A 112,517-nucleotide genomic window follows, 5' to 3' on the forward strand; every position below is an offset into this window, starting at 1 on the left:
GTTTTCACGGGCCGCACCACCGCTCGGTGGTGACGACGCCCTGGGCGACGTACAGCTTTCACCCGATTGAGGCGGTGATGCTCGGCAACGTGATCCTGCTGCCGATGCTGCTGCACGACTTCAGCTTCTGGTCGCTTGCCTCGGTGCCGCTGTTCAGCCTGTTCTTCAACAGCATCGGTCATTCGAACTACGACTTCTTCCCTGGGGTGTCTTACAGCCACTGGTTCGCTGCGAGCCGCCGGCATCATTTGCACCACGCCTGCCACGGCGGCAACTACGGATTCCAGTTCACTTTCATGGACCGGCTGTTCGGCACGCGCATCGCCGCGGATGCGGCCGAGCCGCAGTTCCAGGCTTTTCAAGACAAGCAGCAACGCCAACAGCAGCATGGCACGCCGGCCTGACGCACTGCGCAGGCCGGCGCGCCTGCGCCATTGGCGCGACTGGCAGAGCCTTGCCTACCTGGTGGCGCTTCCGGCGCTGGCGGCATGGCAGTGGATTCATGGCTTTGCCGTGCCGCTTTATGGCTTGATGCTTTTTCTGACGCTGGGTGTGGGCGTGATCCACCACAACCATGTGCATTTGCGCATGTGGCGCGGGCGTCGCATGAATCGGCTTACCGACTTCTGGATCACGCTGCTGCAGGGGCACCCGACCTTCGTTTTCTGGCCCGCGCACGTGGCCAACCACCATCGCCACCGGCATGGGCCGCGGGACGTGGCGCGCACCTATCGCTTCGGCGGCGACACCAATCACTTGCGCGGATACCTGCTGCATCCGTTTCAAGCGGTTTGGGTGCTGATGCCCGTGTTCTTCTGTTGGCTCGGGCGGCTTCGCAGGCACCGGCCGGGGGCATGGCGCTATTGCATGGCGCAGTACGCGCTGTGGCTCGGCAGCTGGGGGGCGCTGCTGCTGCTCGACTGGCGCAAGGCGCTGCTGTTCGTGATCTTGCCGCAACTGCATGGCCTGCATTGGCTGCTGGCCACCAACTACCTGCAGCACGCGCATGCGGACGGACGCGGGCAAGTGCCGAACGCGGAGGCGCGGCGCGATACCGCCGGTACCCGCTTGAACTACGCACGCAATTTCGAAGGGCTGGTGAACCCGTTGCTGTTCAACATCGGCCTGCACACCGCACATCACGAGAACCCGCATGTCCACTGGTCCGAGCTCACGCAATTGCACCGCACGCGTTACCGCGCGCAGGTCGATCCCGCACTCAATGAGCAAGGGCTGGTGCCCTACATGGTTCGCGTGTTCGTGCTGGGAGCGCTGTGGCCGCGCTTTCGCAGCCGCTCGCTGATGTCATCCGTGCCTTTGGTGCCGCCCGAGTCTTCAACCCACTGAACCATGCCTGTTCCATTTCAACGCGTCTACATCGAGAGCGCCGGCTACTACATGCCCGGCGAGCCCATTCCCAACGAGCGCATGGACGCCTACATCGCGCCGCTCAACCGCATGTCGGAGCGCATCAAGCGGCGCATCCTGGCCGAGAACGGCATTCTCACGCGGCACTATGCAATCGACGAGGAGGGCGCGACGCGCGAAACCAATGCGCAGCTCGCGGCGGGCGCGATCCGCGATTGCCTGCAGCGCGGCGGGGCCGAGCTTTCGCGCGTGTCGCTGCTGGCCAGCGGTTCGTCGGGCGGCGACACGCTCATGCCGGGCTTTGCCAACATGATCCAGGGCGAGCTGGCGGCAGCGCCAATGGAGACCTTGTCGGTACACGGGATCTGCGCCGCGGGCGTGTCGGCCATTCAGTCGGCCGCGCAAGGCATCGAGCTGGGCGCGCACCGCAGCGCGCTTGCGGTGGCAAGCGAAATGCCGTCGCGGCTTTTCAAGCGCTCGCGCTTCGCGGCCCGTGGCTATGAAACGGACTTCGACTCGCACTTCCTGCGCTGGATGCTGTCGGATGGTGCGGGCGCGCTGCTGCTGTCCGACGGCACGCCCGGGCTGGCCGGCAACCCCGGGCTGCGTTTGCGGCTGAAATGGGTGCATCAGCGCGCATTTTCGGGCGACTACCCGGTCTGCATGCAGTTGGGCCTGACCGAGGACCGTGCGCGCGGCCATCTGGACTATGGCTCCTGGGCCGAGGCGGAAGCCGCCGGTGCCTTGTCGCTGCGGCAAGATATTCGCCTGCTGCCGCACCTGTTCGACATCGGCATTCACGAATACGCGACGCTGGTGCGCGATGGCTGGGTCGATCCGAAGCGGGTCGACCATTTCCTGTGCCACTACTCGTCGGAAAAATTCATTCCCGTGGTCGAAGACCTGATGACGAAGGCCGACCTCGCCATTCCGCGCAAACGGTGGTGGAGCAACCTGGCTTGGCGCGGCAACACCGGCGCGGCGTCCATCCTGATCATGCTGTCCGAGTTCTTGCACACCAAGACGCTGAAGCCTGGCGAGCAGATCTTTTGCTACGTGCCGGAGTCGGGACGCTTCATGGCCGCCTACATGCTGCTGGAGGTCGAGGCCGTCGATGCGCCTGCCCAAGCGGTGTCCAGCCCACGCGCGGCCGCCGAAACGGCGCCCCCCGACGATGAGATGGCGATTGCTCCGCCGCACGACCCGGCCGCCGCACCCGAAGGCCTGGGCGCACTGCTGACCGAGCTGGCCGGCATCTGGCACGACTACCGCTCCAACGTCTGGCGCACGCCTCTGATCCGCCAGATCCGCGAACGCCGCTTCGCGCTGCCCGACTACCTGAACTGGATGGAACAATGGGTTCCGCAGGTGCGCGAAGGCAGCCGCTGGATGCGCGAAGGCGCCGCTTCGCTGACCGGGCCGTACAAGACGCTGGCCGCGCTGATCGACGTGCATGCGGGTGAAGAGCAGGACGACTTCAACATTCTCTTCAGCGACTACCGCAAGGCCGGCGGCACCGTGGCCGAAATCGGCGAGTTGCGCCGCAACCCGGGTGGGGAGGCACTCAACGCCTACCTCCATGGCCTGGCGGCCACGCGCGACCCCATCGGGCTGCTGGGCGCGATCTACATCATCGAAGGCACGGGCCAGCGCATCGTGCCGGCGCTGCTTCCGCTCATCAAGGCCGGCCTGAAGCTGCCGCCCGATGCGTTCCGCTTTCTCGAGTACCACGGCCACAACGACGAGAACCACCTGAACCGATGGCTTGCCGTGGTCGAGATGATGATGGCCGTGGAAGTGGGCAACGACGGCCAAGGCGGCAAAGGGCAGGGCCGCGCAGCCCGGCAGATCATCGACACGGCGCGCCACACGGCCGCGCTTTATCTGATGCAGTTTCAGCACATCACGGAGCGAATGTCACATGAGCCGAACGCCTGATTTCCTCGAGCAGGGCCACGACGAGCGCGACCCCAGCCCCTGGCTGGCCCTTTACCTCGACCAGAGCACGCCGCTGCCCGACGAGGTCAAGGCCGCGTGGCTGGCCGATTCGAGCTCGGGCTCGCGGCAGTACCTGCTGCCGTTCCTGCGGCCGGTGGCGCGGCTCACGATCATCCTGATCCAGGTGGTGAAGGTGTTCGTGCCGCGCAACTGGTCGCACTCGAAGATGCTGCACAACCTGCTGGCCTGGGGGCTGAAGCGCTTCGTTTCACCGGAGGCGAACTGGCTGATCCTGCGGCACTTCCATCTGGGTTCGCAGGTGCTGAGCTTCATTGGCCGCAATTCCCCCGTGCCGGTGGGTACCTCGCCGCTTGAGCCCGCCGACATCGATGCGCTCAGGGACGAGATGTTCCTGAAGCACGATCTGAATCTGTTCAATTTCGTGATTCGCCTGAACCAGGCGCTGCGCGACCGGGGAATGGTGCTCGGCAAGGCAGCCGATGTCGACTTTTCGATGATCAAGGACCCCGGGTTGCGGCTTTCGGACATGCCGCAAGGCAAGCTGAATTTTCTCGATCTGCAGAGCGCTATTGAGCTATTTACGCCTCTTTATCAGCTCATGCTGACCGATAACGACTTTTGGCGAGCAGCCAACTCCCTGCAACTCGACGAAACCATCGGCATCTACGCCGCGACGGTGCTGGGCGCTCCGGAGCACCTGATTCTGGTCAACAACAAGCACCCGCTGGTGCCGCTTTCCACCTTGCGGGCGGGGCATCGGCTGGTCATCCATGGGCTCTCGACCGAAATGCTGCACAGCCTGCTGCGGCGCATGCAGGCCGCGCATGAGGCGCCCCCCGAGGCAACACCCGCACGGGAGGAGGCACTTGCATAAAGCGTATGCTGCCCCCAGATGGACTCCATGAACACGACCCAAAATCCGTCTCCCAAGACCGATCTGGCAGTGACCCACGTGCTGGCTCAACTGCTGGAGCGGCTCGAGCACAGCACCGTTCCCGTCGGGGCGGAGCAGTACCGCTCGGTGGTCGAGCACCTCGTGCACGAATTCAGCGACGTTGAACCGGGCGCCGATCTGGGCCGCCTGCTCGACGCTTATCCCGCTGCCGCCGAGGTGTACGAAAATCTCAACTATCAACACGCCGGCCTGTGCCGCTCGGCGCTGGATGCGGCGCTTGCAGCCGAGGTCCGCGCCAGAGAAGTCATAGCACGGGCCATGCGTAATACCGAACCGAAAAAGGACAAAGCCGATGGCCAAAGCTGAGGTGAAGACTGCCGTCGTGGCCGATGGCTTGCGTTACAAATCAAAGGCACCAGGGTCGCCGTTCCGTGCGTCCGCGTCTTTCAGTGGGGCAACCATGTCCTGCTTCATGTGCGGCAAGCACCGCGTGCGGTCGCAATTGCGCACCCGCCAGGTGCTCGGCAAGTCGCAAACCGTGTGCGCGCCTTCGTGCAAGGCACTGGACGAGTCGCTCGAATAATCCGACGGCGCTCGGCTAGCAGGGGCTAGCGACTTTTTGGCGACATGCCCGAGCACCTGCGTTGCAGATTTCCTTCCCTATTTGCGGTATTGGATATACAGTTAGACACAATTGATGCAAGTAATTGCAGTCAATAAAAAGTACTAATTTGTAGTCGACGGCAAATGATTTTGTATAGGCGCCCGGCGTCGGGCAATGTGCGGAAGGACCTGCAATGAATAAGTCACGTCATGTCGTCATGCAGGTGGTCAGGCGCTCGTCCGGCAGCGCAACGCACCATGTCGAATTCTTCATGGACAACATCTTTGCCGAGCGCCTGCGGCAGTTGCGCTCGCTCGTGCCGCCGCTCGGCAGCCTGAACAAGCAACGCGACCTGGTGATCGACAAGGTGCGGGTGCGGCTTCCAAATGCCATCTGGCGCACCGGTAGCCATGTCGACAGCGGCGTCGAGGGCTCCTGCATCGTGATTGCAGCAGAAGGCTCGTTCAACTGCGGCGGCAAGGACCGCAACACCCGCGAGAAGCTGGTGACCTACAACTTCTCGATTGCACGCCTGATCGAATTGCACTCCGAACGCCCCGACAACGAGACCCTTTACATCCGCGACGGCACTTTCGCCAACGACGAGCCGGCCGAGTCGGCTGCGGGCCAGTGGGTCGCGTCATTGAATGAGCTGGAAGCCGTGATGCGCGTTCCCGATGCTCCCTCGGACTTCGACACTTTGCACGACTTGACGATGCGGCCCGAGCAGCGCCCAGCCGTCACTCCTCCCACGCACCGGGCCAGCTTCTACTGAAGAGCTGCGCCAGCCGCCTCGGGTGCCCCGCCCACGGCGGTGTATTGCGCGCGGTTGTTTTCGAGCCAGCGCGCCGAGAGGCTGCTGTCTTGCTGCGCCGGATGAAAGTCGGCGCGGAAGTAGCTGCGCCAGGCGCTCCAGTTCCCCCGCAGCAAGCCGCCTCGGCTCAGCAGAATGCGCGCGGCGCTTTTCCATGTGGCCCATTTCCACAGTTGCCCTTCATGGCGCAGGTTGTCGAACGTCTGGCGCAGCAGGTCGCCCAGGAACATGACGGTCACCCGGCGAAACCAGCGCGTGCGCCACGGGTCCGATCCCTCGGCGGCCTTGTAGATGTCGAAGGCGACGGATTTGTGCTCCAGCTCTTCGGCACAGTGCCAAAGCCACATCGTGCGCAGCCGAGGTTCGGCGCCATCGAGCACTTCAGGGTGGGCCAGGAGCCACTCGGCAAACATGGCAGTGAAGTGCTCGGTCGCCGCCGTCACGGCCAGCGCATGGCGAGGATCGGCGCCTTCCATCAGTTCCATCCGTTTGGCGGCGCGCGGCGTCCAGCCGTCCTTCAGGCCCTGGGCTTCGAGGTGGCTGTTGAAGAGGGTGTGGATGCGGCGGTGCGTTGCCTCCTGGCCGATGAAGCCGCGCACGTCGGCACGGTATTTTTCTTGCGCCTCGGCCGGCAGCGTGGCCACGGTGTCGCGCACGGCATCGATGAAGAACTGCTCGCCGAACGGAAAGCTCATCGACAACGCGTTGAAGAAGGCGGTGGAGAATGCATCGCCGCCGCACCAGTTGCGGCCGAACGGCGTTTGTAGGTCTATGAGAACGCGGCGCACGACAAGATCGGTCATAAGAAACAATCCTCTGGAAAATCAAGTTGGTACACGACAGTACCGGCTTGTTGAATGGTGCGCACATCTGCTGGTACCGTCAAGTACCAGAGCGTAGGAAAATGTACCCTCATGAGCATCGCGACTGAAAAGCCAGCCCTTGCCGGCCCTTCGGGAGAGCCGGTCCACGAGCACTACTCGCGGCTGCTGGAAGGCATGGCGCGCGCCGTGGCGGCAAAAGGCTATGCGGAAACAACCATTGCCGACATCGTGCGCGAAGCGGCGGTTTCGCGCCGAACCTTCTACGAACACTTCACGACCAAATCGGAATGCCTGATCGCCCTGTACGAGGCTGCCAGCAAGCTGGCGCTGCGGGCGGTGAGCGAGGCCTTCGATCCGGCGCACCCTTGGCACGCGCAGGTGGAGCGGGCCATGACCGCCTACTTCGACTATCTTGCGCAGGACCCGGTGCTGCTGCGTACGCTGTTCATCGAGATACTCGGACTGGGTATGCCCGGCCTCGCGGCGCGGCGCCGCGTGAACGACGAGATCGCCAGCTTCATCCAGCTGGCCATCAATGGCAGCAGCGGCAACGCGCATGGCGGCCCCGCGGCGCACCTCACCAGCGAAATGGCCATGACGGTGGTGGGCGGGATCAACGAACTGGTGCTCCAGTCCATCGAGCAGAACCGGGCCGGCGATCTGAGCCAGCTGGTTGCACCGGCCACGCGCCTGGTGCGCGCCGTGGCCGCCGAGAGCTTTAGATAGCGAATCAGCCGGGCATCAGGCCGGCTTGGCCTGCGCCGGGTCGTAGAAGAACTCTTCCTCGGCGATGCAGTCGCCCGCCCAGCGCTGCCAGGCGAGCTCTTCCATGCGCATGGTCTTGCCGCCCTTGAAGCGGAAATCGAACACCCACCGGATCACTACGTGGTCGCCGTTCACGAGCACGGGGCGCACGCAGGTCGAAACGACTGATTCGGTTCGCTCCAGCACCGCCTGCTCGTGCGCAACCAGCGTAGCGCGGCCGCGCCGGGGCTCGGCCTGGTTCTCACGCATGGTCGCGTCTTCGGTGTAGTAGTTTTCGATGGCCTTGGCATGCGCGCCGCTTTCGACGGCGGCAATAAAGGCTTCGAGTCTTTCCGCGGAAGGCATCAGGTCTTGGCTTTCATTTCACTGCACCTGAAGCAACGGCTGCCGGCGGCGTTGCGGCGGCGGCCGGAGCCGCGGGCGCGGTGACCGCCACGGGCGCCTCGACCTTGTGCGGCACGGCTGCCGCCGCATCGCCGGCGTGGAACTTGACCACCAGCGGCACGATCAGCAGCGCAACGATGTTGATGATCTTGATCAGCGGGTTGACCGCCGGGCCGGCCGTGTCCTTGTAGGGGTCGCCCACGGTGTCGCCGGTGACGGCCGCCTTGTGCGCCTCGGAGCCCTTGCCGCCATGATGGCCGTCTTCGATGTACTTCTTGGCGTTGTCCCAGGCGCCGCCGCCCGTGCACATCGAGATGGCCACGAACAGGCCCGTGACGATGGTGCCCATCAGCAGGCCGCCCAGCGCCTTCGGCCCGAGCAGCAGGCCGACCAGGATCGGCACCACCACCGGCAGCAGCGAGGGGATCATCATTTCCTTGATGGCCGCGCCGGTCAGCATGCTCACGGCCTTGCCGTATTCAGGCTTGCCCGTGCCTTCCATGATGCCGGGAATGTCGCGGAACTGCCTGCGCACTTCTTCCACCACCGCGCCGGCAGCACGGCCCACGGCTTCCATGGCCATGGCGCCGAACAGGTAGGGGATCAGCCCGCCGATGAACAGGCCGACGATCACCATCGGGTCGCTCAGGTTGAAGCTGATGTTCAGCCCGAAGCTCTCCAGCTTGTGGGTGTAGTCGGCAAACAGCACCAGCGAGGCCAAGCCGGCCGAACCGATGGCGTAGCCCTTGGTCACCGCCTTGGTTGTGTTGCCGACCGCGTCGAGCGGGTCGGTGATGTAGCGCACGCTGGCGGGCATTTCGCTCATCTCGGCAATGCCGCCGGCGTTGTCGGTGATGGGCCCGTAGGCGTCGAGTGCAACCACGATGCCCGCCATGCTGAGCATGGCCGTAGCGGCCACCGCAATGCCGTACAGACCAGCAAGGGTGTACGAGGCCATGATGGCAATGCAGACGAAGATCACCGGCCAGGCCGTCGAGCGCATCGAGACGCCCAGGCCCGCGATGATGTTGGTGCCGTGGCCCGTGGTGGAGGCCTGCGCGATGTGCTGCACCGGCTTGTACTGCGTGCCGGTGTAGTACTCGGTAACCCACACCAGCGCTGCGGTGAGCGCAAGGCCTACGAAGCAGGCGCCGAACAGCTTGAGCTGGCTGCCGCTCGGGGCGATGGCGTTGTCCGGAATGATCCAGCTGGTGACAAACCAGAATGCGATCAGCGACAGGATGCCCGCCACCGCCAGGCCCTTGTAGAGCGCCGGCATCACGTTGACCATGCCTGGCGAGGCCTTCACGAAGAAGCAGCCGATGATTGACGCGATGATCGACACGCCGCCGAGCGCGAGCGGGTACAGCACCGCGTTGAGCGGCGCCGCCGCGACCATGAGTGCTCCGAGCACCATGGTGGCGATGAGCGTTACCGCATAGGTCTCGAACAGGTCGGCCGCCATGCCGGCGCAGTCGCCGACGTTGTCGCCCACGTTGTCCGCAATCACCGCCGGGTTGCGCGGGTCGTCTTCCGGGATGCCGGCCTCGACCTTGCCGACCAGGTCGGCGCCCACGTCGGCGCCCTTGGTGAAGATGCCGCCGCCCAGCCGCGCGAAGATGGAAATCAGCGACGAGCCGAAGGCAAAGCCGATGAGCGGGTTGAGGATGGCCGAAAGGCTGCGGTCCGGGGTGAGGTTGCCGTTGCCCGCCAGGAACCAGTAGAAGACCGAGACCCCCAGGAGGCCCAGCCCGACCACCAGCATGCCGGTGATGGCGCCGCCGCGAAACGCGACGTCCAGCGCCGGGCCGATGCCTTGCGTGGCCGCCTGCGCGGTGCGCACGTTGGCGCGCACCGACACGTTCATGCCAATGAAGCCGCAGGCGCCCGAAAGCACCGCGCCCACCACGAAGCCAACGGCCGTGGTCGCGTCGAGAAAGATGCCGATGAGAATGGCCAGGACGACGCCGACCACCGCAATGGTGGTGTACTGCTTGGCGAGATAGGCCGAGGCGCCGGCCTGGATGGCCGCCGCGATTTCCTGCATTCGGGCATTGCCCGGGTCCTTGGCGAGAATCCAACTTCGGGCCCAGAAACCGTAGCCGACGGCCACGAGGCCGCAGACGATGGCGAGTATCAGGGGGGTGTTGCCGATCATGCTTTGCTTCTCCATTCGTTCGTTGTGACTTGTGGAGACGGACAGCATGGGTCCTGCGCGCAACGCGTACGGGGCCCATGTTTTCCGTCGCGTTGCTTCCTCGAAGCTCACTGCACCGGGGTGCGGAGCCGATTGGCCAACGGGTGCAATTTACAGGCAAAAACAGGAACGTGTGCGACCGGCCCGTGACACGGAAAGTAAACTCCGGGTTTGTCCCCATCTCTCCTCATACTTTTCAACTACTCGAAAACGTCATGTCCTTCGACAAAGTCTCCCCCGGCAAGAATATTCCCGACGCCTTCAATGTCGTGATCGAAATCCCGATGAACGCCGACCCGATCAAGTACGAAGTGGACAAGGAATCGGGCGCGATCTTCGTCGACCGCTTCATGACGACCGCGATGTACTACCCCGCCAACTACGGCTATGTGCCCCAGACGCTCTCGGGCGACGGCGACCCGGTCGACGTGCTGGTGATTGCACCGTACCCGCTGCTGCCCGGCGTGGTGGTGCCGTGCCGCCCGCTCGGCATCCTGATGATGGAAGACGAAGCCGGCGTGGACGGCAAGGTGCTGGCGGTACCCACCGACAAGGTGCTGCCGATCTACAGCCACTGGAAGTCGGTGGACGATGTGAACCCAATGCGCCTGAAGGCCATCAGCCACTTCTTCGAGCACTACAAGGACCTGGAAGCCGGCAAGTGGGTCAAGGTGCTGGGCTGGGAAGGCATCGACGCCGCCAAGAAGGAAGTCGTCGACGGCATCGCTGCTTACAAGAAGTAAGCGGAGTAATTGCAGTAGCCGGTCCTGCCCGAGGGGCAGGGTGCCAGGCCGCGGGGCCTCAGCCCTGCGCCGCGTCGCTGGCCAGCCTCATCCATTCGCGATTGACGGAGCGTGCGTGCGAGTTCCAGTGGCGCGCGGCTTGCTGGAGTTCGTTCCATTGGCGCTGCGCGCCGGCCGTGTCGCCTTGCGCTGCCAGCCAGGCGATGTAGCGGGCACGGGCTTCGACCGTGTTGTGCTGGCTCAGTGCGGCCTCGAAGGCTTCGCGGGCCTCCGCATGGCGCCCATCGGCAGCCAGTGCGCGGGCGGTGAGCACGGCGACTTCGTCCCTGCGGTAGTCGTCACGAGAGGCGCGCAGGGCCTGGAGCGCCTGCAGCGCTTCGCGGCCCGAAGCCGCGCCGCCTGCCGCCAGCAGCGCGCTGGCTAGGCCAAATTGCAATTCAGGATCGGTTGCGAGCGGCCCCTTCAGGGCGTCGCGGTAGTGCCCGACCGCATCGGCAGCCTGGCCCTTGTCGAGCGCGGCCTTGGCAAGCCGCAGCTTGTTCTGGGCGGTGGGGGCGAGGTCGTAGGCCTCGGTGGCCGCGCGGTACTCGCGCTCGGGGTCGATAAAGCCGATGGCCGCGCTCGCCACCTTGCCCGCGGTGCGCTGCATGCGGGAGGCCGGCAGGTACTCGACCACAAAGTACACGATGCTGCCCAGCAGGGGAAAGCTGAAGAGAATGATGAGCCAGTACATCTGCTTGCCGTGGCGCATGGCATGCACGGCGAAGAACAGCGCAATGAGGATGTGCAGCCCCAGTCCGACGAACGGCATCTGTTTCTTTCTGTTGTTGGATTGGGCGCGTTTATAGCAGCCCCGCATGGCGGCAGGCCGACCGCGCCGCCGCGCCTCAGCCGGCCTTGAACGGGCTGCGTTCGCCCAGGTGGTCCATGTAGTTGCCGATGCCTTCTCCCTCGCGTTCGAGAAAGCGCTCGACCGCATCGGCAAACGCAGGATGTGCCAGCCAATGGGCACTGGTGGTCTTGACCGGCATGAGTGCGCGCGCCATCTTGTGCTCGCCCTGTGCGCCGCCCTCGAACCGCCTTACGCCGTGCGCAATGCACCAGGCCAGCGGCTGGTAGTAGCAGGCTTCGAAATGAAGGCAGTCGACACGTTCCATGGCGCCCCAGTAGCGGCCATAGGCGACCAGCGCGCCGTCGTCATGCGTGGACAGGGCGATCAGGCTCGTGGCAATCGGTTTGCCATCGCGTTCGGCAACGAACAGCAGCCAGGCTTCGGGCATGGTGTCGGCCATGCGCTGGAAGAAGTCGCGTGAAAGATAGGGCGGATTGCCGTGCTCGCGATAGGTGCGCGCGTAGCAGCGGTAGAAAAAGTCCCAGTCCGATGCCGCGATGTCGCCGCCGCGCGACCAGCGAAAGCTCACGCCCGCGTCGGCCACCTTGCGGCGCTCCTGGCGGATCTTCTTGCGCTTGTCGTGCGAGAGGCTGGCAAGGAAGGACTCGAAGTCCGAGTAAGGCTCGGCACCGTCAGCCCCGACCGGGGCTGTGTTGGTCCAGTGAAACTGCACCGTGTTGCGCAACATGAGGCCCGCTTCGGTGCAGGCGGCAATGTCGGCGTCGGCGCCGAACAGCAAATGCAACGACGAGAGTTCTTGCGTCTTGCACCAGGCCACCAACGCCTGCACCAGCAGCGTGCGGCTGTGCGCATCGCGGGCCAGCAGACGTGCGCCGGGCACCGGCGTGAAAGGCACCGCGACCACCGCCTTGGGGTAGTAGGCAAGCCCGTGCTGCTCATAGGCGTTGGCCCACGCCCAGTCGAAGACGTATTCGCCGTAGGAGTGCGTCTTGATGTAGACCGGACAGGCAGCCTGCAATTCGTCTTTGCACCAGAGCGTGACGAACTGCGGTGTCCATCCGCTTTCAGGCGAGGCGCTGGCGCTTTCGTGCAGCGCGGCAAGGTACTCGTAGCGCATGAAAGGCGACGGTTCCGCCTGGGCGTCGAGCAGCGAGTTCCATGCTTTCGGGTTCAGGTCCGACAGCGATGCCATCACCCGAATGACATAATCGTTCAAGCCTTTTTCTTCCTTCCGTATGACGCTCAAGCTCGCCGTCGCGCAACTCAACTTTGTGGTGGGCGACCTCGCCGGCAACGCGAAAAAAATCGTCGATGCCGCGCATGAAGCCTACGCAAAGGGCGCGCGTCTTCTGCTCACGCCCGAACTCTCGATTGCCGGCTATGCGGCAGAGGATCTTTTCCTGCGTCCCGCGTTTACCGAAGCTTGCGATGATGCCGTGAAAGGCATTGCCGCCGCGCTCGCCGGTCTCAAAGACATGGTCGTGGTGGTGGGGCATCCCACGGGCGGGAGCCTCCGCAGCCGCTCGGTGGCGGTGCAGATGCGCTACAACGCCGCCAGCGTGATCAGGGAAGGGCGCATCCTCGAAACCTACGCCAAGCGCGAGCTGCCCAACTACCAAGTGTTCGACGAGCTCCGCTATTTCACGCCGGGGCAGGGTACCTGCGTGTTCGAGGCCGGTGGTGTCTCGGTGGGCCTGCTCATCTGCGAGGACGCCTGGTTCGACGAGCCGGCCGAGCTGGCCCGCGCGGCGGGCGCCGAAGTGCTGGCGGTCATCAACGCCTCGCCGTACCACGTCGGCAAGGAAGGCGAGCGCGTGGCGCGAATGGCCGACCGAGTCCGTGCGGTTGGGCTGCCGCTCGTCTACGCGCACCTGGTTGGCGGCCAGGACGAAGTGATCTTCGACGGGGCATCCTTCGCGCTGCAGGCCGACGGTGCCCTGGCCGCGCAGGCCGAGAGCTTCAAGGAACGCCTGGTTTTCATGCAGCTCGAGCGGCCCGCGCAAGGCGGCGCAGGCATCGGCTTCGCGGCTGAGCCGCAAACGATCGCGCCGCCGCGCGACGCCGAAGCTCAGTTGTGGGACGCATTGGTACTGGGCGTGCGGGACTACATCGGCAAGAACGGCTTTCCAGGAGCCATCCTGGGGCTCTCGGGCGGCATCGATTCCGCATTGGTGCTTGCCGTCGCGGTGGATGCGCTCGGCAAAGACAAGGTGCGCGCTGCAATGATGCCTTCGCCTTACACGGCAGACATCAGCTGGATCGACGCGCGTGAGATGGCCAACCGCCTGGGCGTGCGCTACGACGAAATTTCGATCAAGCACACTTTCGAATCGTTCAAGGGCACGCTGGCCGAGGAGTTCAAGGGCCTGCCCGAAGACACGGCCGAGGAAAATATCCAGGCCCGCATCCGCGGCACGCTCCTGATGGCGCTGTCGAACAAGTTCGGCTCGATCGTTCTCACCACCGGCAACAAGAGCGAAATGGCCACGGGTTACTGCACCCTGTACGGCGACATGGCGGGCGGCTTCGCGGTCATCAAGGACCTGCTGAAGACCACCGTGTTTGCGCTGGCCCGCTGGCGCAATGCCCATGACCCGTACGGCACCGGCGCCTCGCCGATTCCCGAACGGATCATCACGCGGCCGCCCAGCGCCGAACTGCGGCCCGACCAGACCGACCAGGACAGCCTGCCGCCCTACGACATCCTCGACGGCATCCTGGCACGCTACATGCAGGACGACGAGGGCATCGACGAGATCATTGCGGCGGGTTACGAACGCGCGGTGGTCGAGCGGGTTGCGCGGCTCATCAAGATCAATGAATACAAACGGCGCCAGGCGCCAGTGGGCATCCGGGTCACCCATCGCAGCTTCGGCAAAGATTGGCGTTACCCTATCACCAGCAAATTCAACGAAACCGCCGGAGCGCAAAAACCATGAAGCAGATCACCGCCATCGTCAAACCCTTCAAGCTCGAGGACGTGCGCGAAGCGCTGGCCGAAGTGGGGGTAACCGGCCTCACGGTGACCGAAGTCAAGGGCTTCGGCCGCCAGAAGGGGCACACCGAGCTCTATCGTGGTGCGGAATACGTGGTCGACTTCCTGCCGAAGATGAAAGTCGAAGTGGTCGTCAACGAGGGCGACGTGGAACGCTGCATTGAAGCCATCGTCAACTCGGCCCGCACCGGCAAGATCGGCGACGGGAAGATCTTCGTCACGGAAGTAGAGCGCATCGTGCGCATCCGCACTGGCGAAGAGAACGAAAACGCCGTTTGAACGGCGCGCCGCCGGCCTGGCCCGGATCTAGAGGTTTTCAGCCAGGCGGTCGCCGCGGGGGTGCAGTGGCACCTGTGCGCGCAGTGCGGTGAGCAGCTCGGTGGGGTTGGTACCCGTACGGATGAGTTCCATCTGCCATTCGCCCATGAAGCCTTCGCGCACGCTGTGCGCCAAAAAGCCCAGCAGGCCGTCGTAGTACCCGGCCGTATTCAGGATGCCGGTCGGCTTGTCGTGATAGCCGAGCTGGCGCCAGGTCCAGATCTCGAACAGTTCCTCGAAGGTGCCGATGCCGCCCGGAAGAGCGATGAAGGCGTCGGCGCGCTCGCCCATCATGGCCTTGCGTTCATGCATGGTGTCGACCACGTGGAGCTCGTCGCAAAGCGTGTTGGCCAGCTCCCGGTCGACCAGCGCCTTGGGAATGATGCCGACCACGCGGCCGCCGGCTTCGCGTGTGGCCTCGGCCACGGTGCCCATCAGGCCGGTGCGACCGCCGCCGTAGACCAGTTGGCCGCGGTGCTGGCCGATCCACTGGCCGACCGCTTCGGCGGCCTTGGAGAACTCAGCGCGCTCGCCGGGGCGCGAGCCGCAATACACACAGATCGAAAATTCAGGATTCATCCCGCCATCATGCCTTTTGCCGGGGGCGCTTTCATGACGCGAAGCGCTGCCACAACGCCGCCAGCCAGATGCCTCCGCACAACGTGAGGGACAGCAGAACGGCGGCGCTTCCCATGTCCTTGGCGCGCTTGGAAAGGTCGTGCCATTCGGGGCCGATACGGTCGATGGCGGCTTCGACCGCCGTGTTGAGCAGCTCGACGATCATCACCAGAATGGCGCTCCCGGCGAGCAGCGCGACTTCGACCCAGCTGCGGCCGAGCCAGAAGGCCGCTGGAATCATCACGATGGCCATGATGGCTTCCTGGCGGAAGGCCGGCTCGCTCCAGCCCGCGCGAAGGCCGTGCAGCGAAATCAGGGTGGCGTGCCACACGCGCTCGAAGCCCTTGCGGGCCTTTTGCGGATTGACGGCGGGATCGGGAAGCTTGGGCAGGGCACTCATCGGCGGCTCATCGGCTTGGAGGTTATGAGCCGCGTGCCGGCCCAGGCGTCATGCCAGAACTGGCGCTCGGGGTGAAAGCGGGCCAGCACGGCCCACACGGCAATCCAGCCGAACAGCAGGACCAGCGTCTCGACCACCGGCACGCCCAACAACGGGTGCAATGCCAGCGGCGGCAGCAGCCAGACCCAACTCAGCACGTAGCGCAAGAAGGCCCGCGGCTGGGTGACCGGGCGGCCTTGTTTGTCCACGATTCGAATGTTCCAGGTTTTCATGCCCAGTGTCTGCCCCTTGGACCAGAACCAGACGAAGTAGACGCCGAACACCACGAAGAGATAGGCCAGCAGCAGCGGGCGGCGCGTGTCGTCCATGGCGTTGCGCATCTGGCTGAGCGCGCTGAACAGCCAGGCCGACATCATGGCCACTGCGAACAGCAGCATGCCTTCGTAGAGCCAGCATGCCATTCGCCTCCACAGGCCTGGCACTATCGAAAGAGGAGCGCTGGTCGAAGATTCTGTGGGGGCGGAAGAGGAATTCGATTCCGAAACTTCAGGGGAAGGTGAAACCATCGAAATCTTGTTCAGGGGGGCGAGGCTTGCTCGGCCGGTCGTCCTGCGGCGGTGGAGGGTGCGGCAGAAGAGGGGTCCGGCACTTGCGCTTCGGCCGGGATGGGAGCGGACGGCGGCGAACCGGGAGCAGATGGGGGAGCGACGGTCACGGCACCCGGCATCCGCTCCGGCGGCGATGCCACCATGACAGCCGCGGGTGCGGTGACCGGCGCTGCCGCTGCAGTCGCCGACGCGGGTGGTGCCAGCAAGATACGCGGCGTGTGCTGTCCAGAGGGCGTCACTGCGGGAACCGCAACCAGCTTCTGGGCGGGAATGGGGCGCACCGGAACGGCGGCGCCGCGCGGCTTGGCAGGAGCACGCTCGGCAAGCCGGCGCTTCTCTTCTTCGCTCAGCGCCTGGTATTGCTCCCATTTGGCCTTGCGCTCGTCGGCGGGCACGCTCTTTACCTCGGCGAAGTTGAGGCGCGCCTGGGCCCGCTGCTGGTTGCTCAGTGCGGCCCATTCGATCATGCGGCTGTGCAGGGTTGTTCGGTCATCGGCCGACATGTTCGCGTAGTTGCGTGACAGTGCCAGCCATTTGCGCTTGTGCCCCGTGCTCAAGGTGTGCCAATGCGACGCGAGCGGCTGCAGCGCCTGCTGCTGCTCGGCTGTGAGCTCGCTCCAGGCCGGCTTGGTTGCCGGGGCAACTTTCGAGGCAGCGGGGTGCGATGCCGATGCTGGTCCAGTCTGCGCAGTGTCAGTAGCTGGCTTGAGCGATTCGGAGCGAGTTTGGGCGCTTGCGAGGCTCAGGCCCCCCAAGGCACTGAGACCAAAAATCGCCATGGCGAGCGCACCCGCCCAAATGATTGCGCCCGACGTTTGCGGGCGCATCAGGCGGGGTGTGGAAGCGCAGGAAACGGGAAGAGGTCGCATTCGTTCGTTCGGCAGGACTCAGTCGGAAGCGCCGTCCGATTTGAGAAACTGGGCGAACCCGGGGTCGGTGTAGGCGGCCGGGGGCAGGTCGTCCGTGAGCAGCGCCGAGTCGACATCCGCCAGTTCGCTGGCGCGGTCTTCGTCCTGCATGACGCTGATGGTGATCAGCCCGGCCACGAGCGCGATCAACGGGATCACCGAGCCGATGCGCGTCCACCAGCTGCCGCCCATCGTGGCCACATTGCCGGACCGGATGACCGTGGACGCCGCACGCAACTGGGGCGCCTGCTTGCGCATTGCGACGGCTTGCGCCCGCGCCACGCGCAGCCGCTCGCCGATGTCGTGCGACAGCTCCTGGCTGCCGGCCGACAGCCGCGCAGCCACCCGCTGGCCGAATTGATCTTCGGCGGCAAAAGAAGAGGTAGGAACCTTAGTGTTCATAGCGAAATTCCCTTGGCTTTGAGCGCTTTGCTCAAGGCGTGCACGGCCCGTGAACAGTGGGTTTTGACGCTGCCCTCGGAGCAGCCCATTGCAGCGGCCGTCTCCGCCACATCCATTTCTTCCCAGTAACGCATCAGGAAAGCCTCTCGTTGACGACCTGGCAAAGCTGCTATCTGTTCTTCGATCTCGTGAAAGACCTGGGCGCGGCGGGTCGTGTCCTCGGCGCTCTCCGTTTCCCTAGAGTCGGTCGGAGAGACGAAGTTCTCCAGAAGATCGAAATCTCCGTCGTCGCCGGCCGCTTCGAAGTCGCCCAGGTTCGAGAACAGGGCGCGCCGTGTTTTCTGCCGGCGAAACCAGTCGAGCGTGCAGTTCGAAAGAATGCGCTGGAACAGCATCGGCAGCTCTTCCGGGGGCTTGTCTCCGTAGTGCTGCGCCAGCTTCATCATGCTGTCCTGCACGATGTCGAGAGCCGCTTCCTCGTCCCGCACGTGATAAACCGAGCGCTTGAAAGCGCGCCGTTCGACGCTCTTCAGAAAGTCGGAAAGTTCTTGTTCAGTGGCCAAGCGAGAGGGGGCACCGTGGGGCGCCGCGTGGGAATGGGGTGTCTGGAAGCGCTTATGTTTTCCGCCGCGGATTATGCCTTCCTGCCTTTTCGTCGCGGTTTTCGCGCGAAGGCCGGCGCATCGATGTCATAATCCGCATTGCAAGTCAAAAGGCAAACGGGTCACGGTCCGGCGGAACATCAGTCCGCTCATGGCTTTGGCCTCAAGTCCTGGCGCGACCCCACAAGGGTTGGCAAGGGGCACCCAAGGTTTTTCGTTCCCGAAAAAACTCCAAAGGTTGATCATGGAAATCTCGAAGGCGGAACTCGCTTCCGCAGCAGCCGCGTCCTCTGGCGCCGGCAATCAAACGCAAGAGCTCATGGGCGCTGAAGTGCTGGTCAAGGCACTGCAGGCCGAAGGCGTCCAGTACATCTGGGGCTATCCGGGCGGCGCGGTTCTGTATATCTACGACGCGTTCTACAAGCAGGACACCATCCAGCACGTGCTGGTGCGCCACGAGCAGGCAGCCGTCCACGCGGCCGACGGCTATGCGCGCGCCACCGGCGAAGTGGGCGTGGCGCTGGTTACCTCCGGCCCCGGGCTGACCAATGCGGTCACCGGCATTGCCACCGCGTACATGGACTCCATCCCGATGGTGATCATCTCGGGCCAGGTACCCACCGCCGCCATCGGCCTCGATGCTTTCCAGGAGTGCGACACCGTCGGCATCACGCGCCCCATCGTGAAGCACAACTTCCTCGTCAAGGACCCGAAAGACCTGGCTCTGACGATGAAAAAGGCCTTCCACATCGCACGCAGCGGCCGTCCGGGCCCGGTGGTGGTGGACGTGCCCAAGGACGTCTCGTTCAAGAAGACTCCTTATTCAGGCTATCCCGACAAGGTCGAGATGCGCTCGTACAACCCCGTGCGCAAGGGCCACGGCGGCCAGATCCGCAAGGCGCTGAACCTGCTGCTGAACGCCAAGCGCCCGTACATCTATACGGGCGGCGGCGTGCTGCTGGGCAATGCCACCAACGAACTGCGCACGCTGGTGGACATGCTCGGCTATCCGGTCACCAACACGCTGATGGGCCTGGGCGCCTACCCGGCGAGCGACCGCAAGTTCCTGGGCATGCTGGGCATGCACGGCACCATCGAAGCTAACAACGCGATGCAGAACTGCGACGTGCTGCTGGCCGTGGGAGCGCGCTTCGACGACCGCGTGATCGGCAACCCGAAGCACTTTGCGATGAACGATCGCAAGATCATCCACGTCGACATCGACCCCTCGAGCATCTCCAAGCGCGTGAAGGTCGACATTCCGATCGTCGGCGATGTGAAGGACGTGCTCACCGAACTGATCTCGATGATCCGCGAGAGCACCACCAAGCCCGACGCCGGCGCGCTGTCCGACTGGTGGAAGACCATCGAGGCCTGGCGCTCGCGCGACTGCCTCAAGTACGACCGCGACAACAAGGACGTCATCAAGCCGCAGTACGTGGTCGAAACCCTCTGGAACATGACCAAGGACGCCGACGCGTACATCACGTCGGACGTCGGCCAGCACCAGATGTGGGCCGCGCAGTACTACCGCTTCGACGAGCCGCGCCGCTGGATCAATTCGGGTGGCCTGGGCACCATGGGCGTCGGTATTCCGTACGCGATGGGCATCAAGCTCGCCAAGCCCGATTCGGAAGTGTTCACCATCACCGGCGAAGGCTCGGTGCAGATGTGCATCCAGGAACTCTCCACCTGCCTGCAATACAACACGCCGATCAAGATCTGCTCGCTCAACAACCGCTACCTGGGCATGGTGCGCCAGTGGCAGGAGATCGAATACTCCGGCCGCTACAGCCACAGCTACATGGATGCGCTCCCCAATTTCGTGAAGCTTGCCGAGGCCTACGGCCACGTCGGCATGCTGATCGAGCGTCCACAAGACGTGGAGCCGGCGCTGCGTGAAGCGCGCAAGCTCAAGGACCGCACCGTGTTCATGGATTTCCGTACCGACCCCACCGAGAACGTGTTCCCGATGGTCAAGGCCGGCATGGGCATCACCGAAATGCTGTTGGGCTCCGAAGATCTCTGATCGTCGGCGCATTCGCTCTTAACTTTACTGACGACGAATCTATTGCCCGCCAAGCCCGCGCATTACCGTGCGTGGGGGAGGGCGGCGAAAAGAGGAGTCGCGCAAACATGAAACACATCATTGCAGTGCTGCTGGAAAACGAGCCCGGTGCTCTTTCCCGCGTGGTGGGCCTTTTCTCGGCCCGCGGCTACAACATCGAATCGCTGACCGTCGCGCCGACCGAAGACGCCAGTCTTTCGCGCATGACCATCGTCACCGCCGGCTCCGACGACGTGATCGAGCAGATCACCAAGCACCTGAACCGGCTGATCGAAGTGGTCAAGGTCGTCGACCTGACCGAAGGCGCCTATACCGAGCGCGAACTCATGATGGTCAAGGTGCGCGCCGTGGGCAAGGAGCGCGAAGAAATGATGCGCATGGCCGAGATCTTTCGCGGCCGCATCATCGACGTTACCGACAAGAGCTACACCATCGAACTCACCGGCGACCACGGCAAGAACGATGCTTTCTTGGAAGCAATCGACCGTAGCGCTATCCTCGAGACTGTCCGCACCGGTGCCAGCGGCATCGGGCGCGGCGAGCGCATCCTGCGCGTGTAGGGGGTGAAGATCCCCTCAGTTCCAATGTTCTAAACCAACACATGAGGAGAAGGTAATGCAAGATTTGCTGGGTTTCGAGAAGATGGTGACACCGATCATCATTCGGATTCTGTACTTCCTCGGGTTGCTGGGCGTGCTCGCCGCAACGGTCGTTTCGTTGTTCCAGGGGCGCTTCCTCGCTGCCATCGGCATCCTCGTTTTCGGCGCGATCATGGTTCGCGTCTACAGCGAACTGCTGATCCTGCTGTTCCGCATTCACGACAACCTCGTGTCGATCAACCATCAAATGAAGGACCGGAATCCCTCCGGCCAACTGTGAGTGAAAGCACCCCCGCCCTGGGGGTGCCAGAGATTAAATAGGAAAGACGCATCATGAAGGTTTACTACGACAAGGACGCCGACCTCAGCCTCATCAAGGGCAAGACGGTCGCAATCATCGGTTACGGGTCGCAAGGTCACGCGCACGCGCAAAACCTGAACGACAGCGGCGTCAAGGTCGTGGTCGGCCTGCGCAAGGGCGGCGCTTCGTGGGACAAGGTCGGCAAGGCCGGCCTGCAGGTTGCCGAAGTGGCCGACGCGGTGAAAGCCGCCGACGTCGTCATGATCCTGCTGCCCGACGAGCAGATTGCCAACGTCTACAAGAACGACGTGGCCCCGCACATCAAGGAAGGCGCTTCGCTCGTCTTCGCGCACGGCTTCAACGTGCACTACGGTTTTGTGCAGCCGCGCGCCGACCTCGACGTGTGGATGGTCGCTCCCAAGGCCCCCGGCCACACCGTTCGCAGCACCTACACGCAAGGCGGCGGCGTGCCCCACCTCGTGGCCGTGCACCAGGACAAGACCGGCAAGGCGCGTGACCTCGCGCTGAGCTACGCCACCGCCAACGGCGGCGGCAAGGCTGGCATCATCGAGACCAACTTCCGCGAAGAAACCGAAACCGACCTGTTCGGCGAGCAAGCGGTTCTGTGCGGCGGCACGGTCGAGCTGATCAAGGCTGGCTTCGAAACGCTGGTGGAAGCCGGCTATGCGCCCGAGATGGCGTATTTCGAATGCCTGCACGAGCTCAAGCTGATCGTCGACCTGATCTATGAAGGCGGCATCGCCAACATGAACTACTCGATCTCGAACAACGCCGAATACGGCGAATACGTTACGGGCCCGCGCATCGTGACCGACGAGACGAAGAAGGTCATGAAGCAAGTGCTGCGCGACATCCAGACGGGCGAATACGCCAAGAGCTTCGTGCTCGAAGCCGCTGCCGGCCAGCCCGCGCTGATCAGCCGCCGTCGCCTGAACGCAGAGCACCAGATCGAAGTCGTCGGTGAAAAGCTGCGCGCGATGATGCCCTGGATCAAGAAGAACAAGCTGGTCGACCAGACCCGCAACTGATCCACAAATGAAATGGGCGCCGCGGCGCCTGTTTCCCGAGGGCCACCCGCTGGGGTGGCCTTTTTCATGTGGGGCGCACCGTGCCCCTGAACTACACTGCGAACCCATGCGATTCACAGATCAAGATGCTATCGAATGGGTAGCTGCTCGCGCAGTGCCCATGAGGGACGGAGGCAAACTCAATGCATGACGACACGGTTCCCGACGAAGTGCCGCCGCGCAAGCGCCGCAAGGGCATCTACATCCTGCCGAACCTGTTCACGCTGGCCGCGCTGTTCGGCGGCTTCTATTCGGTTGTGATGGCAATGAACGGGCGCTTCGATCTTGCGGCGCTCGGCGTGTTTGCCGCCATGATTCTCGACAGCCTGGACGGCCGCGTGGCCCGCATGACCAACACGCAAAGCGCGTTCGGCGAGCAGATGGATTCGCTGTCCGACATGGTGTCTTTCGGTGCGGCGCCCGCGCTCATTGCGTACGAATGGTCGCTCAAGGGCCTGGGCCGCTGGGGCTGGATTGCGGCCTTTGTGTATTGCGCCTGCGCGGCACTGCGGCTCGCACGCTTCAACGTGAACACCGGCGTGGTCGACAAGCGCTGGTTCCAAGGGCTTCCATCGCCGGCCGCGGCCGCGCTGGTGGCCGGGTTCATCTGGCTCATGACCGAATGGGGCAAGCGGGGCGGCGAGGTGCTGTACCTCTCGTGGACGCAGATCACGTGGATCACCTTCGCGTTCACGCTTTATGCGGGTCTTTCGATGGTCACCAACGCGCCGTTCTACAGCTTCAAGGACGTGCAGATGAAAAAGAGCGTGCCGTTCGTGGTGATCGTGCTGATTGCCTTGGGCATTGCGGTCATCAACATCCACCCGCCCACGGTGCTGTTCGGATTGTTCGTGGCCTATGGACTGAGCGGCTATGTGGTCTATGCGTGGCGCAAGGCCAAGGGGCAGCAGGCCAGCGTGATCAGCACCTCGACCGAAGAGCCCGACGAGCGGGGCTTGCATAACTGACCGCGGCTTGTGCTACATTCGCAATCCTCATGACCAAGATTTCGCTGCTGGCCCTACTAGCCCTCCCTCACGGGCGGAGACGGTAGCGCACGCGCAAATCCCTCACCACGGCCCGTTCGCACCAGCAACGGGCCGTTTGTTTTTGGGGTTGCTGGTTGATTCCCAACCATCCAGAGAAATCGACATGCTCAAGCAACCTCAAGCCAAATACCGCGCATTCGCCCCGATCGGCCTCAAGGACCGTACCTGGCCCGATGCCGTGCTGACCAAGGCGCCCATCTGGCTGTCGACGGACCTGCGCGATGGCAACCAGGCATTGGTCGAGCCGATGGACATTGCGCGCAAGATGCGCATGTTCGAGACACTCGTGGCCATCGGTTTCAAGGAGATCGAAGTCGGCTTTCCTTCTGCTTCGCAAGTCGAATTCGACTTCGTGCGCAAGCTCATCGAGGAAGACCGCATTCCCGACGACGTGACGATCCAGGTGCTGACGCAGGCGCGCGACCACCTCATTGCGCGCACCTTCGAATCGCTGCAAGGCGCGCCGCGTGCCATCGTTCACCTCTACAACGCGGTAGCCCCCGTGATGCGCCGCGTGGTGCTCGGCATGGACGAAGACCAGATCGTCGAGCTGGCCAGCAGCCACGCGCGCATGTTCAACGAATTTGCCGCGAAGCAGCCCGCAACGAAGTGGACCTTCCAGTATTCGCCCGAAATGTTCTCGGGCACCGATGTCGTGTTTTCCAAGCGCGTGGTCGATGCGGTCACCGAAGTCTGGGCGCCGACGCCCGAGCGCAAGTGCATCGTCAACCTGCCCACCACGGTCGAGCATTCCACGCCGAACATCTTTGCCGACATGATCGAGTGGATGCACCGCAATCTTGCGCGCCGCGACTCCATCGTGCTGTGCGTGCACCCGCACAACGACCGCGGCACCGGCACCGCAGCCGGTGAGTTGGCGCTGATGGCCGGTGCCGAGCGCATCGAAGGCTGCCTCTTCGGCAATGGTGAGCGCACCGGCAACCTCGACCTCGTGAACGTTGCGCTCAACCTCTACACGCAAGGCGTTTCGCCGGAGCTGGACTTCTCCAACATCGACGAGATCCGCGCGACGGTGGAGCACTGCAACCAGATCCCGGTGCATCCGCGCCACCCGTATGTGGGCGATCTCGTCTACACCTCGTTCTCGGGGTCGCACCAGGACGCCATCAAGAAAGCCTTTGCAGCGCGCAAGGAAGGTGACATCTGGGACATGCCGTACCTGCCCATCGACCCCAAGGACGTGGGCCGCAGCTACGAGGCCGTGATTCGCGTCAACAGTCAGTCGGGCAAGGGCGGCATGGCCTACCTGCTCGAAAGCGAATACGGCATCGAGATGCCGCGCCGCCTGCAGATGGAGTTCATGCAGACCGTGCAGCGCGTGATGGACGTGGCCGGCAAGGAACTCACCGCGGCTGACCTCTGGCAGCTGTTCGTTCGCGAATACGGCATCGAGGCTGCGCATTCGCTGCAGCACCGCGTGCTCGAGGAAGAAGGCGAGGGCACCAATGCTTCGGTGGTGCTGCGCGGCAACCTGCCGTGGGACGGTGAAATCCGCGCCATCGAAGGCCGCGGCAACGGGCCGATCGATGCCTTCACCCAGGCGCTGAGCAAGGCCACCGGCCACACTGTTCGCGTGATGGACTACCACCAGCATGCGATTGGCGCGGGCGCCGATGCCAGGTCCGTGGCGTACCTCGAACTGCGCGTGGACGAGGCCCAGACGCTGTTCGGCGTGGGCATCGATGCGGACGTAATCTCGGCTTCGCTCAAGGCCATTGTCTCGGGCGTGCAGCGCGCACGCACCCGGGGCGCGCACAGCGCACAATCGGTGGTTGAAGTCGCCTGAAGCTGTCCGCCGCCGTACGCGCAAGGTGCAAACGAACATAAGGAATTCCACGATGACCGACCAACTCATTATTTTCGACACCACCTTGCGTGACGGCGAGCAATCGCCCGGCGCCTCAATGACGCGCGACGAGAAGCTGCGCATCGCCAAGCAGCTCGAGCGACTCAAGGTCGACGTCATCGAGGCCGGTTTTCCGGCCAGCTCGAACGGCGACTTCGAAGCGGTCAAGGCCATTGCCAACGCCATCAAGGATTCGACGATTTGCGGCCTCTCGCGAGCCAACGATCGCGACATTTCGCGTGCGGCCGAAGCGCTCAAGGGCGCGGCGCGCGGGCGCATCCACACCTTCATCGCAACGTCGCCGCTTCATATGGAAAAGAAGCTGCGCATGTCGCCGGACGAAGTGCATGAGCAAGCCAGGCTTGCCGTGCGCTTTGCGCGCAACCTCATGGGAGACGTGGAGTTCAGCCCCGAAGACGGCTACCGGAGCGACCCGGACTTTCTCTGCCGTGTGCTCGAAACCGTGATCAACGAGGGCGCCACCACCATCAACGTGCCCGACACCGTGGGCTATGCCATTCCCGAGCTCTACGGCAACTTCATCAAGATGCTGCGTGAGCGCGTGCCCAACAGCGACAAGGCCATCTGGTCGGTGCATTGCCACAACGACCTCGGCATGGCCGTGGCCAACTCGCTGGCGGGCGTGAAGATCGGCGGCGCACGCCAAGTCGAGTGCACCATCAATGGCCTGGGCGAGCGCGCGGGCAACTGCTCGCTCGAAGAAATCGTCATGGCCGTGAAGACCCGCAAGGACTACTTCGGGCTCGAACTGAATGTCGACACCCGCCACATCGTGGCCGCGAGCCGCATGGTGAGCCAGACCACGGGCTTCGTGGTGCAGCCCAACAAGGCCGTGGTGGGAGCCAACGCCTTTGCGCATGCCTCGGGCATTCACCAGGACGGCGTGCTCAAGGCACGCGACACCTACGAAATCATGCGGGCCGAAGACGTGGGCTGGACGGCCAACAAGATCGTGCTGGGCAAGCTCAGCGGGCGCAACGCGTTCAAGCAGCGCCTCCAGGACCTGGGCGTGACGATGGGCAGCGAAGCCGACATCAATGCCGCCTTCCTGCGCTTCAAGGAACTGGCCGACCGCAAGTCGGAGATTTTCGACGAGGACATCCTCGCGCTCGTCAGCGCCGAAGAATTGGCGCACGTTGATGAACAGTTTGCTTTTGTGTCGCTTTCCCAGCACAGCGAAACCGGCGAACGCCCCCAGGCCAAGGTCGTCTTTACCGTTCAGGGCAAGGAGGTCACGGGCGAATCCGACGGCAATGGCCCGGTTGATGCTTCTCTGAAGGCCATTGAATCGCTTGTCAAGAGCGGCGCCGAGATGGTGCTTTACTCGGTTAATGCGATTAGTGGCTCGACAGAAAGCCAAGGAGAAGTTACAGTTCGGTTACAAAATGCAGGGCGGGTAGTGAATGGAGTAGGCGCGGACCCCGACATCGTGGTCGCATCGGCCAAGGCTTATTTGAGTGCTCTCAATAAGTTACAGAGCCAAGCTGAGAGAGTGGCGGCACAAGGTTAGTTTTACGAGTGATCCTTGGATTCGAGTGAAGAAAAGGACGCAAGTAACTGATATTGCGTGCCTTTTTTGATTTCGATACACTGCGGTTCTCATTTTGCCGCTGGAGATTTATTAATGCCCGAAACCCGCCCCCGCCGAGTTTCCAGCCAGCGGTTCTTGCCCGCAGTCAAATTCGTCGCCGTCGCGCTCTGCGCCACGGCGTTTTTGCTGTCCGGTGCACAGGCCGCCAAGAAGGAAAAAACAACTGCCGCCAAGACGTCCACGGCCAAGAAGGCCGCAGGACCCGTGCCAGTGGAAGTCAAGCGTTCGGCCAAGGCGCCGCGCGCTGCCGTGGTCGCCAAGCGCGGCGGCAAAGCCGACCGAAGCGAAAAAGTCGTTCGTGGCGGCCGCAACGTGGTGGCCTCCATTCGCCAAAAGAACGGCAAGACCGTGGTTGCCGTGCAACGCCGCTCGGTCGTTCGTGTCGAAACGCCGGCACGTCAGTCGTTTGGCCAACTGGCCGGCTTGCACGGAACCGAAGACGTGCTCGACCTGAAGTCGAGCGTTGCGCTGGTGATCGACCAGGACACGCACGAAGTGCTGTTCAGCAAGAACGATCATGCGGTGCTCCCGATTGCATCGCTCACCAAGCTGATGACCGGCTTGCTGATCAGCGAAGCCCATCTTCCCAACGACGAACTGATCACCATCACCCAGGACGACGTGGACACCGAAAAGGGCAGCCGTTCGCGCCTTACCGTGGGTACCACGCTGTCGCGTGGCGAGCTTCTGCACCTGGCCCTGATGTCGAGCGAAAACCGCGCCGCGCATGCGCTGGGCCGCACCTATCCGGGTGGCCTTGCGACCTTCGTGAGCATCATGAACGCCAAGGCAAAGATGCTCGGCATGAAGGACACGCGCTACGTGGAGCCCACCGGCCTCTCGAGCCGCAACCAGTCGAGCGCGCAAGACCTGGCGCTGCTCGTCAATGCTGCCTATTCCGACGCCACCGTGCGCTCGCTGTCGACTTCGCCTGAATACCAAGTCGAGGTGGGCAACCGCGTGCTGCAGTTCAACACCACCAACCGTCTCGTGAAGAGCCCGGACTGGGAAATCGGCGTGCAGAAAACCGGCTACATCTCCGAAGCCGGCCAGTGCCTCGTGATGCAGGCCAAGGTGGCCGGGCGCAAGCTCATCATGGTGTTCCTGGACTCGGCCGGCAAGTACAGCCGCATTGCCGATGCGGAGCGGGTTCGCCGCTGGGTCGAGGCAGCGCATGCATCCACCGGCTCGCCGGCAGCCTCGCGCAGCAACGCGGCCTACCAGGTCGCCGGCTGAACGACTCAGGCAGCGGCTGAAGAGCCGTTGCCGCTTGCGCCTGGAGCTGCAGACGCCGAGGCGACGTCCTTGTAGCCCAGCGCTCCTGAAATTTCATTGGCCGTAGCCTGCAGCTTGGGCAGCCAGCCCTCGTCCAGCCGGTCCGCCGGAGCGGAAATCGACAGCCCCGCCACCAATTTGCCCTGGTCGTCGTAAATGCCGGCGGCCATGCATCGCACCCCCAGCTCCAGCTCTTCGTTGTCGCGTGCAATACCGTATTGGCGGGCCTTCGACAGCTCGCGCTCCAAGGCGGGCAGTTGGGTAATGCTGTTGCGCGTGTGGCCGGCCAGGCCGGTTCGCGTGGCATAGCTGCGCACGCGCTGCGGATCGTCCGCCGCCAGGAAGAGCTTGCCGGTCGAGGTCAGGTGCAGGGCGGCCCGCCCGCCGATGGCGCGCACCACCTGCATGCCCGAACGCTCGCTGTATGAGCGCTCGATATAGACGATTTCGTCGCCTTGCCGCATGCTGAGGTTCACCGGCTGCTGCGTGAGCTTGTGCAGCTCGCGCATCGGCCCCAGGGCGGCGTCGCGCACGTTGAGCCGGCCCTTGACGAGGTTGCCGAGCTCCAGCAACCGCATGCCAAGCCGGTAGCTGCCTGCCTCGGGCCGGTCGACGAAGCGGCCAACCGCCAGGTCGTTGAGGATTCGGTGCGTGGTGGAGGGGTGCAGCCCGGTCTTCTCGCTGATTTCCTTCAGCGAAATTGCCTCCTCGCGGGAGGCGAGCACGTCGATGAGCGCGAACATGCGCTCGATCACCTGGATGACTGGAACGGCAGGAACGTCGGATTGATTTTTTCTCATGGCGCGATGCGGTGTGGACCGAGCGCCATTTTACCTTGTGAAATCGCTTGGCGCCTGCCAGTGTCCGTCGATCAGCAGTTCATGAGGGCTGAAGCGCGCCTTGTAGTTCATCTTGGCGCTGCCCTCGATCCAGTAGCCAAGGTAGACATGCGGCAAGCCGAGTTTCCGGGCCTGCTCGATCTGCCACAGCACGCTGTAGGTGCCGTAGCCCGCGCTGTCGTCCGGCTCGTAGAAGGTATAGACGGCCGAAATGCCGTCGTTCAGCACGTCGAGTATCGACACCATCTTCAACGCGCCCGCGCTGCCGTCGGGCAGCGTCTCGCGGAACTCGACCAGCCGCGAATTGACCCGGCTCTGCAGCAGGAACTGCGTGTACTGGTCGATGCTGTCGTGGTCCATGCCGCCGCCGGCGTGGCGGCCATTCTGGTAGCGAAGATAGAGCTGGTAGTGCTCGGGCACGAAGCACAGTTTGAGCACGCGCGCGTGCAGGTTGTTGTGCTGCTTCACGGCCCGGCGCTGGCTGCGGGTGGGATGAAAGCTGTTGACCAGCACCCGCAGCGGGATGCAGGCGCGGCAGCCGTCGCAATAGGGCCTGTAGGTGAACATTCCGCTGCGCCGGAAACCGCTGAGCACCAGGTCGGAGTAGGCGTCGTTGTGAATCAGGTGGCTGGGCGTGGCCACCTGCGACCGGGCCTGGCGGTCGGGCAGATAGCTGCAGGGGTAGGGCGCCGTCGCGTAGAACTGCAGCGTGTGAAGCGGAAGATCCTTGAGGTGCGTCACGTCGATTGAGAAGGCCGCGTGGAAAGGAGTTCTGTCCAGTATACGGGCTCGAAATGCCACTGTGGACCCTCTTGGCGGCGGGCATTGGCCACATGCGCCACGAAAGCGCCGCGGGACATTTCGCGCGCTCCCAGGCTCGCCAGGTGGGCGGTGTTCTGCTGGCAATCGATCATCTTCACCTGGAACCGGCGGCACAGGCACACCAGCGCCGCCAGCGCGATCTTCGAGGCGTCCGGGCGGCGCGTGAACATCGATTCGCCGAACACCGCGCGCCCGAGCGCCACGCAGTAGAGCCCGCCCGCAAGCTCGCCGTCGATCCACGTTTCCACGCTGTGCGCGTGGCCCGCCCGATGCAGCGCCTGGTAGGCCTTCACCATGTCCGGCACGATCCACGTGCCCGACTGCCCCACGCGCGGCGATTGCGAGCAGGCCTTGATGACCGACGCGAAATCGTGGTCGATGCGCACTTCGCAGCCCGGCGCCTCTGCAAACCGCGCCAGGGTCTTGCGCAGCGACCGGTGGAGCTTGAAGTCGGCCACCTGCAGCACCATGCGCGGGTCCGGGCTCCACCAGAGAATCGGCTGGTCTTCGCTGAACCACGGAAATACGCAGCGGCCATAGGCCTGCGTCAGGGTATCGACATCGAGCGCGCCGCCGGCTGCGAGCAGGCCGGGCACGGGATCGGTTTCGCCCCATGCGGATGCGGGGTCGGGCAGTGCGTCGCCGGGTTCGAGCCAGGGCAGTTGTTGCATGCCGTAGGTATACACGGCTTCATAGCGAGCTTCATCCGGATGGGTGAAAATGGCCGTTCTTCAGCGGTTCGCAAACGATTGCGGCCTGCGAGACACAGGCCCCCGGTGCAACAGCGCACAGGAATATCACAACAGACCCATAGCGGACCGCCGGGCGGCATCGCCTTGCGGCGGCCAGCCCAAGAGGACAACGTTGACCACTGAATCCAACCCCACGCGTTTCGGTAGCGGCCAGGCGGTTCGCCGTCTGGAGGACGAGAGCCTGCTGGCCGGCGCAGGCCGCTACACGGACGACGTCACGCTCCCCGGACAGGCGCACCTCGTCTTTGTCCGCTCTCCCTATCCGCATGCACGCATCGTCTCGATCGACACGGCCGCCGCCGCTGCGATGCCTGGCGTGCTGCGCGTGATCACGGGCGCCGAAATGGCCGAAGCGGGTGTAAAGCCCATGCCCGGCGCCGCCGGCTTCAAGCGCGCCGATGGCGGCGATTGCGCCAGCCCGCCGCGCCTTGCCATGGCGCACGAGCGCGTGCGCTTCGTCGGCGAAGCGGTGGCGGCGGTGGTGGCCGAAACCGTGCAGCAGGCCCGCGATGCCGCCGAGGCGGTGATGGTCGACTACGACGAGCTCCCGATGGTGGTCGATCTCGCGAGCGCCACCGCCGACGGCGCGCCGCAGTTGTGCGCCGAAGCCACAGGCAACATCGCAGCCGAAATGAAGCACGGCAGCAGCGAAGCCGCGACAGCGGCCTTTGCCAAGGCCAGCCATGTGGTTGCGCTGGACGTGGTCAACCAGCGCGTGGTCGCCCTGACCATCGAGCCGCGTTCGGTGCTTGCGGCCTACGACGGCGAATCCGACCGGCTCACCATCCGCATGAGCACGCAGATGCCATCGGGTGTGCGCGACTCCGTGTGCGGTGCCATCGGCCTCGCGAAGGAGAAGGTGCGCGTGGTGGTGGGCGACGTGGGCGGCGGCTTCGGCATGAAGACCGGCGCTTATCCCGAAGACATCGCAGTCGCGTTTGCCGCGCTGCAGGTCAAGCGCCCCTTGAAGTGGGTGGCCGAGCGCAGCGAAGAATTTCTTTCCAGCGCGCACGGCCGCGACATCGAGGCCCGGGCCGAACTCGCGCTCGATGCCGACGGGAAGATCCTCGCGCTACGCATCAAGACGCTGGCCAACGTGGGCGCCTATGCCACCGGCACCGGCGTTGCCATCCAGCTGCTGATCGGCCCCTGGGTGCAAACCAGCGTCTACGACATCCAGACCATCGACTTTCACTTCAAGGCGGTGCTCACCAACACCGCGCCCACCGGCGCCTACCGCGGCGCGGGCCGCCCGGAGGCGATCTTCACCATCGAGCGGCTGATGGACGAGGCCGCGCGCCAGACCGGAATCGACCGCGTCGAGCTGCGCCGCCGCAACTTCATCCGCCCCGAGCAGATGCCCTACAAGAACCCGATGGCGCAGACCTACGACACCGGCAAGTTCGAGTCGGTGATGGATCAGGCGCTGGCCCTCGCCGACTGGCAGGGCTTCGAAACGCGCGCGGCCGAGTCGGCCCGGCAGGGCAAGCACCGCGGCCTGGGCATTGCCACCTTTCTCGAATGGACGGGCGGCAATGTGTTCGAGGAGCGCGTCACGGTTTCGGTGCAGGCCGATGGCGTGATCGAAGTGTTCTCGGCCGTCAACGCCATGGGGCAGGGCATTGCCACGTCGCTGGCGCAGTTGGCGGTCGATGCCTTCGGCGTGCCGATCGAGAAGGTGCGCGTCGTGCTTGGCGACACCGACCGCGGCGACGGTTTCGGCAGCGCCGGTTCGCGCTCGCTGTTCACCGGCGGCTCGGCCGTTCGCATTGGCGCCGAGCGCACCATCGACAAGGCGCGCGAGCTCGCGGCGCAGGAGTTCGAAGCCTCCGTCGACGACATCGTCTACAGCCGCGGCGTGTTCAACGTGGCCGGCACCGATCTCGAACTCGACCTGTTTGCCCTGGCGGGCAAGCAGCCCGATGGCGAAATCTTCGTCGACTCCACCAGCACCGTGGCCGGCTCGACCTGGCCCAACGGCTGCCACATCTGCGAGATCGAAATCGATCCACCGACTGGGGAGATCAGCGTGGTGGCCTACAGCTCGGTCAACGACGTTGGCCGAGTGATCAACCCGATGATCGTGCGCGGCCAGCTCGAGGGCGGCGCGGTGCAGGGTATTGGCCAGGCGCTCTACGAGCAGGTGGTGTACGACCACGAAACAGGCCAACCCGTGACCGGCAGCCTCATGGACTACGCCGCGCCGCGCGCCGACATCGTGCAGACCATGTTCCACATGGAAATGGACGAGTCGACGCCTTGCACCAACAACCCGCTGGGCGTGAAAGGCGTGGGCGAGCTGGGCACCATCGGCGCCACGCCGACCATCGTCAACGCGGTGGCCGATGCCTTCGCGCGCAACGGCTTTGCGGCCAGCGCGCCGCGCCTGCACATGCCGCTGAGCCCGGCGCGTGTGTGGCAGGCCATGCACACGGTGGATTGAAGAACCATGGCAACGATCTACAAGGAATTCATCGTCGAGGCCGACGTGGCGAAAGTATGGGACGCGCTGCGCGACTTTGGCGCCGTGCACACGCGCCTCGCGCCCGGCTTTCTGACCGATGCCAAGCTCGACGGGCAGGGCGCCCGCATCGTGAGCTTTGCCAACGGCTTGGTGGCGCGCGAGCTGCTCGTAGGCATCGACGAGCCAAACCGCCGCCTGGCCTACACCATCACCGGCGGCAAGGCGAGCCACCACCATGCGTCGGCGCAGGTGTTCGCGCATGGCGAAGGGCGCTCGCGCTTCGTGTGGGTCACCGATGTGCTGCCCGACGAATTCGCCGCCTACATCGCGCCGATGATGGACCAGGGCGGCGCTGCGATGAAGAAGACGCTCGAAAAGTAGAGCCTGCTGCCGGCTTAGAAATCTTCGAGCGGCAGGCCCACGTAGTTCTCGGCCAGCGCGGTGGAGGCGGCGTGCGAGTGCACCAGGTAGTCGAGCTCGGCTTCCTGGATCTTCTGGCCGAAGGCGCCGGTTTCCGGAAAACGGTGCATCAGCGACGTGAACCACCACGAGAAGCGCTCCGCCTTCCACACGCGGCGCAGGCAAAGGTCTGAATAGCGGTCGAGCGCGGAGGGCGTTTTCTCGCCGTAGAAGATCTCGAGCGCACGCGAGAGATACCCCACGTCGGCCGTCGCAAGGTTGAGACCCTTGGCACCGGTGGGCGGCACGATGTGCGCGGCATCGCCGGCCAGGAACAGCGAGCCGAAGCGCATCGGCTCGGCCACGAAACTGCGCAGCGGCGCAATGCTCTTTTCCAGCGAAGGCGCGGTCACCAGCCGCTCGCGCGCCTCGGGGTCGAGCCGTGCGCGCAGCTCGTTCCAGAAGGCTTCGTCGCTCCAGTTTTCGACCCGCTCCTCGGTCGGCACCTGCACGTAGTAGCGGCTGCGCGTGGCGCTGCGCATGCTGCAAAGCGCAAAACCCCGTTCGGTATTGGCGTAGATGAGTTCATGCGACACCGGCGGCACATCGGCCAATACGCCGAGCCAGCCGAAGGGGTAGATCTTCTCGTAGGTCTGGATCGCGTCCGCGGGCACGCTGGCCCTGCTCACGCCGTGGTAACCGTCGCAACCCGCGATGAAGTCGCATTCGATCTCGTGCGTTTGGCCGTCTTTCTCGTAGCGCACGCGCGGGCGCTGCGAATCGAAGTCATGAAGGCTTACGTTGGCCGCGCTATAGATGGTGGCCAGGCCTTCGGCCGAGCGTGCCTCCATCAGGTCGCGCGTCACTTCCGTCTGGCCGTACACCGTGACCTGCTTTCCGCCCGTGAGGCCGTGCATGTCGATACGGTGCCGCGCCCCCTTGAACAGCAGCTCGATGCCCTCGTGCGGCAGCCCTTCGGCCTTGGCGCGCGCAACGACGCCGGCGCGCGCCAGGAGATCCATGGTGACCTGCTCGAGCACGCCCGCGCGGATGCGCCCGAGCACGTAGTCGCCGCTCTGGCGCTCGACGATGATGTTGTCGATGCCGGCTTTGAAAAGCAGCTGCCCGAGCAGCAGGCCGGCTGGGCCCGCGCCGATGATGGCGACCTGTGTGCGCATGTTGATGTCTCCGATGGGTTTTCCGGAGCGTAGGGCGCGCGCGGCATGCTGGCGCGCCACTTGGCGAGGCTCTGTGCGATCATGCGAGCGGCTGCGCGATCATCGCGCAACACTTCTCAGTTAGACCAGATGACCATCGCCAAAGCCGACTTCATCGAGGGCATTGCCAAGGGAATGGCCGTGCTCGAAAGCTTCGATACCGAGCGCCAGCGCCTCAACGCCACCCTGGCTGCCGAGCGCGCCGGCCTCACGCGCGCCGCCGCGCGCCGGCACCTGCTCACGCTGGCCCACCTGGGCTACCTCGAGACGGACGGCAGCTATTTCTGGATGGCGCCCAAGGTGCTGCGCTTCTCGGGAAGCTACCTTGCTTCGTCGCGCCTGCCGCGTGCACTGCAACCCACGCTCAACCGACTTGCGGCACAAACCGGCGAATCGTTCTCGGCCGTGGTGCTCGACGGCGAAGAAGTGGTCATCATCGCGCGCAGCGGCAGCTACGGCACGCCGACGCGCGTGTTGGCGTACGGCTTGCACCTTGGCGCCCGGCTGCCGGCGCACGCCACCTCGACCGGGCGGGTGCTGCTCGCAGCCATGGCGCCCGCGCAGCTCACGCAATGGCTCAAGGGCCGCCACCTTGCGCGGCTCACGCCGCACACCACCACCCAGGCCCGCAGCCTGCGCCAGCTGATTTCGCGAACACGCAAGAGCGACTACTGCTTTGCCAGCGAAGAGCATGAGCTGGGCGTGCAGGCGCTCGCGGTGCCGCTGCGCGACATGCAAGGCCATACAGTGGCCGCGCTCAATGTGGTGCTCTCCGGCACGCGCTACCAGGAAGAAACGCTCCAGCGCGAGATGCTGCCTCTGCTCTTCGAGGCCGCGCGCGAGGTCAGGTCGCTGCTGTAGCCTGAACTTTCCGCGCCGCCGCTGCCTCGAACCTGAAAAACGGAACACAACAACCATGCGACTGCTGCTGCTGGAAGACGACGTGATGATCGGCGAGGCCGTGCTCGACCTGCTTCGGGCCGAGCAATACGCAGTGGACTGGGTAAAAGACGGCGACGCGGCCGAGTCCGCATTGCGCACCCAGCAATACGACCTGGTGCTGCTCGACCTGGGTGTGCCCCGCCGCGACGGGCTCGAGGTGCTGCGCAGCCTGCGCGCCCGCAAGCAGCGCATGCCCGTGCTGATTGCCACCGCGCGCGACTCGGTGCAGCAACGCATCGAAGGGCTCGATGCAGGCGCCGACGACTATGTGCTCAAGCCCTACGACCTGGATGAACTGCTGGCCCGCATCCGGGCACTGCTGCGCCGCGCGGCCGGGCGTGCCGAGCCGGTGTACGAGCACATGGGCGTGAGCATCAATCCCGCCACGCGCGAGGTTTCGGTGGCAGGCCAGCCGGTGATACTTTCGGCCCGTGAATGGGCGGTGCTCGAACCGCTGATCGCACGGCCCGGCATGGTGCTGTCGCGCGCGCAGCTCGAAGAAAAGCTCTACAGCTGGAAGGACGAAATCAGCAGCAACGCCGTAGAGGTGTACGTGCACGGCCTGCGCAAGAAGCTGGGTGCCGAACTGATCCGCAACGTGCGCGGCGTTGGCTACATGGTGCCCAAGGCATGATCCGCGCGCTGACGGGGTCGCTGCGCGCGCGCCTGCTGTGGTTTCTGCTCGCGGCCATTGTGCTGGCCGCCGGTGCGCAGGCGGTGGTCGCCTACCGCACGGTGCTGAAGGAGGCCGACGACATCTTCGACTACCACATGCAGCAAATGGCGCTTTCGCTGCGCGCCGGCCTGCCGCCCAGCGCGGCGGTGGGCGGCATAGGCAGCGGCGAGCAGAACTTCGAGTTCGTGGTGCAGGTGTGGACGGCCGACGGCGTGCGCATTTTCGAATCGGCCGAGCAGGCCGCATTGCCCCAATTGGCGGTGCTGGGCTTTGCCGACGTGCGTGCGCGCGGCACCACCTACCGGGTGTTCTCCATGCAGACCAGCGGGCTGGTCATCCAGGTGGCGCAAGACATGGCAGCGCGGCGCAACATGGCCGGCGCGCTGGCCTTGCGCACCATTGCGCCCGTGGCGCTCATGGCGCCGCTGCTCATGCTCATCGTGTGGTGGGTGGTGAGCCTTTCGCTCGCGCCCGTGGCGCGCGTGCGCACGCAGGTTGCATCGCGGCAAGCCGACGATCTTTCCGCCGTGAGCGAGGAAGGCCTGCCCGACGAGGTGCGCCCCCTGGTGCAAGAACTCAACCTGCTGTTCGACCGGGTGCGCCACGCTTTCGATGCGCAGAAGCACTTTGTGGCCGATGCCGCGCATGAGCTTCGCTCGCCGCTTGCCGCACTGAAGCTGCAGGTGCAGGGCCTGCAGCGCGCACCCGATGCCGCGGCGCGCGAAGTGGCCGTGAGCCGGCTGGTGGCGGGCATCGACCGCGCCACGCGGCTGGTCGAGCAGATGCTCGCGCTGGCCCGGCACGAGGCCAGCATGGCCGCGGGCGCCAAGCCAGAACCGATCGACCTTGCCGAAACCGCGCGGCTCGCCATTTCGGACGCGGTGGCGGCCGCGCAGGCACGGCGCATCGACATCGGCATCTCGCATGCGGACGCGGCCGCCGTGGTGAACGGCCAGCCCGAGGCGCTGCGCATGCTGCTGCGCAACCTGGTCGACAACGCCGTCAAGTACACGCCCGAAGGCGGGCGCGTCGACGTGGGCATTGCGGTGCAAGCCGGTGGCGTGGAGCTCAGCGTGGACGACAGCGGGCCCGGCCTGCCCGAAGAAGAGCGCGGGCGGGTGCTCGACCGCTTCTATCGTTCGGGCGAGCCGCAGGCGCCGGGCAGCGGCCTGGGGCTGGCCATCGTCAAGTCGATTGCCGACCTGCACGGCGCCACGGTGGCGCTCGCCGCGTCACCGAGCTTGGGTGGCCTGCGGGCAGTGGTGCGTTTTCCGGCCAGGGCCTGAGTTCTTCTCTCGAATTCGATCCGCGCTTTAAGGCGCGCTTAAGTCAGCGGGCCGACATTCCTCTCATCGTGTTTGCGTGCAGACGCATTGAAAGGAAAGCTAGAAATGAACACCCGCCTGACTTCTCCCTCCGCCCTGGTTCTTGCCCTGGCGACCGCCGGGGTGATCGGCGCCGTTGGTGCCGGCGCCTACACCAGTGCCGTGAGCGCGCCGACCAACGCCACACCCATCGCCGCAGCCCCCGCAATGGTCACGCTGCCCGACTTCTCCACCATCACCACGCGCGACGGCCCCGCGGTGGTCAACATCAGCGTGACCGGTACCGCCAAGGAGTCGGACGCCGAAGCCGCGGCCGAGATGCAGGGCGTCGACCCGGACGATCCGATGTTCCAGTTCTTCCGCCGTTTCCAGGGCCAGATGGGCCCGCGCGCACAGCAGCGCGATGTGCCGGTGCGTGCGCAGGGCTCTGGCTTCATCGTGAGCCCCGACGGCCTCATCATGACCAACGCGCACGTCGTGAAGGGCGCAAAGGAGGTCACCGTCAAGCTGACCGACCGCCGTGAATACCGCGCCAAGGTGCTCGGCGCCGACGCCAAGACCGACATCGCCGTGCTCAAGATCGATGCGAAGAACCTGCCCACGCTTGCGCTGGGCAACACCAAGGACCTGAAGGTCGGCGAATGGGTGCTGGCCATCGGCTCGCCCTTCGGTTTCGAGAGCACAGTCACGGCAGGCGTCGTAAGCGCCAAGGGCCGCTCGCTGCCCGACGACAGCTACGTGCCGTTCATCCAGACCGACGTGGCGGTGAACCCCGGCAACTCGGGCGGGCCGCTGCTCAACACGCGCGGCGAGGTGGTCGGCATCAATTCGCAGATCTACAGCCGCAGCGGCGGCTACCAGGGCGTGTCGTTCGCCATTCCTATCGACGTGGCCGTGCAGGTGAAAGACCAGATCGTTGCCACCGGCAAGGCCACGCATGCGCGTTTGGGCGTGGCGGTGCAAGAGGTGAACCAGGCCTTTGCCGATTCGTTCAAGCTCGACAAGCCCGAGGGTGCGCTGGTCTCCAATATCGAGAAGGGCGGCCCTGGCGACAAGGCCGGCCTGAAGGCGGGCGACGTGATCCGCAAGGTCGACGGCCAGCCCATCGTCTCGTCGGGCGACCTGCCCGCCGTCATCGGTCAGCAGACGCCGGGCAAGAAGGTCACGCTCGAAGTGTGGCGCCAGGGCGAGCGCCAGGAGCTTTCCGCCAAGCTCGGCGATGCGAGCGACAAACCCACGCAGGTCGCAAAGGCCGACAGCGCCGCGGGGCAGGGCAAGCTCGGCCTTGCGCTGCGTCCCCTGCAGCCGCAGGAAAAGCGCGAGGCCGCGATCGAGAACGGGCTGCTGGTCGAAGACGTTGCCGGTCCGTCGGCCATGGCCGGCGTGCAGGCGGGCGACGTGCTGCTGGCCATCAACGGCACGCCCGCCAAGAGCCTGGAGCAGGTGCGCGAAGTGGTGGCCAAGGCCGACAAGTCGGTCGCGCTTTTGATCCAGCGCGGCGAAGACAAGATCTTCGTGCCGGTTCGCATCGGCTGAGGTTCGCCGTCAGGCTTTTGCGCAGAACATGAGCTCATCGCCCGGCGGCCTTTCGGCGCACATCCTGCCCACGTCGGCCACCATGATCGGCGTGTGCATGACGGTGATGTCGATCGGTCACCTGGGCCCGCGCGACGACCTGCGGCTGGTCATCGACCGCATGCTGGCCATCGACGCACTGGTCTTCCTGGCCAGTGCGCTTCTGTCGTTCATCTCGATGCGGTCGCGCAAATCTGGAGCCCGCCTGGAGGCCTGGGGCGAGGTGGTTTTCATTGCCGGGCTTGCGCTGCTGGCGCTGGGCGCCGTGACGCTGGCGTTTGCCTTGCGCTGACGCGGAAGCCGGACGCTGCCGGCGCCGCGCAGCGAGCGCGCTTCAGGACTCTTTGTTGCCCGCGTCTTTTTGGGGAACTTGCGCGTCGAGCTCGTCCTTGAGGCCCTTGTCCCCGCGCAGGGCCATGTAGAGCACGGCCCCCAGGCCGATCACCGCGACGGAGATCAGAGCGAAGAGCCCTCCGCCAAAGGCCCACCACCAGAACAAACCGCTTGCAACAAGAAGCAGCGCAACCAAGAGTAAAGAATTCAAGTGCATGGACCAAGCCGATAGTACATTGGCGGTAATGTACGCGGCGTTACTGTTTAGCGGCTGACTCGCGCTCTGGGATATACCCTCTTTTTGCGATATTTCGCGTGCGTGGGGGTGGCCTGTAGCGGGCTTCACGGGTTGCGTGGCGGTTCGATGTCATAGGCCTCGCGCAGGTTTTCAAGCTGCTCCCGCGCCACGCGAAAGCACTCCTGAAGCTGCTCCGCCGTCGGCTCCGGATAGCCCGGCGGTGGCTGCAGCGCATTGCCAAGACGTTCCCACGCCGCTTCCCAGGCGAGCTTCAAGAGGGCGCGCGCATCCGAAGACCTCGACATCATCTTCCTCCGGTTTTTTTGATGGGATCAATGATGCGGGCGCGGCCCCAAGATTCAAGAGGGGTGGGGTAGCCCTCCAGGCTTCGGCAACGGCCTCCGGCAGCAGCTGAAACTCCACCTGGCCAACGGCCATGGCGGCGCGTTCGCGCTGTACGGCAAGGTGCAGCAGCGCAAGCGTGCAGATCACCGCCGCCATTGCGGCAATCACCCACCAAAGAGCCCTTGTCGCTTGCGAATCGGGGCCGTTTCTCTTGTCGCGATCTTCCATCTCAACCTCCTAATCGAGAACGGAAGATCGAGTTGTTTCAAAATTGCAGATGTCAGACAAAGCCGCGACTGTTTGTAACGCGGCTACCGCGCAAGGGCTTGCCTTGAAGCGGGCCCGGCGAGTTACGCCGAGCCCGCAAGGGTCGTTCAGCTTCCGCCGAACACCTCGATCTCCACGCGGCGGTTCGGCGCCAGGCAGTCGATGAGCTCTGCGCGCCTGGTTTGCGCGCATTGCACCTTCGGTTCGGATTCGCCCTTGCCTTGCACCCGCACGGTCTGCGCCGGCACGCCGGACTGCGCCAGATAGTTGCGAACGGTGTTGGCACGCGCCAGCGAAAGGGCGTTGTTGTAGGCGCTGCTTCCCAGGCGGTCGGTATGGCCCGTCACCCTGACGGCATCCACCGACTTGACGCTGCTCTTGATCTCGCCCGCCAAGGTCTCGAGCTTGCGCCGGCCCTCGGGCAGCAGGTCGGCCAGCGCGCTGCCATCGAAGCGGAAGAGTCCGTCGGCACCCAGCGTGATCTTGCGCGGCGGCGCAGCCGGGGCCGCACTGGCCGGCCGTTCGGCCACGGGCACCGCACGCGCCGCCAGCACGTCGCCGCAGCCGGCGGGCAGCCAGTGGAAGGTCTGCGCCCTGAAGTCCTTGTCGAAGATCACCTTGTATTGGCAGGTGGTCACGCCGCCGCCCGCTTTGCGAAAGTGAAAGATGTAGTCCCACTCGCGCGGGCTCGCCACGCCTTCGCGAAAGTGCGGGCGACCGAGCAGATCGAACAGCTGGTCTTTGGTGACGCCTGGCGCCACGGCGCGCAGGTTGTCCAGGTTGGGAAACGTGCCTTCCTTGAGCCAGGCGTCGTTCTCCACGCTGGGGAAGACCACTTCGGTGGCCTTGCCGTCGTCGGTGATGCCCTTGCTCACGTAGGAGCTGCAGCCTTGCAGAACCAGAACGGCGGCGGCTCCCAGTGCGACGGCCGAGAAGCGATGGATTTGTGTTTTCGTCATGATGATGTTGTTCCTCTTGTTTCGGGCCGTCGGCTTACCAATGGAAGCCAGCACCGGCCGCCACGCCAACCTTGCCGCGCGAGTTGGCCGAGCCGCTGAACTTGACCACCCAGCGGCCGTTGTCTGAGAGCTTCGACACGCCCAGGGCAAGGGCTGCCTGGCCGTCGAAGCCCGCGACACCCGCGGACACCATGCTCTTGCCCGGGATGTAGGCCTGCGGCATGTTGGCCATTGCCATCGCACCCGCGGCACCGGCGCTGGCGTCCTTGGCAATGCTGCGGATCTCGCCGCCCAGCGAGTTGACGCGCGCATCGGTGTAGGCGTTGGCACCCGCGATGCCGGCGTTCAGCTGGTTCACGTTGACCGCGTCGGTGCCGGCCACACCGGGTGCCACGTTGTGCACAGTCACCGGGCCCGTCGCGCCGCCGCCGCCCATGCTCACGCTGTTGTAGTTGATCGAGCCGTCGGGGTTGGTGTCGTACTTGACGGTCGACTGGTCGATGGCCGCAACCACGCCTTGCACCCCGCGCAGCTGCGACACGTTGACCGCGTCGCTGTCGGCCGTGCCCGCCGCCACGCCGGTGATCTGGCGGAACTGCCCGTTGGCCGCATCGCCCACCGACACCGCCGCCAGCGTGCTGGTCGTCGCGCCGATGGCGATTCGCTGCGCATCGGTCGCCGTGGGCGGCACGAAGCCCGCCACTCCCGCCGCGGTGGAGGCCACGGAGCCCGCGCCCAATGCCACGCCGCCCGCTTGCGTCACGCTGCTGCCTGCGCCCAGTGCCACGCCCTGGATCCCGGCGGCCGACGCATTGGTGCCCATTGCAATCGAATCGGCCAGATGCGACGTAGCGCCTTGGCCGATGGCAATGCCGCCCGGCGCACTTTGCTGCACGATGGCGCCGTTGCCGATGCCAACGCCGTTGTTGCCGTTGACCACCGTCTGCGGCCCGACCGCCACCGACTCGGCGCCAATGGCCAGCGAATCCGCCGCCGTGGAGTTGGCGTGGAAGTACAGCGTGGGCGTGACGGCAAACGATTGCAGCGCACCGCTGAGCTGTCGCACCGTGACTGCGTCCTGCGACTGCGTGCCGTCGGCCACATTGGTGATCTGGCGGTAGCTGGTGGCGCTGCCGACCGAGAGCGCGCCAAGCAGCGTGCGGTCGGTGGTGTTGTATTCGATCAGGCTGCTGCCGGCCGGAATGGTGCCGGTCGAGGGCGCCACGAAGCGGTCGGAAACCGATCCCGAGCCGAGCGCGACGCCGCCGTCGACCGTGGCCGCCGCATCCTTGCCCGACGCGATGGCGTCGGCGCCGGTTGCGCCCAGGTTGTCCTCGTTACCGCCGCCGGTGGACTTGACGCTGTAGTACCTGATCTTGTTGGCTGTGACCGTGCTGCTCAGGTTCTCGATCGACTGGTTGGTGGCGAACAACTGGCTGCCGTTGATCGCGTCGGTCGAGTCGATTGCGACCCGGCCGGCTGCCACGTTGGTGATGGTGCGTTCCGCTCCTACCGCGCCCACGCTGACCGTGCTCGTCGGGGTTGTGCCAGCGAAGTTGTAGGTGATCCCGTCGATCACCGTGCTGGCCGTTTGGACCGTCGGTCCAGTTGTCGAGCCAGAGCCGAGCGCGATGTCACCGGCATTGTTGGCCACCGCATTCGGGCCGATGGCAACGGAGTTGATTCCCACGGCGCTCGAGTCGGGCAGGACGGAGTTGGCGTGGAAGTACTTGATGCCTGCACCGTTGTTGATGTCGCCGATCTGGCTATTGAGGTTGTTGATCGAAGTCGTGTTCAACGTCACCTGCTGGTTGGTGGCGAACAGCTGCGAGCCGTTGATGGCGTCTGTCGAGTCGATTGCGAGCCGTCCGGCCGCAACATTGGTGATGGTTCGCTCTGCATTCAGCGCACCCACGCTGACCGTGCTCGTCGGCGTGGCCCCAGCGAAAACATAGGGATTGCCGCCGATCGTGGCGCCTGATGTGCCAACTGCCTTGGAGGTTGTGGAGCCGAAGCCCAGCGCCACATCGCCTGCATTGTTGGCCACTGCGTTCGGGCCAATGGCGACGGAATCGGTGCCCAGGGCCTGCGAGTCGGGCAGGGTGGAGGTGGCGTGGAAGTACTTGATACCTGCGCCGTTGTTGATGCCGCCAATCTGGTTGTTGAGATTGGTGATCTGGGTCGAGTTCAGGTCCACCTGCTGGTTGGTGCCGAACAGTTGCGAGCCGTTGATGGCGTCTGTCGAGGTGCCGGAAATTCGGCCGGCCGCCACGTTGGTGATGGTGCGTTCCGCCCCCGGCGCGCCAACGCTGACCGTGCTCGTCGGATTGATGCCGAAGAAGTTATACGGATTTCCGCCGATCACAATACCCGTCGTGGCGACTGCCGTGTCTGTCACCGAACCCGAGCCCAATGCCACGTCGCCAGCGTTGTTCGCCAGCGCCGTATCACCAAATGCAACCGCGCCCGCCGCCAGTGCCTTGCTGGTGCTGCCGATAGCGACGCTACCTTGGCCGACCACCGTGTTCTGGTAGCCGATACCGACCGCGCCCTGCGCCGCCGTGCCGGCCGTGCCGACCGCTTGGCCGCCACCGCCCACCATGTTGGTGTTGCCCATTGCCACGGAGCCGTTGCCGGTGGCCGTGTTGTCCAAACCGCTCGCGATTGCGCCATTGCCGGTGGCGGTGTTCGGGTCGCCGATTGCCACTGCGCCGTTGCCGCTGGCAACGTTGCCGGAGCCGATGGACACCGAGCGACCGCCCGTGGCCGTAGCGTTGGTGCCGATAGCGACCGCCTCGGCCGAATCGGCCCGGGAATTCCTGCCGACCGCAATGGTGTTCGCAGCCGAGGCGGTGGCCAGACGGCCGACCGCAATTGCTTCCGTTTGGGTGGCGGACGATTCGCCGCCAATGGCGATGGCATCGCCGGCTGCGGCGTTCGCGCCGGCTGTGGCGTTGCCGCCCAATGCCAGAGCACCGGCGGCCGAAGCGCGCACGGCAGTCGCGGCATTGGTGCCGCCCGAGCCCAAGGCGGTGGCATTGGCGGCAGTTGCGGCCGCTCGGGTACCCATCGCAACTGCGTCGGCGCCGGCCGCGCGTGTTGCAACCCCCATGGCGACAGAGCGCGCTTGGGACGCCTCCACATCCGTGCCGACAGCGATGGCGCCCTCCGCAGTTGCGCCCGCTCCTGCGGCCGTGCGCGCACCGAGGTTGATGGAATTTATCTCGGAGGCGATCGACTGGAAGCCGATCGCGATGCCGTTGCGGCCGGCTGCGCTGGCGTTGGTGCCTTGTGAGATGGCATCCAGTGCGGAAGCAGTGGCGTTGTTGCCGATGGCGATCGCCCTCTCCAGACTCGCATTCGCGTTCACACCGATCGACGTCGTTGCGCTGGCCGCGACGCCGATACCTGCATTGGTGCCGATGGCAATGTTGTCGTCGCCGCTGACCAAGCTGCCTGCCGCAGCCTTCAAGGTGCCGTCGTAGGCGACCGAGCCGTCGCCTGTGCCGAGGGCGAGGTTGCGCGCACCTGTGACGCCCGAACCCGCGCCGCGCATCACGCTCGCCGTGCCTCCGCCCAAGGCGGTGTTGAGGGCGCCGGTGACCAGCGTTCCGGCTGCAACACCCACTGCGACCGAACCTGTGTTGGCAATCGTCGAGCCAGCGCCGGCGCCTTGGCCGACCGCAACTGTGCTGGTACCGGCAGCGATCGCTTGCGCTCCCAGCGCAAGCGAACTATTCCCTTGCGCCTGAGCGGCGTTTCCGACGGCAGTGGATGCGTCGTTGCTTGCCGCTGCCAGTCGGCCGGCGGCGAAAGAATTGTCACCGCTAGAGCTAGCGCCAGAACCTATTGAAGCGGAGTTTCCGCCGCTGGCGCTGGCGAAAGAACCCACTGCGGTGGCGCCGGCTGCAGTGACCGCGGCGGCTGCACCAATTGCAGTCGCATTGGTGTTACTCGCGGTCGTCAGAGGCCCCACTGCGGTGGCATTGATCCCTGTGGCATCGGCCGAATGACCCATTGCAGCGCTACCTTGTTGGGTTGCAGTGGACTCAAGGCCCATTGCCACGCTGAATTGGCCCGTAGCTTTGCTTCGGCTGCCAACCCCAATCGCATCGGCCTGACTGGCAGTCACGTCCGTGCCGATCCCGATGGCGCCCTCGACCAGCGCGCCGGTCCCTGCAGCGGTGCGAGCGCCGAGATAGACCGAGTTGACTCCAGCGGCAATGGCTCCGGCGCCAACAGCCACACCATTGAATCCTGTACTTGCGGCACCGCTGCCCACTGCGACCACGCCCTCCGCCGTGCCAACGGCTTGCACCCCCAAAGCAACCCCGAACTTTCCAGTGACTTGCGACTGGAGGCCAATGCTGATGGCCGCCGCGCCGCTGGAAGTCACGTCTGTGCCGATTGCAATGGAACTCTCGGTCAATGCACCTGTCCCGGGAGCCGCGCGCGCACCCAGGTAAAGGGCGTTGGTCGCAGAAGCAATGGCGCCGTAGCCGAGAGTCGTCGCATTTATCCCCGTACTCAACGCGTTGAAACCTATTGCAGTGGCTCCGGCGAAAGTCGCTTGGGACTGAAAGCCCGCGCAAGTCGAGCTGCCGCTATAGAAGTTGAAAGGCGACGCAGTGCAATCCACCTGCGCCTCTGCCCACGAGCTCCATCCCAAACCGCTTAACGCCAGTAGCGCAGTCAAGACCCCTTTGCGCAGGCGTCCTGGTGGAAGCGACGCAAGCGCGTTACCTGCAGCAGAACCTGCGACGCAACTTCCATTGCGCTTGCCTCGCGCGCTGGTGGTCTCTGGCGCCGCAACCCAGGCCTCGAGGGATTCGTTCCAAAGCGAGCGATAAGTAGTGTTCATTTGCCCCATCCATGCGTATAAAAGTTTTAATGAGCGACCGTTGGTCGCTCAACATTTGCAAAATTATGAAATATCGTTTTGCAAACAAATCTTAGAAGAGGGGCAGGGCGTTGCAACTGTCAATGTCTCGTTTTGGAGTCATCTTGCGGAATTGATAATAAATTCCAATCGCGAACAAATCGTCAATAGTAATACAAAGTTACTGTCAGAATTAAATTTATACATGCACCAATTTGGAGTTGTAGAAATTCGCCTGTCATCCAAGAGCTATCGTTTCTTGGGCGCTCTCTATGCGGGCAGACAACGTGCCGAATGGCCGCTTGCCGTTGATGAGCTCGTCTCAGAGAGGTTAGATCGCGCCGGGCCTGGTGGGCGGGGAGGGGGCTTCACCTTCCAGCCCGCGTCTGATAATTAAAAGGAGATCGATGTATTGCAAATATGCAATCGAAACTGCTGTCGCTGTGTTTGTTCTTGGGGTTTTATTTTTATTCGCGAGCAGTGTTTTCTAAAACATGCTACTGATGAGTTGCTTGTGCACGTCAAAGACAAGCCCGACTTCGCATCATCTCGAATTGGCATCCGAGGTGTGAACTTATGATTTCAAATGAGTGTCGCCGGCTTTAATAAAGCCATAAAGGATGGCAATTGGGTTCGGTCCATGGACTGCGCACGTCTGGCCGGGTTGAATTTGTCGCGTGCGGTGTCGGAGTGGCGCAGACACCGGGCAACGTTCTGTTGCGTCCAAGAAGAAGCTTCTTCGGGCGAGCCGAAGCTGTACAAACATACAGTACAATTGCCGGGCCGGTCTCCGGCCCCCAAGTCGGCCATGTCCGACAACCGGGCCGGCGCTCCAAACCTAATTTGCCGTTGCCCCGATCCTTGGTTCTTCCTCTCGGGGCCCTTGACGTGGCGACATCGTCAGGGCTTCCGCCCAGCCTTCGGGCTGGGCTTTTTTTTGCCTGGCAGGGCGATCAGATCGCCCGCCATCCGTTCAGAACGACCAGTTCAGGTTCACCTTGAACCCATGGTCCTGCAGCCGGTCTCCAAACTGGCCCGAGTACGAGGCATTCAAGGCCAGGTTCGGGCGCAGCTGGGTTTCAATGCCGGCTTCGAGCACCGCCACATCCTTTGCCAGCGGAACACCCGACAGCGTGAACGGCACACTGCCGGCAAACGCGTGGGTGCTCGTCGGCGTCGCGCCGCCGAATGCATGGCGCCAGCCCAGCGTGCCGCGCAGGCGAATGCTTTCGCTGGCCTGCATGCTTGCACGCACGCCAATGGTCGAGAAGGTTGCATCCGTGCGGCCGCCGTAGCCATACAGCGCGGCAAGGCCGCCTTGCTCGACGAACGCATCGCTGCGCAGCCGCACATGGGCCAAGCCCGCAAAGGGCTCCAGCGTGGCGGCGCCCAGGTCGATGCGATGGCCCAGCTCGCCAAAGGCTTGCGTCGTGCTGCTGTCGTACTTGCCGGCGAGGCTGCCCGAAAAGCCTGCAAAGGCGACCGAGCGGCTCGTGTCCGTCTTGTTCCAGCTGTGGCTCACGCCCAGTCGCAGCGCCGTGGCACCCGTGGCGCCCCATTGGGTGCCGCCATAAACGCCGAGGTGATAGCTCTCCGTCTTGCTGCTGCTGTTGCGCGCGCTGGTGTCCGCGCTCGCGCGGCTGTAGCCGCCCAATGCGCCCACGCGCCAGCCCGCGGCAATGCCCGTGTCCGCACCGACGAAGAACCCGCCGATGTCGCGCTTGAGCTTGGCCGCGTTGCCGTCGCTGTCGATGCGGCCCCACGAGCCGAACACCTGCGCCCAGCCCGCGCGCGCCTGGCTGTCCTCAGGCGTGCAGCCGGTGCCAGCCCGCATCGGCTTCTGTGCTGCACCGCTTGCCGCGCTGCCGGGTGCGCATGCCGCGCTGCGCAGCCGGTCGATTGCGGCTTCGCGCACAAAGCGGCTGTCTTCCAGCGCCGCCGTCTTCGAAGAGGCATGAATATCTGCCGACAGCTGGTTCAATGCATCGCGCGCTGCAAAGTCGTTGGGTAGCCACGCTACGGCAGTGGAGAGCGGGTTGCTGCCCGGCAAAGTTTCCAGCGCGCCACCAACCGCCACCTGGTTCGGCGTGGTCGCAGGTTCGGTGAAGCTGCGTGTCTTTTGGGCCAGCAGGTAGACATGGTTCGCGTCGTAGGTGTCGATCACGCGCACGAAGGCGCTTTCGGTGTCGCCCGTCAGGTTGTAGGTGCCGATGACGCCGCCATCGGCGCTGAGCACTGTGTAGCGGGTGCCAATCCCGAAGCTGCCGCTGCCGGCGCGAACCACATTGAGCTGCGCGCCGCTTGCAATGCTGGCGCTGCCGCCCACGCGCAACAGGTCGGAGGCGGTGGACGCCGGATCGACTTCAACCTGGTAGGTCGAGCCCGCGAACTGGGTGAAGTTGCCGTTGATGCTGAGCGTGCCGATGGAATTGCCCGGTGCGACCGTGCCGTTCACCGTGGCGCTGCCGCCCACAGTGCCCGAACCCTGGAGCCGGCCCGTCGCCAGCACGCTCATGGCGCCGCCCAGCGCGCCGTTGACTGCCAGCGTGCCGGCCTCCACTGTGGTGGTGCCGGCAAAGGCCGCGCTGTTGCCGGTGAGGTTGGTCATGCCCGTGCCGACCTGGCGAATGCCGCCGCTTCCGGAGATGTCGCCGCCCAGGTCGAGGCGGTTGGCGCGGTTGAAGACGAACGTGCCGTCGTTCACCACGTTGCCGACGATGGAGCCCGACGTGCCGCCGTCACCCAGCTGCAGCGTGCTCGTGGCGCTGATCGCCGTGCCGCCGGTGTAGGTGTTGGTGCCCGTGAGCACCTGCGCGCCGCCCGCGAGCGCCAAGCTGCCCGTGCCTGCGATGGCGCCGCTGAAGGTGTCCGCGGCGGCGGTCAGGGTGAGGGCCTTGCCGCCGAGCATGACGGCGCCGCTGCCAGAGAGGCGCTGCACGCTGGTGCCCGCCGCGCTCACGCCGGAGATATCGAAGGTGCCATCGGCGATCACCTGGCTCGAAGTGGCCACCGAGCCGGCACCGGCAAGCGCGAGCGTGCCGCCTCCAATCGTGGTGCTGCCGGTGTAGCTGTTGGCACCGGTGAGCACCATCGTGCCGCCGTTCACGGTCAGCTGGGTGTTGCCGCTGATCGTGCTGTCGATCTGCGCCGTGCCCGAGTTCATGGTGACGCTGTTCATGCCGGTGATGGCAAAGGCCGCGCCGTGGGTGAAGCTGTTCGTGCCGAGGTTGAAGTTCAGCGCGTCGGCGCCATCGCCGGTGAGGTTGCCGGCGATGGCGCCGCCTGCGATGTTCAGGGTGTCGGTGCCGCCGCCTAGCAGCACGGCGCCGGTGAGGGTGCCGGCCGTGGTGATGGTGGTGTTGCCGCCGATCTCGTCGATGCCATCGCGGTTGAGGTCGCCGTCGCGCAGCGCCACGCCGGAGGCGCCTGCGGTGATGGTGGCGCCTTCCCCGATGTTGACGATACCGCCGCCCGCCCCCGCCGTGTGGATCGCGGCACCGAAGCCGCTGCCGCCGCTGACGATGCTCCCGTCCGTCACTTCAACGACGTAAGTGCTGTTCTTGCTCGTAGCCAGGATGCCGTCGCCATTCTTGCCGGTTGCGCTGACCGTGCCGCCCGTCATCGCCACGCGCGCTTGGCCGCTGCCCGCCGATTCGACCCACAAGCCGGCGCCACCGCCGGCAACCACCTTGCCGCCGGACATGCGGATTTCGGAGAAGCCTGTGCCGCCCGTGAAAGGGTTGCCAACGCGCACGGCGTTCCCTGTTCCCGATTCGATCGATCCGCCGTTGATCGCGGCGGTGACGTTGCCGGCTTTGCTCCCTGAGACAAAAACGGCGTATCCACTTGCATTCCGGATCAGTCCACCATTCAGCGTGAAGTGTGAATCCCCGTTGCTGCTCATCTGCACCGTCGGGTTGCCGCCGTTTGAGTTGAGAGAACCGGCATCCATCGTGAAGGTCGAGGACCCGGTAGCCCGCCCGTTGCTGATGAGCACGGCTGAATTGGTTGTGGTCGTGATCGAGCCGAAACTTGCGGCATTGATGACCAGGTCGGCGTGCGTCGTACCGGTCAAGGCCTGCAGTCGCAACCCGATAGTCCCTCCGACGGTCGTGGCTGGGTTGTTTAAATTGAGGGTGAATGAGTCGATCAGGTTGTTGTAGTTGATCGAGCCCGGGTAGTTGGCATTCGAGCAGTTGATCGTGTCCGCCCCGGCCACTTCGGCTCCGCACTCATTGAAGGCATGCGCCATCTGCGGTGCCGCCGTAAAAAGCGCCACTGCGAGGGCAATGGCCGACACAGGGAAAGCTGCAGCACCAACCGGCGCTGCGTTGCGCGGCGCTGCGGCCGGGCGCTCGTTCTTCTTGGAATCGAGACGCTTGAGCCCCGCATTGCCTTCGCACGATGTCATCTGAAAACTCCTAGAAACAGAAGCTCAGATCATCACGTGCTGAAACCGTTCTTACAACCAGACACGTATGTGGAAAATACTAACGTGTGTGATTTTCTACGCGCAATGTGGGTGGATCAAGACAGTCGCACCAACCGTGTGCACTAGTTCTGATCGCTTTTGATGGTTCTTCTTCGGTCAGGCTCGCGCGTGGTCTGTCGTGTCCTACAGCGCGCGGTCGAGACCCCGCCCCGCCCGCGCTCTAGTTAGGTCGCTTTCGACGACGCTGTCGATGCACCGTGAATCCAAACACGGCGGGCCTGCGCGGTTCATCCGGCAACGTTAGCGTGGCGACGAGATACGACGCCTCTGAGCGCTGTTCTGCGGAGGATCGGGGCGAAGGAAAGGGCGGCCGTCGCGGGGGCAAATCCGGTTTGGGTTCGGGGAAAACCTAATTTCCTAATCTGGGCAGCGAAACGGGCCGCAAACCCGCGTGGCGCCTGGTGCTGGGCAGGTTAGGTCTCACCCTGATCTGACCTAACCTAAAACCTAATTTTTTGCTAAGTACTTGATTTATATGGGTTTAGTTCTCGGCCCCGATCAGAGTGCGCAACCCTAATCTGGTTAGGTCTAGGTTAGGAAAAAATTAGGTTTCTTAAAACAGCCGAAACCCGCATGGATAAAGGCTTCGCGGCCGTTCGGTGCTAGTGAATTAGGAAAGTTAGGCTTCCCCCGAACCCTCACCGGAATTCTGGTGAGAGTCGGCGCGCCAACGATGCGCGTGAGAGTCATGGGCGAACATCCCCGATCACAAGAACCGGTCGAAAGCAGGCAGATCAGATCTGAGGGGCGCGTGCTCACGGGGCCTAGTCACCCCCGGTGACGTGCTGGCCGCTATGGCAGAAATTTGATTGCCGCGAGAAGAACTTCCGCCGAAGTGACGAATGTTGACATTCCGCTCCGGCAGGTCCGCATACAACATCTCCTCAAACTTCAGGGAGATAGTGATGAGTCAAATGGCCGTGATGGTGAGCGAAGAGGTTCCCGGTGAATTCCGCTTCTCGCTCTTGGGCTCGGTAAAGGGCTCGCGCGGCGTGCTGAGCTTCCGGCCGTTCGTGTCTGATCAGACAGCACACCAAAGCGCGATGGAGGCTTGGATCGCAGGTGCGTGTGCAATGGCCGATCACCTGGTTCGGCCATCCGCGCCCAAAGGAACTGACGACGGCTTGATCGTGGGGCATTCGCCCATACACGCTGGCGTGCATTCGGCGGCTTAAGGCGGCAGCGACGGCCGCCAAGCTGAAGAGAACAGCGCTGGTGCGTTGTTCCAAAAGAGACCTAGAGGCTCAAACAGCTGCGCGCTCGCGCAGTATCTCGACGGGTCCGATACCGCTATAGACGATCTCATTGGTCTTCAGCGAAGTGACCGTCCAGCGATCACCGGGTGTCACCTTGTAGTCGCCTGGTGCGAGCGGCAGCTCGCGGTCTTCGTGCACCTTGCTGCCCAGCCACGAGGGCGTGCGCAAGATGGTGGCGGGCTCAGGGAAAAATTCACTTTGGCTCATGGCCTATTGTCGCGGCCGCCTCGAGCAACTTCTGCGAGAGGGCGCCAGGCAGGCTGTGCACTTCGCAGTACCAGACCTGGTAGCACCATCGTCCATTGACCTGCTCAGTCCCGGCAAAGCTGATGGTGTCGAATGCGCAGGCGACCACCTCGGGCCGCCAGAGAATGCCCAGGGGGGGCGGCATGGTGTCTGGGCGCGCCTCCCACAGGCCGAGCTGCGGCCTGCCTTCAATGTCTTGCAGCGTCAGCATTCCGCATAACCATTGCTGGTCAACGAACTCCCGCTTGCTCAGCCGCGTGCCACCGCGGTATCGGGGTTTCATCTTCACGCGCATAACAATCTCACTCGCCGGCGCGCGGCTTCGGCAGCAGCGCCGGAAACCCGTGCATCACTGCACGTATGTGGTCACCGGCGTTCCGGTCCCAATCGCCGTATTGGTCGCCGATCCGGGCGCACCTGCCCGACACCAGATCGGCAAACGCCAGCAGGGTCGGACGCAACGGCTCACCCTCTGCTAGCTCGCCGGCGCGGCGCGCCATCTCGGCGAGTTCTTCTTCAATGGGAGGCTCTGGCATCGCGGGGCTTAGTACCTTTGTACTGTACAAATATACAGTATTTTGGCGATAATAGGCTCCATGGAAAACGTGCCTGCAACCCTTTGGATTGCCGCCTGCGCGCATCGGCTGCAGCAACAGTGGCATACCGTCGATCCTCTTGAGCTGGAGGATGTCGCACGCGATTTGTGGCGCGACGAACGCCTCCGAGCTATGCCGCCCGACGAAGCGGCGGTGGATTGGCTGAGGCCAATCACCGAGTGACACAGCGGGACAGGGGCATAAAAATTCGCATATGTGCACCCGCTACATCAGCCCAGAGCAACGTGAGATCGAAGCGTTCTGGAGGATCGATCGAAGGTCCAACCGCCGTAAGGACTGGCAGAACCTGCTGACCGTGTTTCCGCTGTCGCTGGCCAGCTTCATCCGGCGTGCCGATGAAGTGGACTACGCGCGCGAGCTCGTGGTGGGGCAGTGGGGAATGATCCCGCCCTGGTCGAAGTCGAATGTGCCGACCACCGCGCGCGGCACGCGCCTGAGCACCGTCAACGCGCGAGTCGAAGGTATGGAGAAGGCGCCAACCTACAAGAATGCCTGGGCCCGCGGCAAGCGCTGCATCATCCCGGCCACCAGTTTCGATGAGCCGAACTGGGAGACGGGCAAGAACGTCTGGTGGCGCTTCCGGCGCGCCGATGGTGCACCGTGGGGACTGGCTGGACTTTGGGACACCTGGACTGACAAGGAAACGGGCGAGGTCTGGGACAGCTACACGATGCTGATGCTGAACGCCGACGGCCATCCACTGATGGGCCGAATGCACAAGCCCGATCCAACGCTGCCGCCCGATCAGCAAGACAAGCGCAGCGCGGTCCCGATCGAGGCGCACGACTTCGACCGCTGGCTCACCTGCACCGTCGACGAAGCGAAAGAAATGCTGAAGGTGCCACCGCTCGAATTGTTCGACGCGGGGCCGGTGGAAGCGTAAGCCCGCTGAACGTGCTGGAAGAGGAAGTGCGAGGCACTGCACGACAGCTCGCTTCCTGACCGGCCAACCACTGGATATTTGGCACTTGCCAAATAAGACGCCTAAAAAGGAAATGCCCCGCTACCTTTTAAGTAGCGGGGCATCCAGAGGCCTTGCGGCTTGTAGTGGCTCCTCGACCTGGGCTCGAACCAGGGACCTACGGATTAACAGTCCGGCGCTCTACCAACTGAGCTATCGAGGAACAAGCCTCAGATTATAGCGTGATTTTTTGGGCCTTTCGAACCCGCGCATGCGACCGCAATAAATTTCTGAAGATTTTTTTGAGCGGCGCTCACAGCGACACGGTCAGGCCAAGGCGCAGCGTGCGCGGCGCGCCCGGAAACAGGTACACATGGCCGAACTGGTAGGGCGATTCTTTCCAGTAGCGGCGGTCGAACAGGTTGTCGACGGCAAGGCTCCAGCTCGTCTGAACACCGCGCACTTTTGTGTCGTAGCGCAGCACCGCATCGACTCGGGTCCATGAGGGCAGGGTGATCGAACCGTCGGGCAGCACGTTGCGCCGGCCTTCGTGCGAAAGCTGCCCCAGCACCTCGAGGCCCGGCACCGACGCAACGCGGTACGCAGCCTGCGCGCGCAGCACCTGCTTGGGCACGTTGGTGGGCCATTGGCCGTTGATGGCGGGCTCTGCGGTGCTGCCGCGGAGCTTGGCATCCATGAGCGTGACGCTGCCGCCAAGGCGCCAGGGGCCGGTGTTCCATTGCGCGCCCGCCTCGAGGCCGCGGTGCACCGCGCTGCCGTCGTAGCGGCCGTCGCACGGCGTGGTGCCAAGCCGGTTGCAGGCGTCGAGGTTCGTCATCGGGCGCTTGATGTCGAACCACGCAAGCTGCCAGTTGAAGACATCGTTGCCGCCCTTGAGCCCAAGCTCCCATTGGCGCGAGGTGAGTGCGGGCAGCGCTTCACCGGCGTTGGTGTATTGCGAGCTCTTGTTCGGCACGACCTGCGACTCCACGCCCTTGCCCCAGCTTGCATATGCCAACAGCCCGGGCTGGATGGCGTAGCTGGCCGCAACCCATGGCGTGGTGATGCCGTCCTTGTAGCCGGTCGGGCGCGAGCCGTCGGTGCGAATGCTGTCGCGGTCGAGCCGCGTGTGGCGCAGGCCGACCCAGGTGGTGAAGCGGCTGTTCCAGCGAATGGCGTCCTGCACCGAAAGCTCGGTCGAGCGTTCGTCGCGGTTGGTGTTGGCGTCTGTGAGCGTCGGGTCCGGAGGCACGATGGCGGTCGCCCAGATGTTGCCGGTGCCGACGTAGTTGTAGGCCTGGTCTTGAAAGCGATTGCGCACGCGGCTTGCGAGCAGGCCGAAGCCGAGCTCATGCCGCACGCCGCCGGTCATCACGTTGCCCTTGAGGTTCAGGCTGCCGGCGGTTTGCGTGCGCCGCTCGTTCTCGCTTCGAAAGTCGTAGAAGTCGAAGGTGCCGTCGGAGCAGTAGCGGTCGTAGTTGCCTTCGGCGCCGCAGCCGAAGGCATAGGCCAGGCGGTCATCGGTCTTGAGCCGCTGCTGGCCGATTTGCGCGCTCCAGCGCCAGTCGGCATTGATCGCCTGGCTGAAGCGCACGCTGCCGGTGAGCGCGTTGAACTCCGAAGGCTGCGACCACGGCTGGTTGTTGAGGTTGATCTTCGGATCGACCGGCGCAGGCAGCGTGTTACCCAGCAGGCTGAAGCCGTTCTGGCTCGGCTGCGTCTTGTGGCTGCGCTCGATTTCGAATTCGAGCACCGAGTCGCGCGTGATGCGCCAGTCGCCGGCCAGCGAAAACATGTTGCGGTTGCCGTCGAGGTTGTGCGTGAGCGGCTTGAGGTTTTCATTCACCACGTTCAGCCGGTAGCCGAACTCGCGATTCGCACCAAAGCGCCCGCCAAGATCGAGCGCGCCGAGCACGCTGCCGCGGCTGGTGGTTTCCAGGCGCAGCGTGCGCAGGTCTTGCTCGGTGGGCCGCTTGACAACGTAGTTGACCAGCCCGCCCGGCGCGCTGGTGCCGGCCTGAATGCCGCTGGTGCCGCGCAAGATTTCAACGCGCTCTTTGTTGTCGAGCGGAATCGATGTCTCGGCGCTGATCGGCAAGCCCTCGCGCCGGTAGTTGAAGCGGTTGTCCAGCACAAAGCCGCGCACGGTCAGGTAGTCCCAGTAGCCGGCGGAGTTGTAGGCATCGGTCACGGACGAATCGAACTGCGTCAGGTCCGCCAGGCGGCGCGCACCGCTCGCGCGAAGCTGCGTGCTGTCGATGACCGTGGCCGAAAGCGGCAGCTCGCGCACCGGCACGTCGCCGAAGCCGCTCAGGTCGGCTTGCGGCGCCGCATTGCTTTCGCTCACCGTGATGGCGGGCAGCTCCGTTGGCTGCTGGGCCTGCGCGCCGCCGGCTGCAAGAAAGAAGGCGACAGCCATTGCACGCGACACGGGCGATAGCGGCCATGCGGGAAAAGGAATTTGCTTTTTTGTCATTCTTGTCTTGTTCATGCGGCGGCTGCGCTCATGGCGGCCATCCATTGAGCGGCCGTGGCCTCCGGGTCGTCTGCGGTGACAAGCGCGCGCACCACGGCGACGGAGCCGACGCCGGTAGCAAGCACCTCCGGCAGGCGCACCGCATCGATGCCGCCGATGCCCACTTGCGGATAGCCGCGCAAGAGGCGCGCATACGCTGCGAGTCGCGCCACGCCTTGCGGAGCCGTCGCCATCTTCTTGAGGGTGGTCGGGTACACCGCGCCCATGGCGATGTAGCTGGGGCTCACCGCATCGGCGCGCACCATCTCGGCATAGCCGTGGGTGCTCACGCCAAGGCGCAAACCGGCGTCGCGTATTTGCCGCACCTGCGCTGGCGAAAGCGCATCGAGGTCTTCCTGGCCAAGGTGCACGCCGTAGGCACCGGCGGCAATGGCTGTCTCGCAATGGTCGTTGATGAAAAGCAGCGCGCCGGTGCCGCGCACTGCGTCGACGGCGGCCTGCACTTCGCGCTCGATGGTTGCCGCATCGTCCGACTTGAAGCGCAGCTGCACGGTGGGCACGCCGGCGCGCGCCATGCGGCCGACCCATTGCGCATCTGGCAACACGGCATACAGGCCGAGCCGTTCGGGGCAGGGCGCAAAGGCATCGTCGCGCGCCGCGGGCGGAAACGCGCGCATGCCGAAATCGGCCGGCGTCTCGGGCCATTGGCTTGCGTCGAATGCGCCGGTGCGCACTGTCTGTGCCTGCCACGCGAGCGCGAGGCATTCGGCATCGATCTCGATGAAGCCGAGCGCGGCGCAGGCTTGCTTGGCACCGCGGTACACCGGGTCGTCCGACGAAAAGCTGCCGGCCGAAATGGCCGAGGCCGTGATGGCGCCAAAGCGCAAGCCATGCGCTGCGACGATGGCGTGGGCAACGGCCCGGTGGTCGTTCAGCGCGGTCATGCGGTGTGATGCCAGAAGGGCGTGCCCAGCACCGGCGTGCTCGGTTGCGCGGAGTCTTGCGCGGCCATGGCGCCGGAGCGGTAGGCAGCGCGGCCGGCCTGCACCGCGTCTGCAAAGGCGCCCGCCATCGACACCGGGTCTTGCGCAAGCGCGACCGCCGTGTTGAGCAGCACACCGTCGTAGCCCCACTCCATCACCTGGCAGGCATGCGAGGGCAGGCCCAGGCCCGCATCGACCAGCATCGGCACGCTCAGCCGCTCGCGCAGCAATTGCAGCGCATAGGGGTTCACCGGGCCGCGGCCGGTGCCGATGGGCGCGGCCCAGGGCATGACGGCCTGGCAGCCGACGTCGACGAGGCGCTGGCACAGCACCAGGTCTTCGGTGCAGTAGGGCAGCACCTGGAAGCCATCGCGAATCAGCTGCGACGCGGCATCGACCAGGTTCAGCGTGTCCGGCTGCAGCGTGTAGTCGTCGCCGATGAGTTCGAGCTTGATCCACGGCGTGTCGAAAAGCTCACGCGCCATCTGCGCCGTGGCAATCACTTCTTGCACGCTGTGGCACCCGGCGGTGTTGGGCAGCACCGGCACCGCAAGCCGGCGCAGCAGTTCCCAGAAACCGTTGCCGCTGTCGCTTGCGCCTGGGCTTGCGGACTGGCGGCGCAGAGAGGCGGTCAGCATCGCGGGCTTGGCGCGCTTCACGGCGGCTTCGAGCAGGTCCGGCGAGGGGTAGCGCGCGGTGCCCAGCAGCAGGCGGCTGTGAAAGGTCTGGCCGTACAGAACCAGCGGATCGCCGTCTGGTGCGGGAGAGATTGAAGAGGTGGTGGTCATGGTGTGTTGTCTCCGTCGCTATGTCGTTCGTTCAGCCGCCGGTCACGGGGCGGATCACTTCGATGCGGTCTTGGGGTTGCAGTGCACGCGCCGCATAGGCCGAGCGCGGCACGAATTCGCGGTTCACGGCCACCGCAAAAGGCGGTACGGCGTTCAGCGCGGCGAGCGCGTCCACCAGCGTGGCGCTTTCGGGCAGCGTAAATGGCTTGTCGTTGATCAGCACGTCGATCGTCATGTGTCGGAAATCTCCAGGCCAAGGCTTTGCGCGAGCGCGGAGCGGCCGTGTACCAGCAGCTCCATGGCGGCGTCGAGCACGGCGGGCGCGATCATGAAACCGTGTCGGTACAGGCCGTTGATCTGCAGCACGCGCGGGTGCGGTTGGCGGATGGCGGGCAGGTTGTCGGGCAGCGTGGGGCGGCACTGCGTTGCAATCTCCAGGATGCGGGCTTCAGCAAAGCCGCTGTGCACCGCATAGGCTGCGCTCAGCAGCTCGAGCGTGGAGCGCACGCTGGCGGGTGACATGTCGTCCGATTCGATTTCGGTCGCGCCAATCACGAACACGCCGCCGGGCTTGGGCGCGATGTAGAGCGGATAGCGCGGATGCACCAGCCGTGTCGGCCGCTGCAGTGCCACCTCGGGCGCATGCACGCGAATGACTTCGCCGCGCACGCCGCGCAGTGCATTCCATTGAGGCTTGGCGCCAAGGCCGCGGCAGTCGATCACGCGGTCGGGCTGGCCGGGTGCGCCCGGAGAAAAATCGCTTGGTGCGCGTGGCGATTGCCAGTGCAGTTGCACGTTGGGGCTGGCCTCCAGCGTGGCGAGCAGTGCCGAGAGCAGCGCGCGGTTGTCGAGCTGGCCTTCACCGGGAAGCAAAAGCCCCTGTGCGAAGCGCTGGCCCAATGAAGGCTCGAGTGCGGTAATGCCGCCGCCGTCGAGCGTTTGCATGGGGGCGAGTTCGGGTACCAGCTGACCGGTGCGTGCCAGCACGCGCGCGAGCCGCGCAGCCTCTGCGGCATCTTGCCGGTGCCACAGCACCAGCGTGCCTTCGCGCTGGAAGAACACGGGCTGTGCGAGCGGCGCCAGCAGTTCGGGCCAGCGCGTCAGTGCGTAGTGGCCCATGCGCACCACTGAAGCTGGGGCCACTGCGGATTCAGCCAGCGGCGCGAGCATGGCGGCCGCCACGCGCGCTGCGGCGCCGTCGGCCGTGGGACCGGCGGCATCGAACAGATCGACCTTGCAGCCAGCCCGCGCCAGCGTGACCGCGAGCAAGCGCCCCATGAGCCCCGCGCCGAGAATGGCGGCCGATTGAAACGGAAGGCTCATGGTCTGCCTCCTTCCCCCGCTGGGGGAAGGCTGGGATGGGGGCGGGCAGGGCGCCCAACTCGCCGATAATTTTCAGCATGACCCAAGCTGCACACCCCGACGCGCCTCAAGCGCCCCAGCGCTACGTGCGCGTGCTCTCGATTGCCGGCTCCGACAGCGGCGGCGGTGCGGGCATCCAGGCCGACCTGAAGACCTTCGCCGCGCTTGGCTGCTACGGCATGACGGCGATCACCGCGCTCACAGCGCAGAACACGCGCGGCGTGTCGGGCATTCACGGCGTGCCGCCGGCTTTCCTCAAGGCGCAGATCCAGGCGGTGGTCGAAGACATCGGTGTCGATGCGGTCAAGCTCGGCATGCTGCATGCGCCCGAGGTGGTCGATGTGGTGGCCTGGGCCATCGATCACTACCGGCTGCCCAACGTGGTGCTCGACCCGGTCATGGTTGCGACCAGCGGCGACCGGCTGATTGCCGCCGAGACGGTGCAGGTGTTGGTGCGCGAGCTGTTTCCGCGCGCGGTGGTGGTTACACCCAACCTCGACGAAGCTGCGCTGCTCATCGGCCATGCCATCGACGGCATCGATGCGCTCGACCAGGCGGCCGAAGAACTGCTTGCGCTTGGCGCACAGGCCGTGCTGCTCAAGGGCGGCCACTTGCCTGGCGACGAAGTGGTCGATGTGCTGCTGGGGCGCAGCGGTGTGCGCAAGCGCCTGGCCTCGGCCCGCATTGCGAGCCGCAACCTGCATGGCACCGGCTGCACGCTGTCGTCCGCGATTGCGGCGCACTTGGCCCTCGGCTTGGCCTTGCCCGAGGCCGTGGAGCGCGCACGTGCCTACGTGCTCGGCGCCATGGCCGCCGGTGCGAATGTGCAAATCGGCGAGGGACACGGCCCGCTCAACCACGGTTTTGCGCCAGTGCCGACGCACCGCCTGCCGTTGTTGTAGATGCCGGCTTGGGCCGGCTGAGCCACGCCAGCAGGAAGGTGGCCGCCAGGGTCGGCAGCGCGGAGCCGAACTGTGGCGCCCACTTGGCACAGGCGTGATAGGCCGCAATGCCGGCAATCCAGATCAGCGCCGCGCCCAGGTCGACACGGCGGTTGCTTGCCGACGCAATAGCCCGGCCGGTGCCCAGCCTTCCCAGGATCACGCCGTAGAGCGGCACGAACACCGAGCTCAGCATCAGCAAGAACGGCTCGAGCGTGTGCATGGGCAGCACGAGCGCCAGCGCGGTGCATAGCGCCGCGATCAGCAGCCCCCAGCGGCGCACGCTCCAGCGCGGCAGCAGGCTGTGGGTGGACACCGCGCCCGAATACACGTCGCCGTACGCGTTGTCGAGCTCGTCGATAAGGATGAGGCCGAGCGCCACCAGGCCGCCTTGCGCGAGCAGCAGGGCGGTGACCAGCCCGGTGCCCGGCTCCGCCACGCTCACGACCATCACGCCGAGCGCATAGCACCAGATGTTGGCCAGCGCGTAGCCGAGCCAGGTGCCGGTGAATGCGCTGCCCAGGCCACCCCGGCCATTGGCATTGCGCTTGCCGTGCCGCGCGTAGTCGGCCACCAGCGGCAGCCACGACACCGGCATGGCAATCACCAGGTCGAGCGCACTGAACATGCCCATGCCGCCGGCACCCGGCCGCGTCCAGAAGGCGTCCAGCCCCTTGGCCTCGAGCCGTGTTGCGAACTGCCAGGTGAGCCACAGCAGAGAAAGCACGACAAGCGGCAGGCCGAAGCGGCTGACGAAGCGCCGCACCAGCTTGACCATGGAGCCCGCGAGCAGCGCCAGCAGCACCGCGCCCCAGAGCAGGGTGGTAAGGGCGCCGCCCAGCGGACCGGTGAGAGTGAGGCCGAACGCCTGCTGCCCGATGGCCTGCGTGCCCTCGCGCATGATTACCAACTCGAAGGTGGTCCAGCCCACCAGCTGCACGATGTTGAGCAGCACCGGCAGTCGCGCAAAGGCGCTGCCGTAGGTGGCGTGCATCAGCCCGGCGCTCGCCAGGCCGGTTTCGCAGCCCAGCCGCGCGGTCCAGGCCAATAAGCCCGCGCCGAGGAGCGAGCCCAGCACAATGGCAATGGCCGCGTCGCGCGTGCCCACCGCCGGAACCAGGTAGGCGCCGATTTGCATTACCAGCAGCCCCACGCCCAGGCTGAACCAGAGCGATGCGTGGTCGTGCCAGCCGAACACGCGCTGCGACGCGGGCAAAGGCGTCAGCGCCTCGTTGGCGGAAGAAAAACTATCGTCGTGTGCCATCCAGTTGCTCCAGTGCAAAAGGTTTGGCAGGTGGGCGAGGCTCCGGCGGCGGAGCTATCGCGCGAGACAACGCGACAGGCCGCCGGACCAGCTTCCCTGCGCGAGGATTACCTCAGTCAGGTTCAAAGGGACTCTCTCAGTCAGCCCCGGAACGGATTCCGGTTCGACACCCCTAGCGGTGGTGCTCCGCGCCGTGGCGCAAAGCGGAAACTATTGTACGAGCCTCGGCGAGAACCATCCAGACGGTGGCAGGGCTATTCGGCCCCGCCGCTTGCTTCGGCGATTTTTAGCGGGGAGTGCCGGCCACGCCCAGCAGCTCATGCAGCCGCGTGCTGGTGGTCGTGTACTGCAGCGGAATCGCCTTGCCCGGAAACACCAGCGCCGCGGCACCCCAGGCTGCAAGAGTCGCCTCGTGAAAGCCGCAGACGATGAGCTTCTTCTTGCCCGGGTAGGTGTTGATGTCGCCCACCGCGAACACGCCGCGTTCGCGGGTTTCGTATTTTTCGGTGTCGACCGGCACCTGCTTGCGCTCGAGTTCCAGGCCCCAGTCGGCAATGGGGCCGAGGCGGGGCGAAATGCCCAGGCAGGCGACCAGCGCATCGAGCGGCAGGTCGACCGTGGTGGCGTCTGGCGTCGCGATCTGCAGTTGCTTGCCATCGAAGGCGGTGGGTTGGCCCACCTTGAACGCCAGCTTGCCTTCGGCGACCAGCGCGCGCATCGAAGCGACCAGGCCTTCATCGGCCTGGAAGCCGTCGCGCCGGTGCACCAGCGTGACCTGTTTGGCGATGGCCGTGAGCGCAATGGCGGTTTGCAGCGCAATGTCGTCGCCGCCGTTCACCACCACCGTCTGTCCCGCGAAGCGGTCCAGCGAATCGGGGTGATAGAAAACCGAGCTGCCTTCGAACTGCGCAATGCCTTCGACCGCGATGCGCTTGGGCACGAAGGCGCCGACGCCTGCGGCAATGAACACCGTCTTGGCCAGGAAGGCCTTGCCCGCCGATGTTGTCAGCAGCAGGCGCTCATCGGCCTGGCGGGCGAGGGTGGCGACCTGCTCGCCAAAGTGGAACTGCGGCTTGAACGGCGCAACCTGCTGCAGCAGCGATTGCGCAAGATCGCGCCCGCTGGTCACCGGCGTGCCCGGAATGTCGTAGATCGGCTTGTCGCCGTAGAGCGCCACGCACTGGCCGCCCGCGGCGGGCAGCGCATCGACGATGTGGGATGAGATTTCGAGCAGGCCGAGCTGGAAGGCCTGGAACAGCCCGACCGGACCGGCGCCAATGATGAGGGCGTCGGTCTCGATCGGAGCGGTCGGCGTGCTCAGCGCACCAACTCCCCGATCTTGTCGGTCTTGTCTTTCCACTCTTCGGCGTCGGGCAATGCCGGCTTGCGCTTGGTGATGCTCTTCCAGCCGTCGGCCAGCGCGAGCTCGGCGTTGAGCTTGATGAAGGCGATCTGGTTGGCTGGGAGGTCTTCCTCGGCGTAGATTGCATTGACCGGGCATTCAGGAATGCAAACCGCGCAATCGATGCATTCGTCCGGGTCGATCACCAGCATGTTGGGACCTTCGCGGAAGCAATCCACGGGGCATACGTCCACGCAGTCGGTGTATTTGCAGCGGATGCAGGCTTCAGAGACGACGTGGGTCATTTGTCTTTTAGCGTCAGTGTGAGGTCGGGAAAACCCCAGATTTTAGGCCTTTGCGGCGGCAGGCTGCACGAGCACGGCGGCAGCGGTCTTGTGGGTGGCCGTATCGACCAGCACCAGCGAGCCTAATGCGCGCGATTGTGTGAAGGGCAGAACGGCCAGCGGCTGCTGCAGCGCAAGCACCACATCGCCGATGGAATTGGCCTCCAGCTGCGCCGTCGGCTCGGATTCGAGCGTGGTGATGTTCACCCGGTCGACGATGCGCGCCACCTTGGCTTTCACCCAGCGATGGCCCTGCAGCGCCCAGTAGACGCGGCCCGCAACCAGCGGCTCGTCGTCGAGCCAGGCGACCGTGGCGGTAATTTCACGCACGGGCTCGAAGGCACCGGGCGCCAGCAGCCAGTCGCCGCGCGACACATCCACTTCACGGTCGAGCACGATGCCGGCGCTGTGGCCCGCATGCACCGTCTTCGGCTGGCGCGTGTGGCTCAGCACCTGGGCGACCGTGGCCGTCTGGTTGCTGGGCAGCACGGTCACGCGTTGGCCAGGCTCCACATGGCCCGAAGCCACGCGGCCCCAGAACACGCGGCGGCCCTGCGAGGTGTCGGCCGAGGAAGAAAATTTTTCGACCCACTGCACCGGAAAGGCGAAGGGCACGGCCTCATCCTGCACGGTGACCGGCAGTTCCTCGAGCAGTTCGAGCAGGCTCGGGCCTTCGTAGCCGACCCAGTCGGCATGGCGCGTGGCCACGTTCCAGCCCTTGAGGGCCGAGATCGGCACGATGGCGGCCACCTGCACGCCGGCCGCTTCGGCAAAGGCGTTCAGGGCGGTCGAGATGCGTTCGAAGGCCAGGGCGGCATCGTCGATGGCGTCGAGCTTATTGACCGCGAACACGATCGACTGCACGCGCAGCAGATGGGTCAGCAGCGTGTGACGGCGCGTTTGCGGCAGCAGCTCGCGCTTGACCACGGTGCCGTCTTCCACCTCTGCGGCCCAGGCCAGCTTGGTGGCATCGACCAGCACCACTGCGGCATCGGCAGCGGAGGCGGCCGTGACCATGTTGCGGGTGTATTGCTCATGGCCCGGCGCGTCGCCGATGATGAACTTGCGCTTGGCGGTCGAGAAGTAGCGGTAGGCCACGTCGATCGTGATGCCCTGTTCGCGCTCGGCCGAGAGGCCGTCGGTGAGCAGGGCCAGGTCGGTTTCGCCGCCGCGCTGCACGCCGGCGAGCTGGTCTTGCAGCACGGTCTTGCTGTCGACCAGCAGGCGGCCGATGAGCGTGCTCTTGCCGTCGTCCACCGAGCCGCAGGTGATGAAGCGCAGGGCGGTGCCGGTGTCGCCGTGCAGGGCGTTGCTATCGAGGGTTGCCGTCGTCGTGCTCATCAGAAATATCCGTCTTTCTTGCGCTTCTCCATCGAAGCTTCCGAAGTCATGTCGTCCATGCGCGTGGCGCCGCGCTCGCTCACATCGACGCTCAGCGTCTCGAGCACCACGTCGCCCGCATCGGCGGCCAGGCTTTCGACCGGGCAGGTGGTGGTGATGTCGCCCACGGTACGAAAGCGCACGTCGCGCACCTGCACCGTTTCGCCGTCGCGCGGCGGGGTGAGCTCGGTCACCGGCACCAAGAGGCCGCGGCGCTCGACCACTTCGCGCTTGTGCGTGTAGTAGATCGACGGCAGGCCGACGTGCTCGCGCTCGATGTATTGCCACACGTCGAGTTCGGTCCAGTTCGAAATCGGGAACACGCGGAAGTGCTCGCCCGGGGCCAGGCGCGTGTTGAACAGCGTCCACAGTTCGGGGCGCTGGTCCTTGGGCTGCCATTGGCCGAATGAATCTCGGTGCGAAAAGATGCGCTCCTTGGCGCGCGCCTTTTCCTCGTCGCGGCGGGCCCCGCCAATCAGCGCGTCGAAGCGGAACTCTTCAATGGCCTCGAGCAGCGTGACCGATTGATGCGCATTGCGCGATTCGCCGGGGTGCGCCAGGCGCACGGTGCCGCGCGCCATCGAGTCTTCGACGCTGCGCACGATGAGCTCGGCGCCCAGTTCCTTGGCGCGCTGGTCGCGGTAGGCCGTCACTTCAGGAAAGTTGTGGCCCGTGTCGATCATCAGCAGCGGGTAGGGAATGCGGCCGACACCGAAAGCCTTTTCGGCGCACTTCAGCAGCACCAGCGAATCCTTGCCGCCCGAAAACAGCAGGGTGGGGCGCTCGAAGGCGGCCGCGACTTCGCGCAGGATGAAGATGGTTTCTTCCTCGAGCGCATCGAGGTGCGTGTTGGAGAGGTGCGCAGGAGAATGCATCGAGGGCTGCAAAAGTTCGGCTTCGGTTCGGGCGTTCATCGGAGGGGTCCTGGATGCGGAGATCGATCGTTCAGTGCGAAAGATGCAAGCCGCATTCGCGGTTGTCTTCGCCCTTGGTCGGGTCCACATAGTCGAAGTTGTTGGGCAGGCCGTTCGCTTCGCAGTATTCGTACAAGTCCTTGGACGTCCAGTGCAGCAGCGGCGCCACCTTGATCAGGCCGTCGGGGTTGACGCTGACCGGGTCCATCTGCGCACGCACGGCGGTGTCGGTGGCGCGCAGCGCGGTAAACCACACCTTGGGCGCCGTTTCGCGCAGCGCGCGGGCAAAGGGCTCCAGCTTCACTTCTTCGGTGAAGGCGGCGTGGCGCGGATCGTCGAGCGCCGGGGTGGGGCCTTCCACCGCTTCACGGTGCGCACGCGAGCGGCGCGGCAGGTAAATATGCAGGTCCAGGCCCAACTGCTTCGTCACTTCGTCGGCAAAGCGGTAGGTGGCCTCGGTGTTGTAGCCGTTGTCCATCCAGATCACCGGAACATCGCGTTTGGCGCGCGTGACCATGTGCAGGATCACGGCCTCGAACGGGCGAAAGTTGGTGGTGACGATCGCGGGTTGGCCGAGGCCGATTGCCCAGTCCACCAACCCCTCGGCATTGCGGCCGAGTTCGGTGTTGATGCGTGCAAAGTCGATGTCCGTGGCAATGCTCATGTCGAAGTTTCCTGTGCGGGCTCAGTTGCTGGCCGCGAAGTGCGGCGCCGGCTGCACCGCGTCGCCCTGGTAGAAGGCGGCAAAGCGGTCGAACTGGCGCTGCGCGTCGGAGGCGTCCACGCCTTCTTTGAGCACGGCGCTCGAAAAACCGGTGCGTTCCATTTGCACCAGCTGGTCGATCAGCACGTCGCCCGTGGCGCGAATGTCGCCCTTGAAGCCCAGGCGCCGGCGCAGCAGGAAGGCCTGGCTGTAGGCGCGGCCGTCGGTGAACTTCGGAAAGTTCAGGTCGATGCGCTCGATGTCTTCCAGGCACACCTCGATGGCGAGCGGGTCGGCATCGTTCGGCAGTTGCAGCACCTTCGGGTCGCCGTCGTCGATGTGCTCTTCGGCGGCCAGGATGTTCAGCTTGCGGTTCATGCTGCTTCCTCCACCTTGAACCGCGCACCGTTGGCCGCGGCCTTGAACGGGTCGTGGCCCACGCGGCGCAGGGTGTCTATGAAGGTTTCACCGCCTTCGCGGGTATCGCGGTAGGTGGTGAGCACGGCCTCGATCACGCCCGGCACTTCGGCCGCCGAGAACGAGGGGCCGACCACCTTGCCGGCCTGCGGCGTGCCGCTGAGCGCGGACCCGTCGGAGCCGCCCAGGGTGACCTGGTACCACTCCTTGCCGTCCTTGTCGACGCCCAGGATGCCGATATGGCCGCTGTGGTGATGGCCGCACGAATTGATGCAGCCGCTGATGTGCAGGTCGATCTCGCCCAGGTCGTCGAGCTCGTCCAGGTCCTGGTAGCGCTCGGTAATGGCTTCGGCAATGGGAATCGAACGCGCATTGGCCAGCGCGCAGAAGTCGCCGCCGGGGCAGGCGATCATGTCGGTGAGCAGGTGCACGTTGGCGCTGGCAAAGCCGGCTGCGCGGGCGGCGAGCCACAGCGCATGCAGGTCTTCGGCATGCACCCAGGGCAGCACGATGTTCTGGTCGTGCGTCACGCGGGCCTCGCCGGCCGAAAACCGGTCGGCCAGCACGGCGAGCGTGTCGAGCTGGTCGGCCGATGCATCGCCGGGCGCCTGCTTCAGGCGCTTGAACGACAAAGTGACGGCGCGCAGCGCGGGGTTCTTGTGCGGGGCCACGTTGCGGGCCAGCCAGCGGGCAAACTGCACGTCGTCCGCGGCGTGGGCGCGCAGTTCGGCGTCGGTTTTTTCGGCGCTCTGCAGCACGCGGGTGGCGAGCGTCGGCGGCACGAAGGAGGCGGCCACGCGGTAGTACTCTTCCTGCGTGATGGTGTGCGGTGCGCCGTCGTGCTCGATGATCTGCTTGTACTCGGCTTCCACGTCGTCGATGTAGCGCTGGCCTTCGGCCTTCACCAGGATCTTGATGCGCGCCTTGTAGATGTTGTCGCGGCGGCCATAGCGGTTGTAGACACGAATCACCGCTTCGAGGTAATTCATGATCTGCTGCCAGGGCAGGAACTCGCGCAGCACGGTGCCGATGATGGGCGTGCGGCCCATGCCGCCGCCCACCTGCACGCGAAAGCCGATTTCGCCGGCTTCGTTCTTCACTACGTGCAGGCCCACGTCATGCCAGCCGGTGGCGGCGCGGTCTTCTGTGGCGCCCGTGATGGCAATCTTGAACTTGCGCGGCAAGAAGGCAAATTCGGGGTGCAGCGTGCTCCACTGGCGCATGATTTCCGCGAACGGGCGCGGGTCGGCAATTTCGTCGACGGCGATGCCGGCACGCTCGTCGCTCGTGATGTTGCGAATGCAATTGCCGCTGGTCTGAATGCCGTGCATGTCGACCGAAGCCAGCAGGTCCATCACGTCGGCCGACTTGGCCAGCGGAATCCAGTTGTACTGCACGTTCTGGCGCGTCGAGAAGTGGGCGTAGTGCGTGGGCAGCTTGTGGCTGCCGAGCAGGCCCTGCGTCTCGATGGCCTTCTTGTAGACCTCTGCCTCCGGCTCGTCGTACTCGCGGGCAATGCGGGCCAGCACGCGCAGTTGGCGGCTCGAGAGTTCGCCGTACGGCACGGCCACGCGCAGCATGGGCGCATAGCGTTGCACATACCAGCCGTTTTGCAGCCGCAGCGGGCGGAACTCGTCTTCGGCGAGCTTGCCCTTTTGCCAGCGCTCGAGCTGGTCTCTGTATTGGGCTGCCCGTTGGTGGACGAACTGGCGATCGAAATCAGTGTATTGGTACATCGTGAGTCTTGAAGAAGTGCGGTGCCGCACGTCCAACGGGGCGCCCCAGCAAGAAGCCGAGATTCTGAAAGCGCGCCTTATGGAAGCAAACTATTTTTTGGTTCGCGCCTTATGCGGATAAGCTTATTCTCCAATGCCCATGCGGGTTGCCGGGCGGTTGAATGCTTATTCTGGATAAGGGCGCGAGTGCTCCGCAGGCCTAGGATAAGGCCCATTGGGGTTGCGCGTTTTGTCCACTCCCGCCTTGGGGAGAGTGCGGGTGCTGCTTCAGCGCAGCATGGCCGACATGGCCGAGCAGCAGTTCAGCATGCGAACCGCGGCTTCCACCGAGTCCGCGGTGAAACGCAAGGTCACACCATCGACGCGTTCGAACGACGGCCATTGGCAGAAAAGGTCGGCCATGGCGGGCGACTGGGTGCGCAGCGTGACCACCTGCGGGCCCTTGAAGACCAAAGGGGCAGCGCCGGCTCTGGCAGCCAGGCCCTGGATGACCCCTGCGTGGATGGCCGCGCGCGACTGTTCGGGCGAAAGCGACACGCCGCTGCTGAACCCGGTGGCGCGCTTGGTCTGCACGAAGACCGCATGCGGAAAGACCGGCTGGTTCTCGGCGATGAACACATCGTCTCCGCTGGCCATGACCACCGGCACGCCGTATTCACCGGCCAGCGCGCCATAGAGCCCGGCCTCGCCCAGCTCCCGGCCGCCGAGCCAGATGCCCGCAAACGCAAAGCTGTTGATGGTGTGGGCAAGGATGCCGCGCCCCTGCGCGCGCGAGTGGTAGCCCACCATGCAGACGGCTTGCACGCCTTCTTCTTCCACGCCGGCCACCATGCTCAGGTAGCGCGGCTTGCCTTGGACCACGCGGGCGCGCGGGTCGAGCACGTCGGGCGGCATGTTGCGAAAGCCGCCGTGCGAATCGTTGACCAGCACCTCGGTGGCGCCGGCCTCGAAGGCGCCGGCAATGGCCGCATTGGCCTCTTGCGCCATCAGCAGGCGTGCCCGCTCGAACTCCGGATTGCCGGGGCGCACCTGTTCCTGGTGGTAGACGCCGGCAACGCCTTCGATGTCGGTGGAGATCAGAACTTTCATGCGGGGCAAGACCTGCGGGTCAGGAGATAAAGGAAGAGGGCGGCAGCAGCTCCGAAAGCGCGCGCCGGTGGTGACCGTCGCGGCCGGTCACTGCCGTGGCACGCCACAGCGCATGGACGATGGCCTGTTCGGTGCCGTCGGCCGCAGCCTGGAAGATATCGTCAAGCAGGCTGTCGTGCAGCATGGCGAGGGCCGGCATCGGCCGTTCGGCCCGGTCGGGCACGGTGTAGGCGGTCGAAAAAGCCAGTGCGATGTCGCCGCTGCCGTGGCCGAACACCGAGCCGGTGCGCGCCAGCCCGGCGCCGGCACGCAACGCCAGCCGGCGCAGTTGCCGCGCGTCCAGCGGGGCGTCGGTGGCAATGAGCATGATGATCGAGCCCTTTTCCGGCTCGGCCGCCGTGCTTGCCTGCGCGGCCGCGTCTTGTGAAGCCAGTTGCGCCGCGAGCTGCGCGCCGACAGCCCGGCCGGCCAGCACCAGTTGCGGCAGCCGGCCGTAGTTGGCCAGCACCAGCGCGCCCACGGTGTGCACGCCGCCTTGGCGCGACGGCACGCAGCGCGATGCACTGCCAATGCCGCCCTTGAACTGGAAGCTCGACATGCCGCGGCCCGCACCTACCGAGCCCTGCTCGAAGTCGGCGCCCGCGCTTTCCAGTGCGTGCAGGTAGTCGGCCTCGGCCACGGCCAGCCGCTGGATGTCGTTGAGAAAACCGTCGTTGCATTCGAAGACCAGCGGATTGACTGTGGGCAGCGAACGCCCCGATTCCGGGTTGGCCGCCACGCAGTCGCGGATCTGCGCTGTCGCAACGGTGCCGACAGAAAAAGTGTTGGTCAACGCAATCGGCGTTTCGAGCACGCCCAGTTCTTCGACCTGCACCAGCCCCACGCTCTTGCCGAAGCCGTTGAGCACCACGGCCGCGGCCGGCACCTTGTCGCGGAAAGCGTCGCCGCCATGCGGGCGCACAACGGTTACGCCGGTCTGCACGCCGTGGTCGTCCAGCGTGCGGTGGCCGACCGAGACCCCCTGTACGTCGGTGATGGCGTTGCGCTTGCCTGCGGGCAGGCTGCCGATGTGCGGAATCGATGGCATGCGAAGCCTCGGTTTACTGGCGGTCGATCTTCGGGTCTAGCGCGTCACGCAACGCATCGCCCAGCAGGTTGAACGCCAGCACGGTGAAGAAGATGGCCAGGCTAGGGAACAGCGCCACGTGCGGCGAGGTCACCATGTCGGCGCGCGCTTCGCTGAGCATGGCGCCCCACTCGGGCGTTGGCGGCTGCGCGCCCATGCCCAGGAACGAAAGGCTGGCCGCGGTGATGATCGATGTGCCCACGCGCATCGAAAAATACACGACGATCGACGAGATGGTGCCCGGCAGGATGTGCCGCACGATGATGGTCCAGTCCGATGCGCCGATGCTGCGCTCGGCCTCGATGTAGGTCTGCTGCTTGAGCACCAGCGTGTTGCCGCGCACCAGCCGCGCGAAGGCCGGCACGCTGAACACCGACACCGCCACCACCACGTTGGTCATGCTGCTGCCCAGGATGGCGACCACGCCCAGCGCCAGCAGAATGCCCGGAAAGGCAAACAGCACGTCGGAGATGCGCATCACGACGCGGTCCCACCAGCCTTCGTAATAGCCCGCGAGCAGGCCGAAGGCCGTGCCGACGAAGCCGCCAACCAGCACCGACAGAAAACCCGCCATCAACGAGATGCGTGCGCCCATCAGGATGCGGCTGAAGATGTCGCGGCCCAGCGGATCGACGCCGAACCAGTGCGTGGCCGAGGGACCCGTATTCAGCATGTCGTAGTCGAAGAAATTCTCTGCGTCGAAAGGCACGATCCACGGCGCGAACACTGCGACGAACACCAGCAGCAGCACGAACAGCGCCGCAACGATGCCTACCGGCTGCTTCTTGAAGCGGCGCCAGCATTCGCCCCAGGGCGTGCGGACCTTGCCCGCGGTTTGCACCGCCACGACGGGCGGAGTGATCGTTTCGGCAGACACGCCGGAAGCTTGCGTCATGTCGGCTGCCTCACTTGTAGCGGATGGTCGGGTTGATGTAGCCGTAGAGCACATCGACCACCAGGTTGATCAGGATGAATTCGAGCGAGAACAGCAGCACCAGCGTCTGGATGACGGGGTAGTCGCGCATCTGCACCGCATCGACCAGCAGGCGGCCGAGGCCGGGCCAGTTGAAGACCGCCTCGACAAGAATCGAGCCGCCCAGCAGAAAGCCGAACTGCAGGCCCATCATCGTCACCACTGGAATGAGCGCGTTGCGCAGGCAGTGCTTGATGATGACGGTGCGCTCGCGCACGCCCTTGGCGCGGGCCGTGCGAACAAAGTCTTCCTGGATCACTTCGACGAACGATGCGCGGGTGAAGCGCGCCATCACGGCGGCCACCGCGGCGCCCAGCGTGATCGAAGGCAGGATGTAGTGCTTCCAGCTGCTGGCGCCCACGGTGGGCAACCAGCCGAGCTGGACCGAGAAGATCTGCATCAGCAGCATGCCGAGTGCAAATGCAGGAAAAGAGATGCCCGATACCGCCAGCGTCATGCCGATGCGGTCGGGCCATTTGTTGCGGTACACGGCAGAGACGATGCCAATGCCCATGCCGAAAATCACTGCCCACACCATGCTGGTGATGGTGAGCATCACCGTCGGGAAAAAGCGCTCGCCGATCTCCGTTGCCACCGGCCGCCGCGTGCGGATCGAGGTGCCGAAGTCGCCTTGCAGCATGTGGGTGAAGAAGCTCACGAACTGCTGCGGCAGCGGCTTGTCCAGGCCCAGCTCCGCGCGCACCATGGCCACGGTCTGCTCGTCGGCTTCCTGGCCGGCGGCAAGGCGCGCCGGATCGCCCGGCAGCATGTGGACGAACAGGAACACCAGCACCGCCACGATGAGCAGCGTCGGGATCAGCCCCAACAGTCGTTTGAGAAAGTAATTCAGCATGGCATACAGGCGATCAGGCCTCTCGGAGCCTTTGGGGCCCTAGTCGGGAGACACCGCGGAACCGGCTTTGCCGCGCCGCAGGTGTCGCCCCCTTGAGGGGGAGGCGGCTACACGAAGTGAGCCGCTTCGGGGGTGGGTCAATTAATCGAGATGGCGTCGATGTTGATGTTGCCGTCAGGCATCACGTACACGCCCGACAGGCGCTTGGAGTGCGCCGACAGGTTCTGCTCGGTCACCAGCGGCACGCGCGGCAGGTCCTTGCGGATTTCTTCCTGCGCGGTCTTGTAGAGCGCGGCCTTTTCCTTGTCGTCCACGGTAATCAGAGCCTTGGCCAGCGCGTTGTCCACCACCTCGCTCTTGTAGAACGACATGTTGTTCAGCTTGGGCGCCCAGGCTTCCGAGGCGAACAGCGGGCGCAGGCCCCAGTCGGCTTCACCGGTCGACGAAGACCAGCCCGTGTAGTACATGCGCACCTTGGCCGTCTTGGCGTCGGGCCATGCATCGACCATCTCGGTGCGCTGGCCCACTTCGAGTGCCTGCACCTGCAGCTTGATGCCCACTTGCGCGAGCTGCTGCTGCACGAACTGGATGGTCTTCTGGCTGGTCGTGTTGTTGTAGGCGCTCCACAGCACCGACTCGAAGCCGTTCGGGTAGCCGGCTTCGGCCAGCAGTTCCTTGGCCTTCTTCACGTCGTAGGGAATGGGCGCCATCTTCTCGGCAAACTTCACGCCCTGCGGCAGCACGCCCTGCGCAGGGAAGGCATAGCCGCCGAAAGCGACCTTGGCCAGGGCTTCCTTGTTGATGGCGTAGCCGATGGCTTCGCGCACCTTCGGGTTGTCGTACGGCTTCTGCAGCATGTTGAATGCCAGGAAGCGCGTGATGATCGAAGGAATGGCGACCACTTCGAGCTTGTCGCTCTTCTTCAGCAGTTCGGCCTGCTCGTAGGGAATCGGGAAGGCGAAATCGGCTTCGCCGGTTTGCAGCATGGCGGCGCGCGTGTTGTTCTCGAGCACGGGCTTCCATTGCACCGTGTCCACCTTGGGGTAGCCCTTCTTCCAGTAGCCGTCGAACTTCTTGGCCTTGACCGCTTCGGTCTGCTTCCACTCGACGAATTCGAACGGGCCGGTGCCCACCGGGTGGAAGGCGATGTCCTTGTTGCCCCACTTCTTCAGCGCGGTGGGCGAAATCATTGCGGCCGAGGCGTGGGCCAGCGAGTTGATGAAGGGGCCGAAGGGCTCCTTCAGCGTGATGCGCACCGTGCTCGCGTTCACCGCTTCGACCTTGCTCACGCGGTTGAACTGGTTGTAGCGCAGCAGCTTGTTTTCCTGGTTCAGCACGCGGTCGAGTGTGAACTTGACGGCGTCTGCGTTGAAGTCGGTGCCGTCGTGGAACTTGACGCCCTGGCGCAGCTTGATGGTGTACACCAGGCCGTCCTTCGACACTTCGTAGCCTTCGGCCAGCACGTTCTGGACCTTCAGGTCCTTGTCGAACTGGAACAGGCCTTCATAGAAGGTCTTGGTCACGGCCGTGGTGATGGTCGTGTTGGTGTTGTACGGGTCGAGCGTCTCGGGCTGGTAGCCGATCGACAGCACCGCGTCTTTCGCGGCCATTGCCGTGCCGGTCATCGCCAGTGCGGCCAGGCCCAGCAGTGCCGATGCCCATCGCAGGGAGGAAGAAGATTGCTTCATGGAAAGAACTCCAGTCGGTTCGAGGAAAAAAGCAGGAGAGGGCCTGCGGGTTGAAAAAATCTGCCTGTCGCTCAGAAGGCTCCGCCCACGGCGTGCCGTGCGACGAAGTGGCCGGGCGCAACCTGCACCAGCGGCGGCACGTCGGGCTCATCGCCCACCGCGCGGATGGGGCTCGGGATCTCGCCTTCGAGCAGCGCGCGCGGCTTGTGGCGGCGCGACGGGTCGGCCACCGGCACTGCGGCCATCAGCTTGCGGGTGTAGGCGTGCTGCGGTGCTTCGAACACGGCGCGGCGCGGGCCGATTTCGACGATCTGCCCGAGGTACATCACGGCCACGCGATGGCTGATGCGCTCGACCACGGCCATGTCGTGCGAGATGAAGAGAAACGCCACGCCCAGCTCGCGCTGCAGGTCGAGCATGAGGTTGACGATCTGCGCTTGAATGGATACGTCGAGCGCCGACACCGATTCGTCCGCCACCACCACCTTGGGGTTGAGTGCGAGTGCGCGCGCAATCGCGATGCGCTGGCGCTGTCCGCCCGAGAACTCGTGCGGATAGCGCTGCGCCACCTCGGGCGGGAGGCCTACCTTCTGCAGCAGCCAGTCGACGCGCTGCTGCGCCTCGGCGCCCTTGGCGATGCCGTGAATCAAGAGCGGCTCCATGATCGAGAAGCCGACCGTCACACGCGGATCGAGCGACGCGAACGGGTCTTGAAAGATGAACTGAATGTTGCGGCGCAGCGCCTGCAGTTCGCGCGTGGGCAGCTCGCGAATGTTCTGGCCGCCGAACTCGATGGCACCGCTCTGGCTTTCGACCAGGCGCAGCAGCGAGCGGCCAGTGGTCGACTTGCCGCAGCCCGATTCGCCCACCAGCGCCAGCGTTTCGCCGGGGTACAGGTCGAAGCTGATCTTTTCCACCGCATGCACGCGGCGCTTCACTCGGCCGAAGAAGCCGCTGCGCACGTCGAAGCGCGTCACGAGGTCGCGCACGCGCAGGATCGGGCCTGCGTCAGCGCGCACCGTCGTTTGCGGCGTGGTGTCGGCGACCGGCACGGTGTCGGGGCTGCCTTCGGTACGCAGCAATTCGAACTTGGCGGGCAGGTCGGTGCCCTGCATGGCGCCAAGCTTGGGCACCGCAGACAGCAGCGCCTTGGTGTACGGGTGCTGGGGGGAGGCGAAGACCGTGTCGGAACTGCCGGCTTCCACTTTGTCGCCGCGGTACATCACCAGCACGCGGTCGGCAATCTCGGCCACCACGCCCATGTCGTGCGTAATGAAGAGCACGCCCATGCGCATCTCTTTCTGCAGCTCTCGAATGAGCTGGAGAATTTGCGCCTGGATCGTCACGTCGAGCGCAGTGGTGGGCTCGTCGGCAATCAGCAGCTGCGGCTTGCACGACAAGGCCATCGCAATCATCACGCGCTGGCGCATGCCTCCCGAGAGCTGATGCGGAAAGCGGTCGAGCACATTGCGCGCTTCAGGTATGCGCACCAGCTCCAGCATGCGCAGTGCCTCGGCGCGCGCGGCCGCGTTGCTCTTGCCCTGGTGGATGCGAATGGCCTCGGCAATCTGCTCGCCGGCGGTGAACACCGGGTTGAGAGACGTCATCGGCTCCTGGAAGATCATCGCGATGTCGGCGCCGCGGATGTTGCGCATTTCGGCGTCGCGCGCCTGCGCCAGGTCGAGCACTTCGCCGTTGCGGCGGCGAAACGCCATGCGCCCGCCGAGGATGCGGCCGCCGCCGTGCTCCACCAGCCGCATCAGTGCGAGCGAGGTGACCGATTTGCCCGAACCCGATTCGCCCACCACCGCAAGCGTTTCGCCGTGGTCGACATGGAAGGACAGCTTCTTGACGGCATCGACCGTGCGCTCGGAAGTCGAGAAGCGAACGGTGAGATCGTCGACGGCGAGAACGCGGCCGTCTGGCAGGGCGAGGGCAGGGGAGGACATGGGATGCGAGAAAAAGAGGATGCGTGCGCGTCAGGCGAAGATGGCCGTCACGGGGGCTTCGTCGCCGCGGGCATGGCCGCGGTACATGCCTTCGCTGTTGAAGGCGAGGCTCAGGTTGCCGTGGCGGTCGATGGCGATCAGCCCGCCCGTGCCGCCGATGGCGGGTAGCGACTGGTGCACCACGGCACGGGTGGCGTCTTCGAGCGTGGCGCCGCCGTAGGCCATGCGCGCACAAACGTCGTAGGCGGCCGAAACGCGGATGAACATTTCGCCGCTGCCGGTGCAAGAGACGGCGGCGGTGCGGTCGTCCGCATAGGTGCCGGCGCCGATCAGCGGGGTGTCGCCGATGCGGCCGACGCGCTTGTTGGTCATGCCGCCGGTCGAGGTGGCCGCGGCCAGGTGGCCGTGCATGTCGAGCGCCACGGCGCCCACGGTGCCGAACTTCTTGTCTTCGTCCAGCGGCGGCGTCATGGCGGCGCCTTCGTGGTCGGTCACCACGCGTCCGGTGTCGCGCACGCGGTAGAGCTGCTGGCGGCGCGCTTCGGTCGAAAAGAAAAAGGGCTCGACCATTTCGAGCCCGCGCTCGCGCGCAAAGGCTTCGGCGCCCGCACCGGCCAGCAGCACATGGGCGCCGTCTTCGAGCACGGCGCGCGCGGCGCGCACCGGGCGGCGAATGTGGCAGACGCCGGCAATCGCGCCCGCCGCCAGCGTTGCGCCGTCCATCACGGCGGCATCGAGCTCATGGGTTTCGTCGTGCGTGAAAACCGCACCGTGGCCCGCGTTGAAGAGCGGGCACTCTTCGAGCAGTTCGACCGCGAGGCAGGTGGCGTCGAGCGCGGACGCGCCCTTGAGCAGCGCTGCCTGCGCGGCGCGCACGATGTTCTGCAGCGCGTCGTGATAGGCCTGCGCCTGCGCCGCGCTGGTGGTTGCGGCGCTGATGGTTCCGGCCCCGCCGTGAATGGCAATGACCGGGATGTTGCTGCTGTTCTTCATGAGGAGGATTTCTTCTTTTTCTTGCGGGCGCCGGCTGGGGCGGTGCTGGCGGGTTGCGCGGCAAATTCCGCCCGCGCCAGGCCCTGTGCGCCATGCAGCCAGGGGCGCACCGCCTGCAGGATGCGGCTCGCGGACTGCACCGCGCGGGGCGCACGCAGCGCCACCGCGCTGGTCAGCGCCTCGATCAATGCGAGCACGCTGGTTTCGCAGTTCGGCCGGTAGCTGGTTTCGGTCTGGCAATAGAGCGCCACGTCGGCCAGCGGCGCCAGCGGCGAACTCGGCCTGTCGGTCAGCGCCAGCACGGCGCAGCCCTGGCCGCGCGCAATCTGCGCCAGCGCCACGGTATCGGTGAGGTAGCGCGGAAAGGTGAGGCCGATGAACAGGTCCTGCGGCCCCGCATGCATGAGCGTGCGCGCGGCATGGGTCACGCCGCTCACGCTGGAGAGCATTCGCACGTCGTTGCAGCTGCCGTCCAGGCCGTGCTGCAACAGCCCCGCCAGCCATGCGCTGGCACCAAAGCCGCCGATGTACACCGACCGCGCCTTCAGGATGCGCTGCACCGCGGCCTCGCAGGCGGCGTAGTCCAGCGACTGGCGCGTGGCTTCGATGTTGCGGCGGCTCTCGTCGAGCGCAGTGGCAAACACCTCGGCCACCGTGGTCGGATGCTCGAGGTTGCCGCGCAGGCGCTCCACCGGCGCCACCAATGATTCGAAGCCGCGCACGAGCTCGGCCCTGAAGGTGGCGTAGCCGTCGAAGTCCAACGCCCGGGCAAAACGGTTGGCCGTGGCAACCGATACGCCCACCAGTGCAGCAAGCTCATCGATGGGCAGCGTGGCGACCTGCAGCGGGTGCTCCAGCACGTAGTCGGCCACCTGGCGATGCGACCGCGTCAGCCGCGGCAACGCCTGCGCAATGCGCTGGGCCACGGTGGTGCCGGTGGTGTCTACGTTGGTGCTCATTCGTGGGGCCGTGCACTCCGAAGGGGAGTGTTTGATGTAAATCAGTTTACAAATATAAGACAAAAAAGAAAATTTTCTGTCATTTTTGATCGAATGAGCAAATTTCGGGCCCGCGAGGGGTCGATGCGAGAGGGGCGCGAAGATCGCCGGCCTGCGGCTAGGCGGCGCTTTTTTCCATGAACACGCTGAACGGATCGTCCGGGTAGCTCCCGAACGGGCCGCGCTTCACGTAGCCCGCGCTGGCGTAGAAAGCCAGCGCTTCCGGCTGGCTGATGCCGGTCTCGAGCGTGAATCGCGTGCATCCCTTGCCGAGCGCTTCGCTTTCCAGAAAGCCCAGCACTTTTGCGGCAATGCCTCGCCCGCGGTTTTCCGGCCGCACGAACATCCGCTTGAGCTCGCCGTATGCGGGCTCCAGCACCATGGCGCCGCAGCCGACGGCCGTTCCGCACTCGTCGCGCGCAACCGCAAACAACACATGCGCTGCCGACAGCGCGGCAATGTCGATGCCGTAGTGGCACTCGGGCGGATAGAGCGGCTTCTGGTAGGCGTCGAGTGCTTCGATGAGCTGGACGACTTCGGGCTGGTCGGGGTGTTCGAGGGCAATGTTCATGCGGAGGATTCTCTGGACTCCGCGAATCTTATTGAACCCCGGCCGCGCGTCGGCCTCGCGCCGCCATTCGCCGGGGCTATCGCGGATGCGTGACAGGGGCGGCGCTGTCGACCGCCGGCCTGCCATCGAGCGCCAAAGTGGCATTGAGCGCCGCAAGTGCATCGGCCGTGAGCGAGCCGTTCGCCTGGCGCAGGCGCAGGTCGCCCAGCAGCACGTTGTAGCGTGCCTGCGCCAGGTCGCGCTTGGTCTGGTAAAGCTGGCTCTGCGCATTGAGCACGTCGATGTTGATGCGCACGCCCACCCGGTAGCCCATGCGGTTGGCGTCCAGGGCCACCTGGCTCGATGCTTCGGCCGCCTCGAGCGCCTTCACCTGGCTGGCACCCGACACCAGGCCGAGGTAGGCGGCACGGGTCGAGACAGAAACGCTGCGGCGCGCGTTTTCCAGTGAGGCGCGCGATTGGTCTTCGAGCGCCAGCGTCTCGCGCACGCGGTTCTCGGTTGCGAAACCGGCGTATAGCGGCATGTTGAAGACCACGCCTATGCTGGCCCCGGCCACACGCACCTTGTCCGACGATGCGCTGGGCGAATTGCCTGGCGGATTGGTGCTGACGTTGTAGCCCAGCTGGGCGTCGATCGTCGGCTTGTGCCCGGCCTCGGCCTTGCGGACCTCGAGCGTTGCAACCTCCACCGCGAGGGCCGCCTGAACGATGGCCGGATGCGCGGCCTCGGCCTGCGCAAGCCAGCTACCCACGTCGCCCGGTGCCAGCCCGGGGAGCACCACCGGCGCGGCGAGCTGCACCGGCACGCTGCCCACCTGCCCGACGAGTTGGTCGAGGATGAGCTTCTTGACCTGCAGGTCGTTCTCGGCCGCAATTTCCTGCGCAATGACGAGGTCGTAGCGGGCCTGGGCTTCGCGCGCGTCGGTGATGGTCGATGTGCCGACTTCGAAATTGCGTTTGGCAAAGGCGAGCTGTTCGGCCACCGCCGCCTTTTGCGCCCGCACCAGCGCCAGGGTGTCGTGGCTTGCGAGCACATCGAAATAGGCCTGGCTCACGCGCACGATGAGATCCTGCTCGGCCAGCGTCAGCTGTGTCCGTGCGATCTCTTCGTGCCGCTTGCCTTGCTCGTATGCGGCCCAGTTGGCGGGGCGATACAGAGGCTGGATCAGGTTGATGCCGATGTTTCGCGCGCTGACGCCCCGCGTGAACGCGGCATTGCCGGCAGACACGTCCTGCTCGGTGAAAGAGGCCCCCGCCGTGAGGTTGACGACCGGCAGCACCCCAGCGCGCGCCTGTGCCGCCCTGGCCACGCTCGCGTCGTACTGGGCGCGCGCACCTTGGTAGACGGCGTCGTAGCTGCGCGCTGACTGGTACAGCTCCACCAGGCTTTGTGCCGATGCAGGCGCAGCGGCCAGCGCCAGCATCAGCGCGAACGGCTTGCTCGCCGATGCAGCGCGGCTTGTGGTTTGCATTTTTCGCTCCTCCGGATGTTGATCTTCTGCGGACCGTCATCACTCGCCTGAAGCCGCGCCCCTGTGCGCGAGACGCTTCAGTGTGTCGCTCGAAATTACTACCATTTCCTTAAGGCGATCTTAAGAGTGGGGACAAAGACTCGTCCGTGGCGGAACGAACGCTTTCAACCATTCCCACCACACAGAGGAGCCGCGCCATGTCAGTCACTGTCAATCAAGCAGACCTCGAGTTCATCCTTGCGCAGATCAAGATCGCAGAGGCGCATGCCGCAGGGCAGCCGTTGTTCGGGCCAGGAGGCCTGGTGCCTGCGTACAACGTCAGCTGGGGTTTGCGTACGGTCGATGGCACGTACAACAACCTGCTTCATGAAACGTGGGGCGCGGCGGACCAGCAGTTCCCGTCGCTGATGGACCCGGTGTACCGGCCTGCGGACGGCACGCTGTTCGATCCCGACGGGCCGGGCCCCGCACCCGCAATGCCGACGTCGGCGACCTATGCCCCGAGCAACGACCCGAACTCGCTCGTCTTCGACTCCAGCCTGCGCACCATCTCCAACCTGCTGGTCGACCAGACCCTGGGCAACCCGGCCGCGATCCTGACTGCCCTGGACCGCGCCGGATCGGCCGACTCCATGGCCGACCTTGCGGCCATCACCGTCATCTACCAGGCCTTCAAGCCCGCTTCCGATGCCGAGTACCAGGCCCGCGTCATTGCGCAGAACGCCCGGGCCGATGCGGAGGAACTCGGCGACGGCGACCCCAACACGCCTCCAACGCCGGAGGAGCAGGCCGCCCTCGACGCGGCGGCCGCCGCCGACGCGGACCATGCATTGACAGTCACCGCGCTGGAAGACGCCCGCGCGGTACGCGACGCCGCCGTCGCGCCCTACGGCATCGTGATGGAAGGCGACAACGTCAGCCTGCCCAACATCTCCCCGGACGTCGGCCTCTCGGCGTCTTTCAATTCATGGTTCACCCTCTTCGGCCAGTTCTTCGACCACGGCCTCGACCTCGTCAACAAGGGCGGCAGCGGCACGGTCTTCATTCCCCTGCAGCCGGACGATCCGCTTTATGTTCCCGGCAGCAACACCAACTTCATGGTGCTGACGCGCGCCACTGTTTCCGCCGGACAAGACGGCATCATGGGAACGGCCGACGACGTCGGGCCGGTGAACACCACCACATCGTTCGTCGATCAGAACCAGACCTACACCTCCCATTCCTCGCATCAGGTGTTCCTGCGGCAGTACGAGTTGAATGACCTGGGCGTGCCGGTTGCAACCGGCAAGCTGATCGAAGGCGGCAACGGCGGCATGGCGACGTGGGGCGAGGTAAAGGCGCAAGCGCTGCTCCTGGGCATCCAGCTGACCGACTTCGACGTGGGCAGCGTGCCCTTGCTCAGAACGGACCAGTACGGCAACTTCATTCCCGACCCGGTGACCGGCTTTGCGCAGGTCATCACGGGCATCGGCGTCGACGGCATTCCGAACACGGCAGACGACATCGTGGTGTCCGGCACGCCGGGCAGCCCCGTCAATCCGACGACGGCACTGGCGCTTCGCACCGGCCATGCCTTCCTGGCCGACATCGCGCACGAAGCCGTTCCCATCGGCAAGATCGCCGACGGCGACATCACCATCGGCTTGGGCAACCCGGGCAACGGAGACGCCGAGTACGACAACGAACTCCTCGACGCTCACTTCATCGCCGGCGACGGCCGCGTGAACGAGAACATCGGCCTCACCGCGGTTCACCATGTCTTCCATGCCGAGCACAACCGCATGGTCGATCACAACAAGGAAGTCATTCTTTCCACCGCGGCGGGCGGGGATCTGGCCTTCCTCAACGAATGGCTGCTCGAAGACGTTGCGGCTTTGCCTGTGGACCTCAGCACGCTGGTCTGGGATGGCGAGCGCCTGTTCCAGTCCGCCAAGTTCACCACCGAGATGCAATACCAGCACCTGGTGTTCGAGGAGTTCGCGCGCAAGGTGCAGCCGCAAATCAATGCGTTCGTCGTTCCGGACGGCTTCGACGTGACCATCGACCCTTCGATCGTTGCCGAGTTTGCGCACGTCGTCTACCGATTCGGGCACTCGATGCTCACCGAGACTATCGATCGCTTCGACCCGAATTTCAACCCGAATGACATCGGCCTGATCGAGGGCTTCCTCAATCCGGTGGCGTTCGACTCCGGCCACACGATCACCGACGAAATCGCCGCCGGCGCGATCATCCGAGGCATGACGCGGCAGGTGGGCAACGAGATCGACGAGTTCGTGACCAGTGCGCTGCGCAACAACTTGCTGGGGCTTCCGCTCGACCTGGCGACCATCAACCTGGCGCGGGGACGCGACACGGGCGTGCCGTCGCTCAACGCCGCCCGGCGCGAGTTCTACAACGCAACCAACAACGCCGCCGAACTGCGGCCGTACGACAGCTGGGTGGACTTTGCCGGCAATCTCAAGCACGAAGCGTCGATCATCAATTTCATCGCCGCCTACGGCACGCACCAGCTCATCACCGGGCAGACCACCATCGAGGGAAAGCGCGACGCGGCGCTGACGATCATCACGGGCGCCTCGGTCGGGGGGCTGCTGGTACCCGAGGACGCGGTCGACTTCCTCAACGGCACGGGTGCCTGGACCAGCAACGCCAATGGGGTCACCATCACCGGCCTGGACAACGTCGACCTGTGGATCGGCGGCTTGGCCGAAAAGATCCTTCCGTTCGGCGGCATGCTTGGCTCGACCTTCAACTTCGTGTTCGAGAACCAGATGGAGAGCTTGCAGAACGGCGATCGCTTCTACTATCTGCAGCGGCTCGACGGCTTGCACCTGTTCGGCGAAATGGAGAACAACTCCTTCGCTGAAATGATCATGACCAACACGAACGCGACGCACCTGCCGTCAGACGTGTTCTCGACCCCGGGCCTGGCGCTCGAGGTGGACATCGCAAGGCAGTTCAACGACCTGGACGGCGACGGCGACCTGGAGAGCACCGACCCGGTAGGCGGCGGGATCCTGACGCCGCTGGTGGTTCGCAACAACCCCGGCACGGTCGGGCCGGACACCAACTACCTCAGGTATACGGGCGACCAGCACGTGGTGCTCGGCGGCACCGAGGGCAACGACATCATCATTGCGAGCGAGGGCGACGACACCATTCACGGCGACGGCGGAAACGACAACCTCGAAGGCGGCGCCGGCAACGACATCATCAATGCCGGGGCGGGCGACGACATCGTCAGGGACCTGGGCGGCGACGACAACATCAAGGCCGGCGACGGCAACGACGTGGTCCATGGCGGCCCGGGCCTCGACCTGATCATGGGCGGCAAGGGGCAGGACTTCATCGTCCTGGGCACCGATGCGGGCTCGGAAGTCTTCGCGGGTGAAGGCAACGACTTCATCCTCGGCAGCAAGAACGCCGAGCGCATTCTCGGCAATGAGGGCGACGACTGGATCGAGACCGGAACCTTCGACGGTGCGCCCGGCGACAGTTTCGACGAGATCTTCGCAAAAGACGGCATCGTCGGCCACGACGTGTTCCTGGGCGATGGCGGTTTCGATGAGTTCATTGCCGAGGGCGGCGACGACATCATGGTGGGCAGCCCGGGCCGCGGCAAGCTGGCCGGCATGTCGGGCTGGGACTGGGTGACCTACAAGGACAACACAGCCTTCGTCGATGCCGACCTGACGCGCGGCATCGTGTTCGACGAGAACCCGACGCCACCCCAGAACGGAACGCTGGATGCCTACGAATCGGTAGAAGGCCTTTCGGGCACGCGGTTCAACGACGTGCTCACCGGCGCCGACACTATTGCCGACGAGCGGCTTCCGTTCGCACAGGGCGGCACCGAGGGCTACACCGGCAGCAGGCTCGACGCGGCCGGCATCGCGCGCATTGCGGGCCTGCAGGCCGTGCTGGGCGCCGGAGTCACCAGCTACATGGCGGGCGACATCATCCTTGGCGGCGACGGCAGCGACCTCATCATGGGCCGCGGTGGCGACGACATCATCGACGGCGACAAGTGGCTCGACGTGCAGATCGGCGTCTACGCCGCCAACGACCCCAATCACACCGGCACCCCGATCGCGCTGCACAGCAGCATGAAGACGCTGGTCAACTCGATGTTCGCGGGCACCATCAACCCCGGCCAGCTGGCGATCGTCCGCTCGATCAAGTCGGACGCCGACGCTGTTGCCGACATCGACACCGTCGCCTACCTGGGGCCGCTGGCCAACTACGCCTTCGGCACCGACGCCAACGGCAGGCTCACCGTGACCGACATCGGGATAGATGCGACCGAGGGCACCGACACGCTGAGCGGCATCGAGCGGCTTCAGTTCACCGACGCCACGCTTGGCATCATCTCGGGCACGGCCGGCGCCGACACGCTGAACGGCACCGCGGGCAACGATCTGCTGCTGGGGCTGGGCGGCAACGACACGCTCAACGGACTCGCCGGGGACGACGTGCTGGTGGGCGGGGCGGGTAACGACACGCTCAACGGCGGCCTGGGGAACGACACCTACGTATTTGGCCTTGCGGACGGAAGCGACACCATCAACGAGCCCGTCAACGCGACAAGCGGAGGAACGGCCGACCGCATCGTCATTCAGGCCGGCGGCGCGGCGCTCACGGGGCTCAATGCGCAGGACAGTAGCGGCGCCTCGAACAACGGCAACCTCGTCATCAACTTCAACGGGCAGATGGTCACCGTCAACGGCCACTTCAACGGCACGGACGCGCAGACTGGCGTGGAGCGCATCAACTTCAACGACGGCAGCTTTGCGGGCTACCTGCTCGGCGCGGACGACTACCTGGTCAGCAGGGCTGATCCGTTCGGTGCCAGGAATCTTGGCGCCTCGACGGCCAACAACTTCATCGCCGGCGAGCAAGGCGTGGACGATGTGATCATCGGAGGCAGCGGCAACGACCTGATCTTCGGCGGCACCGGCGACAACAACTTGAGCGGCGGGCTCGGCGACGACCTGCTGGTGGGCGGCTCGGGCATTGGCGACAACGACGTGCTCGACGGCGGCCTGGATGCGGACACGATGGTCGGCCTGGCGGGCAACGACACCTACATCGTGGATGACGTGGGCGACGTGGTCGTCGAGGCGGTGGGTGCAGGCACGGACGAAGTCGAGACCGAGATGACCGTCTACTCGCTGGAGCTTGTCGACAACGTGGAGAACCTGACCTACACCGGCATCGACGCCGACCCGTTCGTCGGAACCGGCAATGCCCTGAACAACGTCATCAGCGGCGGCGACCTGGCCGACACGCTGAGCGGACTTGGCGGCAACGACACCTTGAACGGCGGCCTGGGCATCGACACGCTCCTGGGTGGTGACGGCAACGACACGCTCAACGGCGGGGACGACGACGATCTGCTGGCCGGCGGCATCGGCAACGACACGCTGAATGGCAACGACGGCAACGACCTGCTGGACGGCGGCGTCGGCAACGACGCGATGAACGGTGGGGCGGGCGACGACACCTTCGTGGTGGACAGCGCAACCGACACGGTCATAGAGGGCGCAGGTGGCGGCACCGATACCGTGCAGTCGACCGTCACGTACACCATCACCGATGCGGACGTGGAGAACCTCACCCTGCTTGGCACCGGCAACATCAACGGCACCGGCAACGGGGCAGCCAACGTGATCACCGGCAACGCAGGCAACAACGTGCTGACGGGCGGCGCCGGCAGCGACACCGCGAGCTATGCCACGGCAACGGCGGGCGTCACGGTGTCGCTGGCCATTGCGGCGGCGCAGGCCACCGGCGGGGCGGGCAGCGACACGCTCTCGAGCATCGAGAACCTGGTGGGAAGCGCCTTCGCCGACTCGCTGACGGCGAGCGGAACCGCGGGGCTCGGCGTCGCCAACCTGCTGAGCGGCGGAGCGGGCAACGACACGCTGAGCGCAACAGTGGACAACGTGCGCGACACGCTGGACGGCGGCGCCAACACCGACACCGCCAACTACTCGGCCTACACGGCGGCACTCACGGTGAACCTGGGCGGCGCGGCGCCGATCATCGTCGGGGGCTCCGGCAACAATGCGGCCAACTCCGACGTGCTGGTATCTGTGGAGAACTTCACCGGCGGCGCCGGCGCCGACACCATCTCCGGCAGCACGGCCGCGAATGTCCTGAACGGCGGCTTAGGTAACGATACCTTCAACTACGCGATCGGCGGCGGCGCCGACACCATTGACGGCGGCGGCGGCACCGACACGTTGAATATCGTGGGCGTGGCCAACAACGATGTGCTGGATGTCGTCTACAACGGCGCCATCACCTCGGTTGAGGGCGGCACCGTCACCGGCGTCGAGTCGATCACGGCCAACCTTGGCGGCAATGCCGACACGCTCTCGTATGGAACCTCCGCAACGGCGGTCACCGTCAACCTGCAGGCGGGCACGGCGTCGGGCTTCACGTCCATTGCCAGCATCCTGAACGTGACGGGCGGCTCCGGCAACGACACGTTGACGGGCGGCGCCGGAGCCAACACCCTCAACGGCGGAGCGGGCAACGACATCATCAACGGCGGCGTCGGTGGCGACATCTTCATCGGCGGGATCGGTGCCGACACCATCAACTCGGGGGTGGCGAACGACAACGCGCAGGACATCTTCAGGTTCAGCGCGGCCGATGAGTTCGGCGACGTGGTCAGCAACTTCGACGCCAACGGACCGACCGCGGCAGGGGACGACCGCATCGAGTTCACCGGAGCGCTCAACACTGCGTGGGACGACGGCAACGGCAACGACAACTTCCTGTTTGCTTCGGGCAACGGCTCTGGCGGCACGGTGAACGTCACGGTCGGGCAGGGCAACGCCGACATCGAAGCCTTGCTGCTGACCGGTACCGGCGGTGAAGGTGTCACCACGGCCAACCTCGGCAACGCGGCGTTGGTTTCGGCGGCATTCAACGCCGAGTTCGCCATTACCGCGGGCGCCGGCGAAGACGCGCTGCTGGTCATCAACGACACCAACGGCAACAGCTTCTCGCTGTGGCAATGGGTGCAGGCCGGCGGAGGGGAAACGTCGGCTGGAGAACTGACGCTGATCGGCACCTTCAGCGCCAACGCGGCGGTGGTGGCGGCCAACTTCGACTTCGCCTGACCGGCAAAGCAAGGCACGGAGCAGGGCGCGCGAGCGCCTTGCTCCGCATACTGGAGGAGACAAGAACATGAAGCCGATCTGGGCCGAGATGAGACCGCTGTTGTTCAACATGGGGCTCTTCTCGTTCGTCATCAATCTGCTGTACCTGGTGCCTGCGCTCTTCATGCTGCAGGTGTTCGACCGGGTGATTCCCACCAACAGCCGCGAGACGCTGTGGGTGCTGCTGGCCGGCGTGGGCGCTGCGCTGGCCATCCTGTTCGTGCTGGACTACGTGCGCCTGCGCCTGCAGCACCTGAGCGGCAACATCGTCGACGAGCGGCTCTCGCCGCCGGTGGTGCACGCGGTCGTCGTTGCCACGGCCCGCTCGCCGCTGAGTGCGAGGCCGGATGCAATGCGCGACATCGCGACGCTGCGTGGCTTGTTCTCGGCCAACGGGTTGACGGCGCTGATGGATGCGCCATGGATCGTGGTCTATGTGGCCGTCATCGCCTTCTTCCACCCGGCCCTGGGCCTGGGGGCCGCAGGCGCCGCCATTGTGATGATTGGCCTGGCCTGGCTCAACGACCGGATGAGCCGCAAGGCATTGGACGCGGTGCAGAAGGAAACGCGCAGCGCGTCGCGCTACGTGGAAGGATCGCTGCGCAACGCGGAGGTGCTGCAGGCCATGGGCATGACCGAGCGCCTGCTCGCCCGCTGGCGCAAGCAGCAGGACGAGGCGCTGGCGCTGCAGGGCACCACCAGCCATTCGAGCGTGATGTTCAGCGCCGCTTCGCGGTTTCTGCGCCAGGGCGTGCAGGTCATGATGATGTCGATCGGCGCCTACCTGGTGCTCACGCAGTCGGCTTCGGCGGGCGTGATGATCGCCACCACGGTATTGCTGGGCCGCGCCTTGCAGCCGGTGGAGCAGATCGTCGGCAGCTGGCGCGTGCTGAACGAGGCGCGCTCCGCCTATCGCCGCTTGCGCGATCTGTGCGGCCACTTCGACAAGGGCGAGCCGCAGATGTCGCTGCCCCGGCCGATGGGTGAACTGCGCGTGGAGGGCGTATCGTTGCGCCTGCCGGGCACCGAGAAGCTGGCGCTGACCGGCGTTTCCCTTAACCTCGCCGCCGGCGAGGCACTGGCCATCATCGGGGCGAGCGCAGCGGGAAAATCCACGCTGGCGCGGCTTCTGACCGGCATCTGGCAGCCGACCATCGGAAGCGTCAGACTGGACGGCGCCGATCTCTCAGCATGGCCGCGCAGCGAACTGGGCCCATGGATCGGCTATGTGCCGCAGGACGTGGAGCTGTTCGACGGCACGGTCTCCGACAACATCGGCCGGCTCTCCAAGCCCGACCCCAAGGCGGTGATCGCGGCCGCCAAGCGGGCCAACGCGCACGACATGATCCTGCAACTGCCGAAAGGCTACGACACGCCCATCGGTGAGGCCGGAGCGCGCCTGTCGCCAGGCCAGCGCCAACGCATTGCACTTGCGCGCGCGATGTATGGCGACGTGCGCCTGGTGGTGCTCGACGAACCGAACGCGAGCCTGGACGCGGAGGGCGAAATTGCGCTGGCGCACGCCCTCAGCAGCCTGCGCGCAGAGGGTGTGACTTCCATTGTGGTGACGCACCGCCCGTCGCTGGTCGCGCACGTGGACAAGATCCTCATCCTCGAGGCTGGGCAGGTGAAGCAGTTCGGGCCGGCTGGCGAGGTGATGAAGGCGATGCAGAAGCAATCGCAGGCCGCAGTCGCCGAACGCGAGCGCGAGCGTGAACGCGAGCGCACGGCATAGGACCCGAAAGGCAGGAACATATGACGCACGCACAAGCGCTCCCGCATGCCGGCAGGGCACCGAAACGAAAGACCAGCGATCAGCAGATCAGGCGTCTCATGAACATGGGGCTGTGGACGGTGCTGGGCATCGTCATCCCGTTGGGGGCGTGGGTCGGGCTCGCGCCGCTGGCAATGGCGGTGGTGGCACCGGCGCACGTCAAGGTCGACTTGAACCGGCGGCCCGTCCAGCATCTGGAAGGCGGCATCGTGAGGCAGGTGCTCGTTCGCGACGGACAAGTGGTGAAAGAAGGCGAACCGCTGATAGTCATCGGCGACGTGGGGGTGGACGCCGACCGCAACCGGCTCACCTATCGCCTTGCGGTAGAACGCACGGCATTGGAGCGGCTGGATGCGGAGCAGCGCCGCGCCGACAAGCTGGTGTTCTCCGAAAGCCTGCAGGCGGAAGCCCGCAAGGACACGCGCCTGCAGGATGCGATGGCCAAGGAATCGGCACTGTTCCACGCGCGCCGGCATTCGCTGCAGAGCGAGTTGGCGCTGATGCGGCAGTTGCGCCAGAGAGTGCAGCAGGAAATCGGGGCGCTGGAGGCGCAGGGCAGCAAGGCGCAGGAATCGCTGGCCCTGCAGCACCGCGATCTCGATGCCAATCGCGGCCTGGTGCAGGAGGGCTTCGTTTCATCGGCGCGGATCAACCAGATGGAAGCCTCGGTGGCCGACTACACATCCAAGCTGGAGGAGCGCCGCTCCGAGCTCGCACGCGGCCATGGACGGTTGATCGACGCCGACATCAAGAGCAATTCGATCGTCAACGAATACCTTCGCTCGGCGAGCGACCAGCTCAAGACGACGGTGGCGCGGGTGAGCGAGATCGAGCAGGAACTGCGCAAGTCCGACGATGCCACCACGCGCCAGGTGGTGCTGGCGCCGGCAGCCGGCGAGATCATCGATTTGAAGTTCACCTCGCCGGGTTCGGTCGTGCGGCCCGGTGAAACCATTGCGGAGATCGTGCCGAGCAACACGGCCCTGATGATCGAGGCGCAGATACGGCCCGAAGAAGTGAACAACGTCCTGATAGGGCAGCACGCCCGCATCAAGTTCACCGCGTTCAAGTACCGCAATGCCACGATGGTGTCGGGCAAGGTTACCTATGTATCGGGAGACCGGTTCACCGACAAGTCCACGCAGATGCCGTACTACAGCGTTTCGATCCTGGCGGACGCCGAGTCGGTGAAGGCGGTGGGCGACCTGAAGATGCAGGCCGGCATGCCTGCCGAGGTCTATATCGACGGCGGGTTCCAGACCGCGCTTCAGTACCTGTTGGAGCCGATCACGTCGACGTTGCGCAGGGCGGCGAGGCAGATGTGAACCACTTCGCTCCGGTCGGGCGCAGATGTTCCCGGGGCTGCCGTTGGAAACCGGACCGAGGCCCGCAGGCCGCCCAGCGGCGACTCGAGCAGCCGCACCGGCGCCTGATGCGCCTGCGCCACCGCGTGCACGATCGACAGCCCGAGGCCGACGCCATGCCCGTCGACGCGCCCGAGACGATTGAAGCGCTGAAACGCCTCCGCATGCCGGCTGGCGGGAATGCCGGGGCCCGAATCGTCGACGGTGAGTACAACCGCATGGCGGCCCCGCGCACTGCCCACTTCAATGCGTCCGCCGACGGGGGTGAAACGAATGGCGTTGACGATCAGGTTGCGCATCAGCAGATGCAGGCCGAGCTCTTCGGCCAGCAGCTCCCGCACCTCGAACCGCGTCTTCAGCGCCAGATCGCGCTGGGCCGCCGCAGGACCGAGGTCGGCCATCACGTCTCTGTAGACCTCTTCCAGGTTTACAAGGTTCAGGGCATGCCCGCCGGTCGCCGCAAGGCTGTCGATTCGCGCGAGATCGAGCAGCTGATCGAGAAGGTAGCTGGCCTGATCGATACCCGACATCAGATGCCGCAAGGAAGCCGACAGCTCTTGCGGCGAATCCGCGAGCGTGGAGGCCAGTTGGGCCTGCGCGCGCAGGCCGGCCAGCGGCGTGCGCATCTCGTGCGCCGCAATCACGGTGAAGTCGCGCTCGACCGACAACGCCTTTCTGAATCGCTCGAACAATGCATTGATCGAATCGACCATGGGTCTGAGTTCGGTAGGCGGGTCCTCGGCATTCAGTTCCGTGAGGTCGAGCGCGTGGCGTTCCCGAAGCTGTGAGGCGTAGCCCTCGACGGATCGAAGCGCACGGTGGAGGAACCACCAGGCACTCACGAAGATCAGGATGAGCGGGATCGCCAGGTAGGAAAGAAAGTACCTCGTGGTGGTGCCGATCGCGCCCTTGCGGTAGCCCACGCGCTCCGCGATCTGGACGATCATGCCGCCCTTTTTGGCCGCTTCCGAATAAGTCCTCACGCTCTCGCCATCCACGATTGCCTTGCCGAAGCCGCGCTCTGCAAGCGGCCGCATCGGGACGCCCGAGGGGGCCTTGTGGCTCTGAAGAAGCAGCCGTCCGTTGGGCGACCATATCTGGTAGTGATAGTGCGTGCCGAGCGTGTCGCCGGTTTCGTGGACGCCGTCGTCGTGTCCCTCCGCGGAGATCTCGGCGATTTCGTGATCCGCGAACGCCAGTGCCGTATGCGCCAGCGCAACAAGACGGGCATCCAGCACTTTCTCGTCGGAGAGGTGGTCGGCCCTGTACATGGCGGCAGCTGCCGCCAGCAGTGTGGCGGCGCATACGAAGAGCACGATTGCCGCCAGGCGGCGGCGCAGGGACCACGGGTCGCCCGACCGCTTATTCATTCCAGGTCTCTGGCCCGAGCTGGTAGCCGACGCCTCGCACCGTGAGGATGAGTTTGGGCGAAAACTTGCGGCGCAGGAAATGAACGTGGACCTCGACCGCATTGCTCTCGACCTCGACGTCGAAGGTGTAGAGCGCCTCTTCGAGCTGGGAGCGCGAAAGCACCTGGTTCTTGCGGCGCACCAGGATCTCCAGCAGCCAGAACTCCTTGTTGGTCAGCGGGACGACGTTGCCATGGAGCGTTGCCATGCGATGGGATGGGTGCAGCTTCAGCGGGCCGTGCTCCGGCTCTGCGGCACTGGGCGTCTTGCCGTTCACCCGGCGCAGCACGGCCCTGACCCGGGAGGCCACTTCGTCCAGGTCCAGCGGCTTGATCATGTAGTCGTCGGCACCCATGTCGAGCAGGCGCACCCGTTCCCGAATGCCGCAACGTGCCGTGATCACGATTACCGAAATGGGAATGCCGCGCGTTCGAATGCTCTTGAGCAATATGTCGCCGGTGACGTCGGGCAAGCCGAGGTCAAGCAGGACGCAGTCGTAGGTGCAGGAGGCGAGCGAAGCAAGAACGTCTTTTCCAAGGCGACTCCAGTCCACTGCGTAGCCCGTTCGAACCAGGCCTTTGTGAACCGCGCTTCCGAGCAGTTCGTTGTCTTCGACCAGGAGAAGGCGCATGCGGCACCGACGTGAATCGAACGCGGGTCAGCGCAAACGCCGCACGAACTCGACGAGCGAGGTTCGCACCGGGGGCACCACCGGATTCCTCTTCGAAAGAGGGCTTTCGAAATTCATTCTTGTCTCCTCCGCCCATTGATCTTGCTCAATCGATGTTGGCTCTCGGGGTCGTCTGCTCACGCAGCGGCCGGCGGGGGTCAAGTCCATCTTGCGCTATGAAAACGGAGGTATCAATGTATAGAGTGACGAGGCAAAGTGCAACGTTTTTCTTACTTCCTGACGTTTTCTTTAGGTCTATTACTCAATCGGGTGAGAGCCCAAGCACCCAGCGCTTGAAGTGCTCCAGTGCCCCCGAGGCGGGCGGCCCTTCGGGGTAGGCGAAGTAATAGCCCTGGCTCACGTCCAGGTGCCGGTCGATCGGTACCACGAGTTCGCCGGTTCGCAGTTCGCGCTCGATCAAAAGGCGCGGTGCCAGGCCCACGCCCATGCCGGCGGCAGCGGCGGCGGTCACCATGGTGAAGAGCTCGTAGCGCGGGCCGCGCGAAGCGTGCAGCGTGTAGTCCCACCCTTGCTGCGCATACCAGTCGCGCCAGGCGTGCGAACGCGTGCTCAGGTGCACATGGCGGCAACGCTCGAAGGCCGCTTCGTTCCACGGCCCGTTGGCATCGCGAAACGCCGGGCTACAGACGGGAACCATCTCGCCTTCGGAAAAGATCAACCCGCCCTGCGTGCTGGGCCAGAACTGGTCGCCGAAATAGATGGCGGCGTCGTAGGCGTTTTCCTGGAAAGAGAAGGGCTGCGTGCGCACCGAGAGATTGACTGTGATGTTCGGGTGCTGCCGGCTGAAGTCGGGCAGCCGCGGAATCAGCCATTGGGTGGCAAAGGTGGGCACCACCGCCACTTCGAGCACAAAGCCCATGTCATGGCCGGCGCTGATTTCGAGCGTGTCGCGGCGAATCTGGTCCAGGTGCCGGCGGATGCGCGCGGCATATTCGCGCCCGGTGTCGGTGAGCGTGAGCCGCCGGCGCACGCGTGAAAACAGCGGCACGCCCAGCCGTTGCTCGAGCGTGGCCACCTGCCGCCCGACGGCGCTTTGCGTCAGCGCCAGTTCGGCCGCCGCGCGGGTAAAGCTCCCCAGGCGCGCCGAGGCCTCGAAGGCCTGCAGCGCGCCCAGGTTGGGAATGTCTTTTCTCATCGTTGCTATTCTGCGTGCGGGCCTCGCGGTTTTTCCCGGCGCTTGTAAGAATGGGCCTGTGGACGAGCAGCAAGAAAGGGATTTCATGCGTCGTGTGGTGATCATCGGCGGCGGGGCCATCGGCTCAGCCATTGCCTATTTTCTGAACCAGGACCCGTCGGAGGAGCCGTTCGACGTGACCGTGGTCGAGCGCGATTTCTCGTACACGCAGGCGTCCTCGGCCTTGTCGGCAAGCTCGATCCGGCAGCAGTTCTCCACCGCCATCAACATCGAGATGTCGCTCTACGGCATCGACTTTTTTCGCCGGCTTGGCGAAACCCTGCGCGTGGGCGACAACGTGCCCGACATTGGCCTGGTCGAGCCCGGGTACCTGTATCTGGCCCCGCCGGACGGCGTCGATGTGCTGCGGGAGAACCATACGACGCAAAAGGCACATCGTGTCGACGTGGTCCTGATGACGCCCGAGCAGCTGAAAGCCCGCTTTCCGTGGATTTCGACCGAAGGCATCGCGCTGGCTTCGCTGGGCCTTTCGGGCGAGGGCTGGTACGACGGCTACAGCCTGCTGCAAGCGTTTCGAAAGAAGGCCATTTCACAGGGCGCGCGCTACGTGCAGGCAAAGGCAACCGGGCTGCAGCGCAGCGGCCGCGCGCTGACGGGCGTGGAACTGGACATCGGCGACCCGCTCGAAGCCGACGTGGTGGTCAACGCGGCGGGCGCCTGGGCCGCCAAGGTGGCGGGCTGGGCCGGCATCGATCTGCCGGTGCGCGGGCGCCGCCGCATGGTGTTCAGCTTTTCGTGCCCAGACACCTTGCCGGGTTGCCCGCTGATCATCGACACGTCAGGCATCTGGCTGCGCCCCGAGGGCCGTCGCTTCATCTGCGGCTTTGCGCCGCCGCAGGACAGGGACCGCGACGATGCGCCGCTCGAGGTGGACTACCGCGTTTTCGACGATTTCATCTGGCCGGCGCTGGCTGCGCGCGTGCCGGTGTTCGAGGCCATTCGCATGACAAGCGCGTGGGCCGGCTACTACGAGATGAACGTTTTCGACCACAACGCAATCCTCGGGCTGCACCCGGATTGCGACAACCTCTACTTTGCCAACGGCTTCTCAGGGCATGGGCTGCAGCAATGCCCCGCGGCGGGACGGGGCGTGGCGGAGCTCATCCGCTACGGCGGGTACCGCAGCCTCGACCTGTCGCCGGTTTCGTTCGCGCGCATTCTTGAAAACAGGCCGTTGGTCGAGAAGAACGTGATCTAGCCGGAGGCCGGGCAGAGGCGTACGATCATCCGCAAGCGAGGGCCACAGCACATGACTGCACAGGCATTGATCGATACCGCACAGGCGCTGGTTGCCGGCGACAAGGGCTTGCTTGCCATGGACGAGAGCAACGCCACCTGCCACAAGCGCTTTGCGAAGCTGAACATTCCCCAGACCGAAGACGCGCGCCGCAGCTGGCGCGAGCTGATCGTGACCGCGCCGGGCCTTGGCGCAAGCATCAGCGGCGCGATTCTTTTCGACGAAACGATCCGGCAGCGCACGAGCGGGGGCGCGACCTTTGTCTCGGCACTCGAGGCGGCGGGCATCATTCCGGGCATCAAGGTCGACACGGGCGCGAAGCCTCTGGCGGGCCACCCCGGCGAGACGGTGACCGAGGGCCTGGACGGCCTGCGCGAGCGGCTGGCCGAATACGCCGGCATGGGGGCGCGCTTTGCCAAGTGGCGCGGCGTCATCACACCGGGGGCCGGCTTGCCCAGCCGTGCGTGCATAGAGGTCAATGCCCATGCGCTGGCCCGCTACGCGGCGCTGTGCCAGGAGGCGGGGCTGGTTCCCATCGTCGAACCCGAAGTGCTGATGGAGGGGGACCATTTCCTCGCACGCTGCGCCGAAATCACCGAAGAAACGCTGCATGCGGTCTTCGTTCAATTGCGTTTGCAGGGCGTGCTGCTGGAGGGCATGCTCTTGAAGCCCAACATGGTCTTGCCCGGCCAGGCCTGTCCGATTCAGGAGAGCGTGGACGAGGTGGCCGACGCCACGGTGACCTGCCTGCTGCGCACCGTGCCCGCTGCCGTGCCGGGCATCGCGTTCCTTTCGGGAGGGCAGTCGGCGCAACTTGCTTCGGCCCGGTTGAACGCCATGAACGCGCGGTTCGCATCGCGGCTGCCCTGGGCGCTGGCGTTCTCATACTCGCGCGCCGTTCAGCAGCCGGCACTGGACGCGTGGAAGGGTGACGCCGCCAATGTCGCTGCGGCGCAGAAGGCGCTTGTGCACCGCGCCCGTTGCAACCAGGCAGCGCGTCGCGGCAACTACGACGCCTTGGCGGACGCACCCGGGCCCGGCTGAGTTCAGCCGCCCTTTGCCGGGTTCACCAGCACAGGGGTCGCCCGATAGCTTTCCGGAAACAGCTTCTTCAGGTTTTCGATCTTCGGCATGTCGTGGATCACGATGTAGCCGTGCCGCGGATGGCGCGTGAGAAAGTCCTGGTGATAGGCCTCGGCCGCATAAAAAGGCTTCGACATTTCGATGGTGGTCGCCAGTGGCTTGCCGAAGGTCTTGGCCTGGGTCAGCTGCACGATGTAGTCCCTTGCAACGCGGGCCTGCTCGATGTTCTCGGCAAACACAGTGGAGCGGTATTGGGGGCCCGTGTCCGGCCCTTGGCGGTTCAGCTCGGTCGGATCGTGCGCTACCGAGAAATAGATCTGCAGCAGCTTGCCATAGCTGATTTGCTGCGGGTCGTAGGTGATGCGCACCGATTCCGCGTGGCCGGTGTTGCCGGAACCCACGCGCTCATAGCGTGCCGTCTTCGATTCGCCGCCGGCATAGCCCGACACGGCGTTGTTCACGCCCTTGACGCGCTGGAATATGCCCTGCACGCCCCAGAAGCAGCCGCCGGCGAACACGGCGGTTTCGTATTTGGTGGTGGGCGAGGCCATGACGTCGACCTTGGGCGCGGGCACGCGCCGTGCGGGCTCGGCGGCTAACGAAGACACGGCAGTCCAGGCCAGCGCCGCGGCTGCCAGCGCGGCTGCAGTGAATGCGAGGGTTCTCATGTGCTGTCCCGTGCGAGTGAGCCTTCGATGCCAGGCCGGTGGGAGCGACATTGCCGCCGAACGTGGCGTGCGTCAATGCCGCGTACCCGTGCCTTTTATCGACGTTTATCGACCTGCCGGTTCAGCCACTCGACCGGCGCTTGCACGCCGGCCAGAACCCCTTGCGCTTTTTTACGGTGGGCAAGGGCGCGCCGCCGCCGCGCCCGGCCGCGTCGCCTGGCTCGTGGGGCCTTCGTCCACCGTGCCAAGAGGTCGGGTGAAGGTGCAGCCATAGGCCGGATCCGCCACCGTGGCAGCCGTGACCACGTCGTCACCCGCCGGCTTCACGCCGTCGCGCTCCCACTTGATCATGGCGTCGAAGGCTTCGACCTGCTCCGCGATCGTGAAGTCGCAATGGGAAATGCCGCGCACGGCGCGCTGTACCAGCCAGTTGCTGTTGCCCTTGGCCGCGACGCGCTGGTGGTAGATCTGCTGCATGCTGAAGGGCACGTACAGGTCGCCCAGCGTGTGCAGCGAGACCACCGGGATCTTGAATTCGCCGTTCGCCTTGGGAATCCAGCGCAAGCCGTCGGTGCGCAGCCGGTTGGCGTCGGGCGCTGCGGTGAGCTTGAGCACCGATGCGTTCAGCGCGGTCGTTCCCGGCACGTCGCCGTCGATGGTGTAGGTGAAGCGATTCGTATCGAGCGTGCTCTTGTTCAGGATGCCGTTGACCGTGCCGTCGCTGCCGAACACGCTCCAAACCGCCGCAAACGAGCCGCCCTGCGTGAACCCGAGATCGAACATCGGCCGTTCGCCGCCCGTGAGGTTCTTCACCACCGATCCGAACTTCAGGCCGGTGGCAGTGGGCGTACCCGGAAAGGCCGTGTAGAGCGTGCCCGTGACCTGCGTCCTGATGTCCAGCCAGTTGACAGTCGGGTACTTGGGCAGGCCTGCCAGTGCCTGTGCGGCGATCTGTGCGCCTGCAAAGTAGTCGAACAGCTCGGTGTCGCCGAGCACGCCGCACATCGGCACTGCGCCGTTGTATTTGACTTTGTGGTTGGCCGTGGCAAAAGCCTCGTCCTCGATGGCCGCCGCGGTGATGTGGCCGCCCATCGAGTGTCCCGTGATGTAGACCTTCGACGGCGCGGCAAGCTCGCGGCCATTGGCCTTGGCAATGGCGTTGAACTGCAAGGCCAGCGCGTTGGTGTCTTCCACGCCCGCGCGCACGTCGTAGAAATTCTTGCTGTAGCTCGACGCGGCCCAGGCATAGCCGTTCTGAATCAGGTAGCGGCGGATGGACGGGGCGTTTACCTTCAGCAGGTTGCTTTCACCCGCATAGCCGTGCGCGTACATCACGAGCTTGCCGTTCCAGTTGGCGGGCACCTCGACCTGGTATTGCGCGCCGCCGAGCATGCCGGCCCAGCGGCTGGTGGTGGCGTTGTCGACGGTGTCGCTGGCGTCCGAGGCGAGCGCCGCGAAGGTGGTGGCTGAAGCATCGGAGGGCGCAAACGAGTTGCGGCTGTCCTGCAGGCGCGTCTCTTCGGGCGGCGGTGGGGGCGGTGGAGGAGGTGGGGGCGGCGCGGGGGCCGGAGCCGGCGGCAGCGGGGTGAACGCAAAGCCGCCCCCACCGCCACCACCGCCGCAGGATGCGACGGCAAGGCTGGCTGCAAGGGCAAGAAATGTCAGGCGCGCGGAATGCATGGGATGTCTCTCTCCGTTCTTGTGGTGTTGGGAAGAAGAAGCCAGGCGCAGCGCTGCATCGCCAGGCCGTAGAGAACGACCGTGCTATTTCGCTGGACCGGCGGCGCAGCGTAGGGGCGTTGCCGGGCGCCTCAGCCCGGGCTTTCCCGTATCTGCTATCTCGTACGCGACACCAGCGCCATGCCGGCGCGCGGAGGCGTCATTCCTTGCGGCGCGTGACCACCACCGTGGCCTCCAGCCCGTCGTAGGCCTCGGCGTCGCCATACCAACTGCCTGAGATCGGCGCGGCCTGCGCCGGGTCTCGCGTGACGCCGACACGGATCAGCTGGCCGCTGCCCATGAGGTTGTTGGTCGGGTCGAACGCCAGCCAGCCGACGCCCGGCAGGTAGGCCTGCAGCCACGCGTGGGTGGTGCCGGCGCCGGTCATCGATTCGCCAGGCGACTGGGCTGCGCGGTCGAGCGCGGCGTCGTAGATGTAGCCCGAGACAAAACGGGTGGCAATGCCCAGGCGGCGCGTGGCTTCCATCATCAGCAGTGCATAGTCGCGGCAGCTGCCGCTGCCGAGTGCCAGCGTCTGCAGAGGCGTTTGCGTGCCTTCCTCATCGCGCGCCTTGTATTCGAGGCTCTGGCCGATGTGCGCGTTCATGCGCGTGAGCACTTCGCGCGTGCTGTTGGGCTTGTCGGTGTGCAGGAACTGGTGGGCCCAGCGGATCAGCGTGCCGTTCGCATCGTCGTCATGGTGCGGGCGCAGGTAGTGCTCAAGGTCGAGGCGCTCCTGCACCGAATAGGCAAAGGGCAGGAATTCGGCGGCCGGGTCGAGCGCGAGCTGGTCTTGCTGCGCCGGCACATGCTCGATGGTGAAGGAACACACGATGCGCAGCTCGGTGGCCTCGCCCATGGGCTGCACCAGCGCAACCGAGTTGGAGTGCGGGTCCTGGATCAGCCGCGTGAACGACTGGGGGCTGACCTGCAGGTCGGTGGCCAGCACCCGCAGGTCGTGGCTGTCGCGGGGCCGGAACATGACGCGGTGCAGCCCGAAGGTCACCGGTTTCTTGTAGCGGTAGACGGTGGTGTGCGTGATGTCGTACTGAATGGCCATGCGGTGCATTCTCACGTGTCGGCGGGGCCAGCGGGGGCTTTCCGTTGGCTCGCCGCGGTCCTATGCCGCAGAATCGGCGCCCGCCCGGCCTTTACCACACGCATCGACGCTCCATGTATTCCGCCACCTTCATCTTTGCCAAGAAGCAGTTCGACGACGAATTCCATCGCCTCGACCAGACCATTGCGGCCGCAGCGAAGTCGCTGCCCGGCTACCTGGGTGAAGAAACGTGGGAAAACGCGGGCAACGGGCTGGTGTCGAATGTCTACTACTGGGAGTCGCTCGATGCGCTGCAGGCGCTCATCCAGCACCCGGTGCACCAGCAAGCCAAGGCGGCGCAGGCGAACTGGCTCGACGGCTACAAGGTCGTCATTTCCGAGGTGGTGCGCGTCTATGGCGACAGCAAGATCGACCACATGCTGGCGCCGGCTGATGCCTCTGGTGCTTAGGGCGCGGCTCTTTCGGTGCCGAGGGCCTTCGCCAGGTTGACGGGCAGCGGCAGCGGCTCGCCGTGCCATTGCGCGGCCAGCAGTTCGGCACACAGTGCCGCGAAGCTGAGGCCGCGCGAACCCAGCGCGGTGCAGGCCCAGAGGCCGGCCTCGCCCAGCGGGCCGACCAGCGGGCGGCGGTCGCCCGAGGCGCAACGGATGCCCACCCAGTGTTCGGCCTCGCCGTTTTCGAAAGCCGGTGCCAGCGCTGCAGCGGCGCCGGGGTGCAGGCGCTTCAGGCGCTCTTTGTTTGCCTCGGTGTCGTTTACCTGAGGCGCCAGGTCGGTGCTGTCGCGGTCGAAGGTGGCGCCACAAAGCCAGAGCAGGGCGCCTTCATCTTCAGGCACATGGGCAATCAGGTGGCCGTCGCCGTTCAGCGGCGTGGCTGGCAGCGCGAGGTCGCCCGCCATGCGGCCCCATGCGACTTGCCCGCGCACCGGCTGAAGCGGAAGTGTGGGTGCGAAGCGGCCCGATTCGTAGCCGGCCGCGACGACCACGCGATCGGCCTCGGCCAGCAACTGGTTTGCCGCACCCCAGAGCTGCCAGCCAGCCGCGCTGCGCGACAGGCGTGCGACCGGCGCGTTGCCGCGAAACTCGATGCCCGGCTCGCGCAGCCAAGCCTCGATCAGCCTCGACGGCCGGACCCAGCCCGCGCGCGCATGCCAGAGCGCGGGCGAGTCGGCCGGCAAGCCGGCATTCGCCAGTTGCGCGGCGCTGGCGGGCCACGACTCGTTCGGGCCGCTCTCGCTCCACCCGGCGGGCACGCGCGTGTCGCCTTCGGGCCGGCGCTCCAGCACGCTGGCGGCGCGCCAGTCGGGGCCTTCTTCCAGCAGGCGCTCCAACTCCAGCCAGGTGGCGCGGATGCCCGCACGCGTGAGCCGCGAGAGCAGGGCATCGTCGGGCGAGACATGCGGCGCAAGCACGCCGACCGGCAGGCCGGAAGCGCCGGCGGCGGGGCGGTCGGCTGCATCGAGCACGGTGACTTGCCACCCGCGCCGCGCGAGGCTGGCGGCAACGGCCGCGCCAGCCAGTCCGGCACCGATGATCGCGCAGTGGCCCGGCGTTTCGACATGCTCGGGCGCGGGACCGCGGCGGCGCACCGTCCAGGCGGGGGCGAACACGCCGATGAGCCCGTCGCGCGTGGGCGGCGGGCCCGGTCGTCTTTCGAGCTGAAAACCGTTTTGCGAGAGCGCATCTTGCACAGCCCGGGCATCGGTCCGGGCGGCAATGCCGGTGCCCTGGTGGGCAAAGCGCGACACGGCCTTGAGCGCATCGGGCGACCACATGTCAGGGTTCTGCTCGGGGCTGAAGCCGTCCAGAAAGATGCTGTCGGCCTCGAAGCGCTGCGCGCGCAGCATGGGTTGCACGTCGCCGATGCACAGGGTGAGCAGCACGCAGCCCGCCTCGAAGGCCAGCCGATGAAAGCCCGGCAGCAGCCCGTGCCACTGCGCGGCCAGCTCCTCGGCCAGCGGCAATAGTTCAGGGTAGGCCCCTGCGGCGCGCAACAGGTCTTCAGGGCCGACCGGATGCGCCTCGATCGAGACGACGTGCAGCATGCGCGGCCGGTTCGCATCCGCGCGCCACACCTGCCAGGTTGTCAGAAAATTGAGGCCCAGCCCGAAGCCGGTTTCGAGAATCAGCCATTTCGGCCGCCCCGACCACGCCTCGGGCAGGCCGCAGCCGCCCAGAAACACGTGGCGAGCCTGCGCCAGTGCTCCGATTTCGGTGTGGTAGATGTCGCCGAAGCGCTCGCTGTACGGCACGCCATCGGCGCGCCAGGCGACGGGCTCGGCGGCCAAGGCGGCTTCAGTTGGACGGGGGAACGTAGCCCTGGGCGACGTCGGCGCCTTCGCCGAAGAAGTGCTTTTCCATCTGGCGGGCCAGGTACTGGCGGGCCCGCAGATCGGCCAGATTCAGCCGGTTTTCATTGACCAGCATCGTCTGCTGCTTGAGCCAGGCGGCCCAGGCTTCCTTGCTGACGTTCTCCCACAGGCGCTTGCCCAGTTCCCCGGGATAGGGCGGGAAGTCGAGCCCTTCGGCCTCTTTGCCGAGCTTGATGCACTGAACCATGCGTGCCATTTTTGATTGCCTCTGGTGGGGAAAGCGGTTGCTTAGTTGATTTTGCTATTTAGAACTGAGAACTCGGTCGTTCCAGATTCCATATGTCGTATTCAGAATACGTAGCTTCATTGATATGCCTTTTTGAGTAAGACACCATGAGCCTTCGCCGCGACTTTATCAAGCTTTCCCTGGGGGCCGGCGTGGCCGGTGCCATGGCCCTGACAGCATTGCCGTCGTTTGCGCAGGGCACAGGCCCCGTGACGCTGCTCAACGTGTCGTACGACCCGACGCGCGAGCTGTATGTCGACTACAACCGCGCCTTCGCCAAATACTGGAAGGCCAAGACTGGCCAGGACGTGACCATCAAGCAGTCGCACGGCGGCTCGGGCAAGCAGGCGCGCTCGATCATCGACGGCATCGACGCCGACGTGGCCACGCTGGCGCTGGGCGGCGACATCGATGCGCTGGTCAAGCATGGCGGGGTCGTCAAGGAGGGCTGGCAGAAGCGCCTGCCGCAAAACTCCGCGCCGTACACCTCGACCATCGTGTTCCTGGTGAAGAAGGGCAACCCCAAGGGCCTGAAGGACTGGAGCGACCTGGTGAAGCCGGGCGTCCAGGTGATCACGCCCAACCCCAAGACCTCCGGCGGCGCCCGCTGGAACTACCTGGCCGCGTGGGAGTTTGCCAAGCGCAAGTACGGCAGCGATGCCAAGGCCAAGGAATTCATCGGCAGCCTGTTCAAGAACGTGCCCGTGCTGGACACCGGCGCGCGCGGCTCGACCATCACCTTCGTGCAGCGCGGCGTGGGCGACGTGCTGCTGGCCTGGGAGAACGAGGCCTTCCTGGCGCTGAAGGAGTTCGGCACCGACAAGTTCGAGATCGTGGTGCCTTCCATCTCCATCCTGGCCGAGCCCACGGTGGCGGTGGTCGACAAGGTGGTCGACAAGAAGGGCACGCGTGCCGTGGCCGAGGAATACCTCAAGTACCTGTACTCGGATGAGGGCCAGGACATTGCGGGCCGCAACTTCTATCGCCCGACCTCTGAGAAGGCCAAGGCCAAGTACGACAAGCAGTTTCCCAAGCTCACGCTGGTCTCCATCGACGAAGCGTTTGGCGGATGGGCCAAGGCTGACAAGGCACACTTTGCCGACGGCGGCTCGTTCGACCAGATCTACAAGTAAAGCAACAAAGAAAGCCTCTTGTGTCCGTTCTCCTGATTGCTGGCAGCCCTTCGGCACCGTCGCGTTCCACCGCCTTGCTCGAGGCCGTGGGCGAGCGGCTCGCCGGTCGCAATGCGCGCATCGAGCGGCTCGCCGTCCGCGACCTGCCGGCAGAGGCGCTGCTGCTGGCCGACTGGAACCATCCGGCCATCGAACGCGCCATTGCGCAGGTGGCCCAGGCGCGAGTGGTCGTGGTGGCCACGCCGGTCTACAAGGCGGCCTACAGCGGCGTGCTGAAGGTCTTTCTCGACCTGCTGGCGCAGAACGCGCTCAAGGGCAAGACGGTGCTGCCGCTGGCCACGGGCGGCAGCCCGCATCACATGCTCGCGCTCGACTACGCACTGCGGCCCGTGCTGCATGCGCTCTCGGCGCGGCACATTCTTCCGGGTGTCTACGCCACCGATTCGCAGATCACGCTGACACCCGAGAACGCCTACCAGGTGCATGCCGACCTGGCCGAGCGGCTCAACGAGGCCGTCGAACTATTGGCGACTGAAGGCCTGAAGCTGCCAGCCACGCACGGTTTCGAGCCCGTGCCGTTCTCACGCGTGCGATGTAGCGTCTGACGGGTTCCCCGTCGACCCCGCCTTCAGCCCACATCCCAGTCCCCCTTTTTTTCGCCCGTAAGCGGTGAGGGGACAGCTTTGCCCAAAAGGAACCCACACGTGAACCCCGTTGCCACAGAAGACTCCGCGCTCGACACGCCGCCTCGTTCCATCTGGCATGCGTTGCGAGACCTCGCCATCAGCACGGTCGTGGTCACGGCCGTTGCGCTCATCGTCGGCTTCATCTCGGCCTGAGCCGGGCTTGCTCCTCCGCATACGAAAGAACAACCTCATGACTTCGATCTCCATTCCACGCCGCCGCCTGCTGCAGGGCGCCGCCGCCGCAGTAGCGCTGCCCTCGTTCAGCGCACTGGCCCAGGCGCCGGCGCGCCAGCTTCGCATCGGCAAGCAGAAAGGCCTGCTCAGCATTCTCAAGGGCCGGGGCACGCTCGAGAAACGGCTCGCGCCGCTTGGCGTGTCGCTCAAGTGGACCGAGTTCACCGCCGGCCCGGTGCAGCTCGAAGCGCTGAACGTCGGCTCCATCGACTTCGGCGACGTAGGCGAGGCGCCGCCCATCTTTGCGCAGGCCGCAGGCGCGCCGCTGGCTTATGTGGCCGCGACGCTGCAACGCCCGCAGTCTGAAGCGGTGCTGGTGCCCAAGGGCTCGGGCATCAAGACCGTGGCCGAGCTGAAGGGAAAGAAGATCGCGCTCAACAAGGGCTCGAACGTCCACTACTTCATCGTCAAGCTGGCCGAGAAGCACGGCCTTGCGTACAGCGACCTGAACCTTGTCTACCTGCCGCCGGCCGACGCGCGCGCCGCATTCGAGAAGGGCTCGGTCGACGCATGGGTGATCTGGGACCCGTTTCTTGCCGCCGCCGAAAAGTCGCTCGAGGCCCGCGTGCTGGCCGATGCGACCGGTGTGGTGGGCAACCGCTCGTACTACTTCTCGTCGCTCGACTATGCGGCGAAGAACGCCGACGTGCTGACCATCGTGACCGAGGAAATCGGCAAGGTCGACGCCTGGGGCACCGCCAACAAGAGCGATCTTGCGGCCGAGCTGGCCGCCCTGTGGGGCCTGCCTAAGCCGGTAGCCGACCTGACGGTGGCGCGGGCGGTCTACGGCACCGGCCCCATTACCAAGGCGATTCTTGCCGAGCAGCAAAAGATCGCGGACACCTTCTTCGACCTGAAGCTGATTCCGCGGCGAATCAACGTGCTCGAGGCCGCTCCGGCGGGAATTGCGTGACGCGCGAAACCTTGCGCACCCGCGCCGTGTGCGTGCTCGCCACCACCAGGCGCGCCTGGGGCATCCGCGAGCCGCAATCCGGCCGTTCGCGTGCCGCCTTGCCGCGCTTGCGGTTCGTACCGCCCAGCGTGCGCGGCTTTTTCTTTGCCATCTGACGCCCGGACCAACCGACGGAAAGAAGACATGCAGATATTCTGGTTTCTCCCCACCCACGGCGACAGCCGCTATCTCGGCACGACCGAAGGCGCGCGCCAGGTCGACCTGGCCTACCTGCAACAGATTGCCGGCGCCGCCGACAACCTCGGCTATGAAGGTGTGCTGATTCCCACCGGCCGCTCTTGCGAAGACCCCTGGGTGATCGCGTCGAGCCTGATCGGCGCGACGAAGAAGCTCAAGTTCCTGGTGGCCGTGCGGCCCGGCCTGCACCAGCCCAGCCTGGCCGCGCGCATGGCCGCGACCTTCGACCGGCTCTCCGGCGGGCGTTTGCTGGTGAACCTGGTCACCGGCGGCGACCAGGCCGAGCTCGAAGGCGACGGCGTGTATCTCGACCATGCAGCGCGCTACGAGCAGTCGGCCGAATTCATCCGCATCTGGCGCGAGATTCTTGCGCGCAGCCACGGCGGCCAGTCCTTCGACTACGAAGGGCAGCACCTGAGCGTGAAGGGCGCGAAGCTGCTGTTTCCGCCGGTTCAGGCGCCTTATCCGCCGGTGTGGTTCGGCGGCTCGTCGGCTGCCGCGCACGAGCTCGCGGCCGAGCAGGTCGATGCCTATCTGACCTGGGGCGAGCCGCCCGCCGAAGTGGGCAAGAAGATTGCCGACGTGCGCAACCGCGCCGCGCGCAAGGGCCGCAAGGTCGAGTTCGGCATCCGGCTGCATGTGATCGTGCGCGAGACCGAAGAGGCCGCCTGGAAGGCCGCCGACGAGCTGATCAGCCGCATCGACGACGACACCGTGATTCGCGCCCAGGCCGCCTTTGCACGCATGGACTCGGAGGGGCAACGCCGCATGGCCGCTCTGCATGCGGGCGGCGCCAAGCGTTCGCGTGCCGACCTGGAAATTTCGCCCAACCTGTGGGCCGGCGTGGGCCTGGTGCGCGGCGGCGCGGGCACCGCGCTCGTGGGCGACCCCAAGACCGTGGCGGCGCGTATCGAGGAATACGCGGCGCTCGGCCTCGACAAGTTCATTCTCTCGGGCTACCCGCATCTCGAAGAAGCCTACCGATTCGCAGAGCTGGTGTTTCCGCTGCTTTCGCGCAAGGCGCAAACGCGGCTCGCGGGCGGCTCGCTGAGCGGGCCGTTCGGCGAAGTTGTCGCCAATCTCGATGCGCCTTCGCGCCTCGCATCCCAAAGCTAAGGACCGTCATGACCGAACAAGTGCAGGAACTCCCGGCGCTCGCGCCTTCGCGAGAGAGCGCGCCCGGAGCGCTCAAGGCCTTCGGTGCCAACGTTGCGGGGCGGCTGGTGCCGTGGCTCGTGCCGGTGGGGCTCATCGTCTTTTGGCAGATCGCTTCATCGCTGGGGTGGCTTTCCACCCGGGTGCTGCCCGCGCCGGTGGACGTGGTCAAGGCCGCCTGGAGCCTGGCGGTTTCGGGCGAGCTCTGGACGCACGTCAAGGTGAGCGCCGGCCGTGCGCTCGCGGGCCTTGCCATCGGCGGCGGAGCGGGGCTGGTGCTGGGCCTGCTGACAGGCTCGGTGAAGTTCTTCGAGACGCTGCTCGACTCGACCATTCAGATGGTGCGCAACATTCCCGCGCTGGCACTCATTCCGCTGGTCATCTTGTGGTTTGGCATCGACGAATCGGCCAAGCTGTTTCTCATCTCGGTGTCGGTGTTCTTTCCGATCTACCTCAACACTTTTCACGGCATCCGCAACGTGGATCCGCAGCTGATCGAGATGGGGCGCACCTACGGCCTCTCTCGCTGGCAGCTGTATCGCGAGGTCATCTTGCCGGGCGCGCTTTCTTCCATTCTGGTGGGCCTGCGCTTTTCGCTCGGGCTGATGTGGGTGATCCTGATCGTGGCCGAAACCATTTCGGCGCAGGCGGGCATCGGCTATCTGACGATGAACGCCCGCGAGTTCTTGCAGACCGACATCGTGCTGGTGGGCATCCTGCTGTATGCACTGCTCGGCAAGCTGGCCGACCTGTTTGCACGCGGGCTGGAGCAGTGGTGGCTACGCTGGCACCCCGGCTACCAGAAGAAGCCGAAGTGAGGGCAGGGCACATGACCAGGCAATCCACGATCTCTCGCCGTACGGTGGTTGCGGGACTGGCAGGGCTGGGCGCGCTCGGTGCCAGCGCCGCACTCGCCCAAGGCACGGCCGCACGGCCTGTGACGGTCCGGCTCGGCTACCAGAAATCTTCAACGCTGATCGCGCTGCTGAAGGTACAGGGCACGCTCGAGAAGCAGCTTGCGCCGCTCAACGCCACGCTGAGCTGGCATGAGTTCACCAGCGGCCTGCCGCTGCTCGAGGCGCTGAACCTCGACAACCTGGACATCAGCGCCGATGTGGCCGACACCGTGCCGGTGTTTGCGCAAGCTGCCGGCGCCGACCTGACCTTCGTCGCGCAAGAGGCGCCTTCGCCCGCGGCGCAGGCCATCCTCGTGCGCGAAGACTCGCCGCTCAAATCGGTGGCCGACCTGAAGGGAAAGAAGATCGGCTTTGCCAAGGCGGCCGGCGCGCACTACCTGCTGATTGCGGCGCTGGAGAAGGCCGGTTTGTCTTTCAAGGACATCGATCCCGCCTACCTGACGCCGGCCGACGGACGGGCCGCTTTCGAGCGTGGCGCCATCGACGCCTGGGTGGTGTGGGACCCATTTCTTGCGGCGGCGCAGCGCCAGGCGAAGGTGCGCGTGCTGGCCGACGGCACGGGCATCGCTTCATACCAGCGCTACTACCTTGCAAGCACCAGGTTCGCGAAGGCACGTTCGGATGTGCTGCGCGTGGTGTATGCCGAGCTTGAAAAAACCGGCAGGTGGGTCAAGCAGAACCCGAAGGAAGCGGCGGCCCTGCTGTCGCCCGTGTGGGGTCTGGACGCCGCGACCATCGAGCAGGCCAATGCACGCCGCAGCTACGCGGTACGCCCGGTGCTGGCCGAAGCACTCGCCGAACAGCAGCGCATCGCCGATGCCTTCTTCGCGGAAAAGCTGCTGCCCAGAAAAATCAATGCGCTCGACGTGGCGCTGTTCCAACCGAGCCTTAAATCATCATGAGCGCCGTTCTGAAAGACATCCAGCAAACAGCCATCGCGGGCGGCGTGCGCCTCGAGGCGCGCGGCCTGCACAAGCGCTACGGCGAACGCGAGGTGCTGCGCAACACGCAGCTCACCATCGAGCCGGGGCAGTTCATCGCCATCGTCGGGCGCAGCGGTTGCGGCAAGAGCACGCTGCTGCGGCTGATCGCCGGGCTTGAAGAAGCCACGTCTGGCGGGCTCTACACGGACGGCAAGGCCATCGACGGCCTGCACGACGACACCCGGATCATGTTTCAGGAGGCACGCCTCTTGCCTTGGCGCCGCGTGATCGACAACGTCACGCTCGGCCTGCCGAGCGAGGCGAAGGCGCGCGGCAAGGAGGTGCTCGCGCATGTGGGCCTGGCCGACCGCGAGAACGAATGGCCGGCCCGCCTCTCGGGTGGCCAGCGGCAGCGGGTGTCGCTGGCCCGGGCGCTGGTGCACCACCCGCGGCTGCTGCTGCTCGACGAGCCGTTGGGTGCGCTCGACGCGCTCACACGCATCGAGATGCACCGGCTCATCGAGAACCTGTGGCAGCGCCACCGCTTCACCGCGCTGCTGGTGACGCACGACGTGCAGGAGGCCGTGGCGCTTGCCGACCGCGTGATCCTGATCGAGGACGGCCGCATTGCGCTCGACGAGAACATCGCGCTCGCACGGCCTCGCTCGCAGGGCGACCCAGCCTTCGCGGCCATCGAAAAACGCATTCTCGACCGCGTGCTGCAGAAGGCCGGAGAAGCAGAACCCGCCGACACGGACTCCAACTGGCTGCAGCCCTCGGCTCACACGCTGCGCTGGGCCATCTGATTCCGTTTATTCACAAAAACAGAAAGGCAGCCGCATGTCGCAAAACTGGAAATTCGAAACCTTGTCGGTGCACGCCGGCTACTCGCCCGAGCCGACCACGCGCGCCGTGGCGCCGCCCATCTATCAAACGGTGGCCTATGCCTTCGACAGCGCGCAGCACGGCGCCGACCTGTTCGACCTGAAGGTGCCGGGCAACATCTACACCCGCATCAACAACCCGACTCAGGACGTGCTGGAACAGCGCGTGGCCGCGCTCGAAGGCGGCATTGCGGCGCTCGCGCTGGCCTCCGGCCAGGCGGCCGTGACCTATGCGATCCAGACCATCGCCGAGGCGGGCGACAACATCGTCAGCAGCACCGCGCTGTATGGCGGCACCTACAACCTGTTTGCGCACACGCTCCCGCAGTTCGGCATAACCACGCGCTTTGCGGACCACCGCGATCCGAAGAGCTTCGAGAAGCTGTTCGATGAAAAGACCAAGGCGGTGTTCGTCGAATCGCTCGGCAACCCCGCCGGCAACGTGACCGACATTGCCGCCATTGCCGAGATCGCGCACCGCCACGGCGTGCCGCTGATCGTGGACAACACCGTGCCTTCGCCGTACCTGAGCCGGCCCATCGAACATGGCGCCGACATCGTTGTGCATTCGCTCACCAAGTACCTGGGCGGCCACGGCACGAGCATCGGCGGCGCCATTGTCGATTCGGGCAAGTTCCCGTGGGCGCAGCACAAGGAGCGCTTCAGGCGCCTGAACGAGCCCGACGTGAGCTACCACGGCGTGGTGTACACCGAAGCGCTGGGCCCGGCCGCCTACATCGGCCGCGCGCGCGTGGTGCCGCTGCGCAACACCGGGGCGGCCATTTCGCCGTTCAATGCCTTCTTGATCCTGCAGGGCATCGAGACGCTGGCGCTGCGCATGGACCGCATCAGCAGCAACGCGCTTGCGGTGGCGCAGCACCTCAAGACGCACAAGGCGGTCAATTGGGTCAACTACGCGGCGCTCGAAGACCACCCCGACCACGCCCTGGCGAAGAAGTACTTCGGCGGCAAGTCGAGCGGCGTGCTCACCTTCGGCATTGGCAGCGGCCGCGAGGGCGGGGCGAAGTTTCTCGATGCACTGAAGCTCTTCACGCGGCTCGTCAACATCGGCGACGTGCGCTCGCTGGCGACGCACCCGGCCTCGACCACGCACCGGCAGCTCTCGCCGGAAGAGCTTGCGCGGGCCGGTGTCACCGAGGACACGGTGCGCCTGTCGGTCGGCATCGAGCACGTCGACGACTTGCTGGCCGACCTCGACCAGGCACTGGCCGCTGCGGCCGGCTGAACACGCGCTTCCGTTTATTCACCCATCCGAATCATCCGTTCAACCCGAAAGAGAAAGAAACACCATGTCCATTCAAGCCATCAACGTACGCAATCAGTTCAAGGGCAAGGTCCGCGAGATCATCCGCGGCGACGTCGTCTCCGAAGTCGACGTCGAAACCGCCTGGGGCATCGTGACTTCGGTCATCACCACCCGCTCGGTCGATGAGTTGCAGCTCAAGGTGGGCTCCGACGTGGTCGCGCTCGTCAAGTCCACGGAGGTTTCGATCGCGAAGCTCTGACGGACCCTCGGGCTTGCGACACCCGGCGCCGCTTTGGCGCCGGGCTTTTTTCCATCCGGGCCGGCCAGACCCATTTCGGAGTCTGGGATGGGCTCGCTCACGGAATGTCCTGGTTGTGTCGTTAGGGGCGGAATGGGCGGAACTGGCGCCCATTCTGCTGGAAGGCCGATGACGGCCCATCGACCGCATGGTTGTTATGAGCCGATTTGACGGTTGCTGTGCTTTGCCCGCTACGCTCCTGCCGTGGCGGCCGTCGCCAACCCTGTCACCATCGGCCGGCACCGACCCATTCACATTCCTGGGAGTACGTCATATGGCCCAATTCGAAGTGAGCGACATCGTCCGAGCGCTGCACGCCGTGCGCGACGAGTGGCGCGACTCGCAGCGCCGCTCGCGCGAGCCCGGCACGCGCGAGTTTCCGTCGCGCGACGCACTTGCGCAGATCGTGGAGTCGCTCAAGGGGGCGCTTTTTCCGATGCGGCTTGGGCCGCCCGAGTTGCGCCACGAGAGCGAGGACTTCTACGTCGGCCACACGCTGAACACTGCCTTGCACGCGCTGCTGGTGCAGGCGCGGTTGGAGCTCAACTACAACGCCCGCCACGAGCCGCGCCCCGCGAGCGAGATCGACCAGATAGCCACCAACGCCGTTCGCCAGTTTGCTGACGCGCTGCCGGGTTTGCGCCGCCTGCTCGACAGCGACGTGCTCGCGGCCTACCAGGGCGACCCGGCGGCGCGCAGCGTGGACGAGGTGCTGCTGTGCTACCCGGGTGTGCTGGCGATGATTCACCACCGCCTTGCGCACGAACTCTACAAGCTCGACCTGCCGCTCCTGGCGCGCATCGTGGCCGAGCTGGCGCATGCGCAAACGGGCATCGACATCCACCCCGGCGCGCAGATCGATGCGGGCTTTTTCATGGACCACGGCACGGGCGTCGTCATTGGCGAAACGGCCGTCATCGGCAAGCGCGTGCGGCTCTACCAGGCCGTGACGCTGGGCGCCAAGCGCTTTCCGACCGACGCGGAGGGCAACCTGCAAAAGGGCCTGGCGCGGCACCCGGTGGTGGAGGACGACGTGGTGATCTATGCCGGCGCGACCATCCTCGGGCGCGTCACGTTGGGCAAGGGCGCCGTCATCGGCGGCAACGTGTGGATTACCGACCACGTGCCCGCCGGCGCGAGCGTGACGCAGGCCAGCCTGCAGAACGCGCCGAAGGCCGGCACGCCATAGCAACGCCACCGAGGGCTGGCCGCGGCCGGCCGCGCTATGCTTCGCGATTGTCAACAATGGTGCTTGCCCCTGCATGTCCTCGCCCCAAGCTACTTCTTCCGCTTCTTCCATGCCGCGGACGGCCGATGAATCCTGCGATGTACTCGTGATCGGCGGCGGACCCGCGGGTTCGACGATTTCGGCATTGCTCGCGCAACAGGGCCGCAAGGTGGTGCTGCTCGAAAAGGCGCATCACCCGCGCTTTCATATCGGCGAATCGCTGTTGCCGGCCAACGTGGAGCTTTTCGACAAGCTTGGCGTGCGCGACCAGGTCGAGAAGATCGGCATGCCCAAGTTCGGCATCGAGTTTGTCTCGCCGGACCATGAGCACCGCAGCTACGTCGACTTTGCCGAGGGCTGGGACAAGTCGCTCGATTCCGCCTGGCAGGTGCGCCGCTCGGAGCTCGACGAACTGCTGTTCCGCAACGCCGCCACGCGCGGCGCGCAAACGCTCGAGGGCTGCAAGGTGCGCGACGTGGCTTTCGATGCCGAGGGCGCCACGGTGCAGGCCGAGATGGACGACGGTGCCAAGCGCAGCTGGCGCGCGCGCTTCGTGGTCGACGCCACGGGCCGCGACACGCTGCTGGCCAACAAATTCCGCTGCAAGGAAAAGAACCCCGACCACAACAGCACGGCGCTGTTCGGCCAC

The 112,517-nt window shown here is 65.3% G+C and carries 103 protein-coding genes, 1 tRNA gene, 2 pseudogenes and 1 riboswitch (2 of these 107 cut by a window edge); of the genes and pseudogenes, 50 read left to right on the forward strand and 56 right to left on the reverse strand.

What is annotated here, in order from left to right:
• From V9L21_RS09195 to V9L21_RS09225, 7 genes are all read left to right on the forward strand, one after another.
• Positions 1-404, forward strand: the 3' portion of a protein-coding gene (locus V9L21_RS09195) for a sterol desaturase family protein (protein WP_337311132.1). It extends 385 nt beyond the left edge of the window; 404 of the gene's 789 nt are visible here — the last part of the coding sequence; its start codon lies beyond the left edge, outside the window; its stop codon occupies positions 402-404.
• The gene (locus V9L21_RS09200; RefSeq protein WP_337311134.1) at positions 388-1,347 is read left to right on the forward strand and encodes a fatty acid desaturase family protein; all 960 of its coding nucleotides are present in this window, start codon (positions 388-390) and stop codon (positions 1,345-1,347) included. Before V9L21_RS09195 ends, V9L21_RS09200 begins: the two co-directional genes overlap by 17 nt.
• A gap of 3 nt (positions 1,348-1,350) precedes the next feature.
• Positions 1,351-3,306 carry a beta-ketoacyl-ACP synthase III gene (locus V9L21_RS09205; RefSeq protein ID WP_337311136.1) on the forward strand — a complete coding sequence of 652 codons (1,956 nt, stop codon included), beginning with the start codon at positions 1,351-1,353 and terminating at the stop codon, positions 3,304-3,306.
• Positions 3,290-4,201 carry a DUF6999 family protein gene (locus V9L21_RS09210; RefSeq protein ID WP_337311138.1) on the forward strand — a complete coding sequence of 304 codons (912 nt, stop codon included), beginning with the start codon at positions 3,290-3,292 and terminating at the stop codon, positions 4,199-4,201. Before V9L21_RS09205 ends, V9L21_RS09210 begins: the two co-directional genes overlap by 17 nt.
• Positions 4,202-4,219: 18 nt before the next feature.
• The gene (locus V9L21_RS09215; RefSeq protein WP_337311139.1) at positions 4,220-4,588 is read left to right on the forward strand and encodes a hypothetical protein; all 369 of its coding nucleotides are present in this window, start codon (positions 4,220-4,222) and stop codon (positions 4,586-4,588) included.
• Entirely contained in the window at positions 4,575-4,805 is a 231-nt protein-coding gene (locus V9L21_RS09220) for a hypothetical protein (RefSeq protein ID WP_012747462.1), read from the forward strand. Before V9L21_RS09215 ends, V9L21_RS09220 begins: the two co-directional genes overlap by 14 nt.
• A gap of 214 nt (positions 4,806-5,019) precedes the next feature.
• The gene (locus V9L21_RS09225) at positions 5,020-5,601 is read left to right on the forward strand and encodes a hypothetical protein (RefSeq protein ID WP_337311141.1); all 582 of its coding nucleotides are present in this window, start codon (positions 5,020-5,022) and stop codon (positions 5,599-5,601) included.
• Here V9L21_RS09225 and V9L21_RS09230 read toward each other — a convergent pair.
• On the reverse strand, positions 5,595-6,443 hold the full coding sequence (locus V9L21_RS09230; protein WP_337311143.1) for a metal-dependent hydrolase: 849 nt from the start codon (positions 6,441-6,443) through the stop codon (positions 5,595-5,597). The genes V9L21_RS09225 and V9L21_RS09230 overlap by 7 nt on opposite strands.
• Before the next feature lie 111 nt (positions 6,444-6,554).
• Here V9L21_RS09230 and V9L21_RS09235 point away from each other — a divergent pair, with 111 nt between their 5' ends.
• Complete coding sequence (locus V9L21_RS09235; protein WP_337311145.1) at positions 6,555-7,190, forward strand: TetR/AcrR family transcriptional regulator; 636 nt, start codon at positions 6,555-6,557, stop codon at positions 7,188-7,190.
• 15 nt (positions 7,191-7,205) lie between these two features.
• Here the strand turns inward: V9L21_RS09235 and V9L21_RS09240 are convergent, their stop codons facing one another.
• Both V9L21_RS09240 and V9L21_RS09245 read right to left on the reverse strand, forming a co-directional pair.
• Positions 7,206-7,574: a nuclear transport factor 2 family protein gene (locus tag V9L21_RS09240; RefSeq protein ID WP_337311147.1), complete on the reverse strand. Its 369-nt coding sequence runs from the start codon at positions 7,572-7,574 to the stop codon at positions 7,206-7,208.
• 13 nt (positions 7,575-7,587) lie between these two features.
• On the reverse strand, positions 7,588-9,771 hold the full coding sequence (locus tag V9L21_RS09245; protein ID WP_337311149.1) for a sodium-translocating pyrophosphatase: 2,184 nt from the start codon (positions 9,769-9,771) through the stop codon (positions 7,588-7,590).
• Between the two features lie 254 nt (positions 9,772-10,025).
• Here V9L21_RS09245 and ppa point away from each other — a divergent pair, with 254 nt between their 5' ends.
• On the forward strand, positions 10,026-10,553 hold the full coding sequence (ppa, locus tag V9L21_RS09250; protein ID WP_021007095.1) for an inorganic diphosphatase: 528 nt from the start codon (positions 10,026-10,028) through the stop codon (positions 10,551-10,553).
• A gap of 58 nt (positions 10,554-10,611) precedes the next feature.
• Here ppa and V9L21_RS09255 read toward each other — a convergent pair whose 3' ends face one another.
• Together V9L21_RS09255 and V9L21_RS09260 are read right to left on the reverse strand one after the other, a co-directional pair.
• Positions 10,612-11,364, reverse strand: coding sequence for a hypothetical protein (locus V9L21_RS09255; RefSeq protein WP_337311151.1), 753 nt, complete (start codon positions 11,362-11,364; stop codon positions 10,612-10,614).
• A 76-nt stretch (positions 11,365-11,440) separates the two neighbouring features.
• Positions 11,441-12,622, reverse strand: coding sequence for a GNAT family N-acetyltransferase (locus V9L21_RS09260; RefSeq protein WP_337311152.1), 1,182 nt, complete (start codon positions 12,620-12,622; stop codon positions 11,441-11,443).
• Between the two features lie 19 nt (positions 12,623-12,641).
• On the opposite strand from V9L21_RS09260, the gene V9L21_RS09265 reads away from it, so the two are divergent.
• Positions 12,642-14,345, forward strand: a complete 1,704-nt coding sequence (locus tag V9L21_RS09265) for an NAD+ synthase (RefSeq protein WP_337311154.1) — start codon at positions 12,642-12,644, stop codon at positions 14,343-14,345.
• Positions 14,342-14,680 carry a P-II family nitrogen regulator gene (locus V9L21_RS09270; protein WP_126746480.1) on the forward strand — a complete coding sequence of 113 codons (339 nt, stop codon included), beginning with the start codon at positions 14,342-14,344 and terminating at the stop codon, positions 14,678-14,680. Before V9L21_RS09265 ends, V9L21_RS09270 begins: the two co-directional genes overlap by 4 nt.
• A 27-nt stretch (positions 14,681-14,707) precedes the next feature.
• Here the strand turns inward: V9L21_RS09270 and V9L21_RS09275 are convergent, their stop codons facing one another.
• The 6 genes from V9L21_RS09275 to V9L21_RS09300 are packed head-to-tail and all read right to left on the reverse strand — an operon-like array spanning position 14,708 to position 18,218.
• Positions 14,708-15,298 (reverse strand): TIGR00730 family Rossman fold protein, encoded by a 591-nt coding sequence (locus V9L21_RS09275; protein ID WP_337311156.1) that lies wholly within the window; start codon positions 15,296-15,298, stop codon positions 14,708-14,710.
• Positions 15,299-15,329: 31 nt separating this feature from the next.
• Positions 15,330-15,737 (reverse strand): diacylglycerol kinase, encoded by a 408-nt coding sequence (locus tag V9L21_RS09280; RefSeq protein WP_258505974.1) that lies wholly within the window; start codon positions 15,735-15,737, stop codon positions 15,330-15,332.
• Positions 15,734-16,303 (reverse strand): RDD family protein, encoded by a 570-nt coding sequence (locus V9L21_RS09285; RefSeq protein WP_337311158.1) that lies wholly within the window; start codon positions 16,301-16,303, stop codon positions 15,734-15,736. Before V9L21_RS09285 ends, V9L21_RS09280 begins: the two co-directional genes overlap by 4 nt.
• A gap of 11 nt (positions 16,304-16,314) precedes the next feature.
• On the reverse strand, positions 16,315-17,214 hold the full coding sequence (locus tag V9L21_RS09290; protein ID WP_337311160.1) for a DUF3106 domain-containing protein: 900 nt from the start codon (positions 17,212-17,214) through the stop codon (positions 16,315-16,317).
• Between the two features lie 18 nt (positions 17,215-17,232).
• The gene (locus V9L21_RS09295) at positions 17,233-17,655 is read right to left on the reverse strand and encodes a DUF3619 family protein (protein WP_337311162.1); all 423 of its coding nucleotides are present in this window, start codon (positions 17,653-17,655) and stop codon (positions 17,233-17,235) included.
• Positions 17,652-18,218: an RNA polymerase sigma factor gene (locus tag V9L21_RS09300; protein WP_093019119.1), complete on the reverse strand. Its 567-nt coding sequence runs from the start codon at positions 18,216-18,218 to the stop codon at positions 17,652-17,654. The genes V9L21_RS09295 and V9L21_RS09300 overlap by 4 nt, the downstream gene beginning before the upstream one ends.
• 283 nt (positions 18,219-18,501) lie before the next feature.
• On the opposite strand from V9L21_RS09300, the gene V9L21_RS09305 reads away from it, so the two are divergent.
• From V9L21_RS09305 to V9L21_RS09340, 8 genes are all read left to right on the forward strand, one after another.
• A complete protein-coding gene (locus tag V9L21_RS09305; protein WP_337311164.1) occupies positions 18,502-20,286 on the forward strand; it encodes an acetolactate synthase 3 catalytic subunit in 1,785 nt (594 codons plus the stop codon).
• A gap of 107 nt (positions 20,287-20,393) precedes the next feature.
• Positions 20,394-20,885 carry an acetolactate synthase small subunit gene (gene ilvN / locus V9L21_RS09310; protein ID WP_012747479.1) on the forward strand — a complete coding sequence of 164 codons (492 nt, stop codon included), beginning with the start codon at positions 20,394-20,396 and terminating at the stop codon, positions 20,883-20,885.
• Between the two features lie 55 nt (positions 20,886-20,940).
• Positions 20,941-21,204, forward strand: a complete 264-nt coding sequence (locus tag V9L21_RS09315; RefSeq protein WP_157613688.1) for a DUF4282 domain-containing protein — start codon at positions 20,941-20,943, stop codon at positions 21,202-21,204.
• Between the two features lie 53 nt (positions 21,205-21,257).
• A complete protein-coding gene (gene ilvC / locus V9L21_RS09320; protein WP_007834233.1) occupies positions 21,258-22,274 on the forward strand; it encodes a ketol-acid reductoisomerase in 1,017 nt (338 codons plus the stop codon).
• A gap of 182 nt (positions 22,275-22,456) precedes the next feature.
• Entirely contained in the window at positions 22,457-23,281 is an 825-nt protein-coding gene (gene pssA, locus V9L21_RS09325; RefSeq protein ID WP_055800083.1) for a CDP-diacylglycerol--serine O-phosphatidyltransferase, read from the forward strand.
• Between the two features lie 184 nt (positions 23,282-23,465).
• A complete protein-coding gene (gene leuA / locus V9L21_RS09330) occupies positions 23,466-25,169 on the forward strand; it encodes a 2-isopropylmalate synthase (protein WP_337311169.1) in 1,704 nt (567 codons plus the stop codon).
• Between the two features lie 52 nt (positions 25,170-25,221).
• Positions 25,222-26,760 (forward strand): 2-isopropylmalate synthase, encoded by a 1,539-nt coding sequence (locus V9L21_RS09335; RefSeq protein WP_337311171.1) that lies wholly within the window; start codon positions 25,222-25,224, stop codon positions 26,758-26,760.
• Between the two features lie 114 nt (positions 26,761-26,874).
• The gene (locus V9L21_RS09340) at positions 26,875-28,077 is read left to right on the forward strand and encodes a serine hydrolase (protein ID WP_337311173.1); all 1,203 of its coding nucleotides are present in this window, start codon (positions 26,875-26,877) and stop codon (positions 28,075-28,077) included.
• A gap of 5 nt (positions 28,078-28,082) precedes the next feature.
• Here V9L21_RS09340 and V9L21_RS09345 read toward each other — a convergent pair whose 3' ends face one another.
• From V9L21_RS09345 to aat, 3 genes are read right to left on the reverse strand one after another with little or no spacing between them, the layout of a single operon-like run.
• Complete coding sequence (locus V9L21_RS09345) at positions 28,083-28,916, reverse strand: IclR family transcriptional regulator (protein WP_337311174.1); 834 nt, start codon at positions 28,914-28,916, stop codon at positions 28,083-28,085.
• A gap of 30 nt (positions 28,917-28,946) precedes the next feature.
• Entirely contained in the window at positions 28,947-29,696 is a 750-nt protein-coding gene (locus tag V9L21_RS09350; protein ID WP_337311176.1) for an arginyltransferase, read from the reverse strand.
• Complete coding sequence (gene aat, locus V9L21_RS09355; protein ID WP_337311178.1) at positions 29,693-30,448, reverse strand: leucyl/phenylalanyl-tRNA--protein transferase; 756 nt, start codon at positions 30,446-30,448, stop codon at positions 29,693-29,695. Before aat ends, V9L21_RS09350 begins: the two co-directional genes overlap by 4 nt.
• A gap of 193 nt (positions 30,449-30,641) precedes the next feature.
• Between aat and V9L21_RS09360 the strand changes: the two genes are divergently transcribed.
• Both V9L21_RS09360 and V9L21_RS09365 read left to right on the forward strand, forming a co-directional pair.
• Complete coding sequence (locus V9L21_RS09360) at positions 30,642-32,972, forward strand: xanthine dehydrogenase family protein molybdopterin-binding subunit (RefSeq protein ID WP_337311180.1); 2,331 nt, start codon at positions 30,642-30,644, stop codon at positions 32,970-32,972.
• 6 nt (positions 32,973-32,978) lie between these two features.
• The gene (locus V9L21_RS09365) at positions 32,979-33,374 is read left to right on the forward strand and encodes an SRPBCC family protein (protein WP_337311182.1); all 396 of its coding nucleotides are present in this window, start codon (positions 32,979-32,981) and stop codon (positions 33,372-33,374) included.
• A gap of 14 nt (positions 33,375-33,388) precedes the next feature.
• Here the strand turns inward: V9L21_RS09365 and pobA are convergent, their stop codons facing one another.
• The gene (pobA, locus tag V9L21_RS09370) at positions 33,389-34,570 is read right to left on the reverse strand and encodes a 4-hydroxybenzoate 3-monooxygenase (protein ID WP_337311184.1); all 1,182 of its coding nucleotides are present in this window, start codon (positions 34,568-34,570) and stop codon (positions 33,389-33,391) included.
• A 129-nt stretch (positions 34,571-34,699) separates the two neighbouring features.
• Between pobA and V9L21_RS09375 the strand changes: the two genes are divergently transcribed.
• From V9L21_RS09375 to V9L21_RS09395, 5 genes are all read left to right on the forward strand, one after another.
• On the forward strand, positions 34,700-35,470 hold the full coding sequence (locus tag V9L21_RS09375; protein WP_337311186.1) for an IclR family transcriptional regulator domain-containing protein: 771 nt from the start codon (positions 34,700-34,702) through the stop codon (positions 35,468-35,470).
• Positions 35,471-35,525: 55 nt separating this feature from the next.
• Entirely contained in the window at positions 35,526-36,185 is a 660-nt protein-coding gene (locus V9L21_RS09380; RefSeq protein ID WP_337311188.1) for a response regulator, read from the forward strand.
• The gene (locus V9L21_RS09385) at positions 36,182-37,513 is read left to right on the forward strand and encodes an ATP-binding protein (protein WP_337311190.1); all 1,332 of its coding nucleotides are present in this window, start codon (positions 36,182-36,184) and stop codon (positions 37,511-37,513) included. The genes V9L21_RS09380 and V9L21_RS09385 overlap by 4 nt, the downstream gene beginning before the upstream one ends.
• A gap of 105 nt (positions 37,514-37,618) precedes the next feature.
• A complete protein-coding gene (locus V9L21_RS09390; protein ID WP_337311192.1) occupies positions 37,619-39,088 on the forward strand; it encodes a DegQ family serine endoprotease in 1,470 nt (489 codons plus the stop codon).
• 28 nt (positions 39,089-39,116) lie between these two features.
• A complete protein-coding gene (locus V9L21_RS09395; RefSeq protein ID WP_337311194.1) occupies positions 39,117-39,419 on the forward strand; it encodes a hypothetical protein in 303 nt (100 codons plus the stop codon).
• Positions 39,420-39,461: 42 nt separating this feature from the next.
• Here V9L21_RS09395 and V9L21_RS09400 read toward each other — a convergent pair whose 3' ends face one another.
• From V9L21_RS09400 to V9L21_RS26380, 5 genes and pseudogenes are all read right to left on the reverse strand, one after another.
• Entirely contained in the window at positions 39,462-39,677 is a 216-nt protein-coding gene (locus V9L21_RS09400) for a hypothetical protein (protein WP_337311196.1), read from the reverse strand.
• Between the two features lie 125 nt (positions 39,678-39,802).
• Positions 39,803-40,003: a hypothetical protein gene (locus V9L21_RS09405; protein WP_337311198.1), complete on the reverse strand. Its 201-nt coding sequence runs from the start codon at positions 40,001-40,003 to the stop codon at positions 39,803-39,805.
• Positions 40,004-40,417: 414 nt separating this feature from the next.
• Entirely contained in the window at positions 40,418-41,269 is an 852-nt protein-coding gene (locus tag V9L21_RS09410; RefSeq protein ID WP_337311200.1) for an OmpA family protein, read from the reverse strand.
• Between the two features lie 34 nt (positions 41,270-41,303).
• Positions 41,304-45,521, reverse strand: a pseudogene (locus V9L21_RS09415) (YadA-like family protein); the annotation flags it as partial.
• A gap of 486 nt (positions 45,522-46,007) precedes the next feature.
• Positions 46,008-46,139: pseudogene (locus V9L21_RS26380) on the reverse strand (ESPR domain-containing protein); the annotation flags it as partial.
• Between the two features lie 31 nt (positions 46,140-46,170).
• Here V9L21_RS26380 and V9L21_RS09425 point away from each other — a divergent pair.
• Positions 46,171-46,545 carry a hypothetical protein gene (locus tag V9L21_RS09425; protein WP_337311202.1) on the forward strand — a complete coding sequence of 125 codons (375 nt, stop codon included), beginning with the start codon at positions 46,171-46,173 and terminating at the stop codon, positions 46,543-46,545.
• 576 nt (positions 46,546-47,121) lie between these two features.
• Here V9L21_RS09425 and V9L21_RS09430 read toward each other — a convergent pair.
• Complete coding sequence (locus V9L21_RS09430; protein ID WP_337311204.1) at positions 47,122-50,559, reverse strand: autotransporter outer membrane beta-barrel domain-containing protein; 3,438 nt, start codon at positions 50,557-50,559, stop codon at positions 47,122-47,124.
• A 986-nt stretch (positions 50,560-51,545) separates the two neighbouring features.
• Here V9L21_RS09430 and V9L21_RS09435 point away from each other — a divergent pair.
• Entirely contained in the window at positions 51,546-51,815 is a 270-nt protein-coding gene (locus V9L21_RS09435) for a hypothetical protein (protein ID WP_337311206.1), read from the forward strand.
• A gap of 69 nt (positions 51,816-51,884) precedes the next feature.
• Here V9L21_RS09435 and V9L21_RS09440 read toward each other — a convergent pair whose 3' ends face one another.
• The 3 genes from V9L21_RS09440 to V9L21_RS09450 are packed head-to-tail and all read right to left on the reverse strand — an operon-like array spanning position 51,885 to position 52,678.
• Positions 51,885-52,103, reverse strand: coding sequence for a hypothetical protein (locus tag V9L21_RS09440; protein ID WP_337311208.1), 219 nt, complete (start codon positions 52,101-52,103; stop codon positions 51,885-51,887).
• Positions 52,090-52,425 carry a hypothetical protein gene (locus V9L21_RS09445; RefSeq protein WP_337311210.1) on the reverse strand — a complete coding sequence of 112 codons (336 nt, stop codon included), beginning with the start codon at positions 52,423-52,425 and terminating at the stop codon, positions 52,090-52,092. The genes V9L21_RS09440 and V9L21_RS09445 overlap by 14 nt, the downstream gene beginning before the upstream one ends.
• Positions 52,426-52,444: 19 nt before the next feature.
• Positions 52,445-52,678 carry a hypothetical protein gene (locus tag V9L21_RS09450; RefSeq protein WP_337311212.1) on the reverse strand — a complete coding sequence of 78 codons (234 nt, stop codon included), beginning with the start codon at positions 52,676-52,678 and terminating at the stop codon, positions 52,445-52,447.
• Positions 52,679-52,738: 60 nt separating this feature from the next.
• Between V9L21_RS09450 and V9L21_RS09455 the strand changes: the two genes are divergently transcribed.
• Together V9L21_RS09455 and V9L21_RS09460 are read left to right on the forward strand one after the other, a co-directional pair.
• Positions 52,739-52,921 (forward strand): hypothetical protein, encoded by a 183-nt coding sequence (locus V9L21_RS09455; protein ID WP_337311214.1) that lies wholly within the window; start codon positions 52,739-52,741, stop codon positions 52,919-52,921.
• 31 nt (positions 52,922-52,952) lie between these two features.
• On the forward strand, positions 52,953-53,642 hold the full coding sequence (locus V9L21_RS09460; protein ID WP_337311216.1) for an SOS response-associated peptidase: 690 nt from the start codon (positions 52,953-52,955) through the stop codon (positions 53,640-53,642).
• A 165-nt stretch (positions 53,643-53,807) separates the two neighbouring features.
• Here the strand turns inward: V9L21_RS09460 and V9L21_RS09465 are convergent.
• The 6 genes from V9L21_RS09465 to V9L21_RS09490 form a co-directional block, all read right to left on the reverse strand.
• Positions 53,808-53,883, reverse strand: a tRNA-Asn gene (locus tag V9L21_RS09465).
• Between the two features lie 90 nt (positions 53,884-53,973).
• Positions 53,974-56,136, reverse strand: a complete 2,163-nt coding sequence (locus V9L21_RS09470) for a TonB-dependent siderophore receptor (protein WP_337311218.1) — start codon at positions 56,134-56,136, stop codon at positions 53,974-53,976.
• Between the two features lie 11 nt (positions 56,137-56,147).
• Positions 56,148-57,080 (reverse strand): thiamine phosphate synthase, encoded by a 933-nt coding sequence (thiE, locus tag V9L21_RS09475; RefSeq protein WP_337311220.1) that lies wholly within the window; start codon positions 57,078-57,080, stop codon positions 56,148-56,150.
• Positions 57,077-57,907: a thiazole synthase gene (locus V9L21_RS09480; protein WP_337311222.1), complete on the reverse strand. Its 831-nt coding sequence runs from the start codon at positions 57,905-57,907 to the stop codon at positions 57,077-57,079. Before V9L21_RS09480 ends, thiE begins: the two co-directional genes overlap by 4 nt.
• A gap of 31 nt (positions 57,908-57,938) precedes the next feature.
• A complete protein-coding gene (thiS, locus tag V9L21_RS09485; protein ID WP_337311224.1) occupies positions 57,939-58,142 on the reverse strand; it encodes a sulfur carrier protein ThiS in 204 nt (67 codons plus the stop codon).
• Entirely contained in the window at positions 58,139-59,230 is a 1,092-nt protein-coding gene (locus tag V9L21_RS09490) for an FAD-dependent oxidoreductase (protein WP_337311226.1), read from the reverse strand. The genes thiS and V9L21_RS09490 overlap by 4 nt, the downstream gene beginning before the upstream one ends.
• Before the next feature lie 77 nt (positions 59,231-59,307).
• Between V9L21_RS09490 and thiD the strand changes: the two genes are divergently transcribed.
• On the forward strand, positions 59,308-60,171 hold the full coding sequence (gene thiD / locus V9L21_RS09495; protein ID WP_337311228.1) for a bifunctional hydroxymethylpyrimidine kinase/phosphomethylpyrimidine kinase: 864 nt from the start codon (positions 59,308-59,310) through the stop codon (positions 60,169-60,171).
• Here thiD and V9L21_RS09500 read toward each other — a convergent pair.
• The 18 genes from V9L21_RS09500 to V9L21_RS09585 form a co-directional block, all read right to left on the reverse strand.
• Positions 60,122-61,474, reverse strand: a complete 1,353-nt coding sequence (locus V9L21_RS09500) for a purine-cytosine permease family protein (protein ID WP_337311230.1) — start codon at positions 61,472-61,474, stop codon at positions 60,122-60,124. The two genes, thiD and V9L21_RS09500, sit on opposite strands and share 50 nt — an antisense overlap.
• 76 nt (positions 61,475-61,550) lie before the next feature.
• A riboswitch (TPP riboswitch) is annotated at positions 61,551-61,658 on the reverse strand.
• Positions 61,659-61,760: 102 nt separating this feature from the next.
• Entirely contained in the window at positions 61,761-62,834 is a 1,074-nt protein-coding gene (locus V9L21_RS09505; RefSeq protein ID WP_337311232.1) for an NAD(P)/FAD-dependent oxidoreductase, read from the reverse strand.
• Positions 62,792-63,121 carry a ferredoxin FdxA gene (gene fdxA / locus V9L21_RS09510; RefSeq protein ID WP_055806301.1) on the reverse strand — a complete coding sequence of 110 codons (330 nt, stop codon included), beginning with the start codon at positions 63,119-63,121 and terminating at the stop codon, positions 62,792-62,794. Before fdxA ends, V9L21_RS09505 begins: the two co-directional genes overlap by 43 nt.
• A gap of 42 nt (positions 63,122-63,163) precedes the next feature.
• Positions 63,164-64,501: a sulfate adenylyltransferase subunit 1 gene (locus V9L21_RS09515; RefSeq protein WP_337311234.1), complete on the reverse strand. Its 1,338-nt coding sequence runs from the start codon at positions 64,499-64,501 to the stop codon at positions 63,164-63,166.
• On the reverse strand, positions 64,501-65,454 hold the full coding sequence (cysD, locus tag V9L21_RS09520; RefSeq protein ID WP_337311236.1) for a sulfate adenylyltransferase subunit CysD: 954 nt from the start codon (positions 65,452-65,454) through the stop codon (positions 64,501-64,503). Before cysD ends, V9L21_RS09515 begins: the two co-directional genes overlap by 1 nt.
• Positions 65,455-65,485: 31 nt before the next feature.
• On the reverse strand, positions 65,486-66,118 hold the full coding sequence (locus tag V9L21_RS09525) for a phosphoadenosine phosphosulfate reductase domain-containing protein (protein ID WP_337311237.1): 633 nt from the start codon (positions 66,116-66,118) through the stop codon (positions 65,486-65,488).
• 21 nt (positions 66,119-66,139) lie between these two features.
• Entirely contained in the window at positions 66,140-66,535 is a 396-nt protein-coding gene (locus V9L21_RS09530; protein WP_126746440.1) for a DUF934 domain-containing protein, read from the reverse strand.
• Positions 66,532-68,310: a nitrite/sulfite reductase gene (locus V9L21_RS09535; protein WP_337311239.1), complete on the reverse strand. Its 1,779-nt coding sequence runs from the start codon at positions 68,308-68,310 to the stop codon at positions 66,532-66,534. The genes V9L21_RS09530 and V9L21_RS09535 overlap by 4 nt, the downstream gene beginning before the upstream one ends.
• Positions 68,311-68,577: 267 nt before the next feature.
• Positions 68,578-69,399, reverse strand: a complete 822-nt coding sequence (locus V9L21_RS09540) for a M55 family metallopeptidase (RefSeq protein ID WP_337311241.1) — start codon at positions 69,397-69,399, stop codon at positions 68,578-68,580.
• A gap of 19 nt (positions 69,400-69,418) precedes the next feature.
• Positions 69,419-70,486: a DmpA family aminopeptidase gene (locus V9L21_RS09545; protein ID WP_337311243.1), complete on the reverse strand. Its 1,068-nt coding sequence runs from the start codon at positions 70,484-70,486 to the stop codon at positions 69,419-69,421.
• Between the two features lie 13 nt (positions 70,487-70,499).
• Positions 70,500-71,420 (reverse strand): glutathione ABC transporter permease GsiD, encoded by a 921-nt coding sequence (gene gsiD, locus V9L21_RS09550; RefSeq protein WP_337311245.1) that lies wholly within the window; start codon positions 71,418-71,420, stop codon positions 70,500-70,502.
• A gap of 10 nt (positions 71,421-71,430) precedes the next feature.
• Positions 71,431-72,351 carry a glutathione ABC transporter permease GsiC gene (gene gsiC / locus V9L21_RS09555; RefSeq protein WP_337311247.1) on the reverse strand — a complete coding sequence of 307 codons (921 nt, stop codon included), beginning with the start codon at positions 72,349-72,351 and terminating at the stop codon, positions 71,431-71,433.
• 137 nt (positions 72,352-72,488) lie between these two features.
• Positions 72,489-74,039 (reverse strand): glutathione ABC transporter substrate-binding protein GsiB, encoded by a 1,551-nt coding sequence (gene gsiB / locus V9L21_RS09560; protein ID WP_337311249.1) that lies wholly within the window; start codon positions 74,037-74,039, stop codon positions 72,489-72,491.
• Between the two features lie 71 nt (positions 74,040-74,110).
• On the reverse strand, positions 74,111-75,988 hold the full coding sequence (locus tag V9L21_RS09565; protein ID WP_337311251.1) for a dipeptide ABC transporter ATP-binding protein: 1,878 nt from the start codon (positions 75,986-75,988) through the stop codon (positions 74,111-74,113).
• Between the two features lie 30 nt (positions 75,989-76,018).
• On the reverse strand, positions 76,019-76,981 hold the full coding sequence (locus tag V9L21_RS09570; protein WP_337311253.1) for an isoaspartyl peptidase/L-asparaginase family protein: 963 nt from the start codon (positions 76,979-76,981) through the stop codon (positions 76,019-76,021).
• Positions 76,978-77,940 carry a MurR/RpiR family transcriptional regulator gene (locus V9L21_RS09575; protein WP_337311255.1) on the reverse strand — a complete coding sequence of 321 codons (963 nt, stop codon included), beginning with the start codon at positions 77,938-77,940 and terminating at the stop codon, positions 76,978-76,980. Before V9L21_RS09575 ends, V9L21_RS09570 begins: the two co-directional genes overlap by 4 nt.
• Before the next feature lie 157 nt (positions 77,941-78,097).
• Positions 78,098-78,550: a GNAT family N-acetyltransferase gene (locus V9L21_RS09580; RefSeq protein WP_337311257.1), complete on the reverse strand. Its 453-nt coding sequence runs from the start codon at positions 78,548-78,550 to the stop codon at positions 78,098-78,100.
• A 76-nt stretch (positions 78,551-78,626) separates the two neighbouring features.
• Positions 78,627-80,021, reverse strand: a complete 1,395-nt coding sequence (locus tag V9L21_RS09585; protein ID WP_337311259.1) for a TolC family outer membrane protein — start codon at positions 80,019-80,021, stop codon at positions 78,627-78,629.
• A 197-nt stretch (positions 80,022-80,218) separates the two neighbouring features.
• Between V9L21_RS09585 and V9L21_RS09590 the strand changes: the two genes are divergently transcribed.
• From V9L21_RS09590 to V9L21_RS09600, 3 genes are all read left to right on the forward strand, one after another.
• A complete protein-coding gene (locus V9L21_RS09590; RefSeq protein WP_337311260.1) occupies positions 80,219-87,157 on the forward strand; it encodes a peroxidase family protein in 6,939 nt (2,312 codons plus the stop codon).
• A 67-nt stretch (positions 87,158-87,224) separates the two neighbouring features.
• Positions 87,225-88,931, forward strand: coding sequence for a type I secretion system permease/ATPase (locus V9L21_RS09595; protein WP_337311262.1), 1,707 nt, complete (start codon positions 87,225-87,227; stop codon positions 88,929-88,931).
• 98 nt (positions 88,932-89,029) lie between these two features.
• On the forward strand, positions 89,030-90,295 hold the full coding sequence (locus tag V9L21_RS09600; protein WP_337311264.1) for an HlyD family type I secretion periplasmic adaptor subunit: 1,266 nt from the start codon (positions 89,030-89,032) through the stop codon (positions 90,293-90,295).
• Here V9L21_RS09600 and V9L21_RS09605 read toward each other — a convergent pair.
• The 3 genes from V9L21_RS09605 to V9L21_RS09615 form a co-directional block, all read right to left on the reverse strand.
• Entirely contained in the window at positions 90,238-91,704 is a 1,467-nt protein-coding gene (locus V9L21_RS09605) for an ATP-binding protein (protein WP_337311265.1), read from the reverse strand. The two genes, V9L21_RS09600 and V9L21_RS09605, sit on opposite strands and share 58 nt — an antisense overlap.
• Positions 91,697-92,374 (reverse strand): response regulator transcription factor, encoded by a 678-nt coding sequence (locus V9L21_RS09610; protein WP_337311267.1) that lies wholly within the window; start codon positions 92,372-92,374, stop codon positions 91,697-91,699. The genes V9L21_RS09605 and V9L21_RS09610 overlap by 8 nt, the downstream gene beginning before the upstream one ends.
• A 301-nt stretch (positions 92,375-92,675) precedes the next feature.
• Complete coding sequence (locus tag V9L21_RS09615) at positions 92,676-93,569, reverse strand: LysR substrate-binding domain-containing protein (protein WP_337311269.1); 894 nt, start codon at positions 93,567-93,569, stop codon at positions 92,676-92,678.
• 85 nt (positions 93,570-93,654) lie between these two features.
• On the opposite strand from V9L21_RS09615, the gene V9L21_RS09620 reads away from it, so the two are divergent.
• Together V9L21_RS09620 and V9L21_RS09625 are read left to right on the forward strand one after the other, a co-directional pair.
• Positions 93,655-94,827, forward strand: coding sequence for an NAD(P)/FAD-dependent oxidoreductase (locus V9L21_RS09620; RefSeq protein WP_337311271.1), 1,173 nt, complete (start codon positions 93,655-93,657; stop codon positions 94,825-94,827).
• 51 nt (positions 94,828-94,878) lie between these two features.
• Positions 94,879-95,910: a class I fructose-bisphosphate aldolase gene (locus tag V9L21_RS09625; protein WP_337311273.1), complete on the forward strand. Its 1,032-nt coding sequence runs from the start codon at positions 94,879-94,881 to the stop codon at positions 95,908-95,910.
• 2 nt (positions 95,911-95,912) lie between these two features.
• On the opposite strand, the gene msrA is transcribed toward V9L21_RS09625, so the two are convergent.
• The 3 genes from msrA to V9L21_RS09640 form a co-directional block, all read right to left on the reverse strand.
• Positions 95,913-96,617 (reverse strand): peptide-methionine (S)-S-oxide reductase MsrA, encoded by a 705-nt coding sequence (msrA, locus tag V9L21_RS09630; protein ID WP_337311276.1) that lies wholly within the window; start codon positions 96,615-96,617, stop codon positions 95,913-95,915.
• A 171-nt stretch (positions 96,618-96,788) separates the two neighbouring features.
• Positions 96,789-98,297, reverse strand: a complete 1,509-nt coding sequence (locus V9L21_RS09635) for an alpha/beta hydrolase family protein (RefSeq protein ID WP_337311278.1) — start codon at positions 98,295-98,297, stop codon at positions 96,789-96,791.
• A 199-nt stretch (positions 98,298-98,496) separates the two neighbouring features.
• Positions 98,497-99,396, reverse strand: a complete 900-nt coding sequence (locus tag V9L21_RS09640) for a transglutaminase family protein (protein WP_258506031.1) — start codon at positions 99,394-99,396, stop codon at positions 98,497-98,499.
• A gap of 113 nt (positions 99,397-99,509) precedes the next feature.
• On the opposite strand from V9L21_RS09640, the gene V9L21_RS09645 reads away from it, so the two are divergent.
• Positions 99,510-99,845, forward strand: a complete 336-nt coding sequence (locus V9L21_RS09645) for an antibiotic biosynthesis monooxygenase family protein (protein ID WP_337311280.1) — start codon at positions 99,510-99,512, stop codon at positions 99,843-99,845.
• Here the strand turns inward: V9L21_RS09645 and mnmC are convergent.
• Together mnmC and V9L21_RS09655 are read right to left on the reverse strand one after the other, a co-directional pair.
• Positions 99,842-101,683 (reverse strand): FAD-dependent 5-carboxymethylaminomethyl-2-thiouridine(34) oxidoreductase MnmC, encoded by a 1,842-nt coding sequence (gene mnmC, locus V9L21_RS09650; protein WP_337311282.1) that lies wholly within the window; start codon positions 101,681-101,683, stop codon positions 99,842-99,844. The two genes, V9L21_RS09645 and mnmC, sit on opposite strands and share 4 nt — an antisense overlap.
• A gap of 7 nt (positions 101,684-101,690) precedes the next feature.
• On the reverse strand, positions 101,691-101,963 hold the full coding sequence (locus tag V9L21_RS09655; RefSeq protein WP_012748083.1) for an oxidative damage protection protein: 273 nt from the start codon (positions 101,961-101,963) through the stop codon (positions 101,691-101,693).
• Positions 101,964-102,100: 137 nt separating this feature from the next.
• Here V9L21_RS09655 and V9L21_RS09660 point away from each other — a divergent pair, with 137 nt between their 5' ends.
• The 13 genes from V9L21_RS09660 to V9L21_RS09720 all read left to right on the forward strand — a co-directional run.
• Positions 102,101-103,126 (forward strand): sulfate ABC transporter substrate-binding protein, encoded by a 1,026-nt coding sequence (locus tag V9L21_RS09660; RefSeq protein WP_337311284.1) that lies wholly within the window; start codon positions 102,101-102,103, stop codon positions 103,124-103,126.
• A 20-nt stretch (positions 103,127-103,146) separates the two neighbouring features.
• The gene (gene ssuE, locus V9L21_RS09665) at positions 103,147-103,731 is read left to right on the forward strand and encodes an NADPH-dependent FMN reductase (RefSeq protein ID WP_337311286.1); all 585 of its coding nucleotides are present in this window, start codon (positions 103,147-103,149) and stop codon (positions 103,729-103,731) included.
• A 99-nt stretch (positions 103,732-103,830) separates the two neighbouring features.
• Positions 103,831-103,965, forward strand: coding sequence for a hypothetical protein (locus V9L21_RS09670; RefSeq protein ID WP_309957588.1), 135 nt, complete (start codon positions 103,831-103,833; stop codon positions 103,963-103,965).
• Between the two features lie 37 nt (positions 103,966-104,002).
• Positions 104,003-104,959 carry a sulfonate ABC transporter substrate-binding protein gene (locus V9L21_RS09675; RefSeq protein WP_337311288.1) on the forward strand — a complete coding sequence of 319 codons (957 nt, stop codon included), beginning with the start codon at positions 104,003-104,005 and terminating at the stop codon, positions 104,957-104,959.
• Complete coding sequence (locus V9L21_RS09680) at positions 104,956-105,114, forward strand: hypothetical protein (RefSeq protein ID WP_337311290.1); 159 nt, start codon at positions 104,956-104,958, stop codon at positions 105,112-105,114. The genes V9L21_RS09675 and V9L21_RS09680 overlap by 4 nt, the downstream gene beginning before the upstream one ends.
• A gap of 28 nt (positions 105,115-105,142) precedes the next feature.
• A complete protein-coding gene (gene ssuD / locus V9L21_RS09685; RefSeq protein WP_337311292.1) occupies positions 105,143-106,312 on the forward strand; it encodes an FMNH2-dependent alkanesulfonate monooxygenase in 1,170 nt (389 codons plus the stop codon).
• Between the two features lie 8 nt (positions 106,313-106,320).
• On the forward strand, positions 106,321-107,169 hold the full coding sequence (ssuC, locus tag V9L21_RS09690; protein ID WP_157613746.1) for an aliphatic sulfonate ABC transporter permease SsuC: 849 nt from the start codon (positions 106,321-106,323) through the stop codon (positions 107,167-107,169).
• Between the two features lie 11 nt (positions 107,170-107,180).
• Complete coding sequence (locus tag V9L21_RS09695) at positions 107,181-108,170, forward strand: aliphatic sulfonate ABC transporter substrate-binding protein (RefSeq protein WP_337311295.1); 990 nt, start codon at positions 107,181-107,183, stop codon at positions 108,168-108,170.
• The gene (locus tag V9L21_RS09700; protein ID WP_337311297.1) at positions 108,167-108,997 is read left to right on the forward strand and encodes an ATP-binding cassette domain-containing protein; all 831 of its coding nucleotides are present in this window, start codon (positions 108,167-108,169) and stop codon (positions 108,995-108,997) included. Before V9L21_RS09695 ends, V9L21_RS09700 begins: the two co-directional genes overlap by 4 nt.
• A gap of 34 nt (positions 108,998-109,031) precedes the next feature.
• Positions 109,032-110,321, forward strand: coding sequence for an O-acetylhomoserine aminocarboxypropyltransferase/cysteine synthase family protein (locus tag V9L21_RS09705; RefSeq protein WP_337311300.1), 1,290 nt, complete (start codon positions 109,032-109,034; stop codon positions 110,319-110,321).
• 64 nt (positions 110,322-110,385) lie between these two features.
• Positions 110,386-110,601 carry a TOBE domain-containing protein gene (locus V9L21_RS09710; RefSeq protein WP_007829250.1) on the forward strand — a complete coding sequence of 72 codons (216 nt, stop codon included), beginning with the start codon at positions 110,386-110,388 and terminating at the stop codon, positions 110,599-110,601.
• Between the two features lie 313 nt (positions 110,602-110,914).
• Positions 110,915-111,829: a serine O-acetyltransferase EpsC gene (epsC, locus tag V9L21_RS09715; protein WP_337311302.1), complete on the forward strand. Its 915-nt coding sequence runs from the start codon at positions 110,915-110,917 to the stop codon at positions 111,827-111,829.
• Positions 111,830-111,902: 73 nt separating this feature from the next.
• Positions 111,903-112,517, forward strand: partial view of an NAD(P)/FAD-dependent oxidoreductase gene (locus tag V9L21_RS09720; protein ID WP_337311304.1) — the beginning only. The gene runs 753 nt beyond the window's last position; only the first 615 of its 1,368 coding nucleotides appear in the window; the start codon lies at positions 111,903-111,905; its stop codon lies beyond the right edge, outside the window.

The organism is Variovorax sp. CCNWLW235 (assembly GCF_037204085.1).
In the GTDB taxonomy this organism is placed as follows: domain Bacteria; phylum Pseudomonadota; class Gammaproteobacteria; order Burkholderiales; family Burkholderiaceae_C; genus Variovorax.

Bases quoted from the DNA above. Each gene is read 5' to 3' on its own strand.
- V9L21_RS09230 (WP_337311143.1), bottom strand. From the start codon at position 6,443: ATGACCGATCTTGTCGTGCGCCGCGTTCTCATAGACCTACAAACGCCG.
- V9L21_RS09445 (WP_337311210.1), bottom strand. From the start codon at position 52,425: ATGAAACCCCGATACCGCGGTGGCACGCGGCTGAGCAAGCGGGAGTTC.
- thiE (WP_337311220.1), bottom strand. From the start codon at position 57,080: ATGACCGCGCTGAACGACCACCGGGCCGTTGCCCACGCCATCGTCGCA.
- thiD (WP_337311228.1), top strand. From the start codon at position 59,308: ATGACCCAAGCTGCACACCCCGACGCGCCTCAAGCGCCCCAGCGCTAC.
- ilvC (WP_007834233.1), top strand. From the start codon at position 21,258: ATGAAGGTTTACTACGACAAGGACGCCGACCTCAGCCTCATCAAGGGC.
- V9L21_RS09450 (WP_337311212.1), bottom strand. From the start codon at position 52,678: ATGCCAGAGCCTCCCATTGAAGAAGAACTCGCCGAGATGGCGCGCCGC.
- V9L21_RS09375 (WP_337311186.1), top strand. From the start codon at position 34,700: ATGACCATCGCCAAAGCCGACTTCATCGAGGGCATTGCCAAGGGAATG.
- V9L21_RS09700 (WP_337311297.1), top strand. From the start codon at position 108,167: ATGAGCGCCGTTCTGAAAGACATCCAGCAAACAGCCATCGCGGGCGGC.
- gsiB (WP_337311249.1), bottom strand. From the start codon at position 74,039: ATGAAGCAATCTTCTTCCTCCCTGCGATGGGCATCGGCACTGCTGGGC.
- V9L21_RS09235 (WP_337311145.1), top strand. From the start codon at position 6,555: ATGAGCATCGCGACTGAAAAGCCAGCCCTTGCCGGCCCTTCGGGAGAG.
- V9L21_RS09245 (WP_337311149.1), bottom strand. From the start codon at position 9,771: ATGATCGGCAACACCCCCCTGATACTCGCCATCGTCTGCGGCCTCGTG.
- V9L21_RS09265 (WP_337311154.1), top strand. From the start codon at position 12,642: ATGACGCTCAAGCTCGCCGTCGCGCAACTCAACTTTGTGGTGGGCGAC.
- V9L21_RS09565 (WP_337311251.1), bottom strand. From the start codon at position 75,988: ATGTCCTCCCCTGCCCTCGCCCTGCCAGACGGCCGCGTTCTCGCCGTC.
- V9L21_RS09540 (WP_337311241.1), bottom strand. From the start codon at position 69,399: ATGAAAGTTCTGATCTCCACCGACATCGAAGGCGTTGCCGGCGTCTAC.
- V9L21_RS09315 (WP_157613688.1), top strand. From the start codon at position 20,941: ATGCAAGATTTGCTGGGTTTCGAGAAGATGGTGACACCGATCATCATT.
- V9L21_RS09215 (WP_337311139.1), top strand. From the start codon at position 4,220: ATGGACTCCATGAACACGACCCAAAATCCGTCTCCCAAGACCGATCTG.
- V9L21_RS09610 (WP_337311267.1), bottom strand. From the start codon at position 92,374: ATGCGCCTTCTCCTGGTCGAAGACAACGAACTGCTCGGAAGCGCGGTT.
- V9L21_RS09585 (WP_337311259.1), bottom strand. From the start codon at position 80,021: ATGCAAACCACAAGCCGCGCTGCATCGGCGAGCAAGCCGTTCGCGCTG.
- V9L21_RS09655 (WP_012748083.1), bottom strand. From the start codon at position 101,963: ATGGCACGCATGGTTCAGTGCATCAAGCTCGGCAAAGAGGCCGAAGGG.
- V9L21_RS09290 (WP_337311160.1), bottom strand. From the start codon at position 17,214: ATGCGACCTCTTCCCGTTTCCTGCGCTTCCACACCCCGCCTGATGCGC.
- V9L21_RS09580 (WP_337311257.1), bottom strand. From the start codon at position 78,550: ATGAACATTGCCCTCGAACACCCCGACCAGCCCGAAGTCGTCCAGCTC.
- V9L21_RS09490 (WP_337311226.1), bottom strand. From the start codon at position 59,230: ATGAGCCTTCCGTTTCAATCGGCCGCCATTCTCGGCGCGGGGCTCATG.
- V9L21_RS09695 (WP_337311295.1), top strand. From the start codon at position 107,181: ATGACCAGGCAATCCACGATCTCTCGCCGTACGGTGGTTGCGGGACTG.
- V9L21_RS09500 (WP_337311230.1), bottom strand. From the start codon at position 61,474: ATGGCACACGACGATAGTTTTTCTTCCGCCAACGAGGCGCTGACGCCT.
- pobA (WP_337311184.1), bottom strand. From the start codon at position 34,570: ATGCGCACACAGGTCGCCATCATCGGCGCGGGCCCAGCCGGCCTGCTG.
- V9L21_RS09590 (WP_337311260.1), top strand. From the start codon at position 80,219: ATGTCAGTCACTGTCAATCAAGCAGACCTCGAGTTCATCCTTGCGCAG.
- ilvN (WP_012747479.1), top strand. From the start codon at position 20,394: ATGAAACACATCATTGCAGTGCTGCTGGAAAACGAGCCCGGTGCTCTT.
- V9L21_RS09525 (WP_337311237.1), bottom strand. From the start codon at position 66,118: ATGAGCATTGCCACGGACATCGACTTTGCACGCATCAACACCGAACTC.
- V9L21_RS09390 (WP_337311192.1), top strand. From the start codon at position 37,619: ATGAACACCCGCCTGACTTCTCCCTCCGCCCTGGTTCTTGCCCTGGCG.
- V9L21_RS09705 (WP_337311300.1), top strand. From the start codon at position 109,032: ATGTCGCAAAACTGGAAATTCGAAACCTTGTCGGTGCACGCCGGCTAC.
- V9L21_RS09675 (WP_337311288.1), top strand. From the start codon at position 104,003: ATGACTTCGATCTCCATTCCACGCCGCCGCCTGCTGCAGGGCGCCGCC.
- V9L21_RS09210 (WP_337311138.1), top strand. From the start codon at position 3,290: ATGAGCCGAACGCCTGATTTCCTCGAGCAGGGCCACGACGAGCGCGAC.
- V9L21_RS09240 (WP_337311147.1), bottom strand. From the start codon at position 7,574: ATGCCTTCCGCGGAAAGACTCGAAGCCTTTATTGCCGCCGTCGAAAGC.
- V9L21_RS09455 (WP_337311214.1), top strand. From the start codon at position 52,739: ATGGAAAACGTGCCTGCAACCCTTTGGATTGCCGCCTGCGCGCATCGG.
- ppa (WP_021007095.1), top strand. From the start codon at position 10,026: ATGTCCTTCGACAAAGTCTCCCCCGGCAAGAATATTCCCGACGCCTTC.
- V9L21_RS09395 (WP_337311194.1), top strand. From the start codon at position 39,117: ATGAGCTCATCGCCCGGCGGCCTTTCGGCGCACATCCTGCCCACGTCG.
- ssuC (WP_157613746.1), top strand. From the start codon at position 106,321: ATGACCGAACAAGTGCAGGAACTCCCGGCGCTCGCGCCTTCGCGAGAG.
- gsiC (WP_337311247.1), bottom strand. From the start codon at position 72,351: ATGCTGAATTACTTTCTCAAACGACTGTTGGGGCTGATCCCGACGCTG.
- V9L21_RS09380 (WP_337311188.1), top strand. From the start codon at position 35,526: ATGCGACTGCTGCTGCTGGAAGACGACGTGATGATCGGCGAGGCCGTG.
- V9L21_RS09515 (WP_337311234.1), bottom strand. From the start codon at position 64,501: ATGAGCACGACGACGGCAACCCTCGATAGCAACGCCCTGCACGGCGAC.
- V9L21_RS09660 (WP_337311284.1), top strand. From the start codon at position 102,101: ATGAGCCTTCGCCGCGACTTTATCAAGCTTTCCCTGGGGGCCGGCGTG.
- V9L21_RS09600 (WP_337311264.1), top strand. From the start codon at position 89,030: ATGAACATGGGGCTGTGGACGGTGCTGGGCATCGTCATCCCGTTGGGG.
- V9L21_RS09470 (WP_337311218.1), bottom strand. From the start codon at position 56,136: ATGACAAAAAAGCAAATTCCTTTTCCCGCATGGCCGCTATCGCCCGTG.
- V9L21_RS09295 (WP_337311162.1), bottom strand. From the start codon at position 17,655: ATGAACACTAAGGTTCCTACCTCTTCTTTTGCCGCCGAAGATCAATTC.
- V9L21_RS09385 (WP_337311190.1), top strand. From the start codon at position 36,182: ATGATCCGCGCGCTGACGGGGTCGCTGCGCGCGCGCCTGCTGTGGTTT.
- V9L21_RS09205 (WP_337311136.1), top strand. From the start codon at position 1,351: ATGCCTGTTCCATTTCAACGCGTCTACATCGAGAGCGCCGGCTACTAC.
- V9L21_RS09710 (WP_007829250.1), top strand. From the start codon at position 110,386: ATGTCCATTCAAGCCATCAACGTACGCAATCAGTTCAAGGGCAAGGTC.
- V9L21_RS09625 (WP_337311273.1), top strand. From the start codon at position 94,879: ATGACTGCACAGGCATTGATCGATACCGCACAGGCGCTGGTTGCCGGC.
- pssA (WP_055800083.1), top strand. From the start codon at position 22,457: ATGCATGACGACACGGTTCCCGACGAAGTGCCGCCGCGCAAGCGCCGC.
- V9L21_RS09530 (WP_126746440.1), bottom strand. From the start codon at position 66,535: ATGAACCGCAAGCTGAACATCCTGGCCGCCGAAGAGCACATCGACGAC.
- V9L21_RS09640 (WP_258506031.1), bottom strand. From the start codon at position 99,396: ATGGCCATTCAGTACGACATCACGCACACCACCGTCTACCGCTACAAG.
- V9L21_RS09410 (WP_337311200.1), bottom strand. From the start codon at position 41,269: ATGACGAAAACACAAATCCATCGCTTCTCGGCCGTCGCACTGGGAGCC.
- V9L21_RS09605 (WP_337311265.1), bottom strand. From the start codon at position 91,704: ATGAATAAGCGGTCGGGCGACCCGTGGTCCCTGCGCCGCCGCCTGGCG.
- V9L21_RS09400 (WP_337311196.1), bottom strand. From the start codon at position 39,677: ATGCACTTGAATTCTTTACTCTTGGTTGCGCTGCTTCTTGTTGCAAGC.
- V9L21_RS09345 (WP_337311174.1), bottom strand. From the start codon at position 28,916: ATGAGAAAAAATCAATCCGACGTTCCTGCCGTTCCAGTCATCCAGGTG.
- V9L21_RS09645 (WP_337311280.1), top strand. From the start codon at position 99,510: ATGTATTCCGCCACCTTCATCTTTGCCAAGAAGCAGTTCGACGACGAA.
- V9L21_RS09335 (WP_337311171.1), top strand. From the start codon at position 25,222: ATGACCGACCAACTCATTATTTTCGACACCACCTTGCGTGACGGCGAG.
- epsC (WP_337311302.1), top strand. From the start codon at position 110,915: ATGGCCCAATTCGAAGTGAGCGACATCGTCCGAGCGCTGCACGCCGTG.
- V9L21_RS09460 (WP_337311216.1), top strand. From the start codon at position 52,953: ATGTGCACCCGCTACATCAGCCCAGAGCAACGTGAGATCGAAGCGTTC.
- V9L21_RS09545 (WP_337311243.1), bottom strand. From the start codon at position 70,486: ATGCCATCGATTCCGCACATCGGCAGCCTGCCCGCAGGCAAGCGCAAC.
- V9L21_RS09280 (WP_258505974.1), bottom strand. From the start codon at position 15,737: ATGAGTGCCCTGCCCAAGCTTCCCGATCCCGCCGTCAATCCGCAAAAG.
- gsiD (WP_337311245.1), bottom strand. From the start codon at position 71,420: ATGACGCAAGCTTCCGGCGTGTCTGCCGAAACGATCACTCCGCCCGTC.
- V9L21_RS09595 (WP_337311262.1), top strand. From the start codon at position 87,225: ATGAAGCCGATCTGGGCCGAGATGAGACCGCTGTTGTTCAACATGGGG.
- V9L21_RS09340 (WP_337311173.1), top strand. From the start codon at position 26,875: ATGCCCGAAACCCGCCCCCGCCGAGTTTCCAGCCAGCGGTTCTTGCCC.
- V9L21_RS09305 (WP_337311164.1), top strand. From the start codon at position 18,502: ATGGAAATCTCGAAGGCGGAACTCGCTTCCGCAGCAGCCGCGTCCTCT.
- V9L21_RS09480 (WP_337311222.1), bottom strand. From the start codon at position 57,907: ATGACCACCACCTCTTCAATCTCTCCCGCACCAGACGGCGATCCGCTG.
- V9L21_RS09615 (WP_337311269.1), bottom strand. From the start codon at position 93,569: ATGAGAAAAGACATTCCCAACCTGGGCGCGCTGCAGGCCTTCGAGGCC.
- V9L21_RS09620 (WP_337311271.1), top strand. From the start codon at position 93,655: ATGCGTCGTGTGGTGATCATCGGCGGCGGGGCCATCGGCTCAGCCATT.
- V9L21_RS09220 (WP_012747462.1), top strand. From the start codon at position 4,575: ATGGCCAAAGCTGAGGTGAAGACTGCCGTCGTGGCCGATGGCTTGCGT.
- V9L21_RS09365 (WP_337311182.1), top strand. From the start codon at position 32,979: ATGGCAACGATCTACAAGGAATTCATCGTCGAGGCCGACGTGGCGAAA.
- V9L21_RS09430 (WP_337311204.1), bottom strand. From the start codon at position 50,559: ATGACATCGTGCGAAGGCAATGCGGGGCTCAAGCGTCTCGATTCCAAG.
- V9L21_RS09635 (WP_337311278.1), bottom strand. From the start codon at position 98,297: ATGCATTCCGCGCGCCTGACATTTCTTGCCCTTGCAGCCAGCCTTGCC.
- V9L21_RS09435 (WP_337311206.1), top strand. From the start codon at position 51,546: ATGAGTCAAATGGCCGTGATGGTGAGCGAAGAGGTTCCCGGTGAATTC.
- ssuD (WP_337311292.1), top strand. From the start codon at position 105,143: ATGCAGATATTCTGGTTTCTCCCCACCCACGGCGACAGCCGCTATCTC.
- V9L21_RS09270 (WP_126746480.1), top strand. From the start codon at position 14,342: ATGAAGCAGATCACCGCCATCGTCAAACCCTTCAAGCTCGAGGACGTG.
- thiS (WP_337311224.1), bottom strand. From the start codon at position 58,142: ATGACGATCGACGTGCTGATCAACGACAAGCCATTTACGCTGCCCGAA.
- V9L21_RS09440 (WP_337311208.1), bottom strand. From the start codon at position 52,103: ATGAGCCAAAGTGAATTTTTCCCTGAGCCCGCCACCATCTTGCGCACG.
- V9L21_RS09575 (WP_337311255.1), bottom strand. From the start codon at position 77,940: ATGAGCACCAACGTAGACACCACCGGCACCACCGTGGCCCAGCGCATT.
- aat (WP_337311178.1), bottom strand. From the start codon at position 30,448: ATGCAACAACTGCCCTGGCTCGAACCCGGCGACGCACTGCCCGACCCC.
- V9L21_RS09275 (WP_337311156.1), bottom strand. From the start codon at position 15,298: ATGAATCCTGAATTTTCGATCTGTGTGTATTGCGGCTCGCGCCCCGGC.
- V9L21_RS09535 (WP_337311239.1), bottom strand. From the start codon at position 68,310: ATGTACCAATACACTGATTTCGATCGCCAGTTCGTCCACCAACGGGCA.
- V9L21_RS09570 (WP_337311253.1), bottom strand. From the start codon at position 76,981: ATGAAGAACAGCAGCAACATCCCGGTCATTGCCATTCACGGCGGGGCC.
- V9L21_RS09285 (WP_337311158.1), bottom strand. From the start codon at position 16,303: ATGGTTTCACCTTCCCCTGAAGTTTCGGAATCGAATTCCTCTTCCGCC.
- V9L21_RS09255 (WP_337311151.1), bottom strand. From the start codon at position 11,364: ATGCCGTTCGTCGGACTGGGGCTGCACATCCTCATTGCGCTGTTCTTC.
- msrA (WP_337311276.1), bottom strand. From the start codon at position 96,617: ATGAGAACCCTCGCATTCACTGCAGCCGCGCTGGCAGCCGCGGCGCTG.
- leuA (WP_337311169.1), top strand. From the start codon at position 23,466: ATGCTCAAGCAACCTCAAGCCAAATACCGCGCATTCGCCCCGATCGGC.
- V9L21_RS09225 (WP_337311141.1), top strand. From the start codon at position 5,020: ATGAATAAGTCACGTCATGTCGTCATGCAGGTGGTCAGGCGCTCGTCC.
- cysD (WP_337311236.1), bottom strand. From the start codon at position 65,454: ATGAACGCCCGAACCGAAGCCGAACTTTTGCAGCCCTCGATGCATTCT.
- V9L21_RS09200 (WP_337311134.1), top strand. From the start codon at position 388: ATGGCACGCCGGCCTGACGCACTGCGCAGGCCGGCGCGCCTGCGCCAT.
- V9L21_RS09405 (WP_337311198.1), bottom strand. From the start codon at position 40,003: ATGTCGAGGTCTTCGGATGCGCGCGCCCTCTTGAAGCTCGCCTGGGAA.
- fdxA (WP_055806301.1), bottom strand. From the start codon at position 63,121: ATGACCCACGTCGTCTCTGAAGCCTGCATCCGCTGCAAATACACCGAC.